This window comes from uncultured Dokdonia sp. (assembly GCF_947492535.1).
Taxonomy (GTDB): Bacteria; Bacteroidota; Bacteroidia; order Flavobacteriales; family Flavobacteriaceae; genus Dokdonia.
Genome location: NZ_CANLNH010000016.1, coordinates 1 through 111232, shown reverse-complemented (window position 1 = coordinate 111232; position 111232 = coordinate 1). Strand labels below are relative to the sequence as shown.

The window sequence follows — 111232 nt, the reverse complement described above, 5'->3', positions numbered from 1 at the left end:
ACCTAATTGCTAGGGTGGTTATTCCATAAAATTTGTATTTGCGAAGCACAAATTTTATGGAATTTTCCGTTTTATTCTTTTAAGGCTATATCGTAGCCGATGGTGATGTGATGCATTTCCTTTTTAACGTGTAGTTTAATATAAGACATATAAAAAATGCCAGAATATTGATTCTGGCATTTTTTATGTTTTTTAGTAAAAAAAACTTCCTGTAAAGTTCTGTACAATTTCTATAATAGTCATTAATGCATAGATACCTGCAAGAACAAAAAGGATGGTTTGTTTCTTTTTATCTTTTATCGATAATGCTAATACTACAGGAATAGCTCCCCAAATAATAGAAAATAGAACACTAATAATTCTATAAACTTCTGTAGAATAAAAATCAATATCTACTATAGGGATTAAAAAATAAAAGAATCTTGAAAAGACAAGCCAAATCACTACAAACAAGATTAGATGATCACTTCCTGTAGCTACTTCCTGAGTTGTTTCTCCTATATGATCATATGTTGCTTTTGGATTAGGACCATATTGATTATCTGTAGCTTCTCCTTCTGTTGCAAATAATACAAGTAACCAGATAGCACCAATTAAAGGAATAAGAGCAATGAGTAGCATCCAACCGCTTTTTCCAACATCATGCAGTCTACGAACGGAAAGAGCTAATCCAGGAATAAAAGCGACGAGCCCATATAAAATGTAAACTGGGCCATATCCAATTTCTCGTAAAGCAATACCAAAGATGTGATCTAGTGCAAATGCTACAATAGAAAACAAAAAGTTGAACACAATAAACATCCAATATTCCTCTCTTCTTGATCTACCATTAAATTCTGCATACCTTTTAAATGCTTCTACATATCTATTCATATAATTTTCTGATTATGGTTAGTTATATACGCTATATTACAATTTAAAATTCTAAAAGGAATAGAGTCTTTATAATTTTAGTTCTTAATTCAAAGTACTAGATGGGAGATGTATGTTATTCAATTAATAGACATCGTGTATATCTTAATAATTATAAATACAACTAAAAATAACCCTCTAAAAATACCGCTTCTACTTACAAAATTATGTACCTTTACGCCCCGTAAACGAATCATAGATTTCCATTAATGGCAACGACAAAATACATCTTCGTAACGGGCGGAGTATCATCTTCTTTGGGTAAAGGTATCATTGCCGCATCCCTAGCAAAACTCTTACAAGCACGAGGTCACAGAGTAACAATTCAAAAATTAGATCCTTATATCAATATTGATCCAGGAACTCTTAATCCTTATGAACATGGCGAATGTTACGTAACAGATGATGGCGCTGAAACTGATCTGGATTTAGGACATTATGAGCGTTTTTTAAATGTTCCTACCTCACAAGCAAACAATGTAACCACAGGACGTATTTATCAAAGTGTGATAGATAAAGAACGTAGAGGAGAGTTTTTAGGAAAGACTGTTCAAGTAATTCCTCATATTACTAATGAAATTAAAGAACGTATCCAAATACTTGGGAAGAGTGGCGATTATGATATCGTGATTACTGAGATAGGAGGGACTGTAGGAGATATTGAGTCACTTCCATATATAGAAAGTATACGTCAGCTTAAATGGGAGCTAGGGAAACAAAATTCACTTGTGATACACTTGACACTTATCCCATACCTTGCTGCAGCTGGAGAATTAAAGACAAAACCAACGCAACATAGTGTGAAAACACTCATGGAAAGTGGGATTCAAGCAGATATATTAGTATGTCGTACAGAACATAAACTCAATGATGAATTACGTTCTAAATTAGCGCGTTTTTGTAATGTAGAGCAAGAAGCTGTTATAGAATCTATAGATGCGAGTACTATTTATGATGTACCTAATCTCATGCTTGAGGAAGGACTAGATAAAATTACATTGACTAAGCTAGGATTGGACGATACAACGGTTCCTACATTAACGCGTTGGAACGAATTTTTAACCAAACATAAAAATCCAAAATCGCAGGTTACAATAGGACTTATAGGAAAGTATGTAGAACTTCAGGATTCTTATAAATCGATACTAGAAGCTTTTATTCATGCGGGTGCAGAAAATGAGGTGAAAGTAAAAGTAGAGAGTATACATAGTGAGTACATCAGTGATGAGGTGATTAAAAATAAAATCTCAAAACTAGATGGTGTGCTTGTGGCTCCAGGTTTTGGAGAACGTGGGATTGAAGGAAAAATTAAAGCGGTACAATATGCACGTGAGCATAAGATTCCGTTTTTAGGAATTTGTTTAGGAATGCAGATGGCGGTAATAGAATATGGTAGGAATGTGTGCGCTTTCGCGAAAGCGAACTCTACCGAAATGGATGCCAAAACCCCATATCCTGTAATAGATTTGATGGAAGAGCAGAAAAGTATCACTGATATGGGCGGAACCATGCGTTTAGGAGCTTGGGAATGTGCACTTGCTGAAGACAGTATTGTTAGCGGTGTATATGGGAAGAATGTTATAGAAGAACGTCACCGCCATCGTTATGAATTTAATGATGCATATAGAAGCCAATTGGAAGACGCAGGCATGAAAATAACAGGAACAAATCCTAATACAGGACTTGTTGAAATTATTGAATTGCCAGATCATCCATGGTTTGTAGGTGTACAATACCATCCAGAATATAAGAGTACAGTAGCAAATCCACATCCATTATTTGTGGCATTTGTAAAAGCTGCATTAACACATTCGACAAAAAAATAGTGTCACTATGGCATAAAATAAACGTTTGGAGATAGAATTGCTATCTCTTGTAAGAAATACTACTTTCGCAAAAGCGATTTATACAACACCAATTAATGAAAAAATTTGATAGAACTTCAGTTATAGGAATGCTCTTAATGGGGCTTATTATCATATACATCATGTATACAAGGCCTACTCCTGAAGAGATTGAAGCTCGAGAAGAAGCAAAGAAGGAACAAGTGCAAGAAGCACAAACACAAGAAACTCCAGCAGTTGCAACGCAAGAATTTACAAATACCGTTGCACCAACAGATTCTATTGGGCGTTCTCAATTGCAAAATAGACTAGGTGCTTTTGCATATTCAGGAACACTACCTACAGCTAGAGATGGTGTTACGGTTGTGAAAAATGATGTACTAGAACTAGAAGTAAGTAATAAAGGAGGACACATTGTAAAGGCTACTTTATTACAACATAAAACCTATGATTCTATTCCCGTATACTTAATTAAAGATGGAAATAGCCAATTTAATATTTCTTTTAATACGACAGATAATCGTAATCTGAATACAAAAGATCTATTCTTTGAACCTGTGCTTTCTAAAAATGGGGACAATGAAGTCTTAACGATGCGTTTAAAAGTATCATCTACAGAGTTTTTAGAGTATAGATACGAGTTGAAGCAAGGAGATTATATGCTTGACTTTGGGCTAAAATCACAGGGGCTTTCTCGTGTGTTTAATACAAGTCAGCCTATGCGTTTGCAATGGGATTTTAAAGGAATGCGCCATGCTAAAAGTATTAAGTATGAAAACCGTTATACGCGACTTACGTATGAGTATGAGGATGGGAAAACAGATAAATTGAGTCAAATGGGGGAAGATGATGAGATTCGAAAAGATCTTTCTTGGATGAATTATCGCCAGCATTTCTTTAGTTCTATGCTGTTAACAGATACACCATTTAAAGAAGCGAAACTAACGTCTACTGATTTATTTAAAATAGCAGAAGATGCTGACCAAGAAACAGAGTTTACAAAGGAATATAAAGCAGATCTTTTACTAGAACCTAAAAATGGAGAGTTAAACTATGCAATGAATATGTATTACGGTCCTACGGATTATAAAATCTTAAAAGAATATGATCGTAATCTAGATGAAGCCATGCCATTAGGGTGGGGGATTTTTGGATTCTTAAATAAATATTTAGTTATTCCGTTTTTTGGATTCTTAACTGGATTTTTACCAGCAGGTATTGCTATTATTTTAATGACTATATCTATTAAATTGTTATTATCTCCTGTACAGTACAAGCAATATGTGTCTCAAGCAAAAATGAAAGTGCTTAAGCCAGAGATTGCTGCTATTGGAGAAAAGTATAAGGATAATGCCATGAAGAAACAGCAGGAGACAATGGCCTTATATAGTAAAGCTGGAGCCAGTCCTGCCGCAGGTTGTTTGCCTGCATTTTTACAAATACCCGTATTCTATGCACTATTCACATTCTTCCCATCTGCATTTGATTTAAGAGGAAAGAGTTTCTTATGGGCTGAAGATTTAAGTTCTTATGATGCTATTTTTTCTTGGGATTTTAATATCCCTATCATTTCAAGTTTTTATGGGAACCACATAAGTTTATTTCCAATTCTTGCAGCAGTGACTATTTTCTTCTCTATGCGATTAACAACAGGAAATCAAGCGATGCAACAGCCTACACAAGAAGGAATGCCAGATATGGGGAAAATGATGAAGTATATGATGTACTTCTCCCCATTATTAATGTTATTCTTTTTTAATAATTATGCGAGTGGATTGAGTTTGTATTACTTCATTTCAAACCTTATTACTATTGGAATTATCTTAGTGATCAAGAAGTATATTATTGATGAAGAGAAGATTAAAGCAAAAATTGAAGTAAAGAAGGCAAAGCCTAAAAAACAAGGTCGTTTCCAAAAGAAAATGGCAGAGATCATGGAGCAAGCTGAAAAGCAAAAGAACGCTAAAGGGAAATAATTAGTTGCTCTTTTTAAGATATAAAAGGTGGTACTTAATCAAGTGCCACCTTTTTTAGTTGCTATCTTTAAGGAAGAACAAATGCAGTACAATCTATAATGAGTCCTGTATTTTCTAATGTTCCATAGTCAGATGGGTTAAAAGCGATGCCTGCAATAAAGTGAGTGGGCATTCTAGCTGTTCCTTGGTAGGCGAAAATAGCTTCCTTTTTAGAAGCTATTTTCAATATCCCTTAAGTACTACCAATAGAGGATATAGTATGTGATGCGAAACTCTTAAAATAAATAATACTACCTAACGGAATACTATCTTCTCCAGAATTCCAAAGCAATGTATGTTCATCAATTCCAAAATGAGTACCATTCCATTCAGTATCTGTAAAATAAATATAAGTATTAGGAAAAATAACAGAAGTTGTTTGTATGGTAAATTCGTCTTTTTGAGCATTCATACTTTTAAAAGAAATACTACCTGATTTAAGGATATGATGGGATGGCATACATAAAAAGGCCATTATAATCAAACAACTCATTAAAATAATAACGAAAGATGTGTTTTTCATTTTAAACACTTAATAATAAGTATACTAAAAGTAGGTAACGTTTGTTGTGATGATGTTAATTGAGTATTACCTATGTGTTGCTTTCTGAAGGGGTATTGTTAGTTTTTATATTATTTTGATAACATAACAACAAATGGAGAAGATAATTAAAATCAAGTATTTGTATTAGGTCATTGTTATAATAACAGTTAGTTTTGAAATGACATAGATATTATGGATATAACAATTATTCTGACGTATGGTTTCTTATTTGTAAGTGTTATTTCTATTTGGTTTACGTATAAGATTTTCAATAAAATACCACTCTGGTTATTTTTCCTTACACTATCATTCCTATTTGCTTTAGTATTTGAAAGCGCTTCATTGATATCAGTTATATATATTGGTATCGTAGGATATATAATACACTACTATTATCAGACAAAAAATAAATACGTTTTCTTTTCTATACTTATACTATCCATTCCTTTGATGCTTCATTTTTCATTTCTTGGCTTTCATAATTATAAATATGTAAATGCTGTTAGATTAAGTCCTCACGCTGTTCCTTATAGTCTTTATTTTAATTTAGATAAAACAGCTGTTGGAATTTTTATTATAGGGTTTAGTTTTAAATATTTAAAAGTGAATGTGCTATTTATTGCAAAGCAATTAGTGATTCATCTGCTACTTATGGCATTGCTATTTTTTGTCTTAGCTACTGTATTAGGGTATTCTAAATTTGAACCTAAGCTTCCTTATTTTATGCCTGTATGGATTGTAGTCAATCTATTTTTTACGTGTCTGGCAGAAGAAGCCATTTTTAGAAAACTTATTCAGCAAAGGGTTTACGACGCAGTATCCTCTAAATATGCGTTAGCGATTAGTTTGTTAGTTGCTTCACTAGCATTTGGATTAGCACATTATAACGGCGGAATAATATATATAGTCCTTGCATCAGTAGCGGGACTTTTTTATGGTTATATTTATTATAAAACTAAAAGAATAGAAGCATCAATGCTTTTGCATGTTTTATTTAATTTGATACATCTTTTACTTTTTACATATCCGGCATTAGCTTAGTAAATATGCTAATGTTATTTTAATTATAAGACATAAAAAAAGCTTCGATATAACTGAAAATATCGAAGCTTTTAACCATACTGGCGAGAGATTGTGTTGGTAATCATATAAGTTGGTTGCCAGTAAGGGACTAATTATGGATTATAAATCTCTTATTACACGGTTAATCGCGTGGATTACTCCATTTGCAGCCTGTACATTAGTAACAATGATTCCATTACTACCTCCATCAGGATCTATAATTGCAGGAGTTGCAGCATCTATCGTAATAAGTCCTCCGCCTAGTGTTGGTACATCAGCACCATCAATTCCAGAAAGATCTTCAGCTCTTACATTTGTTTCAGCAACTACATGTAATTCTAACGTAGCAGCAAGAGTAGCTGTAGGAACTTCACTTAATTCAGTAAGTCCTAAGTCTGTTAGTAATGCAGCAAAAGCATCATTTGTTGGTGCAAATACAGTAAAAGGAGCTGGAGTTGTTCCATTTGGAGTTTGTAGCGCACCTACATAATTAAAAGAAGCATCGGCAGTTAATGCAGCTACTAATGATGAGAATGTTGGATCTGCAGTTGCAAATGTCGTTACATCTGGCAATCCTATTACAGCGTCTACAACATGAACAACCCCATTTACAGCTACAATATCAGCTATAATAACATTAGATACACCGTTAAGTGTAACACCATCATCTGTATTAATATACATATTTATTGGAGCATCTATTTCACCATTGAATACTGCTGCTGTATTTACATATGAATTGCTTAAAGAACTAGAAACAGCGACTGCCCCTGGAATTACATGATTAGATAATACTTGTGCAAGTACATCATTATCGACATCACCTAAGGTAGCACCATCTAAAAAGGTTGTAAAAGCATCATTGGTAGGAGCAAATACTGTGAAATCTCCACTTGTATCTGAAAGTAAGTTTACAAAAGCTGTATTTCCTTCATCTGTAAGCGCAGCAACTAATGAACTTAACGCAGGATTTGTAGTTGCAAATGTTACGATCGTTGGAAGTTCAATGACAGTGTCTACAATATGTACAATCCCATTATCGGCATCTACATCAGCAGTTGATACTGTTGATTGTCCATTAATAACAACTCCACTCGTTGTATCTATGTACATATCTATATTAGCTCCACTTGATGGTTCTGTTGCTAGATTCTTTTGATATCCAGTAGAGAGTGCGGTAGAAGCAAGCTCTACGTTAAGGACATGATTTAGTAATAACTGTGTTAATACATCATTGTCTACATCTGCTAAAGGAGTACCTCCTAAAAATGTATCAAATGCTGCATTGGTTGGAGCAAAAACAGTAAAATTCCCATTCCCTCCAAGTGTTGCATCGAGTCCAGTTTGCTGTAATGCAGCTAATAAAGAACTAAAATCGGGATTGTTAGTAACAATGTCAGCTATTGTGTTTGAATTATTTTCGATGATAGGTCCATTATCATCATCATCACTACAAGAAGTAACTCCTGTGAAGGCTATAACGAGTACAGCAATTTTTACATAATTAATTAATGTTTTCATAGATATTGTGTTTGTTTGTTTAACATAAATTTAAAATAGTTAAACAAATAAAATGTTTAAAATAAAGTTAAAATAGTTAAACAAAATTTAAATTTTGTAATAATAGTTGTGAGTGTTTTTATTATTTAAAATGTAAAGCGATAAAATATCAAGGGAATATTTTAAATAATAAAAGGGTTTTGGCTGATTAAATAGAGACTATTAGTGACTGCAATCAATTTATATACGGTCAAGAATATCTTTTTGGATGTTATTTGCGCCACTTTTTATGAAAACATATAATAAGTAGACTGTAACTAACTGATTATCTAGTGAAAAATGCCCATAAAAAAACTTCGATACTTATAAGTACCGAAGTTTTTAATGTAAAATATGTTTCTTCTAGCTAGTTTCTAATAACTCTGTCAAGAGTATGAACGACACCATTTGCAGTTTGTAAATCAGTCATAAGTAAAAGACTTGATTCTCCATCAGGACCTATTATAGCAGGCGTTGTAGCATCTATAGTAATATCAATACCAGAAAAAGTGGTAAAGCTCATTCCGTCCATAGCTGTTAATTCATCGGCTCTAATATTCATATTAATGATATTATGTAATTCTACAATTGTAGATAAATCCATAAGTGGTATATCAGAAATTCCAGTTACATTAAGATCTGTAAACAAATTTGTAAATGCATCGTTAGTAGGAGCAAAACCTGTAAATGGAGTAGCGCCTTCTCCTATAGGAGCTTGTAAAGCTGCTATATAATCTACATTTGGATCTGCCATAATTGCTTCTAATAAAATAGAAAGATTAGGATCTGCAAATACAAAAGTTGTAACATCAGGAAGAGGAATAACAGTATCTACCATATGAATCACCCCATTTGAAGTAACAATATCTGCTTGCGTTACAGAAGAAGCCCCATTAAGCAATACACCATTGTCAGTATTTACATACATAGTGATAGGAGCATTTACATCTCCATTAAATACAGCAGCAGTATTTATATATGAATTGCTTAAAGAAGTAGAAATAGCTACTGTCCCTGGAATTACATGATTAGAAAGCACTTGTCCTAGAACATCATTATCAATATCATCTAAAGTTGCCCCATCTAAGAAAGCTGTAAACGCATCATTTGTAGGTGCAAAAACTGTAAAATCTAAAGATGTATCTGATAATAAATCAGTAAATGTTGTATTTCCTTCATCCGTTAAAGCAGCTTCTAGTATGTCTAAGGAAGGATCTATAGTTGCAAACGTTGCTAAAGTTGGAAGATCGATAATCATATCTACCTCGTGTAAAACACCATTGTCTGCGTCTATATCTGCTGCTATTACTGAAGATTGGTTATTAAGAGTAACACCATTTGCAGTATCAATATACATGTCTATAGTCGCATTTGATGCATCTTCTGTAGCAAGTGTTTTTTGATATCCTGTAGTAAGATCTGCAGCAAAAAGTTCAGTGTTTATAACGTGATTTAATACTACCTGTGTAAGTAAAGCGTTGTCTACATCTTCTATAGCAGTGCCTCCTAAAAAAGCATCAAAAGCCGCGTTATTAGGAGCAAATACAGTAAAAGTACCATTACCTGCTACCGTAGCATTTACACCTGTTTGACTTAAAGCTTGAAGAAAAGAACTATAATTTGGATTGTTTATAATAACGTCCAAAATAGTATTACTAGGTGTGTTGTCAATAATGTTACCATTATCATCATCATCAGCACACGAAATAATACCTATTGCCGTTATAACTAAGAATAGTATCTTAGTATTTAGTAAAATTTTTTTCATAATTGATACTTATTATTTTTGCAAATATATGTGTATCACAAACAAATCATTGTTTTAATTTTCATAAAATGAGTAAACGTAATTTTATTTTTTATCTATGCAGTATTTTCATTTGTTTTTTAGGAAATGCGCAAGAGTTTAACAAGGTAGATGAGAATAATAAAAAGCATGGAAAGTGGCATAAATTCTATGATGGAACAAAACAGTTGCGATATGAAGGAGTTTTTGATCATGGGAAAGAAATAGGAGTTTTTAAATTCTACGATAGAAAAGGAGGGCATGCCACAGCTGTCAAAAAATATACAGAAGGAGATATACTTTTAGAAGTAATTTTTTATACAACCGCTGGGAAAAAAGTAAGTGAAGGGAAAATGAAGGAACGATCTCGTGAAGGGAAGTGGGTCTATTATCATCAAGATGGAATTACGGTCATGACAGAAGAGATGTATGCCAATAATCTTTTAGATGGCGAACGTATTGTTTACTACGAAAACGGAGCTGTTGCCCAGCGTATAATGTATGTGCAAGGAAAAGAAAATGGAGAAGAAATTCATTATTCAGAAAAAGGAATTGTCGTAAAAACCTATACACATCTTAATGGCAAATTACAAGGACCTGTAAAGTTATACGATCTAGAAGGTGTTCTTATGCGTGAAGGAAATTATAAGGATAATAAGAAACACGGTACTTGGAAATACTATAAAAATGGAAAACTAGAGAAAACCGTTAAATTCCCCCTTAATAAAATAGGAGGTGTTCATTAATCCAGGTTAAAATTCTGTTAGTAAACGTTAGCACTTACTACTTGTAACGACTTTTAAAAGAAAAGCTATGTTACAAAGTATAAATAAAGTATCACTGATACTCTTTATAGGAGTATTAGCTAGTCTTTCTTCAATGGTATCACTACAAGCTCAAGAAGTAGCTCCTAATAGTGAGATACATTATTTTTTAGATATCGTAACTACATCTAGCCGGGCTGCGCAAGAAAAGGTATTAAAAACCATTGAAAAAAACTGGAAACCTGAATTTGAAATCATGGCATTGGAAGTCATGTATTTTGGGTATTCTACCGATGTAGGTCTAAAGATGGCGTTGTTATTACAGAAAAAAACTGGACAGAATTTTGGACTCGATTTTAATAAATGGTATGAATACGTTTGGAATAAAGAACAGAAAATACTTCCCGAGTATGCGTATTTTAAATCACAACTTCATAAATCATTAGATGCTAAATTTGAAAACTATTTTCAAGGGAGACAGGAAGGTAGTTTGATTCGTTTGGATGAAATACGATGGGGTGGTGTGCAACAAGATGGTATTCCGCCGTTACGAAATCCTCCAATGATTCCTGCAAACCGTGCACGCTACCTTGAAGATGATCATATTGTATTTGGTATTGAAGTTAATGGAGATGCAAGAGCGTACCCTAAACGCATATTAGCATGGCATGAAATGTTTGTAGATGAAGTAGGAGGAATCCCAGTGACAGGTGTTTATTGTACATTATGCGGTACTGTAATTCTTTATAAAAGTGAGGTAAATGGGACAGTACATCAAATGGGAACTAGCGGTTTTTTATACCGATCCAATAAATTGATGTATGATCAGGCTACACAATCCCTTTGGAGCACCTTAGAAGGAAAACCCGTTGTAGGACCTCTTGTTGGAAAGGGAATTCAAATGAAGTATCTAAGCGTAGTCACTACAACCTGGGGAGAATGGAAAAAACGTCACCCAGAAACACAAGTACTTTCGGTAAATACAGGATACCAACGTGATTATGGAGAAGGCGTTGCTTACCAAGCCTATTTTGCAGATGACAACTTGATGTTTAATGTCCCATCGGTAGATGGAAAATTAAAAAACAAACAATCCATACTCGCAATCCGACTTCCAGAGTATCCTGAGCAACCGTTGGCTATTTCTGTAAAATACCTTAAAAAGAACCCTGTATATCAATCTACCATTGGAGATACTCGATTTGTCGTATTTACAGATAAGACGGGAGCCAATAGAGTCTATGATGCAACCAATTTAAATTTCAAAAAATACGATCAACATAGCACCGCAACAGATCTACGCGGAGATACATGGACGATATATGAAGATCGTATAGAAAATAGTTCGGGTGAAGTACGACCTAGAATCCATACATTTAATGCGTTCTGGTTTGGATGGCAAGCAGCATATCCAGATACAAAACTTGTCAAATAAAGGAATAGTTCTACGGTAAATAATTGCGTAATTTTGCAATGTATTTCAAATGAAGTTATATGTGCTTTAAAGGAATGAAATGACGAAGAAGTTTATACTGAGCTTGTCGAAGTACGAAAGCGTATAAAGTAGAAAATAGATAAGTTGTCACGCTGAGATTGCTGAAGTACGAAAGCGTATACCAAAGAAATTAGAACTAAAATGATGAGATATCCACCTTCGTGGATATGAAAACATTCCTACCGGAGTTTATCCTGAACGATAGTCGAAGGACGGGAATAAATTAATAACATGAGATTCCCGTTTTAACGGGAATGAAGGAATACCCGCCTACGCGGGCATAAATTATGAAAACAGTAGTTGTAGGTCTTAGTGGAGGCGTAGATAGTAGTGTAACTGCCTATTTATTAAAAGAGCAAGGATATAATGTCATTGGTCTTTTTATGAAGAACTGGCATGATGATTCAGTAACTATCTCGGATGAATGTCCGTGGTTAGATGATAGTAATGATGCTATGTTGGTAGCAAATAAACTAGGCATCCCTTTTCAAACAGTAGATCTAAGTGAAGAGTATAAAGAACGTATTGTGAATTATATGTTCAAGGAATACGAGATGGGACGCACCCCAAATCCTGACGTACTTTGTAATCGTGAGATTAAGTTTGATGTATTTATGAAAATTGCATTAAGCTTAGGAGCCGATTATGTGGCTACGGGACACTACTGTCAGAAAGAAACCATTGTCAAAGATGGAAAAGAAATCCATCAATTACTGGCTGGAGCCGATTCCAATAAAGATCAGTCGTATTTCCTGTGTCAATTATCGCAAGAGCAATTGGCAAAGACACTATTTCCTATTGGACATCTCCAAAAACCAGAAGTACGTGAGATTGCATTAGCACAAGATTTAGTGACAGCAGGAAAGAAAGATTCGCAAGGCTTATGTTTTATAGGGAAAGTTCGTCTTCCTGATTTTCTTCAACAGCAATTACGACCTAAAGAAGGTGTGATTGTAGAGATTCCTAAAGAAGCTGTACCGCAAATGATGGGTGAAGATGTGGCTAGCAACGCTTTCGCGAAAGCGGATTTACCCCAACTCGCAGAAAAACCGGTATATAGTGTTACAGACGGTAAAGTCGTTGCCAAACATCAAGGCGCACATTACTTTACAAAAGGACAACGTAAAGGACTTGCTGTAGGAGGAACCGCCGAACCTTTATTTGTGATTGAAACAGACGTAAAAGAAAATGTTATTTATACAGGACAAGGTAAAAGCCACCCTGGATTATATCGTAAAGGACTCTTTGTAAGAGAAGAAGAAATCCATTGGATACGTGAAGACTTAACACTCGCTGTAGATGAGACTATGGAGGTTGAAGCACGCATACGCTATAGACAACCTTTAGAGAAAGCAACTTTGTATCGAGTAGAAGGAGGGATGTATGTAATCTTTGATAATCCGCAAACTGCTATTGCCGAAGGGCAATTTGTTGCATGGTATCATGGAATATCATGTCTAGGATCGGGAGTTATTTCGTAACTTTATAAAAAAACTATAGATTATGAAAAGATTATTACCCTGGGTACTCCTACTTATTCCTATTATTACATTCGCACAAGAAGATGCATGGGTGTTTTTTGCAGATAAAGAAAACGTTGCAGAAAGCATTGCAAACCCTATTAGTATCCTTACACAAGAAGCGATTGACAGAAAAGAAATGCATGGCGTTGTTATTGATGAACGTGATGTTCCTGTCAATGAATCATACATTACACAAGTAAAGCAACAAGCTGGGATTATCGTATTAGCAAAATCAAAATGGTTTAACTGTGTACACGTACGTGGTTCACAAGAAGCTATAGATGCATTAGGAAGCTTACAGTTTGTAGATAGTATTGAGTTTGCAGATGATAGTTTAAATAGTTTAACAGGATCATCAGATGGGTTTGGATTTGTAAAAGACGATCCTCAGGATACTAATGGTCAGCAGCTTGTTGATTATAATTATGGTGCCACCGAAAACCAAGTCACTATGCTAAGCGCTGAGTTTTTACATCAGCAAGACTTTACAGGTGCTGGGATGATCGTTGCGGTATTGGATTCTGGTTTTCCAGGTGTAGATACCAATGCGGGTTTCGCTAGAGTTCGCGATAATGGACGTCTTTTAGATGGATATGACTTTGTAGACCGTGTAGATGATGAGTTTGCCTTTTCAAATAGTAGTCATGGTACACGCACTGCTAGTGATATCGTTGGTTTTATAGAAGATCAATTTGTAGGTACAGCTCCAGATGCATTCTTATACTGTTTCCGTACAGAAGATGTCAATAGTGAAAACCCTGTAGAGGAGTCCTATTGGGTAGAAGCTGCAGAACGTGCAGATAGTTTAGGCGTTGATGTCATTAATACTTCATTAGGATATCGTGCATATGATAATCCAGCCTATAGTCATACCTATGAAGATATGGATGGACAAACCGCTTTTATTTCTAGAGGTTCTAATATCGCCTTTGAAAAAGGAATGCTTCTCGTAACAAGTGCAGGAAATTCTGGTACAGGTATGATTGCGGCTCCGGCAGATGCACCTGGTGCTCTTACTGTAGGAGCTGTAGATAGCAACGGGAATTATGTGAGTTTTAGTAGTATTGGTCCTTCTAGTGATGGCCGTGTGAAGCCAGATGTTATGGCAAAAGGACAGAATAGCGCTGTTATTACTGCTAATGGAAATGTTGATACCAGTAGTGGAACAAGTTTTAGTTCGCCTATTATGGCAGGAGCTGTAACGAGTTTATGGCAAGCTTTTCCAGAACGTACCAATGCAGAAATTATGCAATTTGTACGCGAGTCAGCGCACTTATTTAATAACCCCACCGCACAAATGGGGTATGGAATCCCAAATTTTGAAGATGCGTTTAATGAAGTGGTATTGAGTGTTGAGGAGTCCGCTTTCGCGAAAGCGTATACCGTATCACCTAATCCTGCCAATAGTATCTTTCAAGTACAATTTCCTGAAGGAAACTCACAAGCAACAGTTATTGTTTATGATTTATTAGGGAAGCGAGTCTTAACAAAAGAGATTACCAATACCAATAATAGCATTAATGTTAATACATTGACTTCAGGGGTATACATCATACAAATACAAGATTCAGAACGTTCTACAACACAAAAGCTGATCAAACAATAGTGGGAAAAATCACAGATTTATTTGGAATAGAATATCCGCTTATCCAAGGCGGAATGATTTGGAATAGCGGATGGCGCCTCGCAAGTGCCGTAAGTAATGCAGGAGGATTAGGATTGATAGGAGCCGCTTCTATGTATCCAGAAGTATTGGTAGAACACGTAGAGAAATGTAAAAAAGCCACCGATAAACCTTTTGGGGTTAATATCCCGATGCTCTATCCAAATATAGAGGAGCATATGAAAACGATTGTAGATTATAAAGTGCCTATTGTATTTACAAGTGCTGGGAATCCAAAACTGTGGACAGCACATCTTAAAAAGCACAATGTCAAAGTCGTACATGTAGTTAGTAGTGTCAAGTTTGCATTGAAAGCACAAGCTGCAGGTGTTGATGCCGTGGTTGCTGAAGGTTTTGAAGCTGGAGGTCATAATGGTCGTGAAGAGACAACCACACTCACGTTGATTCCAATGGTAAAAGAACAGCTTGATATTCCGTTAATTGCTGCGGGAGGAATAGGAACAGGAAGAGGAATGCTTGCGGCTATGGTATTAGGTGCCGATGGTGTACAAGTAGGTAGCCGATTTGCCGCGAGTGAAGAATCGAGCGCACATCAGTTATTTAAACAAGCGATTGTAGATGCAAAAGAAGGAGATACTGTTTTGACATTGAAAGAACTGGCACCTGTGCGTTTAATCAAGAATAAGTTCTATACTCAGTTAGCTGACTTATATCAAACATCACCCACCCCAGAGCAGCTCAAAGAACTCTTAGGACGTGCGCGTGCAAAACGTGGTATGTTTGAAGGTGATCTGGAAGATGGCGAACTAGAAATTGGTCAGATATCAGGATTGATTCATGATATCAAACCAGCAGGTCAGATTGTTTCAGAAATGATCACCGAATATAATCAAGTAAAAACCGAACTCAACGCAGTACCTAATTTATAAACCATGGCAAAAGGCTATATACAAACAGTTCATCCAGTACTTCCTGTACGGGATGTAGTAGCCTCATTACGGTATTATGTAGAAAAATTAGGATTTCAAATAGCCTTCGCCGATGATCAACACAATCCTATGTACGCAGGAATTACGCGTGATGGTATTGAGATTCATTTACAGTGGCATGATGCATCTAACTGGAAGCAAATGAATGCTTCTTCGCTACGTTTTGTCATCCAGGACATAGACGCTTTATATGAGGAGTATAAAACTAAGAATGTCTTCCACGAACAAACTTCCTTAAAACAAACATCTTGGGGCACTCGGGAGTTTGCCTTTTTTGATCCAGATATGAATGGGTTGACGTTTTATGTGGATGTTTAATTATAATAAATAATAAAGGGAGTGTCTAAAGAGGTTTTTAAACTCCGCTGAGAATTGCGTATTTGAGAATAACTTTCAGATAACTAGATACCTACCTAAATAATAAAGAGGCTGTCTTGACTTTTTAGACAGCCTCTTTATTGTAAACTCTATGTACTATTTAAGTGCTTATTCTTCTTTTTTATAGACACTCTGTAACTTTTGTTTTTCACTTTGCAACTTTTCTTTTCCGTTTTGTATAGAAGCTTCTAGTGCACTTAGTTTTTCCTCTGCTCTTGTAATTTTAGCTTCTTTTTCAGCAATTTCCTCGGGAGTTAATGCATCTTCTCCAGTTTTTTCTTTTAATTTTATAAGCCTTTCTCTAGCAGCTGCAATTTTCTCTCGTCCCTTAGATATTCTCACCCTTTCTTTAGTTAGCATTTCCTCTTTTTCTTTTATTTTGTTTTTAGCTTCTTCTGCTCTTACTAATCCAAATTCTTTTCCAGACAAACCATTTTTATCTTTACCATAAGCGTTTCCTTTAGCCTTTTCTTTGGCTTTTTCGGCTTTGTCTAGCTCTTTATCTTTAACTTCTTCAGCCTTATCCTTCCCTTTTTGTTTGGCTTCTTCAGCTTTGTCTTTACCTTTTTGTTTGGCTTCTTCAGCTTTGTCTTTACCTTTTTGTTTAGCTACTTCAGCTTTGTCTTTACCTTTTTTCTTTAATTGCTGTGCTTTTTCTTTAGCGACATTTGATTTTCCTTGTGCAATGATTTCTTGATTGCTTATAGCACATATGAATAATGCTATAAATATGAATTTAATATATTTCATAATTTATATTGTATATTTAAATGAATGGAATGTAATACTGGAATAGTTTGTTTTTAATTAAATACCGTCCAGTTCTTCTAAAGAATCTTCTAGTTCTCTGGCTTTAGATTCTATTTCTTTAGAAACGTTTTCAATTTCACTTTCTACAGCTTCAATTTGTTCTACTGCTGCTTTTGTTTCTGCTTCTTCTTTCTTCTTGTTAGTACAAGAAAAAACTCCTATTGAAAGTGCGATAATTAAAAAATGGGTTAGTTTTTTCATAATTAGAAATTTATATTGAGGAATGTTAAATTTACTAAAAAAAATGTTAAAATGAAATTAACAGCTTTTTCATTAAAAAAATATAATCAGATACTCTAGCCATAATGATAAAGATTTCCTTTTTCATAGGTTTTAAGAGTAGGACTTTTTACTATGATGTATGTAGAAGTACGCTTTCGCGAAATCGAGCTTGCGAGATTCACGACCAAAAGGGAGAGCATAGCGTTAAAGCGTATAAATTATGCTCACCAATAGTATTTTGATAGATAACTTTCAGAAAGAGGTTCACAAACATCTTTACTAGTATACTATTTACTGTTATATCAATAACTAGAAATTACTTAATTATTCATTAATCTCTTGTGAAGTAAGTATTGGACAACAAAAAAAACATAACTATGTATTCGTGTTTTTTTTAGAATTTAAATACACCTTTCTTCTGAAATGCACTCTAAAAACAATTGATTCAATTTTAATAACAATGTATAGGAAATTACTTTTATAGTTAATTTAAAATGTAAATAAAATGTTAAAATCCTACAAACTACTTCTTGCCTTGTGTGTGGTTATTTTTACCTCTGCCTTAAGTGCGCAAGATTATGGTATACTTATTAAAAATCATTTAGAGACCAACAAAAATGTCTTTGGAATTACGGATCAAGATATTTCAGGGTTAACTATCCAAAATGAAGTGTTTAGCAAGAAAAGCAATACAACACATGTGTATGCTATCCAAAAAATAAATAACATCGAAATTTTTAATGGTGTTATAAATGTTGCTTTCAAAGATGGTATAATTATTCATGTAGCAAATAACTTGCAAAGTGATATTGCATCTAGAGTAAATGTAGTCTCTCCAGTATTGTCGCCTATTCAAGCAGCTTCTAATGCAGCGACTTCTTTAGGTTTGGGAAATGCTAATTTCTCGTTAGATCAAACCATTTCTTCACAAGAATTTGTTTTAACACAAGGTGGTGTGTCTTTAGAAAAAGTTCCTGTAAAATTGGTGTATCAATCTATGGAAGATCATACAATTAGACTTGCTTGGGACTTAAGTATTCATACTACAGATGCTAAGCATTGGTACAGTGTTCGTGTAGACGCACTTAATGGAACGCTTCTTCAACAACATGACTGGGTAGTTAATTGTACATTCGAAAATCATGATCATGAAAGTTCATCTGTAACTACTAATACATTTATTTCTGGCTTTGGTGTTCGAGAAGAAATTATTGCTAATGAACTTTTAGCAGGTGAACAATATAATGTATTCCCGCTTCCAGTAGAAAGCCCAAATCATGGCACAAATCAATTAGTAGTAGATCCTCAAAATACAATAGCATCTCCTTTTGGTTGGCATGATACTAATGGGGTAGAAGGTGCAGAATTTACCATCACTAGAGGAAATAATGTGTATGCCTATGAAGATATAAATCCAGATAATGCTCCTGGAGCTTCTCCAGATGGAGGTGACGCGTTGGATTTTAATTTTGCGTACAATTTTAATACAGAGCCTGTGAACATGGTTGAGGCTACGACAACAAATTTATTTTATTGGAATAATATTTTACATGATATTACATATCAATATGGTTTTGATGAAGCAAGTGGAAATTTTCAAGAAAATAATTATGGAAACGGAGGCGGACAGGGTGATTCTGTAAATGCTGAATCTCAAGAAGGAAATTCATTTGGGGGCGCTTTTTTTGGAACACCTCCAGATGGGGCAAATCCTAGAATGCGAGTGGGCCTTTTTAATCCTTCTACAGCCCCAACAGAAGTACTTACGATTGATGGGGGTTCTTTAGATGGAGGCTATATAGGTGCTCCAGCTAATTTTGGTGATCCATTACCAGACGATACACCATTAGAAGGTGAATTAGCTTTAACTGAAGATGATAATGCTGGAAATTCAACAGACTCGATAGATGCTTGTGATACAATTATAAATGGGGCAGATTTAGCTGGTAATATTGCGATTATTAGAAGAGGAGAATGTGAGTTTGGAGTAAAAGTTTTAGCAGCAGAAAACGAAGGTGCTATTGCTGTTATTATGGTAAATAATGTAGAAGGTCCTCCTACGATAATGGGACCTGGAGCTGTAGGTAATCAAGTTTCTATACCTAGTATTATGGTAAGTCAAAGTGATGGCGAAGCTATCATAGCGGCACTTCAAGGAGGAGAGGTTATAAATGGTTCTTTAATAAATCCAGGAAGCTTTCAGATAGATGGGAGTTTGGATAATGCTGTAGTAGCTCATGAGTATGCTCATGGTATATCTAATAGATTAACTGGCGGAGGTACAAATGTAAGCTGTTTGCAAAATGAAGAACAAATGGGAGAAGGATGGTCTGATTACTTTGGAATGGTTTTAACCATGACAGCAGATGATTTTGCAGAGGAAGCAAGAGGAATAGGGACATATGCCTTCGGACAACCAGCAGATGGTCCCGGTATTAGACCAAGACCTTATAGTACAGATTTTGCAGTTAATGATTTGACATATGGAGATGTGTCTGATGCGGCTAACATTTCAGTACCTCATGGCGTAGGTACTATTTGGTCTACTATATTATGGGACATGACCTGGGCTTTTATAGATGAGTATGGTTTTGATGACGACTTTTATAATGGAACAGGTGGTAATAACATCGCTCTTCAATTAGTAATAGATGGTATGAAATTACAATCGTGTAGCCCTGGTTTTGTTGATGGTAGAGATGGTATTTTAGCAGCAGTAGAAATCAATACAATAATTCCAGAAGATGAGAAAGATTTCGCAACATGTACCATATGGAATGTGTTTGCTACACGTGGTGTTGGTTTTAGTGCTGAGCAAGGAAGTTCTAATAACAGATTTGATCAAACGGAGGCTTTTGATCTTCCTAGTGATGTTATTGAAAGTTGCGAAGATTTATTAAGTGTCAATGAAAATGATTTAGACACTATATTTAACATATTCCCTAATCCTTCAAATGGTGAAATTACTGTGAATGTAGCTGGTACATTCGGAGAAGGAAACATTCGCATTTATGATATCAATGGTAGAGAGGTGTATAATAAGCCTGCAACGCTTCAAGGGAGGGTATCTGTAAACGCTACAGGACTTACCAGGGGTGTATATATTATGAACATCGTAAATGATAGCACTACGTATACTTCTAAAATTATCATACAATAAAAGAAGTATATTATTTTAAAAGAAAAGAGGGTTTCAACATTGTCGAAACCCTCTTTTTTATATTCATAATGAAGTTTAAGTTGATTGAATTTTATAATTGTCTTATTAAAAAAAGATTGTGTATTGTATTATTATTAGTGACCCTTATTCCGTAAAGTCTATAAGACGCATCTAAAATAGATAATTAAACCTGACTCTGCTGGTAGGTAGGCTAACCCAGCTGTTTATTAAACTCTTTTCAATATCTAGAGGAATCTTGGTTTGATATCTCGATCCTTGAATCGATTCCTTTTTAGTCCAGAATTTACCATGAGATTTAATACCTTTTATTTTTAGTTTTATAATTTCTAACATATTACGTATTGATTTTTAGAGTATACGCTTTCGCGAAAGCGTACAAAAGAGAACTCCCATTGTATGAAGCAACACTTGATTACTATTAAATTTTTGATAGAATAAGAAATGTATTGGTATCGCCAAAATTCATTAATTTATCTATTAACTTTTGAAGATCAAGTTGACTTTTAAGCAGTACTTTTAAATGAATATTTTGACTTCCCGTAATTCTATGTGCTTCAACTACTTCTGGAAGTGTTGCTACTTGTTGAATAACATGTTTTAATTGTCCTTGAAATACCTTGAGAAGAATAAAAGCTTCAATGTCGTACCCTAGTTTTCGTTGATTTATCTGTATGCTATACTTTTCAATCACTTCATTATCCTCCATTTTTTGAACTCGCTCACGAACCGCTGAAGGTGATAAATTTATCTTTCTACCAAGATCTGCAAAAGATAATCGTGAATTATCTTTTAAAATAGCTAAAAGCTTGTTGTCAATAGAATTTATCATTTGTTTTTATACTTAAATTGTTAAATTAAAGTTGATTCATTTGTCAAGATTAAATAAATCTAATGAATCAATTTCTATATGCAATATACTACATGTAATTTTAAAATATTCAGATTTGGATAACTGAACACATAGAAAATTTAATAATTTAAACGTAAATACATATAATGAAAACTGCATTTCACTTTGCATTTAAGGTAAAAGACATCCAAAGCACTATACAGTTTTATCAAGATATATTGGGATGTGAAAAAGGAAGAGAAACAGAAAATTGGGTAGATTTTAATTTCTTTGGACATCAACTTTCAGCTCACGTATCCAACAATAGACCTCCATTAGACTTTTGTGGTTTTGTAGAAAAGCTTAAAGTTCCTATTCCTCATTTTGGATGTGTTTTAGAACATAAGGATTTTGAAATTATAAAAGAACGATTACAAAATAATGGTTTAGATTTTATTATAAAACCTCAAGATAGATATAAAGGATTAAGTGGAGAACAGCAAACCATGTTTGTATTAGATTTTAGCGATAATCCTTTAGAGTTTAAAAGTTATAAGTACTCAAAAGAAATTTTTGCTAATTGAATTAAATTCATTTAAAATCAAAGGCTTAAGCTGTTAATTTACTAATCTCTTTTCTATTTCTTAATTATATTAATAGCATATACCTTATGTGATTTATAGGATAGATATAGTTTGTAAGCTAGCTTTTATATAACACTTATACACAAACCAAGAATATAATTATAAATATTATGATAAATAGATTAATGAAAACCAACGTGATAATAGTTTTCTTAGTATTTCAAACTTTAACTAGCTTAATATATAGTCAAGAAACCGAAAAACAACATATGGCTAAGCTATCTTTCTTAATTGGAAATTGGTCTGGTGCTTCTTATTCATTAAAAAAAAGCGACACCACAAAAATTAAAGTTAACGAAAGTGTAAATTATATTTTAGATGGAAATGCGATTACTTTAGATGTAACCTCTTCAGCTGTTCAACTTCATACACTTATAACATATAATTTAGAAGATAGTTGTTATTATTATCAACCTACAAGTAAAACCGAAAGTTATAAGAAGTCAAAAGGGTATTATGTAGATGGTAAATTTGTAGTTCAATTTAATGCTAAAGGTCGACTCACTTTTGAGAAGACAAAAAATGGTGAATTTCATGAATATGGAGAAAGATTGAAAGATGGTGTTTGGGAAAAATATTTTGAAGATATTTTACAACCAGTTCCTTCTAATTATTTTTTTTCTGCAAAAAAAGAAAAAATCACAAAAGAATATATAGATCCAATTACTGCATTAACAAATGTAGTTTCTGTAGAATATGAAAATTTTAAAAGCATATACATAGCTGGTCAAGTAGGTACTGGAGATACTAAAGAAGCACAGCTTGAAACAGCTTATAAAGCCATTGAAAAGCGGTTAGCACAAGCTGGTGCTTCCTTTTCTGATTTGGTAGAAATGAAAATTTATATTGTTGATTATGATCCAGATAAAGATTTGGATATGTTTTTTAGAGTAAGAGAAAGACTCTATGGAGACATGAAAATGCCACCAAATGTATTTATTGGAATCTCTTCACTTTATAGCAGGGAGAAATTGATTGAATTATCGGGAACAGCAGTACTTATCAAATAAAAAAAATACCTCATTATTAATTAGTATAGTAAGATGAAAAATAACACAAAAATTTATCGTGTTTACGTGTTCATAGTCGCTTTTATAATGTTGCCTAATTTAATTTTTAGCCAAACCTCTGAAGTTAAAACTTTAAAAAAGCAAAATATTGGAGGTGGGACTAATTGGAATTACTCGGAAGCAGTAAAAATATCTGATTATTCTGAATTATTATTTATAAGCGGACAAGTTCCAGTTACTATTGACGATAAAGTGCCTGATAATATTAAAGATCAATGTGATGTTGCCTGGTCAAACATTGAAGCTCAGTTAAAAAAGGCAGATATGACTTCGGAAAATCTCGTTAAAGTTACGTTTTTTGTATCTGACAGAAAATATCTACATGCAATAGGCCAATTAAGAGAACAAAAGCTCCTGAAAATAAAACCAGCTATGACTATCATAATAACTGGAATCTATAATCAAGATTGGTTGTTAGAAATTGAGGCTATTGCTGCTAAATAGTATGGCAGTATATAATAAATCACATAAATTATATTCACATTAAACTTTAATAAAATTCTTTGGAGTTAAAAAAAATTACACACTCAAAAGAAATTTTTTACTAATTATTTTTAAAAAAAACATGAAACTAATTAAAAAATATATGCTAATATCATTAATATTAATGATATCATTTCCTAGTTGTAATGATGACACGAATGCGTCTACTGATATTGAGATGGAAGATACAAGTAATTTTATAGAAATAGCTGTAGTTCATCATATATCAAGAGATGACAATGGAGGAAATGCAGTAATAAATAATGAGAGAGTAGCCCTTATGATGAGTTATTTGAATACTAATTTTAACGCTTGGGGTATTCGTTTTATAACAAAAGAAATAAATTTTCTTGATAATACTGAATGGAATATACAATTTGTCAAACAAGATGATTTTATAGAGCAACGTGTTCTAGAACCTTTTGAAGATCCAAATAGTTTAAATATTTTCTACTTTAATGAAATAGGGAATAGGGTAAATGGTGTAATTACAGGAACACTTGGTGCTACTGCATTGTTTCCTGATCAAGGAAATAATGTTAAGTTGAGTACTTCTGCATTTGTTACTGAAAATACCGCAACACTTACTCATGAAGTGGGTCATTATTTTGGATTATACCATACAAGTGATGATTTTACAGATGCTAATGGTAATTTAGAACTCGTTAATGGTTCAAATTGTGAAACTGCTGGAGACTTTATATGTGATACTCCAGCATCGCCAGATTTAAATGATTCTAATATAAATGAACCTACATGTAATTATGTGGGTACTGAAACAGATAGTAATGGTGATTTGTACACACCAGATACATTTAATTTTATGACACAATGGGCAGGAACAGATACTAATGGATTACTATGTAGACGTAGATTTTCTGATGGACAAGTAGAAAAAATGATAGACGTGTTAAATACCGAGAGGCCTTACTTGCAATAATCTTATATTTGAAAGAAATGTTTTGATATAGTTATGGAAGAAGTACTCTATGATGAGTTCGAATTAGAAGATGTAGAAATAGTAAGATTGGATGGATATGATAATTCAAATTATCTGGTTAAAAGCAAACTAGGAAAATATATTTTTAAAACGTATCCTAAGGAAGAAGAAATATATCATTTTGTCTTGGCAGAAAACGCATTGTTGGGACATCTTCAGTCTATTAATAATGAAAGCTACCCACAACCTATACCTTTTAAAGACACGTCATATGTAAAGGTGCTGCAACTTAATGGAAAAGATCATATCTGTAGAATGTTATCTTTTTTAGAAGGTGATTTTTTAGGAGATGCAAACCCTTCTGAAACAGTATATAGATCACTTGGAACTTTTCTAGCAAGACTAAATCTATCACTTCAAAATTTTTCAAATTATACGATTAAATCAAGAAAATGGGAATGGGATATTGCATCTCTGGATTTAAATACAAAATACATACAAGACATTCCAAATGCTAAAGATCGAAGTCTTGTAAATTATTTTTTTCAGCAATATGAAGTGAATGTGAGGCCTCTCTCTCAAAAATTAAGAAAACAGATCATTCATAATGATGCTAATGAATGGAATGTGTTAGTACAAAACAACGAGGTGTCTGGTATTATTGATTTTGGTGACGTAGCCTATTCCTATCTTATCAATGAATTGGCTGTTGCTATTACCTATGCATGTTATGATAAAGACGATCCGATAAAATGGGCTTGTTATGTTCTAGAAAGCTATCATCATATATTACCTATTCAAGAAATTGAAGTAGCCGTTTTATATTATCTCATTGCTTCAAGATTATGCATAAGTGTATGTAATTCTGCACATTCAAAAATAGTAAACCCAGACAACGCCTATGCTTCTGTAAGTGAGAAGTATGCATGGCAAATGCTATACCATTTATTAGAGATCAACCCCATCTATGCTGAAAATGAATTTAGAAAAGCGATTGAATTGCCTGTAAAACAACCTTTAGATATAAATGAGGTTATATACAAACGGAATAAACATATTAGCGTGATACTCTCTGTAAGTTATGACAAACCCATATACATGGTGAAATCCGCTTTTCAATATATGTATGATGCCTATGGGAACACTTTTTTAGATGCCTATAATAATATTCCGCATGTAGGGCATTCACATCCTAACGTAGTAATAGCTGGTCAAAAACAAATGGCTACCCTAAATACAAATACAAGATACCTTTATGATGGGCTTTCTCAATATGCAGAACGATTAGCTGCTAAATTCCCTACATCTTTAAATAAAGTATTTCTTGTAAACTCTGGAAGCGCTGCGAGTGATCTAGCTATTCGATTAGCGAAAGCGCATACGAAACGTAAAAAAATCATGGTGATGGAATCTGGCTATCATGGGAATACACAAGCCTCTATTGATATTAGTGATTATAAATTTAATAACCCAAAAGGGCAAGGTCAGAAAGAGTACATTATTAAGACACAAATTCCCAATTCGTATAATGGAAAATATACAAATGCAGTTAAAAATGTAGGTGAGCGATATGCAGAAGATGCAATAGAGCAAATTATAGCTGCAGAACATACGATAGCCGCATTTATATGTGAACCCATTGTAGGGTGTGCTGGTCAGATTCCTTTAGCCAAGGGCTATTTAAAACCAGTTTATAAGGCAATTAGAGCGCAAGGTGGTGTTTGTATAAGTGATGAGGTGCAAACAGGATTTGGACGTTTAGGAAACCATTTTTGGGGATATGAAGCACATGAGGTAGTACCTGATATTGTGATTATGGGAAAACCCATAGCAAATGGTCATCCAATGAGTGCTGTAATCTGTACAGATGAAATTGCGACATCTTTTGCCACTGGAGTAGAGTTTTTTAGTTCCTTTGGAGGGAATCCCGTTTCTTGTGCTATAGGAACAGCTGTCTTAGATGTCATAGAAGAAGAAGGGTTACAAGAAAATGCAAAAGAAGTAGGAACATATTATAAAAATTGTATTGAAGAATTACAAAAAAAGCATAAATGTATAGGGGATGTACGAGGATCAGGATTGTTTTTAGGTATTGAAATTGTATTTGAGAATACAACAAAACCAAACACAGAATTAGCAAGTGAGATTAAGAATACATTACGTGATCAAGGCATTTTAATAAGTACGGACGGTCCTTACAATAATGTATTAAAATCAAAACCTCCGTTATGTTTTACCAAAGAAAATGTAGATGCAGTCATACATGCCCTAGATGAAATATTACTCTCATAGTTTTTGAAGATTGTTAATTAGTTTATCTTGAATGAATTGTGTGATTTTGCTATTCCCAATCCTCTTTTATTTAGTGGTGTTTTAAATGGTTAAATTATAAGTAATCATACATGTTTTTTTTAGATTTATTAACAATTATTAATTAAAAATGTTAAATTGATTTTATTTTCATAATTAAAAACTTGTTTCAATTTTAAAATAGAACAAAAACCAATGATTCTATTTTAAGAAAAATTTAAGAGTATGTAGTTTTAATAAACTTAATTCTTTACTAATCAAAACTTTATTAAAATGAAAACAAATTTAAAATCAATTTTTCTTTTATTGACAGGTGTTACATTCTTTTTATTTAGCTGTGAGCGAGATGAAATTTCTATTGAAGAAGATGCAAATCTTGTAACAGAATCTTCACAAGAAGTAGTAGACAAATTCATACCTCAAGAACCCGTAACAGATCAAAAAAATACTAGACCTTATTAGAACTCTTGAAATCGATTCAGGCGATGTAACAAAAGGAGATTTCCATTTACCGGATGGGACTGTAGAACAACGTATTTACATTGGTCATGATATTACTATTACTGAAGCTGAATTACAAGCAATGCAGTTTATAGAAGATCAAAGTCGTCAATATCGAACTTTTAACTTAGTAACAGGTAATAATCGAACTATTGATATTTTAGGATATGTAAACAATGATCAATTTTCGCTTAATAATAATGAAAGAACAGCATTGCAATGGGCAGTTGATAATTATAATAGATTAAGTGGTGTGTCATTACAATTTAATCTAACGTATGGATCTAATTTTCAAGCAGCAGATATGGTAGTGTATGATATAACAGCAAATAGACCTGGTGAATCAGGTGGTGTAGCTGGTTTTCCAGATAGCTCAGGACGTGCATTTAAGTGGGTACAAATATTTGGTATAGGAAATGCACCTTTAAATACCATAGAGCATGTAATTGCACATGAAATAGGGCATTCAGTAGGCTTTAGACATACAGACTTCTTTAATAGAATTAGTTGTCCAGTGGGACCTCTTAGAGGAAATGAAGGTTCAGGATCTGATGGTGCTGTACATATTTCAGGAACACCAACTGGAAATGATTTTACATCTGTAATGAATGCGTGTGTTAGAGCTGGTACTGATGGAGAGTTTAATGGGAATGATATTACCGCACTTAGAAATATTTACTAGGCCAGTTTAGTATTTTTAAAAGTTATAATAAAACGCTTTCTGCTATTAAGGAAGCGTTTTTTGTATATGCTTTCGCGAAAGCGTTTAAAAAATGACTACGCTTGGAATCAATATTAAAATAAAAATACCAAGTTATCTATTTTGTATTTGCACAGATCTAAATAATAAGATGTTTTTAAGTTATTATAATATAACTTATGCCTGTTTGGGAGTATCAGTTTATTTTTATCTAAATAACTACTATTTATGAAAAATACAGTTAGAATAGTAATTAGTATGTATTCAAATAAAAAGTGACTATCTAAAAGTCTAGATAGTCACTTTTTATATTGAAAGGATTTTTAATTCCTTGATAATTATTTTTTTAAAGAATCAATAATTTCTACGATTATTCTTTAATCATTTTAAATGTGCCTACTTGGCCATTTGAAGTCACTTCAAGAATGTAAACTCCTGTTTTTAAATTAGAAACATCTATATTTGAGGTGGTTGAATTAACCGTTTGTGATTTAACCTTTTGTCCTAAAAGGTTATAGATGGAAATCTTTTCTACCGCTACCGTAGAGCTAATCGTTACTGCATTTTGAGTTGGATTAGGAAAGAAATTAAAATTTTCAAAAGTATTTTCTTCTATATTAAGAGCTTCACAATTTCCAAAATAGAATTGCGCTACTGTTTCTATGAGGACATTATCGAGATTTTGTAATTCTATTCGTTCAAGAGGTTCTTCTGTTGTAAAACCAACAAATTGTGCAACATTACTTGCATCAAAAGTAATAGTTTCTAATAATCCTGATGTTATTCCAAATATTCTAATATCGATAAGACCTTCTCCTATTGGAGAGTACAAATCAAACCCTACACTAGTTACTGAAGTATCTGCTGTGAAATTTACAATTGTAGATGAAAAAAAATTGTCTGATGATACTCCTGGATCTTCAATCCCAAAAAATGGACCACTATTAATAAATATCATTGTAGCTCCAACATCAGCTCCACTATTTGTAAATACAACATCTTCTTGTATTTCTCCAGATGGAAAGCATTCGTCACCCGCAGCACTTATAGCGATTCCGCACCCTTCAAAATCCTCGTTAGGACCTCCAGCAAAATCTTCAAAAGTTAAAAACTCCCCATTGGCGCAGTTCGCAAGATATTCTTCTTTAGTTGCAAATAATGTTATATTTTCAGGTTGATTGTTAAGTGTATTTCTACTAATTGAAGATGTTGGACTCTCCAAATTATGCAAGCCATTCTCTATATATTCTGAAGCTGTTGTTGGTTGTTGTCCAAATGCTGTTAAGGCAGTTAAAGATGCCAAAAGTGTAATTTTTTTCATAATTGTAGTTTATTTGTAGGATAATATAAGTGATTGTTAGGCTCTTTATTTTAGTTTTAGAATTGTAAGCCTAGAAATTATTTTCTAAAAACATATAGTATACTATGTGATTAAAATTAGATAAGAAATTTACTGTCGTGAAAGTGTTTGTGTGAAATAATTCATACAAAACAATTGAAATCATGGTTTTTTAAGTAAAAAACCATGATTTCAATTGAAATAAAAATAACATGCTAAAAGTATAATAGATGCAATAGATATTTTGACTATTTATTGTATTGAATTTGATACACGAATGATCGTAAGGTAAATTAATTTGAAAAGTGCATTCAATTTTTTATTATATGTAATACCGTTACATCTATTTTAATTCAAAGGGAATGAGCATATATCATTTTCCGATTTATTAAAGGATAAATTATCTTTATTCATAATTTATTGATTTAATAAAATGGTAAGACAACTACTTATATTTTTTCTAATAGTAACCTCTACGAATTGCTTACAGGCTCAAGCACCTTATAATGGGACTATTTTTTTTGATCCAGATATTATTACTTCAGAAGATCCCTCTGCAATTTTAAGTACTACATATATAGGACAAGATGTTGTGGTGATGTTTGATAGAAGAGTAAATGATTGGGTAACCGTGAATGCTTTTTTGTTTGATGTAGTTTGGGATGATGGATTAACAAGTGTTGCTCAAGTTAATAGTGAGTTTGGTAGTGTCGCTAATGCTATTATTGAAGCAGAAAAATATGCATTTTTAATTGGACAATTGCCTACAGCTTTGAGAGTAGATGTAGATGAAATATGGATTCATCAAGGAACAGAACTTTTTGGAGGAGGAAATAATTCTATACTCATTCATACTGGACAAACTGTTCTATATGAAAACGATGGAATCCTTGAAGAAACATTAATACATGAGGCTAGTCATACATCACTAGATGCAACACATGCAGCATCTAACGGATGGATAAATGCTCAAAATTTAGATGATGAATTTATTTCTACCTATGCGGAAGCAAACCCAACCACAGAAGATATTGCTGAGAGTTTTTTGACATGGTTGGCTGCCAGGTATCGTGCTGATGTGATTTCCAGTCAAGATTATAATACCATTACTCAAACAATTCCCAACAGGTTAAGTTATTTTGATGCTATTGGTTTTGATCTATATCCATTTGACTCTGCGTTGAGTGTCGAAAATTTTGAATCAGAAAATTTGAAAGTATATCCAAATCCAAGTAGTACATACATTCAAATCGAAACAAATGGATTAATAGTTCAAGACATTAAATTGTATACGATATTTGGTCAGGATTATACATCTTACATTAGGCTTGAAGATACTAAAATTGATATTTCCAGCTTATCAGTAGGTGTATACTTTTTAAAGTTGAATGGCAAAACTCATAAAATAATAAAGAACTAATTACTTTTCTTTACATACTTAGTAACAATTACTACTTGTTGTCCATTGATTTTTCCTTCAATATGTTCAGCATTATCATGTACTAATGTAATGTTACGCATAAAAGCGCCTCTTTTTGCGGTGAAGTTAGCACCTTTTACATCCAGATCTTTTATAAGAACTACACTATCTCCATGAGATAGTCGTGCGCCATTGGCATCTTTATGGATAATAGTATGTTCGTCTTCTTCAATATGTTCTCCTGTTGCTTCTGCCCATGCTTGTACTTCTTCTTCTAGGTACATCATATCTAGTAAGTCTTGTGGCCAGCCTTCTTTTTTAAGTCTATGAAGCATACGCCAAGCAATTACCTTTACAGCATCTACTTCACTCCACATACTATCATTCAGACATCTCCAGTGATTAGAATTCATCGCATCTGAATTTTCTATTTGAGTAGTGCAATTAGCACATATAAGAATTTGTTCTTCTTTAGGAGCAACTGTGTAGGGATGTAATCCTTCATCACTTCCACATAGTTCACAAACGGTACTTCTTTTTTGGAGTTCTCTTAGGGTATTCATTTGGATTATACTATTTGCTTGCGAAGAAACAAAAAAATAAGATGTTTTTTGCTATTTACGGTAAAACCGTAAGTGTCTGTTTTTCAATTGTTTTTGTGTATATTTAAGTATTATTAATCTTAAAAACATATTGCTATGTTAAAAAACATATTGCTATGTTAAAAAACATTTCAAAGTTAGGAACATCTTTAACAAAAACAAAACAAAAATCTATTCTCGGAGGCTTTGGAGGCTCAGGCGGATTTTGCTGTGAATGGTGCTCTGATGGCACGTGTCTTGATTATGTAGACTCTCCATTTACACCCTGTCCATTTGCGGCACCATGTCCTAATTAATAATTAAAAAAGCGGGTGAATCCCGCTTTTTCTTTTTTTAATAATTTACTTTCTACTTTTCTCCAAATCATAAATAGCTCTTCCCAATTGTGCTAAAAATGGAATGCCTACAGTATCATATTCATACGTATCGTCATTAAAAATACCATTTTCATTCACAAGTATAGTAGCAGAAAGTAAAAACTGGATTCCTTCTTTTTCATCCACAACATAGGCAGTTTCGGTGAGTGTACCATACGCATATCCTACCTTATTATATATTTTAATGTGATCTGGAATCATATCTTTTGTGTCTCCATACATGAAGAACTTTACATAGCTGTCATAATATGTTTCGGGATCATAGGTTGCATTTCGCGGAAGCGTATACATCGATTTTTGAATACGTACTTTATCTGTATAGGAAATATCAAAACGCTCGTCTTTGTCAAATTGATCTTCAAAAAACAAACGTTTCATGAGTTCGTGTTGCGATTGTAATGGAAAATAGTTTTTCTCAGAAAAATCAAATGCAGTTTGGATAAGATTTCCATCTTTAATGTATCCTTTGCCTTTCTGTTGATTTTTAATAGAGACTTTTTTGATGGATTGATCTTTGAGTCCTTCTAAGGCAATAACGTCTCCCTCGTAGGAAGGAAAGAACTTGATGGTACCTCTCTCAGGAATAGCAGCATTTCCTGTAGAAAGGCGATGCGCGATACGGGTAGGAGATAGGTCTAATTCCTTAAGTCGTTTGTTTATATAATCTCTTCCTAGCATATCATATAATCTATTATAAGCTTCATTATCGCTCACGGCAAAAATTTGACGTATGTCGCCTGCAACACTATGTAATACAGAATCTCGTGTAGATATGTAAGGGGTATCTATATGAAGTTCGGGATGCTTGTTTACATATTCTGCAGCGAGCAACGTGATAGGAAGTTTCACAGTACTCGCTGGATAGAAATAGTGTTTTTTGTTTTCTTGAAACTCATAATCTTTAAAGGTAATAAGACCTTTATCAGTAGTATCTATTTGCGTATATAGAATTTGTACTTCATGATTTTCTATACTATCCATCACTTTTTGAATGGCTGGATGGTCAGATACTAATACAGTATCTATAGGTGTCGTACAAGAACCTAAAAATAAACCACTTGCAATGATGATAAAAATATGAATACGCATTTTTAAAAATACTAATTTTTAAAATGCAATACGTCTATTTACCTTCTTAAGTATGTTTTTCCATTTTTGAGTTTTTTCTTAGGACGTATCTTAAAATAAAAGGGTAGTGAAATCCCATCCCCATTTTTAATTACAAGATGCAGGTGTGGTCTTGTTGAATAACCTGTATGTCCAGATTTACCAATATATTGCCCTTGTTGTATTACGTCACCTATTTCTACATCGGCACCATTATAATCTAAATGTGAATACTGTGCAAGCGTACCATCATCGTGAAGAATAAGAATTTCATTACCTTTTTCTCTAAAATCAGGCCCTCCATGCTCTTTAAATTTTTCAACTTTATTTACAACAATACCACTTCTTGCTGCATGTATAAGGGAACCAATTGGCATTTTAAAATCTACAGCATATCTAGATCCTGGTAAATTATGACTAAATGAATTATTAAATGTTTGAATAACTTCATACTTGGTTCCTTTAGCATAGGGTAATTCATATAAAAATGTATTATCATGTACAGCTCTGGGGTTTGCTCTAGTAAAGCTATAATTCACAAAATCTTTCAATACAACTGTTGAGGTATCTTTGAGGACATGCAAAGGAATGATAGCAATAGGAAATAAAGAATCCTTAGGTTGCATCACAGTTACATCATATTGATGCGTACTATAATCTATAGAATCTCGTTTTAATTCTTTATACCAAATAGGAATAACAGAAGTATTCTTAACTCCAATATATAGGGAATCATTTTTATACTTTTTGATGGTATCTATTTGTTGTCCAAAACAATAGAAGGAAATAAAGAATACAAATAAAACAAAGCGTATCATAGTTTTCTTTTAAAGACAAAAACTAAGATACGCTTTGTTGCTTTTTTATAAAATATTATAAGCTAACTTCTGCAAGTTCTTTTAATGGAATTTGATTGTGAAGTAGATCTTCAAAGGTTTCTCTTTTACGTATTAAATGAGCCTCTTCATCTTTCCAAAGTACTTCAGCAGGACGATAGCGGCTATTGTAATTGCTAGCCATAGTAAAGCAATAAGCACCTGCATTACTAAACGCTAGAATATCGCCTTCGCTTATCTCAGCAATACGTCTATTATTTGCAAATGTATCTGTCTCACAAATATATCCCACCACACTATAAAAGCGTTCACGTCCATTTGGATTACTGATATTATGAATCTCATGACGACTTCCATATAGCATAGGGCGTATTAAGTGATTAAAACCACTATCAACTTGTGCAAAAACGGTAGAGGTTGTTTGTTTAACTACATTGACGTTCACCAAGAATTTTCCTGCTTCACTCACTAAGAATTTACCTGGTTCAAATGTTAACGTTAATGGTTTTCCATACGCTTTCGCGAAAGCGTTAAAACGTTTACCCAATTTATCACCTAACTCCTCTATGTTAGTCTCAATATCTCCAGCTTTGTATGGCACTTTAAATCCACTACCAAAATCTATAAAATCTAAATTTGGAAAGTGTTTTGCGGTATCAAAAAGAATTTCGGAAGCATGTAAAAACACATCAATATCTAAGATATCACTTCCTGTATGCATATGAATACCATTTATAGTCATGTTGGTATTTTCTACGATACGTAAGATATGAGGTACTTGATGAATGCTAATTCCAAATTTACTATCAATATGACCTACCGAAATATTAGTATTTCCTCCAGCCATCACATGCGGATTTATACGAATACAGACAGGAACATCTGGATATTTGGTTCCAAATTGTTCAAGTATTGATAAATTGTCAATATTGATTTGAACCCCCATTTTTGACACAGATTCAATTTCTTCTAAAGAGACTCCATTAGGGGTAAATATGATACGATCTGCTGGGCAACCTGAGGCTAAACCAAGCTGTACTTCTTGTATGGAAACAGTATCCAATCCTGCCCCTAAACCATGTATGTGTTGTAGTACAGAAATGTTGCTCAATGCCTTTACAGCGTAGTTTAAACGCAATTGTTTGACATTTTTAAACGCAGAAGTTAAACGTTTATATTGCCTAGTAATTGTTTCAGCATTATACACATATACAGGACTATCATGTTCCTGGACTATTCGTAAAAGATCTTTGTTTGTCATAACAACATTTTTTTTGCCTACGAAATTAGTAGACTATTCTTAATGTGCAATGGCTAAAACATAAAAAGTTCAACAAGAAGGTTAAAATTTAGGATTTCAATAACAATTGTGCCCTTCTTTTGTAAATTTCGCACAAAATGTACAACGAATGATAGCCACATTGCCTATGTTTCCTCTTGAGTTGGTCGCCTTTCCAGGAGAAGAACTTCCGCTTCACATATTTGAACAGCGGTATAGACAATTAATAGAAGATTGTGAAGAAGAAAGGGTGACATTTGGAATACCTACTTATATCAATAAACGTTTAGAATACGGAACAGAAATGGAATTGCTCAAAGTAGTGAAACGTTACCCTACTGGAGCTAGTGATATTATTTGTAAAGGACTTCGTGTTTTTAAATTGGAAGATTTTTATAGCAGATTGGATGATAAGTTATACGCAGGAGGAACTGTTCAATTCATCGACCTTATTAACAATGGAACAGAACGTCTAAAAGAACAATTTGTACAGTTACTCACTTCATTTTATAATGAACTAGATATCCAAACCCCATCAATAAACATACAAACAATAACTACATATACCTTATCTCATAAAATGGGACTCACTTTGCCACAGGAATATGAATTATTGCAACTAACTTCAGAAAAGGAACGATATAATTATTTGATTCAACATCTCAATACCATATTACCAACAATACGGACTGTAAATAGGACTAAAGAAATTATAAAAATGAATGGACATTTTAAGAATTTTGATCCATTAGATTTTGAAGACTACTAAATTTTAGAGTATAAATGCTATTTTTTTAAACCAATTTTTATTCTTTTTGAGATAGTTTTAAATTAAATAGTAGACTACATGATCTTTTTTTCTATTTAGCACGTATATACTATAACTACGCTTAAGAACAGCAGTAAAACTCACCATTCATTTACTTATTTACTTGTAAAAAAGCTTTATAGAAAACCATGAAAAATAGCTTTTTTTATGGGTTTACCGTAAATTTTAATATAATTTATGTTAATTTTTTAAATTATTCGCATTGTTTTAGCATTTTGTTAGTATATTTACACTATTACTAATCAAAATATTTATCAAAATGAAAACAAATCTTAAATCAGTTTTTCTTTTAATGGCTGGGGCTATGTTAGTGTTCTCAAGCTGTGAACGTGACGAGGTTTCTACTGAAGACGATGCAAACCTTGTAAATGAAGTTACTGCTGCTGACATCGTAAACTCTGATGTCCATCCTAGAGATGCAGTTACTGATGAGAAAGTATTAGATCTTATCAAAGGCTTAGAAATCGATGCAGGAAACATCACAAAAGGGGATTTCCATTTACCAGATGGAACTATTGAGCAACGTATTTATATTGGAGACGATATCGTTGTAACTGTTGATCAATTAAGAGCAATGTCTACTATAGATAATCAACAAAAACAATATCGTACCTTTAATTTAGTGACAGGAAATAATCGTACCATCGATATTTTAGGGTATACAGGAAATGATCAGTTTGGACTTTCTAACAGAGGTCAAACAGCATTACAATGGGCTGTAAATAACTATAATCGTTTAAGTGGAGTTTCTTTAAATTTCAGGTTAACGTATGGAACAAATTTCAATGCAGCAGACATGGTTGTATATGACAACTCTACAAACAATAGTGGTTCTGGTGGAGTAGCAGGATTCCCAAATAGTTCAGGGCAGCCTAACAAGTTTATCCAGATTTATAATCTTGATAATTTCTCTACAAATGTAAATGAGCATGTAATTACTCATGAGATTGGACACTCTATTGGTTTCCGCCATTCAGATTGGTTTGATCGTTTAAGCTGTCCAACATCTTCTCAAGGAAACGAAGGACAAGGTTCTGATGGATCTGTACATATCCCAGGTACTCCAACAGGTAGAGATTTAACGTCTATAATGCAAGCATGTTTTAGCTCTAATGAAGATGGAGAGTTTAACAATAATGACATTACAGCACTTCGCTTTATGTATTAAAAATAGTTTATTTTAAAGTTGAAATACTTTATTTAGTTTAAACGAAAACGCTTCCTTATCCCCCAGGAAGCGTTTTTTATTTCAATCTTTTATTTCCTCTCGACCGTCTGCATGTATTGCAAAACGACCTTTTTCTTTAGCATGTGTATGATCATGCGTTGGCCATGGCCATCCTCCAAACTCTGTTTGTCGATATTCTTGAATAGCATCATTAATCTCCTGATAACTATTCATCACAAATGGCCCTTGATTTGCCACAGGTTCTCCAATAGGTTTTCCTTGAATAAATAGAAAAGACCCAGTTTGATTTCCATTTTGAATCGTAATTTCTTCATCAGAAACCAAATCTAATCCATGTGCTTTTGGTATTTGATATCCTTCGGTAGCAATTTCATGACCTTCATAAAAATAAAGTGTCCTATTGAGATTTGATAACCCTTTGGGGATTGACCAAGTTGCATTAGGAGCCAATGTAACCAACCAAATCTCAACACCATTTTCTTTTTGAGCAGCCCAACTATCTGGCGCAGGTGCTAGTGCTTCCGTATCTTGATACGAACCCGCAATGACTTTCACTTTTATATCATTGCTATTTTCATCTTGATGAGAGACAATAGGAATCTCCTCATTCCAGAGCATTTTATAATGAGGGGCTACCATTTTACTCGCTCTCGGAAGATTTAACCATAATTGGAATAGTAACAACGGGTTTTCTCCCTCTTGATTTAATAATGGAAACATCTCACTATGTTGCACGCCTTTTCCAGCGGTCATCCATTGTACATCTCCTTCTCCAAAACGACCTGCAGCTCCTAATGAATCACTATGATCTGCAAGACCTCTTTCTACAACAGTAATCGTTTCAAACCCTCTATGCGGGTGTGCAGGAAAACCTGGAACCGTAGTACCATGATACATATTCCATCCATCTTTTCCGTGGAAATCCATACCTATGTTACGCCCTGCAAGTGAAGCATCAGGGCCTAATTGATCATTTCCTTTCGGGTAGTTGTCTAAATGATACGCACAAAATAAAAAAGGGTCTTGTGTTTCCCATTGTGCGCCTAATTGTCTGATTTTTTTTATTGCTTTCATAGTTGTCATTCCCGTGAAGATGGGAATCTTATAATTCATATTCTATAAGTGATCTTAGTATTTTAAACATACTAATTTATCCATGATATATTCCTGTATACGCTTTCGTACTTCGACTATGCTCAGTATAAACTTCTACCTCACTAAGTTCGTTGAAAGCGTACGCATAAACACTCCAGATTAGTCGTATTTAGTATATCTTTTTTACAGTCTTAGTAGCGAGCTCCTTGGCTGATATTTGCAGAAGATTTTTGAATAAAATCACGTATATCCTCATTTGCCTGAATCAAATCTTCATTACGTAAATACATCATATGTCCGCTGCGATATCCTTTAAAACTAAGACGATCAGAAAGCTTACCTGAAGCATTAAGTTGCCACATCACATACTTTGCATTAAAGTAGGTAGTTGCACCATCAAAATAACCACTTTGAATCATAACGTGTAGATTTTTATTAACCCCCATTGCTTCTCGTAAACTAGCTCCCGTATTATTATTCGTACGATCCCAAGGACGCACAGGACCAAACATATTATAACTCAAATCTGTTTTAAGGTCAAGTTCTTGCTGGTAATAATAATTAATAGCGGGCGTAAAGGCATGTAACCATGCTGTGAGTTCGCTATTGTAATCTGGACGATCCCCAGCCTCTTTTACATCCAACCCTTTATAACGAGAATCCAAACGACCTATGGTAAGTCCGTCGCGATCCCTAAGAAGATCTTTCCAGAAATACGCTTTAGGAACTTCTAGATTATGCTGTCTAATCGTACGCTCTGATAAACCAGAATAATAGGCCATTTTTTTGACCACCGCTTCTTTTCTGGCAGGATCTATATACCCTGTATTGACCATCACAGGAAGCAATTCATTTACAGCATAGGCTTCACTTTCAGCAAGTACTTCAGTTAAGTCCTTGCTTTGTAATGCAGGAGGTAATGCTTTGTGATACCATGCCGCCGCTGTAAAATACGGAAGACGATTTGCCACTTCTACAGGACCATCAAATTCAAATCCAATTTCGGTAGGAGATACTAAAATCACCCCATTAATATACATCCATTTTCTATTTTGAAGTGCTGCTGCAAGACCAGATACACGCGTAGTTCCATAGCTTTCTCCAATAAGATATTTTGGCGAACGCCAACGGTTTACTCTCGTTACAAATGTATTTACCCAATCAGCGAGATATTTAATATCTGCATTTACTCCAAAGAACATTTTTTTGTCTGGCATTTTCCCATCTTTTCCAGGTAGCATACGACTATAGCCTGTATTGACAGGGTTTACAAAAACAATATCAGCCACATCCAAAATAGAATTTGGATTGCTCTTTATGCCATACGGTTGTACTGGAAATCCTTCATCATCTATTTTTAAAATACGAGGTCCTGTATACGCAATATGCATCCATACAGAAGCAGATCCTGGACCGCCATTAAAAGAGATCACTAAAGGTCTGTTTTCATCGTTTTTTATATCGCTACGTTTGTAATAGGTATACAGTAGCGAGGCTACAGGATTTCCTTCATCATCCCATACTGGTTGAAAACCAGCCGTAGCACTATATGGAATTGTTTTTCCTTTGATGGTTGTTGTATGATTCGTGACCACCGTTTCATCTACAGGAACGCGTACTTGTTGTGACATCATCTCTTTAGACATCATCTTATCTTGTGCATAGGACGTCATGCATAAAAGACTAACTAATACAAATAGGGATCGTGTTTTTCTCATGTTTATTCATTTTTACCTCCGTGAAGACGGAGGTCTTGTTGTTGTTTATTCATAATATGGTTAGAAGCGTTTTCACACCTTCCTCAATCCTTCCTTCCTAGGAGGGAAGTTTCTTCTCATTCCTACTACTTCGCTTTGCTTATGATAAATTCAGGTGAGAATCTAGTTATTGCTTTCGCGAAAGCAGAAATCTTGTTATTGTTTGGTTAATGTATTTAGTTCTTCTATTTTTTCAATAATAATTTTTTCAGATGTATATACAGATTCCCCCATAAAGTATTCATAAGCGATATCATGAATTAAATCATATGCTTTTGAATAGTATTCGTTAGAATGTACTTTCGGAAAGTTTTCGTGCGAACTCCATTCTTTAATAAAATGAGATATATACCATATACCTTCTGCAATTTCTCTATTTAATTCAGAATCATTTTTAGTGTTCTGATATTCTTTATGAGCTTCTTTAAGTAAATTGATAAACGAATTATGATTCCAAGAAATACCTGTTCTTAATTCTAGTAAAAATGAGCCTTCCTCTGCAATTAATTCACCTTTTAAATCCATGCCATAGTATTATTAACTAAAATCATTAATTTCAATGATTTGTATTCCTTCGAATCTAAAGATTGATTTTCCTTGCATTTCAAGTATAGTTCCTTCTTTTAATCCATTAGGTAAATCAATAGCTAGCGTTCCAGTATAATCAATATCAATTGTTATACTCTCATTTTCTTGTATAGCATTTATTATTTTTTGTTCTCTATTACTGAAATATGACGTTGCTTTTTCTGCTTGTATTTTAAATTCATCAATTCCGTTTGTAACTAAGTCAACAGTTTCATTCGTACTATTTTTAAATATAACATTTGGAGACAGGTTCTTTAGCATTCCTTCCACATCAAAACCGTTATATGCAGTCATATAACTTTTGATAACCTCTAGTTTTTGTTTATCTACATTACTCATGTCTCACTATTTTATGATGATTCAGAAATACGTATTGCATTATTTTGAGTTCAAGCTTAAACGCTAACGACTAATAGCCAATAGCTATTTTTCAAACCTCCTTCACCCTTACTTCGACAGGTGTCACACTGAGCTTGTCTAAGTGCTCAGCACAGGCCTTCTTAGGGGGGAGTTATTACCTCTCTGTCCTTTGGACATCTCTCCCAAAGGGAGAGAAACAAATTCGAGAGTCCTTTTTATTCCCCCTTCGGGGGTTAGGGGGCTTACTGATGCCCTACATGACATCCGCATCCAGGTATTGTAAAACTATTACTCTGCTCATGCCAAGGGAAGGCTTCGCTTTGCTTGGTGTTTTCCCACCAGAATTCTCCACGCTCTTTAGCCGTATTTCCGACTTCATTCATGGTTGATGTATCATATAGGCGACCATTCACCATGGTATGCGTTACCTGTTCTGTATCTCTAATATTCTCAAGAGGATTCCCATCAATGATAATCAAATCGGCAAGTTTACCTACTTTCAACGAACCAATTTCATCACCTGCGCCGATATACTCAGCACCGTTAATTGTAGCAGCTTGTAGTGCTTGTAAATTGGTCATCCCACCTTGTTGTAACATCCACGTTTCCCAGTGCGCTCCAAGTCCTTGTAACTGACCATGTGCGCCCATATTTACTTTTACACCTTTATTTGCTAAAGCCGTTACCGTTTCAGACGTTAAGATATGACCGTTTTTATATTCCTCATCAGGTATCATGGTACGGTGACGTGCTCTGGAATCTACCAACGTGCGTGGTGTATACTTTAACAGCTTTTCATTTTCCCACACCTGATCATTTTGATAGAAATAGAATTCTCCATTTACACCTCCATAATTTACGATAAGTGTTGGTGTATACCCTGTATCACTTGCACTCCATAATTCTAGTACGTCTTTATACACAGGTGCTACTGGAATATTATGCTCTACCCCTGTATGTCCGTCCATAATCATGGTCATATTGGTATAGAATGTAGATCCACCTTCAGGTACGACATTAATTCCTAATTCGCGAGCCGCTTGCATCACTTGCTGACGTTGCTCACGTCGTGGTTGGTTATAACTCTTTACTGATTTTGCACCAAAAGCTTTCGTACGACGGATCGCTGATCGGGCATCGTCTATGTTATTAATCACAGCTTTAAAATCACCATCAGCGCCATACAGGATAAAACCCGTAGAGTAGAGGCGAGGCCCTACCATATCACCGCTTTTTAAAAGTTCACTTAACGTGAAAATCGTCTCTGTATTCGCACTTGGGTCATGTGAGGTCGTGACTCCAAACGCAAGATTGGCATAAAATGGCCAATGTTTTTGAGAAGGTAATCCATAGCGGAAAGCCCCTACGTGGGCATGTGCATCTACCATCCCTGGCATAATGGTCTTTCCTGAAACGTCAATTGTTTTCGCGCCAGCGGGAATAGAAACATTTTGCCCAATCGTCGTGATTTTATTATCCGTAACGACAATCGTTCCGTTTTCAATTACTTCATCTCCTTCCATGGTGATGATACGTGCATTGGTAAATGCAGTAACGCCTGAAGGTTTATCTGTTTTCGCTTTAAGCGAAATAGGAATTCCCGTTACATCCATTTCTGGTACTTTCTCTGGCGATCCAGCTAAGAATGTAAATCTGTTTTTGAGTTCGTTAGAGAAATACTGATCGCCCAATGTCCACATCACTTTCTGGCTGTTAGGTGACCAATGTAAGTTGATCCCTGCATCTTTTGCAATCTGAGATACGGGAACATATTTCGAATTGTTATCCAAATCAATTTTTTGCCCATTCATCACTAAAGGCGCTACAAAAGCCTTGTGAAGATTGGTATAGGCAATCCATTTGTTATCTGGACTCGGTACCAATCTGTTAGCATATTTTGAGGTCACGTGTGTACGTTCGTCTTTTCCATCAAGGTTTACAGAAATCAAACTCTTGGTAAGGTTTCCAAAATACGTACCTCCTGTTTGTAAAAATATACGTTTCCCATCGGCGCTATACATAGGATATTCTCCGTTTTGCGTAATAAGTTTCGGCTGTTGTCCTTGCGTTAAGGTATAGATTCCTGGTTTTTTAGCAAATGCCAATCCCTGATCTGTGTTACGTGGCTCTTTACGATAGATGATGCTATTATACGCTTTCGCGAAAGCGGGCGTCCTATAAATCCCTTTTTCTGAGGTGAGCTTCTGTGAGGTACCACCGTTGATAGAAATCGTGCGAATGCTTCCGTAGTTTTCATCATTCCATGTTACATACACAAGACGTTGTCCATCTGCCGAAAAAGAAGGTTCAAATTCAAAATCTTCGTTTTGAGCCGTAATACGTTGTGGTGTTCCGTTTGGTAATGCTTTTTTGTATAATTTTCCAAGTGCGCTAAAAACAAGTGTCTTACCATCAGGAGACGTTGTGGCATGTCTGATCACTTTCACATCAAACTCCTCGGGAGCGACAGGGGATTTAAAATGCACCGTTTCTGCAATTTGAAGCGTTACATCGGCTGTAAATGGAATCACACTATGATTGTAATTTTTGATATTGACTTTATTGATTTTCCCACCTGACCAGAATACGAGTTCTTCGTTATTAGGCATCCAATCAAAGTTAGGATACACGCCAAAAATCGCCCAAGCCTCCTGCTGATCTTTATTTAGCGCATCATATACAGGCCATTCTTCGCCCGTGGTTAAATCATGAATATATAATACTGATTTGGTGCGAACACGCTTGATAAATGCTAACAATTTCCCATCTGGTGACACTGTAGGGCGTGCAGCACCTCCAGGACCATTGGTGAGGGTTTGGATTTTTCCATCCTCAAAATGATAGCGTTGAATTACATAAATCTGCTTGTTTGGATCTTTGTTGTATTGGAAGAATCCGCCTGGATATACATCTTCACTATAATATAAATATTTTCCATCAGGCGAAACCGAAGGCTCATTCACATCCTGCTGATCGTTTTTACGTTTGGTGAGTTGTAAACCGCTACCACCTGTATGATGATACTGCCACATCTCCCCAGCACCTAAGGAACGCCCAGATGTAAAGTGCTTACGCGCAATCAAATATTGTCCATCGGCTGTCCAAGTGGCATTATTTAGGAGTCGAAAGTTTTCTTTGGTGACTTGTTTAGCATTACTACCATCTGCATTCATCACCCAAATATTATCACCTCCGCCTGCATCACTTGTAAATGAGATTTTCGTTCCGTCAGGAGAGAATCGCGGTTGTACTTCAAAGGGAATTCCTGTACGGAGTGGATTGGCTTTTCCGCCAGTGATAGGCATGGTGTAAATATCTCCCATGAGATCAAACACCACCGTCTTCCCATCAGGACTAACATCCAGATTCATCCAAGTCCCTTCATCGGTGGTAAAGGAATGTGGTTGGTAGTTAAAACCATCTCCGGGGTTGGCAACATCCCATTTGGCTTCTTTAGCGTCTTTGTCTTTTTTGTTTTTCTTCTTTTTCTTTTGTGCCGTTGCCGGAATTGCAAGTGTTAACGCAATACATGCAATGATGAGTTTTTTGGTCATTATGGTTGCTTTCATGATATAAAAATGAATGACATTTATTAGGGGTAGCCCTCATTCCTGTTTCTCCCAGAGGGAGAAATGATGGATGGTATCTCCATTCATTTTTAGATAAAACTAATAAGTTTCTAAGGTACGGAATTGGGTAGGGTAGGAATGTTAAAGAGGTGTTAAGGGGAGTATCAGTGAAGAGCTGTATTATTTGTGTAATACAAAAGCCCTAACTATCTGTAGCTAGGACTTTTTAATATATATAAGGCTATGTCTATAGTATCTAACTCGTAGGTGGTACAACAGAAGGATCATCCATCACATATACAGCAGTTGCCGCACTACCTTGTTCGGCATCACTATTTATGGTTTTCGCGGAAGCTGTATTATTGCCTTTAATGGTATTATAAGCATCTTCTACCGTTTTTCGATACACGAAATTTGGGTTGTCTGCGGCATGTATTAAAAAGCAACGCGATTTGTTAGGTGCATTTTTACCTTTATTAGGACCGTTGTAATAGGTGCAATTTGTATAGAGTTGCGGTCCGTTTTGATTTGCAGTAAGTATATTAAGCGTGGTTCCTCGTATGTATTGATAGGTGAGATCGCCTCCTGAATTTTCTGTTGGGAAGGCTTTGTTACTTTTTTCTATCATGTAAATAGAAGAGATAATACCGGTACGATCATGACCATTACAACAATGGATATAATACATCACAGGTAAGGTTACTTCTGTATATGGCACTTTAAAGTTCTGTTGTGTGTTGACCATTTTGTATAACTGCTGTGCATGAGCAAGATCATAATTGTCTTCGCCTGGTTGTACTTGCCAGAGATACATGTGTGCATAGATGCTACCATCTTTTATAGCGGTAGGTGTTGTTAAAGGATCGGCAGGATATGACGTTGTAGAATTCGGTAGATTATTATCTATGATCTCTTTTACATTGGTGCCTGCTTTAATTTGTTTTTGTATTGCTTCTTGAGTACTCTGACTACCATAGGATCCAATACTAGAGGCTATTTCATAGGTTTCTGAAGCTTCACTTAAGAGTGCTACTTCGCATAAAACATATTCTCCGATATTAGGAAACGGTTTATAAGTAGTCACACCTTTGGCTTGAAACTCATATTGCTCCTTCATATAATTATGTAGGGTTGTAAAATCAATAGGTTGATCATGTCCTGCTAAAGGAGAGTTTCCTCTAAAAAGCATATTACCGGTTGTGCTCACATCGAGCAAGTATACCATCTGTTTATTTAATGTTTCAGGACCAGCTCCTGTATTACCTGTAGGCGGTACTATAGGTAAGGTACCACTATTTCCAGAGGTAGGAAGAATAGTTGAACCTTGTTGTTCCCAATAGGTAGTTCCGGATAGTTTAAAAGTGATGGTAAAAGAAGCTGTCTTTAGTTCGGTACTTTTTGGATGAGGTATATCATGGTAATATTCTATCTCCACATGGGCGGTAGAGTAAGGTTCTGTATTGTACACATAAAAAGTAACAGCTGTTGGAGCGGTAGTGTTGCTACCGCCAGTGGCTTCTACAGTATTTACGTGTGCTCCTCCTTCTGTTAAAGAGAAGTAACCAGCTGCTTGATTGGTTATTGTTGCACTTTTGATTTTTACGCCGGGCGCAAGTAGGTATTGCCTACTTAAAGGTTTTGTTGTTGACATGGGGTCATGTTTTAGTGGTTCGTAATAAAGAGATTACAGCTATATACATAGCTATATATCAATTGTTTTCTTTATCTAAATATCGAAATTGATCTTAAAACTCAGAGAGAAAATAGCATGAGAGGCGTAATCTTTAGAATGGGAACGAAATTTTATGGTATGAGTTTTTGATAACTAACTGACAGTGAAATAAACTAAGTTATCTGAAAATGACTACAATAAGTTAATTGTCATTAGCCTCTTGTCGAAAGGCTCTTAATAAGAAAAACTTCGACAAGCTCAGTTTGACAATGTGTAGTCATTTCGACAGAGCGAGGAACGAGTGACGAGAAATCACATAACAGTGAGTTCTTAGAAATTGAAATTGAATAGAGCCACTTGTGGGATTTCTCGGCGCTACGCTTTGTCGAAATGACTTGACAAGTTTTATTTAAAATAAAAACTACCTCCCAGTAGCTTCTATTCTTTCTAGTAACAAGGTTGCTTTAGCAATATATCCAAAATCACTAGCGGTACTTTTTTTAGCAGCTTCTAGGCATCGTGTTGCGTATGCTTTTGCTGTTTTGATATCGTTGAGTTGTAATGCCAATTCGCCTCTGTAATACACATACCAAAAAGCACCCGGACGTAATTCGATGGCTTTATCAAACCAAGTAACCGCTTTATCTAGATCTTTTCCTTTAAGATAGTAAAATTGCGCTGCATCAAAATAGGTTGCTGCTGTAACCTCTCCTGTTGCGTTGGTGATTTTGGTTTCAATTTCTGAAAAGATAGCCTTGTCAGAATCTACAAAAACTGGGATTTTTATTTTGGTATTTTCCCATGCAATGATCAAATCACCACCATTGGTATTGAAGTTTTCAAAATGGATAGTAAAGGTTTCTAGCGTATTTTCTAAAGGAATAGAAGGAACTTTAAAACGTACGAGATCTTCTGATGCATCATATCCACCAGCGCCCCAACGTTTGCTATTTTTACTTAAAATGATGGTCCATTCTTTTTGTGATGGAATACTATATAATCCATAAGTTCCTGCAGGAACTGCATTGCCTGCAAACGTAACGTCTGTATCTACGGTAATCTTTGTAGAGGCATTCGCACCCGTACGCCAGAGTTTATTATAAGGTATCAATCCACCAAAAATGGTTCTTCCTTGTTTGTTTGGTTGTCCGTATTCTAGGGTAAAATTAGCAAGCCCCACCTGTTGTTGTGTAACAACTTTAGGACTTAAACTTGGTTTTGTGATTTGTGCAGTACTAGTTATTGAAACAGCCAATAGGATGGTGCAAACAATCGTTTTGATGGTATTCATAAGTGTTTTTTTAAAGAATAAACGTATGTATTAATCTCTGGAGATAGTGTATACAACCCCATTTTTGATGGTATGTCGTATGCTTTGCGTATTCCTAATGTTTTCTAGCGGATTTTTTTCTAATATCACCAAATCTGCTTTATTACCTACAGCAATACCGTAACCATCTTTCTGTAAAAATTGGCTTCCATTGTATCCAGAAGTTTGTAAGGCTTGTAACGGCGTTAAACCAGCTTGTACCATTTGTTCTAGTTCTTTATGAAGCGATGGTCCTGGATATGTGTACGAGTTGTAGGCTCCACAATCAGACCCAGCCAAGAGTTGCACGCCTGCATCGTGTAAGGATTTCGTGAGTTTGATAAAGAATGTTTGCAGTTCTTTTCGGTCTTTTTTCGCTTTCGCGGAAGCGTTTATAGCCCTTTTATTACGGCCTTCATACGTTTTGATAAAGGCATCTTCCAAATGTGAAAGATAAGTGTCTTGTGAATGATCTACTTCATCCAAATAGCTTAATACATCTCCAATATGAAGCGTAGGCGTGACAAATGTATTGCTTGCTTTTAGACGCGCAAACGTTTGTTGTGCAGTGGTCTCATCATAGGTCGCAATGAGTTGTTCCATACTTCCCCAAAAACCAAGCGAGCCATCAATAATCTGTTGGGTAATTTCTGTTTCCTGAGAAGAGCAGCCTTTTAAGACATAATATAAATGCTCAATATTGTCCAGACCAGCGTCAATAGCTTCCTGTAATTCGACGGTAAAAGGCATATGTCCAGAAGTGATCATATCACGCGTTTCTGCTGTTTTGATAATATCCAGGTATTGCTTTCGCGAAAGCGTACTATCGTAAATTTTCACATAATCAGTGTGTAGGGATTGTAAAGAGTCTAATGCATCGTTAATACTTTCTTGAGAATCTACAGGAAGTGAACCTTCCCAACGGGCATTCGGACCGTCTAGTTTAGGGCCAGATGTATAAATGGTAGGACCCATGCGTTCATTTGCTTGAATTTCTTGATTCCATTGTTGTACTTGAGGTGTGAGATCACCACCTGCATCACGTACAGTAGTGATTCCATAGTTGATGTACTGTTCTAAGAACTTCTCGTTTTGATTGATAAGTTGTTCGCCTCCGCGAAAATGTACGTGGTTATCCCAAAAGCCAGGTAATACATAATTTCCTGTCGCATTGATAGTGTGTTCAGCGATATCTTTTTCGAGATCAGTTGGCTCGATTGCTGCAATGGTATCCGCTTTTATAAAAAGGGTATGTGGTGTATCCCATAACGTTCCTGTTTCATCAATGATGTTTGCATTTACAATAGCGACTTCATAAAGAGGTTCTATGTGTACCTTTTGCTGACAAGAAATCAAGATAAATACTGAAATTAGATAATAATATATTCTCATAACTTCTCTTGTTTATATACTTTTCCATTTTTCATGACAAAGGTGACGTTTCTCATTACAGTAATATCTTTGGTAGGATCACCAGGAACGGCAATGAGATCTGCCCAGAATCCTTCTTTGATAATTCCTAATTTATCCAAATGGAATACGTTTGCATTGATAGACGTCGCTGCTTTTAAGGTTTGTATGGGTGTCATCCCATATTCAACCATAAGTTCGAGTTCGCGATAGTTTTCTCCATGGGTATACACACCAACATCACCTCCAAAACCAATCGTTACACCCGATTGTAATGCGAGTGCGAATGTTTTTTTCTTGGTACGAATGCGGTCTGGATCTGGATCAATTCCTTTTCGCCAACCTTTATAACGCGTAATGGCATCTCCTGCAGCGAGTGTAGGATAGAAGGCGACTCCTTTTTCTTTCATGAGTTTGAAGGTTTCTAAGGTGCCTCCATCTCCGTGCTCAATAGTTTCGACACCAGCGAGAATGGCTCTTTTCATTCCTTCAGGCGTACCTGCATGTGCTACAGCATATCTTCCGGCACTTTCTGCTGCAGCAATCATAGCGTCTAATTCTTCTTGTAAAAAAGTGGCTTGCGAAGGTTCTCCAGAGCGCCAACGATAGTCGGCATAAATTTTTATGAAATCAGCCCCGTTTCCTATTTGTCTACGCACGGCTTTGATGACTTCGGTGGTACCACTAGCAGTTTCAGCCCCAAGAGGAACAGTAACCCCTTCGTGAAATCCTTTGGGGCCATAGGCTCCCGTAGCGACAATAGCAGGTCCTGCAACCAGTAAACGCGGACCAGGAATAATCCCTTCATCAATCATTTTCTTTAGATATACATCACTATATCCAGCGCCTTCAGAACCTAAATCTCGCATAGTGGTTATACCTGCCAATAAGGAGTTTTTTGCATGAACGGTAGCTCGTATCGCTCTCTCTGTATGGGATTCTTTAAGTACTTGATCATTCCAGTTGATTTCATTATATGGGTGTAATAACAAATGGGAATGCCCTTCTATAAGTCCAGGCATTAGCGTCATTCCTTCGAGCGGAATTCTAAAATAACGATCTGTTTCAGCAGTTGAAACACCTGCATAGGTAATGATACTATCGGTTACGACGACCACCCAATCTTTATGAAGGGTTTCTCCATCAAAAACGGCATCTGGTTGTAGGGTGGTTTGTGCACAGAGTTGTGTGAGGTATAATGTTAGTAGTAAGCATCCTATTTTTTTCATCTGTATTATTCTTTTCATTTCCACGAAGGTGGAAATCTCATAGCGGGTATTCGTTTTGTGTACGCTTTCGGACTTCGACTAAGCTCAGTATAAACTTCGGCTGTGCCGAAAGCGGAAATTTTATTTAGTATTATCTCAATTTTTATTAAGTAGTTATTTCTTTTTTCGCCCCCAGCCACCACCGTCTCGGGATTTCTCGTTTGCTTCACAGAGGCGAATAATTTCTTGTATTCTTTTTTGCTGGGTTTCTTCGCGTTTTGCTTGCTTCAACCAGTATAAATAACTCTTACGGTAGCTAGGTGCAAAGTTTTGATAGTTTTCAAAAGCAACAGAGTTTTGATCGAATGCCTTTTGTAAATTTTCTGGAATGATACCGTTTTCTGGACCATCTAATGTTGTCCAAGAGCCATTTTTTTTTGCCTCAGCTATAATAAGTTTACCGCTTTCATGGATAAGCCCTTGTTTTTCGAGGTTGATGATATAGGTTTTATTCAGTTTACTCCAGACACTCTTAGGTTTACGAGGACAGAAATATTGCCTTCGTTTTCCATCTCCTAAACTTTTGACAGTACTATCTATCCAACCATAACATAGGGCTACCTTGACGGCTTCTTCCCAACGCATGCTTGGGACTTTTGTGTCTACTTTATAAAAGATCAAATAAATGCCTTTCGTTGTAGCATGGTTTTCGTGTAACCATGCTCGCCATTCTATATCTCGTGGAAAATATAATTCTGGAATTGTATTCATATCTATTGTTTGTCGAAAGGATTTGTATTCATTTCTATAGAAACCCAAATGAGTAATCCTATGGCAAATAAAAACTCTATACTAAGTATGGAGAATATCTTTATGAAATTAATAATTGCGATGGGGATAAGGAAGATAATAGCGAGTATTTCTCCTTTTTTAATTTCTTGTAGGGTTGCTTTCCAAAGTTCATATGAAATTTCTGGAGTCGGAAATGAAGCATATGAAGCAGCTATTCCTGTATATGCAAATAGTAAGAATAGTGTAGTGTTGTCTGCAGTAAGCGCAAGATAATAAAGACTTATCGCAATACCGTTTAATATGAAAAAAGGCCCTAATCCGAGTACATATTTTTCTTTTAATGTAGTAGGGGATTCATATATTATTTGGGATCTATCTGATGCTATTTCTAGATAATTAATCGTGTATACTTGTAGATCATACCGATCTGCAAGGTGTTTTGTCAGTATGGTGTGTAGCATTCTACCGGGAAGTAATACTAGATTGATAAACCAAGTGGTAATAAGCGTCATCTTATATTTTTAATTAGAAAATCCTTTTTCTCATTCACCTCCTTCAAGGGTACTGCTGTATACCCATTTTTGACCAAAAGTCCATATTCCCATTTCAAAGTCTTCTTTTATTATTTCAGGTTCAATACGCCATTCTCCTTGATGATTTGGTGCTCCTAATAATGCTACAGCTCTATCGTGTACACCTTCCATAGAAGCGTAATTTATAATTATTTGATAGAGTAGGGGTTCTTCTGATTTTGTAAATAAATAGGTATATGATACAATATCATCTGTGGTAGACGGTTCTACTACTTCTATCTTAAAAGGAGAGGTTGTATTTGGCGGAAGTGCTTCTTTGTTTTTTTTACTGAGCTTTCTTAATGTCATTCCTAAATAGATACCTTTCTGGGTAAGCTCTTTTGGGAAATAGCGATGTTGTTTTCCTTTTGTTACAGCTGGTATAGAAGATTCATTGAGATTGTATACAAATAGAGAGAGACCAAACCATATTAAAAAGAAGTATTTCATAATCAGATATCAAGATACATAAAGCGGGTTAAAAAGAAAAGCCTTAACAATATATCTATAGTGTTAAGGCTTTTGTATTATTTATAGTATGATTGAATTTACATAATAATTCCTCCACAGCTTATGCGTTTTCCAGCGGCTCCACTAGGTTGTGATGTAAAATCATCAACTCCTTGGTGAACAATAATTGCTTTTCCGAGAATATCTTTCTTTTCATCTCCGCAACCGATACACCATTCGTCTGTAGAAAATTCTTTTTGACCGTTTCCTTTTTCATCGGCTTCAAAGTTTCCAATATCTCCTTTGTGATATCCTTCTTCTGCTCCCCATGCTCCATGTGGTTGAGCGGTAGGGTTCCAGTGACCTCCTGTAGATTTTCCATCGGCAGAAGAGCAATCTGCTTTGGCGTGAATATGAATTGCATGTGTCCCTTCAGATAAACCATGTATCGCAGCAGTCATTTTTACAGTACCATTAGATTCTTCAAAAAGAACACTACCTGTTGCCTTACTATCACTTTTTGATTCTAAGGCCATTTTAACTCTTTTTACGACGACTTCTTCCTCTACTTTTTTTACTTCCTTTTCAACTTCTTTTACGACCTCTTTTTCAGTAGTTTTAGTATCATTTTTACAGCTTGCGACTAAGGCTATAGCGATTATAGCAGTAGCTATATATTTTGTTTTCATGGGATTTATTTTGATATTAATGATTAGGTTTTAAAACAGACTCTAATATACAGGTTTTTCTATTGATGCCAAAGTATCTTGCTATAGTGGTTTGATTAATTCTCTGGGGTCTGTAATACCTCGTTTTAGGTTTTCAAAAATCATGAGTGACTTATCTACTTGTGTCTGTTCGTTTTTAAAACGCTTTACATAATAGATGAGGCCTCTTTTTCTTCCATCTGTAAGTTTCTTAAAATAGGAAAGACCTTCAGGATCGCTATCCATCACTTCTTTCATTGTATCAGGAATTTCGACTCCATATTCTGTGGTATTTTCGAGTAATTGGAATTCGAAAAAATCTGTTGGGAATACGCCTAATTCTTTTTGATACCGTTTTCCAAAACTGATAAAGTATTGTCCTTGATATTTCTGTATAGCTCCATGAAAATCAAAACTATTTTCTTTAAAAAATGCTTTAATCTGCACGCGTTTTTGACCAGTTTCTAGGAATGGAATAGCGTATTCTTCAGGAATCACTATTCCATGAGTTCCTGTGATATGTACTGGAAATCTAGGCGTACTAGTAGGCATGGTTGTAATTTACATTTCACTTCCAAAAAAGATCGCATTCATCAGGAGTTTATTGGTTCCATACCAAAAGGCTCTAAAGTTAGTATTATCTGTAAATAAGATAATTTTTCCTCTTCCAGACCCTTGATGTACAAATGGTCTTGTTTCAGAAATTGCTTTTAGGTTGATTTTACTAATATATCCAGATTGTAATGGATTTTTTGTGTACTGAATTGGATTTCTGTAACTCGTAGAATCTGGTTGTATAAAAATGGTTGTATTTCTAAACATCGAAATACGATCATCTTCATATCCAAAGTTTACTGGGTGAGAGCGATCTTGCTTTGCTTCAAAAATTGCACCTCCTATTACCTGCGCACCATTAAAATCACCACGTTGCTCAAAACTGACAGCTTTTGCTGGGTTTTTTGTTTTCTCAAAATTAATGTTAAGCATTTCGTTTCTTTTCATCCAGTTAGCAGCATTACGGTATCCTATAAGTGTACCACCATTTCTTACCCAGCTTTTTAGTTTTTCAGTTTTTGATTTATCTAATGAATTACCGTAAGATGCAGGTACAATAATGTCTGTATAGCGACTTAAATCTGCTCTGTTTAAATTTGTCACATTAAGCTTTGTGATTTTCATATCGTAGCGTGTGTCAAATAAGTGCCAGATTTCTCCAGCATCGTATGGATTTACTCTATCACCTACAATAATAGCTACTTGCGCAGGTTCTATTGCTCTAAACTGATTACTTCCTAAATCTATACCTTCTGTAAGTCCTGTACCTACCGCAGTAATATCAATAGTTGTTTCCTTTGAAAGATTACTTAAAAATGCATTTAATTCCTGAGCATCCATTTTTTGATTTTGAACAGGGATTAGAATAGTTCCGTAGTCATATGACTTTCCTTCCAGACTAAATTGTTTCATACCTACTTTAGCACGTAAGCCAGCATTTAAGATTTTATTAAGTACTTTAGGCGTATAGTATTCATGCCATTCCATTAAGTATCCGTAGGTACTTCTATTTACAGCATTTGGTGTACGTTTTTGTAATTCTTGAATCGCAGGCCCTGCATTAGAAGTAGAGGCGTTTTCGGTGATGTTTAACCCGAAAGCCAATGGAAATGACCATGCAGAGATATCATAAAATAAACTGTCCTGAAACTTCGTTCGTTTTTCAAACATAGCCTTTATGAGTCTACTCTGACGTTGGTTCTTAGGCACAATGTAGCTATATCCTTTTTTGTATTCTTTTCCGCTTTCGCGAAAGCTATTACTTACTTCATGTATTTCTACCTTGTGTCTTTTTAATATTTCAGCAAGGTGATAGGCACTAGCGGCGTCTTTTTCACTTCCAAATGCATAAGCTCCACCTTTAGATTCACTACGCGCTTTATTAAAGAAATCTCTTTGATAGTCTAATAATTCTGCACGCATTCCTTGCGAAGCTTCTAGTGTAGATAGCATCGCTGTAAATTGATTTCTGATCGTAAATGGAAATTCTAAAAGTCCATTATCTGTTTCTTGGGCGTGACCTCTAGAGCTTGCTTGTTCGAATAAAATTCCAATTCCTCCATTAATATCAGGGAAAGTAGAACCTTTACCATAATAGAAGTCATCAAAGCTTTCCTCAGTATAGTATAGACTTCCTATTTTATCTAATGCTTTTGCATGGTAGTTTCCTATCTTTTTTGTGAGTTCTTGATTTAATTTTGGTGTTAGTGGATGTGTACGAGATTGTATGCCTGGTTGGAAAAAGAAGGTCGCATTACTTCCCATCTCATGATGGTCTGTCAAAATATTAGGATACCAATGGTGAAATGTTTTAATACGTGCTCTAGATTCTGGTAATTGTACGGGTAACCAATCACGGTTCATATCAAACCAGTAGTGATTGGTACGTCCTCCAGGCCATACTTCACTATACTCACGATCTTGGGGATCTGCATTGATATTAATACTTTTATTAGTATTTGCCCAATATGCAAAACGTTGCAATCCATCAGGATTAAAGGAAGGATCAAATAAGATGACGGTGTTTTCTAGTAATGCATCTATTTTTGCCCCTTGAGCAGCAGCTAGATAATAAGCAGCTACTAAACCAGCATTTGCGCCAGAAGGCTCGTTACCGTGTATAGATAAACCTTGGTATACTACAATTGGCATATTTGAAGTGCTGAGTGATGAACTTCCACTTTCTGTAAGCTTTACATGTTCTTTACGTATGTCTTCAATACGAGTATGATTAGAAGGAGATGTAATGGTAAGTAATAAAATAGGTCTTCCTTCAAAAGTAGATCCTCTATTTTCGATAGTAATACGATCACTAGCGGCTGCTAGTGTACGCATATACTCAGATAATTTATCATGACTTACATGCCATTCTCCTGGTACAAATCCAATCACACTTTCGGGTGTGGGAATTTCTTTATTATACGATACATCTTGTGGTAAATAATAAGACATATCTACGTTGCCAGTTTGAGCAAATGATGAAGTAATTGTTAAAAATAGAAAAACGTAAAGTAAACGCATAACGTATTTGGTTTGTTATTAGTGAGTTATTAGTTTGGTTTATTCCAGAGACGTTAAAAATAAGCTAAAAAACCCTGTGTATTGTAAAGTTTAGAATGCTTTTAACAAGTATATTCTCTTAAAAAAAGAGATTGACTATTTTAATCAAAAAAGCCTATCATAATTGATAGGCTTTTTTGATTTTATTTTCTAAAGATCTATTTATATATCTTCAAAATTTACATTAGTAAAGCTTTCTGCATTAGGAGCATCTGCTTCATCTGTAGTTCCATCATTATCTTCTACAGCTTCAGTGCGTTGATAATTACTTTGATGGCGATCACTGATCACTTCTTCTCCTTTTTCTTGAAGGATATATGAAGTCATTTCATTTAAGATATCTGTAAATCCAGAAAAATCTTCCTTATAAAGATAAATTTTGTGCTTTTTAAAGTGAAATGAACCATCATCATTTGTAAACTTTTTACTTTCTGTAATGGTTAAATAATAATCTCCTGCTTTTGTAGAACGTACATCAAAGAAATATGTTCTTCTTCCAGCTCTTAATACTTTTGAGAAAATTTCTTCATTATCCCTCGAATCATAATCACCCATAGTCAATTTGTAGTTTTAGTTTTTTAGTAATTCCTTGCTCAAAAATGATAAAAAAAAGAATGTCGCCCAATTTTTTTTTACATTTCTTTCTCATCTAATTGTTTTATATATAACTCTTTGTAATATCCTTCTTCTTTTATAAGCTGATTATGAGTGCCTTGCTGAGTTATTTTTCCTTCATCAAGAATTATAATTTGATCTGCATTTTTTGCCGAAGATATTCTATGACTAACGATTATAGTAGTCGAATCTTTGTTAATTATGTTAAGATTTTCTAAAATTTGTTCCTCAGTTTCCGTATCAACAGCACTCAAAGAATCATCTAGCAGAATGAGTTTTGGTTTATTTATAAGTGCTCTAGCAATAGATACTCGTTGTTTTTGCCCTCCAGATAGTGTGATGCCTCGTTCTCCTAAAATAGTATCATATGTTTCTTTAAAGTCTATGATATTTTGATGAACGACAGCAGCTTTTGCATAAGTAATTACTTCTTCATCTGTAGCATTTGGTGCTCCAAACTTGATGTTTTCTTTAATGCTATCAGAAAATAAGAAAGCATCTTGAGGTACATATCCTATAGATGTACGTAAATCATTTAAATTTATATTGAGAATAGGGGTGTCGTCAATACGTATTTCTCCAGAAGTCACATCATATAATCGACCTATAAGTTCCAATATAGTCGATTTTCCAGAACCAGTACGTCCAATAATAGCTAATGTTTTTCCTTTTTCAATAGAGAAGCTTACATTTTTAAGAGCTGTAATATTAGTGTCTTCATAGGTAAAACTCACATTGTCAAATGTAATACGTCCTTGAATAGGAGTAGAAGTTTCTATAGTATTTTGAATTTCTGGTTCAATCTTCAAAAACTCATTAATCCTTATTTGTGATGCTTCGGCTGCTTTTATAATAGAAGTAACCCACCCTACAGTAGCGACGGGCCAGGTGAGCATATTTACAAACATGATAAACTCTACAAGCGTTTCTAGTTTTATTTGATCATTAATATATTGATTCCCCCCAATATATATAACCAATAAGTTACTAGATCCTATAAGTCCAATCATTAATGGAAAAAAGAATGCTTGCACTTTTACTAAGTCTAGGTTTTTATTTTTACTATCATCACTTAATCTCGAAAACCCCTGATGTGTATAGCCTTCTAATGTATATGCTTTTATGACAGATATTCCACTAAATGATTCTTGCGTAAACGTTGTTAATTTTGATAAGTATTCTTGAACGATTGTACTTCGTTTATGAATCTCACGGCTTAATTTATAAATAGCGATAGATAAAATGGGTAAGGGGATAAGTGTATATAGCGTTAAACTTGGCGCTGTAGTATACATATATGGGATTACGGTCGCAAACAGCACTAAGGCTGTAAGCATATACATAATCGCAGGTCCTACATACATACGTACCTTTCCTACATCTTCACTAATACGATTCATTAAATCTCCTGTTCTATTTTTTTTATAGAACCCTAATGATAGTCTTTGGTATTGAGCATAGATGTCATCTTTAAGATCTGCTTCTATATAGCGAGAGACAACAATAACGAGTTGACGCATTAAAAATGTAAAAAAGCCTGATAAAAAAACAGCTCCTAATAATAGTAATAAAGAGTTTTCTAATTCATCAACAAATTGAGTATAGGTAATCTTAGTTGAAGTATATTTTTCTATAATTTCTACAGACGTACCTACAAGTGTCACCACAGTAACTGCAAAAAAGCGTGCAGCAATAATGGTAAAAATACCAATGATCAGTCTCCATTTATAGCGTAAAAAGTAGTGGTTTAAGGATGTAAGGGCTTTCATTTATGAATGGAATACATATATTTTATTAACAAATTCTCATTTTAACGTCAATTTTGCATCAACAAATTGAACTATTCGTTATTTTTGCACGATCTTTTTAGTAAAAAGATAAAATATTCACTTTATAAATATAGTTATGACTGCAGATATACTTACCCCTCAAGAACTAAAAAAAGCAGACCCAGTTTTTGGACAGCTTTCTTTCAATGATCACGAACAAATTGTTTTTTGCAATGACAAAGATACAGGATTAAAAGCAATCATTGGGATACATAATACAGTTCTAGGTCCAGCACTTGGAGGTACCCGTATGTGGAATTATGCAACAGAGTGGGATGCATTAAATGATGTACTTCGTTTATCTAGAGGGATGTCTTTCAAGAGTGCGATTACAGGTCTTAATTTAGGTGGTGGTAAAGCTGTTATTATAGGAGATGCCAAAACTCAGAAGACACCAGAATTAATGAAACGTTTTGGAGAGTTTGTACATTCTCTTAGTGGAAAATATATTACTGCTGAAGACGTAGGAATGGAAACAGCAGATATGGATTTAGTACGTGAAGTGACTCCATATGTAACTGGGATTTCAGAAAGTAAAGGAGGCGCAGGAAATCCTTCTCCTATTACTGCTTATGGTGTTTTTATGGGAATGAAAGCAGCTTCAAAATATACATTTGGTTCTGATAATTTAGAAGGACGTACTGTTCTTGTACAAGGTATTGGACACGTAGGAGAAGTACTTGTAGAACATGTCACTAACGAAGGAGGTAATGTGATTATAAGTGATATTAATGAAGCACGTCTAGAGGAGGTTAGTAAAAAGTACGGTGCAGAGATCTATAGAGGTGATGATGTATATAGCGTTCCTATGGACATCTATGCTCCTTGTGCATTAGGTGCTACTGTTAATGATGAAACAGTTAACAAAATACAAGCAAAAGTAATTGCAGGAGCAGCAAACAACCAACTAGCTGATGAAAATATACATGGATCTTTATTACAGCAAAAAGGGATTGTATATGCTCCAGATTTCTTAATTAATGCAGGAGGTATTATTAATGTATATGCAGAGCTCGAAAATTATGGAAAACAAGAAATCATCCGTAAGACAGAAAATATTTATGATACAACACTAGAAATCATGCGTACCGCAGAAACTAGTAACATTACAACACATCAAGCAGCTCTTAAAGTTGCATTAGAACGTATTGAAGCACGTAAAAATCAAAAATAAGTAGGAATACTACTTATAAAAATATGTATTTTCGCAGGGATTTTATCAATAAAGATAAAATCCCTTTTTTAATTTATTTAAAAGAAAAAAGTTCTTTGTAGCTATGCTTAATAGAAGACACATTCGAGTGAAGGTGATGCAAACCATTTATGCAATGGGATGCAAGGAGAATAATAATCTCCAGGTAGAAGGTAAATTTGTAAACGATAGTATAGCACAGGTATATAACCTATACCTATTAATGCTAGATATGATGGTGGAGGTACACGCTTTCGCGAAAGCGCACTCAGAAAAACTGTCTAAAAAAATTCTTGCTACCGAAGAAGAAAAAAATCCAAACAGAAAGTTTATTACCAATGAGGTTCTTGTAAAACTAAGTGATAATGCTTTATTACAAGACGAACTTGACAAGCGTAAGCTGAAAAATTGGCGTATGGATGATGAGTATGTTGCAGTCATATTTAATGAACTCATCGCGAGTGATCTTTATGAAAACTATATGAATGACGCTACTTCGGATTTTAAAAGTGCAAAAGATTTTGTGATACAATGGTATACAGAATTAATCGCACCTAATGATAAGCTATACGATTATATAGAAGATAGTAGAATTACTTGGATAGATGATCTTCCTATCGTAAATATGACAGTCTTAAAAAGATTACAGAAAGTAAAACCTAATTCTCCAGAAAGTCTTTTTCTTCCTAGTTTATTCAAAAATGAAGATGATAAGATGTTTAGTATTGAATTATTAGAGCAAACTTTTGGAAATAATGCCTTTTTAAGTGAAGAGATAGAGAAAAACACACCTAATTGGGATAAAGAACGTATTGCCGATGTAGATTTCGTATTGATTAAAATGGCATTGTGTGAATTCTTAAAATTTCCTTCTATTCCTGTAAAAGCTACTATTAACGAGTATTTAGAAATTGCTAAAGAATATTCTACGCCAAAGAGCAGCATATTTATTAATGGAATACTAGATAAACTCGTAAAAGAATACCAAAAAACAAATAAATTTAAGAAAGAAGGAAGAGGTCTTGAGTAATGTTTTAAAATAACATACACACAAGTATTTGATTATGTGTGTTTTCAGATTTTTTATCGCTGTGTGAAAAATACTATGATAAACTAATCTTGTTAACTTTTGGTTATAAGTATTTTTAGTACTTTTGTGGTTGAACTATATTAATTAAAATTATAAAAAATGAAAAAAGGTATTCTAGTATTAGGTGTACTAACTGCTATGATCTTTACATCTTGTAAAGAAGATGCAACAAGTAAAGTTAAAGAAGGTAATATAGAAGTAGCTGCAGCACGTGATGCGCAAGCAACTGAATTTCCTGTGATGACTTTTGACGAGACTGAGTATGATTTTGGTTCTATTGATAAAGGAAACCCAGTAGATCATAAATTTACTTTTACAAATACAGGAAAAGCACCTTTAGTAATTGTAGATGCTAAGAGTTCTTGTGGATGTACGGTTCCTGAGTATTCAAAAAACCCAGTTGCACCAGGAGAAAAAGGTGAGTTACTAGTAAAGTATAACGCTAGTGGTACAAACGCTATCACAAAAATGATTACTATCAAAGCTAATACTGAAAAAGGAACTGAAACCTTACGTATTAAAGCTTTTGTAAATGCACCAGCAGCTGGAGCTAGCAAATAATATATGAGCGAATTATTAGGACCCATCTTGCTATTTGCAGTATTTATTATATTTTTTATAGTACTGCCGCAACAGAAAAAAAATAAGCAAGAAAAGGCTTTTGATAAGGCCTTAAAAAAAGGTGATAAAATAATTACCAAAAGTGGTCTACATGGGAAAGTGTTAGAATTAAATGATACTACATTTGTATTAGAAACTGGCGCTGGAAAAATGAAATTTGAAAGATCTGCTATTTCTATTGAAATGAGTAGTAAATTAAATGCCCCTGTAGTTTCAAAAAAATAGAGTATACTTTTTACTCAATAGTAAAAGAGCTATCTGTAACGGATAGCTCTTTTTTTTGTGCTATAAAATTATATTAATATTAAGATTTTGATTTTTGTGTTATAACATTAATTTTCAGTAATTTATATAGATTTTAGGGTGTTTTGCTATTTTTGACATACAAAAACTATGTATTTTATCGATTTTAATTGTCTTTTGTCGATATTTTTTTAAAAAAATATGTATTTTTAGCAAGTTAAACTTTAGATACTTCTATATCGTTTTGATATAGCTGTAGATGAATTTTAAATGTATATGTTTTAAGTCAAATCAAATATTCATATAGAGCCCCCTAAACTCTAAAACTAACTTAATTATGAACAAAAAAATACTAACCATTTCAGTTATTTTTCTTGGGATTTTTTGCTTTTTGTTTTTTTATGATGGAGAAACAAAAACAACATCAGAAGAAACAGAGGAACCTCAAATTGAGACGCTAACTTCTTTGAAGAAAGAAAAAAAGTCTCTAGAAGAGAAAAGACGTACAATAGAGCAGCGAGCTCAATTTGATTTTAACATGCAAAAAAATCCTGCGACGGGATTAATACCAAGAGAAGAAAAAGAATTAGAATTAGAAGCTGCTATGAGAGAGAAATCGTATAGCAACTCTAGAGCATCAAATACAAGAGCTTTTACAATTCCTTATGAAGCTAGAGGACCTTCAAATTTAGGAGGACGTACCAGAGCTCTCGCTGTTGATCTAAGTGATGTTACAGGAAATACGATGCTTGCTGGAGGTGTAAGTAGTGGTATGTTTAGAACTACCGATGGTGGTGCTTCTTGGGTAAAAGTTTCTCCTAATGATGAGATACATAATGTAACAGCAATCGCACAAGATCCACGAGTAGGATTTCAGAATATATGGTATTATGGTACTGGAGAAGTTTTAGGTAATAGTGCAAATCTAGGTGGAGCCCTTTATAACGGACAGGGGATATGGCGTTCTACTGATAGTGGTCAAACATGGACGCAAATTCCAGGTACAGATTCTACGTTTGAAGAGTTTGACTCTGTGTTTGATTATAATAACTCCTTAGCAGTAAGTCCTACTACGGGTGACCTTTATATTGCTACTTTTGATGGTATTTTTAGTTTTGATGGAACAAATTTAAGTGCAGAACTATTTATATCTAATGCAGGAAATACAGATGTAAAGGTAACAGCTACAGGTCGTGTATTTGTTTCTGTTAATGGAGCAAGCGGATCTAATGGGGTGTATACCTCACTAGCTGGTGGTAATGGAACGTATACACGTATTGCTCAAAATGGAACACCCATGGGATGGGCAGCCGCAGGTAGGATAGTTTTAGGAATAGCTCCTTCAGATACAGATGTAGTATATGCATTGTATGCTAATGGTAATGGTGGAGCTATAGAAGCCGACTTATGGAGATATGATGCAGGAACAGATATATGGACAGATTTTTCAGCAAAACTTCCTGATGAACCTGGAGGAGATCTTGCTGGAAATGATCCTTTTGCCGTACAAGGAGGGTATGACCTAGAAGTTAGTGTAAAACCAGATGATGTAGATTTTGTAGTAATAGGCGGTGTAAATATTTTTCGTATAGCTGATATTGTAAATGATGCTACGTTTGAGCGTATAGGTGGGTATATTAATAATACGAGCTTTGCATCTTATGGATCTGGAGATGATGCTGCCAATGATGGAGATACACATCACCCAGATATACATGATTTGGTATTCAGCCCTTTTAATCCAAACACCTTACTTTCTGGTACAGATGGAGGGGTTCATACAACAGATGTAACTACAGGAACCGTACGTTGGACTTCTTTAAATAATGATTATCAAACCTATCAATTTTATCACGTAGGACTAGATCCTCAAGCTGGATCTGACGTTGTAGTTGGGGGTGCACAAGATAATGGAACTACTATTGGAGGTACTTCGATTACGTTACCAGATGTAGCTAATACAACAGAAATGACAGAAGTCTCTGGAGCAGACGGTGGCGCAGCTGCTGTAGGTAGAAGAAGTACTGGTAGTACATTACCCGATATAGATATATTTCATGCTTTTCAAAATGGTGACTTATTTGCTACAGGTCCCTTTAGGGCAGGAGCTGCTGGGGGAGTTGATGTATTTTTAAGTCCTTTAGATCCAACGGCTACACAAGTATTTTTTCATGTAATACGACCAGCTGGAACAAGCAGTAGTATTTTCGTAACGTATTTTCATTTAGATACAGATTCCAATACATTATATTATGCAGATGGACCAACTCTTCATAGAGCAAATAACCCTCAAACAGTTTTATCTAATAATGGTGGATGGAGTAATATAGGAAGCTTATCAACAAGCCAAAATATACGTAGTATTGCATCTACGAGAGGTGCATATACTACAAGTAGTTTTACATTGATAGGAGGAGAAAATGGAGGCGTATTTAAACATGTAAACCCTCGTAATACTAATTTGAATACAGCAGTTAATATAACACCGTCTGGTGCATCTACTATTGCAAATTCAGTTGTGAGTGGTGTCGCCATACATCCTACAGATCCTGATATAGGAATGGTTGTATATTCTAACTATGGGATTAATAATATATATATTACTTCAAACCTTACCGATGCAAGTCCAACATGGACACTAGCAGAACGTAACCTATCAGCACATTCTATTAGATCTGCTGCGATTACAGAAACAGATGGAGTGATTACGTATTTTGTAGGTACAGCTAGAGGTTTATACTCTAGTACGAATCCCATTACAATAGACTGGACATTGGAATCTCCAAATCAAATCGCACTTTCCATAGTAAATAGTTTGGTATATCGTCCAGATGATGGAGTCATGCTTATAGGAACACACGGTAATGGAATGTATCAAGTAAACTTAGATTCTTGTCCTACAACGACAACATATACAACTGCAGGAGGATGGGACAATGGAGTCCCTACAGAGGCTGTAAGAGCTATTATCGCTGATGATTATGATACATCTGCTATGGGCTTAGGAGATATTACAGCATGTACATTAACAATTAACGCTGGAGCTACACTAACAGTAGAAGATGGGAATTTTGTGAGTGTATTAAATGACATCACTGTAAATGGAACCTTAGATATTTCTAATGAAGGTAGTTTAGTACAAGTAAATGAAGCTGCAGAAACATTTAATAATGGAACTATTAGTGTGGAAAAAATCACACCTACGATAGATGATCGTAATTATGTGGCTATGAGTAGTCCTGTAACTGCAGAAGCTAGAGATCGAGTCTATGGAAATTCAAGAGCGGTATTTAGTATCATACCAAGTAACTTTGTTCCTTTTGATATTGACTTAATGGCATTCCCAGAATTTGCAGGAGCAGAAAACTTTTTAGATGATGATAATGATTATTTATTACCTGTTATAGGAAGCACGGATTTACCGGCTGCTGGTATAGGGCAATTAGTGTTCCCACAACCTGAAGCTAATGTAGGAGATGGCTCTTATACGCTTACGTATACACAAAATGCTATGAATCCTGGAACATTAAATTCAGGTACTATTACAGTACCTATTAACTATAATGGGCCTGAAACGGTTAATAATTATAATTTATTAGGAAATCCATATGCATCTGCAATAGATGTAACTGCCTTTATTAATGCAAATGATGCTGTAGATGCAGTATATTATTGGGATCATATTACCAGTCCAGACTCAACATTACCAGGACCAGGAACTAGTAACTTCTCTATGAATGATATTTCTATTAGAAATGCTATGATGGGAACTGCGGCGGTAAATATGGGAGGACCGCCACCACCAGGACAGTTTATGTCATCTACGCAAGGGTTTGGGATTAAAGCATTACAAGCTGAAGCAGCTAGTAGTACACCTGTTGTATTTACAAATAGTATGCGAGTGACAGGTAATAATGACGGATTTAGAACTAATGAAAGTGTTTCTAATACAGATAAGTTATGGTTAAATCTAACAACTACTGCCTATGATAATGCTACATCACAAATTGGAATAGGATTTACAGAAAATGCTACAGCTGGGTATGATGCAGGATATGATACACAACGATTGGGAACATTCTTATCGTTATTTACAAATTTAGAAGGGGAGTATTTAGCTATACAAGGACGTGAAGTGTTTGATACTCAGATAGAGCTTAGCGTAGGTTTCTCAACAACAGTAGAGACCTCAGAAACGTATACGATTAGTATTGATCATCTAGAAGGCACTGGCCTTGAAAATGCACCTATTTATATCATAGATAATGAGCTTAATACAATTACTAACCTTAAAGATACTCCGTATACATTTACAGCAACAAAAGGAATCCAACCAGATCGTTTTATTGTTGTGTTTGAAGAAAGAGAGATATTAAGTACAGAAGAAGCTGTTATTGAAAATAATGAAGTTTCTATATTCCCTAACCCTGCTTCTTCAGAAATTACGTTAGGATATACAGGAAATCAACAATTAGAAACGGCAACGATTATAAATGTGAATGGGCAGATCGTGAAAGAACTAGATCTTAGTAATTTTAGTCAATCACAACAAATTTCTGTAAACGATCTTTCTAAAGGTATTTATTTTATACAGGTCATAAGTGAAGATCAAACCATTGTTAAGAAATTGATTATAAGGTAAATCACAAGATAATATATACTTTAAAGCCCCTTAGTAAGGGGCTTTTTTTATGCTTAGAATAACCGAAATAACTACCCAAATATGGGTATATATACGTGTATATGAATTCGTTTTAATTAATATTTTAGGAATTTATTTAGGTATAGTAAAATTATGGAAGAATTAAATGTATCCTCAGAAGGCGTAATTACTCATAATGCAGGCATTGTGCTATTGAATATGTATATACCTATGCTTTTTAAAAGATTAGAACTGATTAATAATAATAGTTTCACTTCAGATGAACATCAACAAGATGCCATACATTACATACAATACCTTGTTACAGGAGTATCAAAAACAGAAGAGTCATTGCTAGTATTGAATAAAGTACTCTGTGGGTATCCTATACAAAACCCTATAAAATCAGGAATTATGATTTCTAATGATGATAAAATATTAATAGATGGATTGATAACATCTGTTATAAGCTATTGGTCAGCCATTGGAGAATCTTCTATAGATGGATTTAGAGGGAATTGGTTGGTACGTGAAGGTATTTTAAGAGAAGAAGAAGATAAATGGATACTATCTGTAGAAAAAAGAGCGTATGATATTCTCATGCTTAAATCACCTTTTTCATTCTCCATAATTAAATTCCCTTGGATGGAAAAACCACTACACGTTACTTGGCCTTTTTAAATAAAGTAGTTAACTGTTTTTTTAACTTAGGCATTTGACCTCTTTATTTAGTATAGCTTCTTATAGTAGTATACAATTCAGAGGAGTTAATTTTTAAAGTTTAATACCAAAATAATATGATACAAAATACAATTCAGTACATGCGTAACGCTTTAAATCAATATCTAATTGCTACATTTAATTTAGATGAAACGATTGTTATTGCAAACAGAATCGTAGATCAACAGGGTGTAATGCCTATTGAAAATAATAATAAGGTTGTTTTATCTTTAATTCATGTAAAACCAGAGGATGTAAAGCTTTTTAAAACTAAAAGTGATCGGTTATCTAAAGAAAATCATCTAGCACATTCATCTCCAGAACAATATTCAATATATATGTTAGTGACCTCTTCTTTTGATGATTACAATGAAACCTTAAAATTTTTAGATACATCCATGTCATTTTTTAAAAAAAATCCAGTAATAGATAGAAACACGGTTACTAATTTTCCGGATACGATTGATAAATTATATGTCGAATACCAACATGGAGAAGATTATATGCAAGTGCAAAATGTATGGACTACAATGGGAGCAAGATATCAACCTTCAGTTATTTATAAAATACGATTACTAACGGCTGCATCAAAAGAGGTGTAAGACTTTGTTTCTGAAATTACGGCTATTTCTAATAATTCTACTTTATGATCTCACAGCTATCTTTATTATTTTCTATCACTATAACACATACATATTATGAAGGAGGAATATGTAAAGAGTTGCAATACAAACCATCAGTAGCGACTCAAAACCTATTAAATAAATACAATGTACATATTCATAAAACGACTACAGGTTTTTCATTGTATGCGTCTATAGATAATAATATAAAAGATTTTTTGAATACTATAAAAACAACAGAGGTAGAAACATCATTTTCCTTTGAAGTTGTTTCTTTAAATCCAAGTTTTACAGCATATACACTGTATCCTAATTCAGAGATAGGTTACCTTTCTTTTACTATTCCTACAAACGGAGATACGACTACTTTAGAAAGAACATTTGTGCCAGACGTTACAAGTACGATATCTTTTAAAATAACCATTGATTTTGATGCTATTATACGCTTTCGCGAAAGCGGAAACAGCCCTAACTACACCGTTACATTTGAATCCAGAAAGACACAATGGCGTTACTATATCATTACTAATAGCCGACAACAATTTGAAAAATTAAGCATCCAAAGTAATTCAGATATTCAATTTGAAGGTCCTACAGAAACGATGTTACAAAATGGTCAAAATGCCCTTATGTTTTCTTCAGGATCTTTATTATTACCTTTAACAGAAATACCTGAATATTCCTTTGATTTACTAAGTATTAGTGAAAACCCTGGCACGCCTGATAAAGTTATTTTTAAAGGATTACCTATAGCAAGCCCCAATAATCTAAAGATCAATACAGAGAGAGGTACAATACATGTAGTATCGCCTCTTTATGTTTATATATAAATACGATAAAGTTAACATCATTATTTTATGAATTCTAACAACGATACTATACATACTGAGATTATTACCTCATTAGACAATCAAGCAATAGAACTTAAAAAACAAAAGGGACAGTATGATGCTTCTATGCTATCAGTATATCATGCACAGGGAAACTGTATTACAGCTGCCGAAAAATTAAAACTAGCTAATGATGACTATGAGTTTCAAAAGGATATTTTACAACAAGCCATTACAGTAAATGGGATGTCTACAAATGTCATGCAAACAGCTACTAACGCTAAAAAATATGTAGAAGGTACGGTTACTAATACAGCTGTTGCAGCGGCAAACAGTCAAATAGCTGCTAATGCAGTTGTAAAACTAGCTAGTCATGTAGGTTCTATTTATAGTATAATTAATGCTGCTGATTTTGATTCTGAAATCTTTGAAGCAGCAGATGCAGCATATAAATGTATAAACGAAACTGCGTACCTAGCAGAAAGCGTGTCTCAGAAAAGCATGGAAGCTTCTGTGTTAATAGCTGAGGTAGCTATAAGTAATTTAGTGAGTAAAGTAACAGCGACAGATACAGATATTAAAAACCTAGTAAACACTGTCACTGCAAATTTTGATAATATAAAAGAACGTGTAGCAACGGTACATCAAGCACTTAAAAGTACAAGTGAAACAGAAAAAAGTGCTGAAGGAAATCTTGAAAATGTACATGCAATATATGATGCCTCAAAAATGGCATATCAGTTAAGTAATAAAGAACTCAATCTTGCTGTAAGCGTTTCAGAAACAAAAGATACACTTAGTGAAAACCATCAGTATACCGTTTCTTTTAATCCATTTACAAGTGCTTTTAAACAACCTGGTATAGAAATAGAAGAAACAGAATCCTATCCGGTAGAATCGTATTATATAGTATTAGTAAAAGATACAGCAAAAAAGGTTTTCTCAATAACAGATGCCAAATCCATCATTACGAGTGAGAATGATTGTACATATATTAAAATAGATGCTAATAACCCAGCGGCACCACATTCTAAGACAATTTCAATACATGATTTACAAGATGTTAATGGGGATTCTTTTCAATTAGGCAATAACTATGTCGTATTTATATATGCTGCTTTATCAAATGCATATAAAAAGAATATCAATGTATATGAAGATTATGTAACAGCACCCTCTTTTCCTTTTTCGATAAGGAATCATTTGGTTCCTGCTCATGATATCAAAGTAAGTCTTTCACCAAAATCATCTAAGACCCCTAATCAACAACGAGTACGTTTTCAGGTAGAAAGGGACTTAACGTCTAAGGTGGAATATAGATGTGTGTTTCTTCCAGTAAATACTTTGAAAACAATAGCAAATAAAAATGAAAAACTTGGGCTTTGCTTTGATCTTATGATTGCAGAAATGATTCCAGCGGGTAGTTATACTACAATAGAAAACATCACGCCTTTTAAGGATACTGATCCGAAGGCTTCAACTAGCGCAGCTAATGCTTTAATAGAAGGTTCTTTGGTTATAACGAGCGCGATGACTGATAATTTTGGAAACAGATTGATCAAAGGAAACACGTACATTCCTGTGATTCTATCAATTTCTGATGATACAGAAAATGTCAATAAGACGATAATAAATGCATTGTCAGCTATTGAAAACACATCGCCTTTTACCTATAAAGGCTAATAAAAACATACATTTATTTAATATAGTACATATGAGTTCTAAAAATAAATTTGGAGTTACAGCAGCTAAGAAAGCAGAAATAAATGCATTAGAGTCAAGGATCTTGACAGCTCAAAACACCGTAGGAAAATCACAAGCGATCGTTACATCACTAACCGAAAAATCTGCAAGAATAGAAGGAGAACTAAACACGAGCGATACTAATAAGACCAATGCACTTAACACTAAAAGATTATTAGAAACAGTCATTGGCCAAGTCAAAGAGGTATATGATAATTCAAAAATAGTAGTCTCACAAACTGAAGATGCAAATTCAAAAACTAAAAGTGTCGCAGTAGATATTAAAATACTTATCGATAAGTTAATTTACACTGTAGACGTTGTTAATAAGCTTTCAAATCTAGTGATAAGAAAAAAAGCAGTGAATCCATTGACTTCTGATGAGTTAGTACATATGTTAGAAACTGCTACAGAAGAGGCAAATAATGCGGTAGCATTAACGCTCGTAGCACTAAATTCTGTGTTTGTTTCTCAAACATCTATCATAGCGTCAAGCGCCAGTACTGATTTAGAAAATGTTCAAGTAGAAAAGTTATATACGTTTATGACTCAAGAAGGGGAAGTATCCACAAAAAATATAAAACAACTAGTTGATCAGATGTATGAAGATGCCCTCACAGTATATACAAGTACACTAGAGGCTAGTCAGGATATAGCAAAACAGCTAAGTAACGCTACAGCAGATTTTAACAGAGCAGATGCAAATTTAAGTTCATTACAAGCAGGATTAGCTGCCGCACAAGCAGCAGTACTGGCTTCATAAATACTTTTTAAGATGCGTTTCAGTATATATAATGAATGTTTTATACGCTTTCGCGAAAGCGTACTTAGCAATATATCTAGTAATAATAAAGAAATAACCCTACTCAAATAAAATGTAGTATGAATCATGTATTTAAAAATTTTTATAGATCTTTTTATAATAGAACAGCAGGTTTTATTCCTTCAAAACCTATCAATCAAACTATGTATCCAGGGGATTTTTTTCAGATACGTAATGGAGAAGTAATCATCTTGGGTAATATATTTCAAAATGGTATCATAGCAAAAGAAGAATGTGTATTACAAAACGGGATTACTCTTAATGGGGCTAGTTGGAATTTTAGTGAAGGTGTCACAAAACCTTATTCAGGAAGAGATACGGGGACCAATCCTATAGAAGGAGAATTTAATTTTTCTAAACAAATACTCGCTTTTGATACTGCAGGAAGTTTTGTGTTCAATGCACAACACCCAGAAGCTGTAAAAATTGTAAACTGGAATGATATCGCAGCAGAACTCATTATCAAACTTACGCAAACACTCTATTCTTTTAGAGAAGTATATGTGGTTACAGAGAGCGCAGTAGCTTCAAGTTGGACACTTGCTGTTGCAGGATCTGATGAAGCAGAATTGGAAATAGCCGCCGAGTCAGAAAGTCCTGGATTTGTAAATCTATTTGGTGACGCTACTTCAAAAACGATTCAAGCCAAGGACATTGAATACTTTCATAGAGAAACAAAAAAGAAACCCACCTTTTTTAAAGCTAAAAAGCTTTCGGTACAACAGGATAAATTAGAAATATTTGTTAATGAGTTGATTACGCAGGATTCAAAAAAAACAGATTGGGCTAAAGATTTTTATGAATACGCGTTTGATTACGACACCGAACATTTTTCAAGTAGTATTTCCATAAATGCCCAAACATGCGTATTAGATATGTTACAAGCAAATGAATTAAACCCTAATACTGCACTATCCTATTTTAAATGGACAGATACAAATTTAGATGATATAGAAAAGCTGTTTTTAACCTTTGGAAACTAAGATGTTTTACGCTTTGCACATAGACAAATTATATAACGATAGTACTGTTACACTAAACAAATAAGCATGAGTAAAAGGGCAGATCTTACTGATATACATAATTTAGAACTACGTTTTGGACCTTGGATAAAAGATCTTCCAGAAGATAAAATATTGAGACTTATATCTATTACGTTGAATTACTGTGTAGTTAACGAAGAGATAAGAATTAAAGGTTATTTAATTACAAAAAGTCATTTATATCTTGTTTTGATATATCAGACAGATGCTATAGATCATATACTTGGAGTACTTTCAAAAAAAATGACCCACGGTGTTTATACACACTTAGGGTTCTCGTATGATGACCAAGATGAAAAAACAATCCATCCATCTGACCAATATAGTATGTTTACAAAGCATTCATTACAAGACTACGACCTAATAAAACTGATTACAGGGAAAGAGGTAAAACTACCATTTCACAGTCCGAAAATAGCCTATTTGAAAAATGTATTACATGGGAATAATTACTGTTCTGTCCAAGACTATGCAGGAGCATTAGGTCCAGTAATAGTGTATACTCAATGAAAATAACTTAATAACCACCTATTATGAATATATCAAACATAAAAACACCAGGCGTTTATATCAATGAGGTAGACGCTTTTTCAAATTCGGTAGTGCCAGTAGCGACGGCTGTACCTGCATTTATTGGCTATACGCCTCAAGCGATGTATGAAGGGAAAACGTATACAAATGTGCCAAAGAAAATTACATCTTTTGCAGAATTTCAAGCGATATTTTGTTATCCAGATCCGCCAGCGCCTGCCGATCCAGCAAAACAGTATACCCCTCAATACTATTTAGTAAAGCAAAATGCTCAACCAGATAAAGGAGATTACATACTGATTGAAGACGAATATTATTCGATTGTGCCTGATCCCAATACGATCTATTATTTGTACAATAGTGTGAAATTATTTTATGAGAATGGAGGAGGAGATGCGTATATTGTTTCTGTAGGAACCTATGGAGCTCCTTCTGGAATTCCTATGAAACCAGGAGATCAGATTGTAAATCCTAATGTAAGCTTGAATGATCTTATGGGTGGAATTGCGTTATTAAAAAATGAGCAAGAACCTACCATGTATATCTGTCCTGAAGCGACCTTATTATCGGTCGCTGAAAACGGTACGTTAATGCAAGAAATGCTATTGCAAAATACTGAAACGCAAACTGCCATCAGTATTTTTGATATTATAGGAGGTCGTAATCCAGACCCAATTTTGTACATGAATGACATTACAACCTTTAGAAATAATACGGGAACTAATGGATTAGGTTATGGAACTGCCTATTATCCTTTTGTAGGAACTACAATCATGCAAAACAGTGATATAGACTATACGAATCTTTTTGGAGGGGATGTCAAACAATTAGATCCTCTTTTAAATCCACCATCAGATCCTAATCAGAATGCAGCTACCATTCTTTCTGAGATAGAAAATCCTTCAGGAAATCCACATAAAGTAAGCGAATACAATAAAGCACTATTAATAGCAAGTCCAACGTATGCAACAATTATAAACCATGTGTTAGCCGATGTTAATATGTTACCACCTAGTGGCGGAATGGCTGGAGTGATTACAAATGTAGATAATCAAGTAGGTCCTTGGCAAGCGCCTGCAAATACCTCTATTGTTGGAGTGTCTAGTATACCGATTAGATTATCTGATGCACAACAAGGAGATCTGAATGTAGACGCCATATCTGGAAAATCGATCAATGCGATTCGTTTTTTTAACGGATTAGGAATTTTAGTTTGGGGTGCAAGAACCTTGGATGGAAATAGTCAAGATTGGCGTTATATTTCAGTACGAAGAACAGTGATGATGATAGAACAATCATGTAAACTAGCAGCACAAGCATATGTATTTAGCCCTAATACTAAAAATACGTGGGAAGCTGTAAAAGCAATGATAGGAAGTTTTTTAAATGATATATGGAAACAAGGAGGACTTCAAGGAGCGAGTGCTGCCGATGCATTTTCTGTTGAGTGTGGATTAGGAAGTACAATGACCTCTCAAGATATTCTAAATGGCTTTATGAATGTAAGCATTAAAGTAGCTGTCGTGCGTCCTGCAGAATTTATAGTGATCACGTTTCAACAACAAATGCCAACATCTAGTTAGTTATATAATAACAACATATCGTGATTTTATAATCAATAAACAATAACAAATGCAAGAAACTACAAATCAATACCCCGTAGGATTCTATTTCTCAATAGCATTTGATGATCTAGAGCAATGCTTTTTTCAAGAAGTCTCTGGACTTTCAAACGAAATGAATGTAGAAGAGGTCGTGTCAGGAGGAGAAAACCGTTTTAAATATAGAATCCCTACGGTATCAACAAGTAAAAATTTAGTACTCAAAAGAGGGATGTTTCCCAAAACATCTTCATTACTTAAATGGTGTGAAGACACGTTGGAGGGAGGTTGGTCAGCACTTATTCAAACAAAAACGGTTAAAATTCATCTATTAAATGAGGGTGGAACTGTAATGATGAAATGGATTTTTCATGGTGCATATCCTGTAAAATATGCTGTTTCTGATCTCAAATCACAGGAAAATGAATTGCTTATAGAAACGCTAGAATTAGCGTACACCTATTTTCAAATTGAAACGCTTTAAAACAAGGAATCTATTTTTAAGTGTCGGATATTAAAATTACATTTGTTTCTAAACCTAGAATAAACGCACGATTCTTAATTTATGGCTGGAAATACCTACGGAACACTATTCAAACTCACTACTTTTGGAGAATCACACGGAAAAGCAATAGGAGGAATCATAGACGGTTGTCCTGCGGGTCTAGCACTCGATTTTGATGCCATTCAAAAAGAACTCGAACGCCGTAAACCTGGACAATCTAAGATTGTAACCCAACGTAAAGAACCTGATACCGTAGATTTCTTATCAGGAATCTTTGAAGGAACGACAACGGGAACACCTATAGGTTTTGAAATTGTCAATACCAATCAAAAATCCAAAGATTATTCGCATATCAAAGACACCTATCGTCCAAGTCATGCTGATTATACCTACGATCAAAAGTATGGTACCCGTGATTATCGTGGTGGTGGCCGTTCTTCGGCGCGTGAGACAGCAAGTAGAGTCGTGGCAGGTGCGATTGCAAAACAGTTTTTAAAAGACATTAAAATCCATTCCTATACCTCTTCAGTGGGAGAATTAGAAATGGACATTCCCTATCAAGAGCTCGATTTTAGTAAGATTGATAGTAATGACGTGAGATGTCCTGATGACGCTTTCGCGAAAGCGTTTATAGATAGAATCAAACAGATTAGAAAAGAAGGCGATACTATAGGAGGCGTAATCACTTGTGTGATTCAAAACGTGCCTGTAGGACTCGGCGAACCTGTATTTGATAAACTTCATGCAGAACTTGGAAAAGCCATGCTCTCCATCAATGCCGTAAAAGGATTTGAATATGGGAGTGGTTTTGAAGGGGCAAAAATGAAAGGAAGTGATCATAACGATATCTTTAATGCAGACGGAAGCACAAAAACCAATCTAAGTGGTGGTGTGCAAGGCGGAATCAGTAATGGGATGGATATCTACTTTAAGGTGGCTTTCAAACCTGTGGCAACGATCATGCAAAAACAAGAAACGATAGATGCCGATGGAAATGTGGTGGAGATGCAAGGAAAAGGAAGACATGATCCTTGTGTCGTCCCAAGAGCCGTACCTATTGTAGATGCCATGGCAGCTTTAGTAATTGCCGATTTTATGTTGAGAGATAAATCGATTAAGTTATAGTGTATCTTTAGAAGATTCAAATAGTTCTCTTGAAGAAGGGAATTTATAACAAATAGCGTAATATGTTGAGGTGGATAATTTTGTCCGCTTTCGCGAAAAAATAGCTCCCACCAAAAAAGGGAGGTTCAACAAAAAATAGAACAATACGTTGAGGTGGATGAGATTTCCGCCTTCGTGATTTAGATAGTTCCTGTAAAGACGGGAAACTTAATAGTTAATAGAATAATACGTTATAGGTGGATGAGATTTCCGCCTTCGTGATTCACGATAGTCCCTGTGAAGACGGGGAACTTAATAGTAAATAGAATAATACGTTACAGGTGGATGAGATTTCCGCCTTCGAGATTTAGATAGTTCCTGTAAAGACGGGAAACTTAATAGTAAATAGAATAATACGTTACTGGTGGATGAGATTTCCGCCTTCGCGGAAATATATGATATATGAAAAAACTAGCATTACATTGGAAGATTATTATTGGTTTAGTACTAGGAATTGTATGGGCTTTAGTTTCTAGTTCGCTAGGTTGGAGTTCGTTTACTAACAATTGGATTGCTCCTTTTGGAACTATATTTATCAATCTTCTGAAATTAATTGCTGTACCACTCGTATTATTTTCTATTATCAATGGGGTGACTGGAATTGGAGACCCTTCTAGTTTAGGTAGAATGGGAGGAAAGACGCTTATTGCATACCTAGCGACTACATTGCTTGCTGTTGCCTTAGGACTCGTTCTGGTTAATGTAATGCAACCTGGTAAAATGGTAGATGAAGCCAGTCGTATTGATAACCGGATTAGTTATGAATTATGGGCGCAAGATGCAGGAGTCGATGTGAAGGATGGATTGAATTTTTTACAAGATCCGCAATATAAAGATCGTGTCGCTGCTGTTACTGAAGTAGAGAAGAATAAAACCATAGATGAAGCCGTTGCTTCACGTCTTAAAACGGTAGAAAAAAATAAAAAAGATGGGCCTCTAAAACCATTAGTGGATTTAGTACCGCAAAATATATTTAAGTCATTAACCGATAATGGATTAATGCTTCAGGTCATCTTTTTTGCCCTCTTCTTTGGTATCAGTTTATTATTTATTCCTAATCAAAAAGCAGCACCTGTGATTAAAATTGTAGATAGTCTGATGGAAACCTTCCTGAAGATGATTGATTTTGTGATGCAAGCTGCTCCATTCTTTGTATTTGCTTTATTAGCAGGTGTGATTAGTAAAATGGCAGGAGATGATGTAGGGAAAGTAATCGAAATCTTTAAAGGCTTGTCTTGGTATTCGTTGACAGTTGTGATTGGACTTGCGTTAATGGTCTTCATTGTATACCCTTTCATTATGAAATTATTAGTTCGTGTAGTGCCTTATAGTGGTTTCTTTAAAGCGATGGGACTTGCACAAACGACTGCATTTTCCACATCAAGTAGTGCCGCAACACTTCCTGTAACGATGGAATGTGTAGAAGATAATCTTGGGGTAGATAAAAAGATTACGAGCTTTGTATTACCTATCGGTGCTACCGTAAACATGGATGGTACCGTATTATATCAAGCGATTGTGGTGGTGTTTTTAGCACAATTCCATATGATAGATTTGACGTTGGGACAACAGTTAACCATTGTACTTACGGCAACACTTGCCTCTATTGGTTCTGCTGCCGTGCCTAGTGCAGGATTGGTGATGCTTATTGTCGTTTTAGGCTCTGTAGGACTCAATCCAGCATGGATTGCCATTATCTTCCCAGTAGACCGTATTTTGGATATGTGTCGTACGGTAGTGAATGTAACAGGAGATGCTACAGTTTCTTCTATCATTGCTAAAGGAGAAGGGATGATGCATTATGACCCAAATAAAGATCCAGATGATGCCTTTGATCCTGAGAAGTAGTGAGTAGAATGTAAAGTAGAGGTGTTTTATTTATTTATAATCTCTAACAATCATCGTTACTGATTCTATATAAAAACGCGTTAGATGGCGTCATTATGAATAATCTTGAGGGCTAGTTCCTAATCATAATATTGCCTGTCAGGATACTGTCATATTGGTGTCATATGAGTTACAGGTCTTAAGGGGAAGTACTTATATACTTTTGCTGAAAGAAATAGCAAATATGTTTACAACTATGAATGATGAGACTCCCATTACATTACGAGATATTAAAAAGCTACGCTTAGAACGTCATTGGTCACAAGATCAGTTGGCAGAAATGAGCGGGTTAAGCATCCGAACGATTCAGCGAATTGAAAAGGGAGAGAATGCAGGTCTAGAATCCTTAAAGTCGTTGGCAGCCGTTTTTGAAACGACCATTGCCGATCCAGATACACAAGAAAAAATAGAACAGGCGCGAAAAGAAGAAGCGTATATCCAAAACCTAAAAGGACTCTATAAACTTGTTGCAATTGCAGTATTTAGCTTAGTTGCACCATTAGTCATTGCCATTAACGATGCTTCCTATTGGTTTGTCTTTTTATGGTTCGTATTTTCATGGGTACTTATCCTAGGGATTTATTCACTGAATGTTTTTGATTTCTTTGGGGAAGCTTGGAAAGAGAAAATGATTGCTAAGAAGTTTAGGAAATAGAAGGATAGATTATAATTTAAGTATTTTTTGTGTATTTAACTGTGACATCGTAAATACAACTGTATTTTCTACCCACGCTAAAGGAAGTGGTCTGTTATACTACAATAAGACAAAAAATCTAGATGATATGTTTAATCCTGAGAAGTGAAAATGTATTTATACAATATTGTTTGTGTAATTTAAGTAAGAAAATTAATTGTCTTTAGTAGAACTAGACTATGACTTTTCCTAGGACACTTTGTTGCCTTATGCTTATTCTGATACAAAGTATTCTCTCAAGTGATTATATCCTATTATAGATAAAGTAAATCCAAATCCGTATTCATCATAACTTAACCAAACTGAGTAAGATGGTTTTTCATTTGGATTATCAACATTATATATTCCGTGTACTTCATTAAACCCCCAACTTCGACCTGTCCAGCTCTGTCTATTTTCTAATATATCTAATTCATGTATTTCAAGTTCTTCTGTTCCACCATTGTCAGGTCCATATATCTTAATTAACTTTTCAGTAACCTCGATCATATTAACTAGTGAAATATCTTTGGAAGAGGTAAAAGTTAGGTTTGTTCCATTTTGGAAGGAATGGTCTTTTTTATTTCCTCCTTGTTGTATTTCTAACTGATTGAAAACATTAAACTCGGTAGGATTTAGTTCATAATAATATCTCACATAACTTATAGTTCCATCATTTTCAATGTTTTCTGTTTTTGATTCTTCTTGTTCTATAAATAAGATGCTGAAATCCGTTTTAAGTAATTCAGTTATATTTCCATTCTGTCTAGAAGTTCTATCAATATCTTTTTCTATGGTTTTAGTTACAAAAAGTGAAAACTCAAACATAGGTTGGCTTTTGTATTGCAACAAAACTGTTATATTTTCAATAATCCAAAGATTCATTATTTCGTCATCGATGGATTCTGAGATTCCCTTCGTAAGATTTGACAGTTTTTCCTTGTCTTTAAACGAAGTAGGTAATTCTGCATCAAAATAACCAGTTCCTAAGGTAGAATAAATTGTTTCAGCAACAGAATTAATTTTTTCATAGTCACGTGTAGTCACATAAAAAATATGTTTTAAATCTCCGTTATCATATTCTTTTAAAAGGATGTTGTTAAAAATACCGAAAGCTTTTATATTGAACTTCGTTTTTACTCTAATAACTCCTGATGCTATATCTGAAGGGTTCTCAAGTATTTGTTCGTATGACTCCGTATTAAAATTACTTTCATTCAATCCGATAATTTTTAGAACATTTTCGTTTCCCGATTTTAACTCGGTTAGAAATTCAGTTAGTGTTGTTTTTATCTTTTTATTGAAGAACATAATTTTTTTAATATGTTTCAGAGGATTACATATATTATTTTATGAGATCGTATATTTCTTTAGCAATTTCTTTTATACTATAAATAGAGCTATTCAAAGCAATTTTATCTGCTAAACTTAGACTAAATTTTTGTACTTCATCTTTTGATACTTTATGCCATATTGGTAAAATTACTTTTAATCCATTCATTTCTTTATTTACAAAACCATCTAATTCATAATTTGTCCAATCTCGTTTGAAAAATGAAGATGAGAGTACAACAATTCCATATCGAGAATTGATTAAACCTTGGTCGATTTTCCTTCTCAAACTATCTCCCATTTTTAATTCAAATTCATCATACCAAACCTTTACTCCTAATTCTTGAAGCTCTAAAGTTAGTGGTCTTACAAATTCGTCTTTATCCTCTGACGAATGGGATATAAAAACATCATATTCTTTATTTACAATTACAGATTTTGGTATTTCATAATGCTGATTCCTAATTGTTTCTTGAGTTAACTGTTTTTGTCTTTCGATTTCCCGGTTTAAATTTCTTTGAAAATCAAGTTGCTCTTTTTCGGTTTTCTTTCGTTCTTTTGTTTGTTCTTTAGTTAATGAGATTTGATGTTTTCTTAATTGAGTATTCTTATCAGTAATTTTTTTTGATAAATCAGCTTTCTTTTTCTCAATACGACTCAATTCCGTTTGTTTAGTTCGTATTTGACTCAATTTGCTTTTTTGGGTTGATTGAGATGTAGTCTTATTAGCTTGGTAAGTAAGACTATCAATATTTTTAGAAACACGAATTTCTTTCTCAAATTCAGAAGATTTTTGTTTTTCTAAATTCGCTATATCTTTTTCAAGTCGGTTGATATTAGATATTATTGAAGATATGCTCATTGATTATTTTTAGTATGCGTTAACAACAATGTATAAGATATATACTATACACTATATGATGCTTTAAATTAAAGGTATATAACTTATTGTTAATGAGTATAATTTTAAAGCTATTAGTTATTCTTTGATATCAACAGCAAAAGTTAATAAGCTTCAAACCTACCCATTCTCATCCAACTTCCCTTACGGTTTTCCACAATGGAGAGATGATCATACTGAGTAAGCTTTCGCGAAAGCGGATTTAAGAAGAATATACAGCATGAGATTTCTGCCTTAGCAGAAATGACATTAGAATAGTACTCATGAAAATATAAAAAAGCCCTCATGATATTCAAAATTATTTGTATAATTGTAGTAATTAAAATGCAAATATCTATATGCGTGGATGTTGCTTAATCTTATATATCCATGCAAAAACGTATTTTTTCCATTATTTTTTTATTCTTTCTGAGTAGTTCGTATGCCCAAGTTGGCATAGGAACCACAACACCTTCGGCAGCTTCTATGTTAGAAGTAAGTTCAACATCAGATGGGGGTGCTACCTATAGAGGTTTCATGCCTCCTGTAATGACCATAGCACAAAGAAATTTAATCAATACAACGACTACAGATGTAGGATTGCTTGTTTTTATTAATGATTCAGTAGAAGGTGTACAGTGTTTGCAGTTTTTTACAGGAACTACATGGGTGTGTACAGATGATCCCTTTTTTCCAGGATTTACCGTATTTGCCGCTCAGGATTTTGATGCAACCACTTCTTGGAATTTTACCTTAACTCCAACGAGTTATAGTGTCCCAGCTTTAGAAGATATATGGGCAGTAGTAGAAACATTAGACCATATCACTGATTTTACGGGCAATTTTTTAGGATGTAGTGATCTAGATAATCCCATATCGGGTTCTAATGTAGATCATATGATTGTATTTGATAATGTAGATATTTCTTCTGCAACAGCTGCTAAAGTAAGTTTTGACTATGACATTTTTGAATTTGACACAGGGGATCGTGTTTCCTATGAATTGTTTTATGATGATGTAAGTCAAGGCATATTTACAATTCTTGAAGGAAATGCAGACGCCTCTTTAAGTGGAACAGAAACAATTAATATACCTACCACAGTGACAAATGTTCGTATGACTATTATTGTAAATCAAAATGGGAATGAGGATAAAGCTGGTTTTGATAATTTTAGAGTATTTGAATGATTTTAAAACGAAACACATATCGATTTTTATTCCATCTCTAGGGTTTGAGAAAAAGAATGGAGATGGACTATTCAAATGAGAACACTTTCGCGAAAGCGTATTAAAAAAATATTATGAAGTAGTTTTAAACCTGAAAAAGCAATAATATGGTCTTTAATCAGTTTAATACGACTACTTAACGAAAAGGTAATGTGTTATCTCTTGTAACTCTTTTAATTTGTGTATATTACTAGTCCCAAATTTATAGTGACGTAAGATACTTCACCATGCTATGATATAAATATCATAGGTATGAAAAATAGTTTATTACGAATATTTCTTTTGTTTTTTAGTATAACAATGTCTTACGCTCAAGTAGGAATTGGTACGACAAATCCCTCTGCAGCCTCTATGCTAGAGGTAAGTGGAACAACAAACGGCGGTGCAACTTATAAAGGGTTCTTGCCTCCCCGAGTACCTACAGTAACAGATAGAAACACTATTAACCCAACAGTATCAGATATAGGATTATTGATCTTTTTACAAAGTACAAACTGCCTTCAAATGTGGAATGGTAGTGCTTGGGAAGATGTACATTGCTTAGGAGCTCCTACAAATTCTTCAATAGAGTTTACAGGAATTTCACAAACTGTAGATGAAGGAGATGGAGGCATTAGTTTTGACTTTACAATTACAAATCCATCACCTACAAATGCTATTAATGTTACTATTACTCCAGCAAACTTTGATGATATAGATGAGACTACAGCAACTATACTTACGATTCCTGCAAATGTGACGACACATACCGCTACAAATGTATTTACATTAACTGATGATGTACTAGATGAAGGTACAGAAACACTAGACTTTACCTTAAGTGCTCCAACTGGAGGATCTGGAACCATTATGTTAGGAACAAATACAGTACAAACGGTTACTATTAATGATAATGATGCAGCGACATTAACTATTTGGATTAATGAGTTTCATTATAATAATGATGGAACAGATTCTGGTGAGTTTATAGAGATAGCTGGAGTAGCAGGAACAGATATTGCTGGATATTATATAGTTACGTATAATGGTGGGAGTGGAGCTACTTATGGAAGCACTAATACGTTTTTAGGAACATTAACTGATGATAATGGTAATGGATTTGGATTTGCAAGAATATCATTTCCAACTAATGGACTTCAGAATGGTGATCCAGATGGATTTGCTCTTATTGATGATACGGGTGCCGTTATACAGTTTTTAAGCTATGGCGGTACATTTACAGCGACTAATGGTCCGGCTTCAGGTCTGTCTTCAGAAGATGTAGGCATTATTCAGACAGGAGATTCTGTTCTAGATCCAGTTGGAGCTTCTTTACAATTAATAGGTACAGGTTCTACATATTCAGACTTTACTTGGTCTAGGACAACTATGAATACGGCAGGAATTGAAAATACAGGTCAAACAATTAATTAATTTTTTTAATTCATAGAAAATAAAATTAATCTTTGTTTTTCAGCCAATTTTAGTATTTTAGGTACACTAAAACTTGATTCTATGAATGTTTGCTACATTATGTATCCTTGGGAAGAAATGGACCCAGATAATGATACCACCCTTTCTTTAATTCATGAGTGTGTAAAACGTAATCACGGTGTTGCGATTACTACACCTGCAAATCTGACCATTAGAGATAGTGAAACCTTTGTTTTTTGCAAGGCGATCAACAAAATGGAGAAAGTGCCTAGCAATTTAAAATCCTTTCATAAAAAAGCAACCTTACGTGAAGAGATGTTGCCATTAGCAGGGTTTGATGTGATCATTCTACGTAGCAATCCGCCGTTGGATATGATTATGCTCAACTTCCTAGACTCTGTAAAAGATGATGTCTTTATCATGAATGATGTTGATGGGATACGTCGTGCTAATAATAAGTTGTATACAGCTGCATTTGAAGATAATACACGAGACTTTATTCCGCGTACGCATGTGACGAAAAACAAAGACTATTTGATCAAAATGATTAAAGAGTCTGACGAAGATAAAATGATTTTAAAACCCCTCAATGGTTTTGGAGGTTCTGGTGTTATTTTGATAGAAAAACGTGCCATGTCAAGTATTCGTTCGCTACTTGATTTTTATATCGATAATAAAGATGGAACTACCAATTATGTGATTCTTCAAGATTATATTCCAGGAGCAGATCAAGGAGATGTTCGTATTTTAATACTAAACGGGAAGCCTATCGGAGCGATGAAACGTGTCCCAGGTACAGACGATCATAGATCAAATGTATCAGCTGGGGGTTCTGTACAAAAACATTCACTCACCAAACAAGAAAAAGAATTATGTCGTCGTATCGGGCCTAAGTTGGTAAAAGACGGACTCTATTTTGTAGGGATTGATGTGATTAATGGAATGCTCGTTGAGGTAAATGTGATGAGTCCTGGAGGGATTACTTATATCAATAAAGTGTATAAAACAAAACTTCAAGAGAAAGTAATTAATTTTATAGAAGATAAAGTACTGGAACGTGTAAGTCGTATTGAACGTAGAGCCAAACTCAGAAAAACAGTAGCAGATGCTTAGGCTTTCTATACAAGAAATGATTTCAAACATTGAAAAGGAAGCACCTTTTCATGCCGTTTCTGACGATTATTCATTTACGCTTAAGATAGAAGAGTATACCTATTTTTTATGTGGAGCCGTACATGACGGACACCAATTTAGAAAAGAGCTTTGGGAAAATTGTCTACATTCCGAGTATGATCGTTGGTATGAAGAAGATCCCTGTACCAAGCAAATGGTACAATCCAATCCGATGGTGATTGCAGGAATGGATAGCCGTTTTGAATATGATTTAAATCGTGCACCAGAAACAGCTATCTATGACGATGCTTGGGGGAAACAATTATGGCGCACCCCTTTACCAGAAGATCAAAAACAAAAAAGCCTTTCTAAACATGCCAATTTCTATAAGGTAGTCCATACACTTGTATCAAAAATGGAAGAAAAATTTGGCGCTGCTATTGTATATGATATGCATTCCTATAATTGGAAACGTTGGGACAGACCCGTTCCTGTAGTAAATCTAGGCACTAAAAACATAGATAATGATCGTTTTTCCGCTTTCGCGAAAGCGTGGTGTAAATCATTAAAAGCTATTGAATTACCACATGATATAGAAACCACAGCAGGCATTAACGATACATTTCAAGGCAACGGCTATTTCTTAAAATTTATCACAGAAAATACCCAAAATACCTTAGTGTTAGCTACAGAGTTTTCAAAAATCTACTGTGATGAATATGAGTATATTTTATATCCAGAAGTAGTCGCAGCGATAGAAGAACAGCTAAAATTGAAATTGCGCAACCATGCCACTACCTATTATAATGATTTTATCTTGAAAAATGGATTGTTGCCTAACTAGTCGATTTTAATTTTATATTTTTGTCGATCTAAATAATGCTATGCACTTTCAAGCTGTCGATACCAATGCTGCTATTTTTGAAATTGATCAAAACCTTGATCGGTTAGTTCATAATATAGAACTATTGAACTACCTCAACCCTTTAAATATTGAGGTAGAAAAGAAGCGCTTTTTTGCGAGTAAGTACACCGTTGAGCCTCAGTTTAAGTATCGCAAAATAAAGTTTAGTCCTTTTAAATTACAACGTTTGTTTTTTAACCAACGTCTAGAACGTATAGAAGATGAAGATATCCGTCGTTTGTATCGTGATATTATTTATGAATATTCAGGGCTCATTGCTTGTATAGAAACGATAGGAAAAGGAAAGAAATTCTATTATAATAACCTGAAAGTATTTGGAACACCTAAAGAACGTGATGTAGAAAATGCGCGATTTATCCTTCATTTCGCTGATGAAAATGAAGGGGAGGATATGATTGCAAAATACAATGTACAAGAAGCGCAAGCGTATTTTGAAGAGTTTGGAAAACGATACGATTTTGATTTTAATATAAAACAAAGCAATCATATTTCAGCCGCTGCCATGGTTTTGAATGCATCAGATACCATGCTCTTAAAAAAGAATCATTCGTTTTGTAAAAATCAAATAGAAGTGTTGGCTAATCATGAGATTGGTGTTCACTTAGTGACTACACACAATGGGAAATCACAACCGTTAAAAATATTTTCTAATGGTTTTGTAAATAACACAGAGACCCAAGAAGGTCTGGCTGTTTTTAGTGAATACATGAGTGGGAATTTGACACTAAGCCGTCTTAAAGAACTGGCACATCGTGTCATTGCAGCTGATAGTCTTATAAAAGGATATTGCTTTGCAGATACCTTTGACTTGCTTTTTAATCAATATAAAGTACCTAAAGAAAAAGCGTGGCAAATCACATTACGTGTCCATAGAGGCGGTGGTTTTACAAAAGATTTCTTGTATCTCACAGGTCTTAAAAAAGTATATGAATACTATCAAAAGGGAGAAGATTTATCCTTATTACTTACGGGGAAAGTAACATTAGAAAACTTACCTGTCATTAAGAAAATGATGGATGTAGGTTTAGCGATTCCTAGTAAACATATCACCGATTCGTATGCTAAAAATCTAAACACCAATGCCAAATTAGATTTTATCCTTAAAAACTTGAAGTAGGGCATTTAACTAATCTCTAATGCATTAAGCGGGTTTAAGGTCTTCGTTATTGATTCAATACCTATTGTTAGATTCAGACCTTTTTCCTAAGATTTATTCTTTGAAGATTTAATGCCTCGGGACGCATATCGTATTTTTTTGAAACTTGAAACTTGAAACTTGAAATTTGAAGTTTGTTATTCGGAATTTGATATCTCGAATACTTGTATTGAGATACTTTAATACGCTCTACTCCTGATACAACACAACCATCGATATTTCAGGAACAGTAATCGTTCCCGAAACCGTTTTAGTAGCATTGAAATCATCTCCAAGAACAGCTATTTTCCAATTGCCTTCTAATGCATATGTATATGGTACTGTTTGCGCATTATAAATCACATAGATGTTTTTCCAAGTGTCTCCGTTTGCATGATTCTTTAATTGATAACTCACCAACCCATCTTCTTGCGTTTTAAACTCAAGATTACGACGAACGTCATCAGCTGTAGGCATTCTAAAGGCTGGATGCGCTTTACGTAAGGCGATGAGGTTTTTATAATAAGTGACCACATCAGCATGTGTTGTTTTACGATTCCAGTCTATTTGATTTATCGTATCTGGTAAATTATAGGAGTTATGTTCTCCATTCTTTGTACGTAAGAGTTCGGCTCCTGCATGAATAAATGGAATTCCCTGTGAAGTAAGTACGACGGCATTGGCAAGTTTGTCCATTTTAATAATAGCCTCTTCAGAAGCATCGTTACGAGAAACATGTAATTTATCATACAGTGTATGGTTATCATGACAAGACACATATGAAATCGCTTGCCAAGGCTCATTTGTCCATGGAGCATTTGAATAGTTAACTGCTTTATAGTCTATTTGTGGATGCTGAATAGCGCCCACCACACCAAATTGTATAGAGGCTTCGGTTCCTTTTGCGCCACTTACAAATCCTGTACTTTGGTCATCAAATACAGATCCTTTTAATCCATCTCGGATATCATCACTAAATGCAGTTACTGATGGGAGACGTTGTATATGTGCTTTTAACGCTCTGTCTTCAATAGGAAGTGGCGAGTCTCCTGCCGTCCAACCTTCTCCGTATACAAAAATATCTGAATGTATTTCTTTTAATTTTTCAGTGACGGTATTCATCGTTTCGATATCATGAATGCCCATCAGGTCAAAACGGAATCCGTCTAGGTGATATTCTTCAGCCCAATAGGAAACCGATTGTACTATAAATTCGCGCATCATTTCACGATCTGAAGCCGTTTCATTACCGCAGGCAGAAGCATTGGCATACGAGCCATCTTCATTTTGACGATAGTAATATCCAGGAAATTCCAAACTAAAATTAGAACCATTGGTATCTCCTTTATCATTTGGCATTCCAGTATGATTATATACAACATCGAGAATAACGCCGATTCCACTTTCGTGAAAACGTAAGACCATCTCTTTAAATTCTTTGATACGTACTTCTGCATGGTACGGATCTGAAGAGAACGAGCCTTCAGGCACATTATAATTTTGTGGATCATATCCCCAATTGAATTGCGGTGTGTCTAATTTAGTTTCATCAATAGAGTAGTGGTCATAGGTTGGTAAAAGATGTACGTGCGTAATTCCCATCTCTCGCATATGATCAAATCCTGTTGCTTTACCATTTGGGTCTTTGATTCCTTGTTCTACCAATCCTAAATACTTCCCTGGCATTGTAGACCCTGATTGTGGGTGTATGGTCATATCTCGAATGTGCAGTTCGTAAATCACTGCATCATTAGGACTCTTTAAAGAAGGTCTTTTATCTGTTGTCCACCCTTCAGGATTTGTGCGCTCTAGGTCTAATACCATAGCTCTTTTCCCATTTACCCCAACGGCTTTGGCATAAATACCAGGAGTTTCTTTTAACCAATCGCCGTCTATGTGTGTTTGGTAAGTGTAGTAGGTTCCATCATAATCACCTGTTAGTGTTTTTGTCCACTTCCCATCTATAGAAGGCGTTAACTGATGCGTCTCGTATGGTTTTCCATCATGGCCATTTTTATATAAATGCACTTGTACTTTCGTAGCTGTAGGCGCCCATATTTTAAATGTAGTCGCTTCCTTGCTATATGCTAACCATAAGTTTTTGTCTTCAGGTCCTGTATAATCTGTGTAGGCACTATGCATTTCTGGAATATATTGCGGTTGTTCTTTACAGGAAGTTATAAGCATAAGAAAACATAAAAATAAGAAGATATAGCGCATTGTAAGGAAGGTTTGTTTTTTAATGGATTATCAAAAATAGGTTACTTTTTGATCTATCCCAATAGATAAAATATCTTTTAGTTTTATTGGCACCGCCAAAGGATTTAATACTCCGAGACTTGTCTCGAGGTAGTTTACTCTTCAACTCTCCAAAAAACAAAAGGAATTTCCATTTCTTTTGAGGAAACGACCGCTGTAATCGTATCATCAAAATAACGATACTGAATATGCGTTGGGAATTCATTGGAAGGATTATGAGCTAGAAAACTAGAAGCTGTTTTTTTAAGTACTGTAAATGGCACCATGGGTTCGACACCATTATGTATTTCTAAGACCCAAGTGGTATCACGTTGTATAAGGCGCATTTGTTCTTTCCAAACAGTGTCTTTGTTTTGTAATGTATACCCTATCCCTTGATAACTGTTTTTGGTCGTTTGTTCCCATACTTCAAAAGTTTCTTTTCCTTCTTGCTCATTTGTACGTTCCCAATTTCCTATGAGATAATCAAAATCTCCCTTAGGAATTTTAGTTGTTTTTGTTTTCTGACAGGATACAATGATAAGACAACAAAAGAGATAGAGAATAGATTTCATAAAATATTGTTTAATAGAATGTCAATGGCAACTAAAGTTACTATTTTTAAATCTTTAATTTATGTTGTAATCTATTATATTAGCAAAAAATCAAAAGTTATGAGAATCTTGTTTGCCATTGTATGTTGTGCTTTTTTAATGTCCTGTGGAAGTGATGATAATGAAGTAATGGAGCCAGAAGTTGTTGTCTGCCCAGAAATAGCACTTCCAGGTTTTGAAATTCGAGTAGCCAATGCTACAAATGGAACTCCATTATCTAATGTAACAATTACAGCTAGAGAAGGAAACGTTTTTGAAGAAGTACTTATGGAAGTATCTGCTACGCCAGGAACGTATCAAGGGGTTTTTGAAAGAGAAGGTTCTTATGCGCTTATTATTGAACTAGAAGGGTTTCAAACGGTGGTTACAGATGCCATTACTGTAGGACGTCTTGATGATGAATGTGATACCTTAGATACACAAGATTTATCCTTCTCTCTGAGTGAATTGTAATATATGCTTTCGCGAAAGCATACTTCTATTTATCAATAAATTGCAATCTTGAATCTTGAAATACAACAATATTGATTCAGGCGTTTTGTATGGTATAGATCTTAAACGATAGCCTTTTTATACATCGTAAAGAATAAGAGCGGTAAAAATCCAAATGCAAAAACGATGGCTGCTGTTCCTAATAGTATGTCAGCACCTTGTAGGTGTAGCATTTTAAAAATTCCTGATAACCCTGCTATTACAGCAGATACAGCACCTAAAACTATTTTTAATCGAATAGAAATTGCTTTAGAAATGGCTACCTTATAACGATCAAATGCTAGTAAAGGAATAAATAAGAGTAATAAGGTAATAAGACCTACTGTAAAAAGGAGATTGGCGCCTGGGTACCAGAATAATTTAAAAACAACTCCAGCTGTTAAAGCTAGTGCTCCCAGAAAACCGATTGAATACATTACTTTTTTCATAATAATAATACGTTTAGCGTTTAATAAAAATATAGTTTGACGTTGTATGTCTTTTAATCCATTAGGGGCAATGTCATGAATAGCTTCTTGTAGAAGCAGATCAAAATCTTTTCCTTTTCCAAGCTGACTCTCTATCACACAACATAAATGATCAATAATATCGTCTTGTAAAGAGGGTAATTGAATTCCCTGATTTTTTACAGACAGACTAATAATATTCTCTTGCTCTGGTGTTAATTTCATATAGGACTGAGTTGATTAAAAATAATTTTATCAAGTGTTTTCATAAAATCCTTCAATTCTTCTATATGAGAAGTTTTTACACGCTCTCCTTCAGGGGTTAAGCTATAATACTTACGCACTCGTTTTCCTATATATACTTCCTCAAAAGTGATAAGTCCATCTCTATTCATTTTTTGTAAAGCTGGATATAAAGAACCATCCTTAAGTAAAATCTTCTCATCAGACATTTCTTTGACAAGTTTGAAAATCTCATATCCATACATTCTTTTATGTTCGGATAAAAGTTTTAATATAATGACAGATAAGGTTCCTTTTAAAAGCTCTTTTGAATACATAGTTCAAATATACATAAAATATCAATACATCATAATTCTATGTATTGTAAATTTTAATTATTTTTAAAAACAACTATATTTCCGAGGATGAAATTGTAAAAATACTAGTTGTTATATGAGTATAGTACGTTTCATAAAATAGCTAGTTTACTGTATATGAATATAAAAGATTTGAAACTATAAAAGACTTCCAAGTTTCACTTATTATTACCTGTTAAAAACTCCTTTATTTTGTGGTTTATAATTTTGAAATACTGATGTTAAAATTGGTATTTTTGCCTATGCAAAACAACGTCCTTATTTTAGACTTCGGGTCTCAATACACACAGTTAATAGCGCGTCGTGTGCGCGAGCTTAACATCTACTCAGAAATTAAACCGTATAATAATCCTCCTAAAGATTTATCAAGCTATAAAGCTGTGATCTTATCTGGATCACCGCATTCAGTAAGAGGAGATAATCCGCCGCATCCAGATCTCTCTGAAATTAAAGGGAAGAAACCATTATTAGGTGTTTGTTATGGAGCTCAATATTTAGCACATTTTCATGGCGGAGAAGTAGGACAATCAAATACACGTGAATATGGAAGAGCCAATCTTTCGATGGTCAAAGAAGGCGAACCTTTTTTAGAAGGTGTTTCTAGTAATAGTCAAGTATGGATGAGTCATAGTGATACGATAAAACAACTTCCAGAAGGTGCTGTTCGTATCGCTTCTACACATGATGTTGAAAATGCAGGATATCGTATTGAAGGAGAAGATACCTATGCCATTCAGTTTCATCCCGAAGTATATCACTCTACAGATGGAAAAAAAATATTAGAAAATTTTTTAGTCAAAATCGCTGGTGTTGCCCAGACATGGACGCCTGACGCGTTTGTAGAGACTACGGTTGCAGACCTAAAATCAAAAATAGGTGACGATCGCGTGATCCTTGGACTCTCTGGTGGCGTAGATAGTACAGTGGCTGCAACATTATTACATAAAGCGATTGGAGAAAACTTACACTGTATTTTTGTAAATAACGGTTTACTACGTAAAAATGAATACACAGATGTATTAAAACAATATGAAGGGTTAGGACTGAATGTAAAAGGAGTAGATGCTTCGGCACGCTTCTTGGATGCACTAGAAGGAGAAAGTGACCCAGAAGCTAAACGTAAAGCCATTGGACGTGTTTTTGTAGAGGTTTTTGATGATGAAAGTAAACTGGTAGAAAATGCTACTTGGTTAGCTCAAGGAACCATTTATCCAGATGTGATAGAATCTGTAAGTGCTACCGGAGGACCAAGCGCTACGATAAAATCGCATCATAATGTAGGAGGATTACCTGACTATATGAAACTGAAAGTAGTGGAGCCATTGCGTATGATATTTAAAGATGAAGTGCGTAGAGTAGGAGCAAGTATGGGATTATCGGCAGAATTACTCGGTAGACATCCATTTCCAGGTCCTGGATTGGCAATACGTATTCTCGGCGATATCACTCCAGAAAAAGTACGTATATTACAGGAAGTAGATCATATATTTATCAATGGTCTTAGAGAGTGGGGATTGTATGATAAGGTATGGCAAGCGGGAGCAATGTTACTTCCAGTTAACTCTGTTGGCGTGATGGGAGATGAGCGTACGTATGAAAAATGTGTTGCGCTAAGAGCCGTAGAAAGTACCGATGGAATGACAGCAGATTGGGTACACCTGCCTTATGAATTTATGCAGAAAGTGTCAAATGATATAATAAACAAAGTAAAAGGCGTTAATAGAGTAGTATACGATATTAGCTCTAAACCGCCAGCCACCATCGAGTGGGAATAAACCAAAATTATGAAATTGAAACATCTTTTTTTAGTATGTATATGTGTGGTGTCGTTCGCTTTCGCGAAAGCGGAATCAGCAACACCTGCATTTTTTCAAGAATTTATTTCACATCAAGTAGCCAAAGGAGAAACCTTATATAGTATCGCTCGAAAGTATAAGCTTACCGAAAAAGATATTATTAAATTGAATCCTGATGCAAAGGAGCGAGTCTATGAAGGACTCGTACTTATCTTGCCTGAATCTGCAACAGCTTCAAAAGAAACAGCAACTCCACAAGAAGACGTTCGTTTTAAAACACATAAAGTAAGACGTAAAGAAACATTATATAGTATTTCTAAGAAATATAATGTCACACAAGATGCTATTAAGAAATACAATAAGCGTTTATATAGCGAGACCTTGCGCAAAGGAGATAAAATAAGAATCCCTTTAAATTATGTAGGTGTTGTAGAAGAGAAAGTAACGATCACTAATACGGGTGGCGGGATTTCTCAAGAAGAAGCACCAAAAGATGGAGGAGCAGCATTTGTATCTTATACTGTAAAAGCGAAAGAAACGAAGTATGGTATTGCACGCTTATATGGTATTACGATTGCAGAACTAGAAACGATGAATCCAGAAATGAAAGATGGATTGAAAGTAGGGCAGACTATTAAAGTACCTAATACGACAGTAGAAAAGAATGATACCGCTGTAATTAATGAAGAGGTATATGCTTTTTATGAAGTAAAAAAAGGAAATACCATCTATAGTTTACTTAAAGAATTTAATATAAGCGCAGACAAGTTAGTCGAACTTAATCCTACAGTAGGCGATGGACTCAAAGAAGGAATGATCCTTAAAGTGCCAAAAGGGGTTTCTGGAACGATCTCAAATACTACGGCAGATGCAGGTACGACCATTGAGATGGCTGCAAATACAACTAAAGGAAGTTTACTAGATAGCTTATCTGACTATTCTACTAAGAAAGTAGTACTTATGTTGCCTTTTGGGGTTAATCGTACTACGGCAGATTCACTAGCTAATGCAGAAGATGTGATTAAAAGTGATAGAGCACTTAGAATTTCATTAGATTTTTATAGTGGTGTTTTAGTAGCATTAGACCATGCAAAACAACAAGGAATTTCTACAGATTTACAAGTGTATGATACAGAATATGTACGTGGCGATGGACCTGCTACCAATGCTAGAAAAGTAGAACGCCTTATTTCATCTAATGATTTTTCTGGTGTAGATGTAGTCATCGGACCATTATTAGCCAGTAATTTTAATAGAGCATCTACGTTATTGGCACGTCAGAGAGTTCCTTTAATTTCTCCTATAACACAGCGTGTTGATTTTAGATCTAATGTATTCCAGTCTAGACCCAGTGAAGCACAATTACGTGAGGTCATGATAGATTATTTAAAACCTAGAGCAGCGGGAAAAAACATCATCATTATAGCAGATAAAAAAAATGGAAAGGTAAAGACGAAGTTACAGTCATTATTTCCTAGTGCAAAAGTTGTCACGATTAGAGAAGGTGATAATGGGCCTTACTTAGGACAATATGATGTTACAGATAAGATCTCTGAATTTCAAGAAAATTGGATCATTTTAGAAACGAATGATGTACCACTTATAAGTTCCGTTACCACAAAGCTTACGACCTTACTCACGACACGTAAAGTGACCTTGTTTACAACATATAAAGGAACAGCTTATGATAGTGATGCAATACAGCATATGGATTTAATGCATCTTCATTTTCATTACCCTTCTATGAATAAAGAATATACATATAGCGCTACAAAAGAGTTTGTAGATACGTATGAAGATCGGTATGATATTACGCCTAGTAAAGAAGCAATACGTGGGTATGATATTATGTATGATACCTTATTACGTCTTGCTTTTGCAGAAAACTTATATGACGCAGCAAAATCTGGTATAGAAACAAATTATATAGAAAATAAATTCCGATATGATCAAAAGAGCTCAGGCGGATTTTATAACAATGCGATATATCTTATAAAATATTCTGAAGGACTTATGCTTGAAGAAGTTTCTCGAGAAAATCCTGAGGAAGTAGAAGACTAATAAAAAAATGTCGATAACAAACAAAAAGGCTGTTACACATGTAACAGCCTTTTTGTTTGCTTAGTTTATTAGGTTTTTATAAACCTCCGTTAGCTTGTAAATCAGCGATACATAACGGATCAAATTCTGGGATGGTTGCAACATCACTCGTATTAAAAATACTCGTTACTGTTTGGAAAAACATTAAACATCCTTCTACATTACAGTGTCTCTCATTATCTTCATCTTCATGATCTGACGTAAGTGGTGTTCCTGAATTTACAAGTCCAAATATATGTCCAAACTCATGACGTAGTGTAGATGTTTCTAATAATGTTCTATTAATAGGTGTGTTAGAATTGTTTGCAAGATCTATAAATGTTTTTTCATAGATAACCATAGACGTATTACGATAAGCAGTACCTAATACAAATGAATTTCCAGAATTGGAAGCCGAAATACCATCAGAGAAAAATACCCATACCCCAATCTCATCACCATCATTAAATACGGTACGATTTGCATCTTCAATAGCAACAATCTCGTTAATATCATATGGTGCTGTTTCTGTGGGTGTAATCACACGTTCTTCAATCCTAACTCCATCGGGTTTATCTAGTCTAGATTCAAGAAAACTTTGAATAAGATCTATCGTTTGTTGTGTAGGTCTAAAACCTTCTACATAGGCAAGCTCCAACCGTAAACTTGTAAAATCGGTAGCAGCCAAAAGATTATTTGCTGAAGTTCCTAATGGCTGTTGATTTGCTTCAGCATTTGGATTTGTATCAGGAGGTGTTCCTTCATCGTCATTTCCGCACCCTACAACGGTAAAAGCCACGCATAATAGTGTTATGATCGGGAGTCTTAATCTTTTCAATATCATTTTTATATATTTAAGCTTCTAATTTAATCGTAAAAATGATGAAAAAATTACTTTTTGTACTATTTTTTTTAAGTTCATTACATTTTAATGCCCAAGAATCTACCTATCATGGAGATGTTTTAAGGTATCTTACTATGAATGGAACTGCAAATCAATATAGTGCAGCAATAGATCAATTGTTTGAACTATTAGGAAAACAATACAAAGATCAAAATGTATCAAGTGATGTATGGAGTGAGCTTAAAAAAGAAACAACACCAGAGTTAAATAAAATTTTAAATATGTTGGTCTCTGCATACAGAGGAACCTATGAGCATGACGATATCAAAAACATGATTGCGTTTTATGAAACTCCTACTGGAAAACAATTATTAGCAGATAAAACAGCATTAGACTACGAACAACAGAAGCAAGCTTCTGTATTTTATAATTCGCCAACAGGTCAAAAGATATTGACATCAGAACAACAAATAGCACGTCGAGTAGGGGAAGTATCCGAAATTTGGAGTCGCGATTTATACAGAGGTCTTGTAGATAAACTAGCAGAAAAAGGCTATGTTATGCAACAGTAAGTCGTGCTAGATAATCATAATGTTCACCCTCTAAAATGAGCTCGCAATTGAGCTCATTTTTTTTTGCGTAAAGACTAAGTGTGTCAAAGTCCAAATACAACCATTTAAAATCTTTAGAGCGCTGCCCTTTATAACTCATGCCCATAGTCACTTCGCCATAATACGCATTATGAATATCTATCCAATATCCACCATCATCGGTTTCAAACATATATTTTATATCAGATCCGTCTATTAGAATTTGTCCGTTTGGACGAAGTAATTTCTTTATATGTTGTAGATAACTATCCACTTTAGAAATCTCTTCAAAAATTCCTGTGCCATTCATAAGAATGAGTAAGGTATCGTAAGTATCTTTATGATCTAGAATGTGGGTTGTTAGGGTGCTTTTGATCATACGCTTTCGCGAAAGCGTACGACACCCCTTTGAAATATCAAGAGCCGTTACATCTATCCCGTTTTCTTGTAACCAAAGACTGTGACTCCCAGCACCACTTCCTACATCTAACGTTTTGCCTTTACACAATTGTAATGCTTTTTGCTCTATCAAAGGCATCTCATCATAGCTGCGGAATAAATAAGGAATAGGAATGACATCATCTTCGGCAATAGAAGAATGTACAATAATATCTTCAGAATATTGCTTGTCAAAGTAATCATTGACGGCTTGTCCAAATATGTCTATATCCATAAAATAGTGCTTACATTTGTGTTATGGAAGACTTGCTAAAATCTTTACCACAGCTTGCCAAAGATAAACATAACGAGAACAAAAAGTTCTTTGCAAAGTTGCGTAAAAAACCACCTAAGAAGTTAGACTATATCATGCAAGAATTGCATGAGGAAGAATTTGAGCGTACCGATTGTCTGGAATGCGCAAATTGCTGTAAAACTACGGGACCGTTATTTACAGATAAGGATATTACACGTATATCAAAGCATTTTAGAATGAAAGAGCAGGCTTTTATTGATACGTATTTGCGTATTGATGAAGATAATGACTATGTATTACAAAGTGTACCATGTACTTTTTTAGGAGCCGATAACTATTGTTCTATTTATGATGTGAGACCGAAGGCGTGTAGAGAATTTCCGCATACAGATCGTAAAAAATTTCAACAAATTTCTAATCTTACTTTAAAGAATGTAGCCATGTGTCCAGCGGCATTTAATATTGTAGAAGAGATGAAACGTAGAATTCCTAAATAAGACGTATTTAGTTTAACTGATTATTAAAATACGTAAGTACATCGTTAAGTGCTTCTTTTGTAGGGTGTCCCGCTTCATCTACAAAATCTAGTGTTAGTATAGAATGTCCGTCTCCAGGCAACTCGTGAAGAATAATGCGTTCTCTGTCTGCATTAAATGTTTTTCTATAAACATCAAACCGTTGTGCAGTACATATTTTATCTCCTTGTATTCGTGCGCAATGCATAGGACCAATGTCATCTAATCTATTTTTGACATCCGTAATTTCTTTCGCACTCATATGTATATGATTCTGCTTCATTAGTGGTAATGATGGCTGACTCGCAAATCCAGCGAGTACCGCTTCATTTGCCATTAGTGAAATTGCAAAATTTCCAGTGAGACACATTCCAATCACGGCAACACCAGGTACTTGGTGTTTTTCTTTGGTGTGCGTACAGAGATCAGATAAAAAATCGACGATGGGACTTGATTCATTTTTTGCAAATACACGAAATTGCTTACGCATACAGAACACTTTAAGGGTATTTAGCACCATGGAAGTTTTTCCAATTTTCCCAAAGAGATGAGGTAATACTACTGTATATCCTTCACTTACAAACATATCTGCAAGCGCTAATGTCTCTTGACCTATACCAGGTAGCTCTTGTATAAGAATGAGTACTTTAGGTCCATTGCCTTGCGTATATACGTCATGCGTAACCGTTTTACCATTACGTAATGTACTCGTAAACGTTTCTTTTTGGTATGCTTCTATTTGTGTGATGGAACTCATAATAAGATAGGTTTTGTATATCTTTATAGCACTTTATAGATAAATGATCTTGTTTAAATATACTCATAATATTGTATAAGTCATTTAATGAAAGCATATTAGAGCTTGAGTAATCTATATACTATGCGTTTTCGCTATCTGCAATGATCTTTCGAATCCAATCATTTGGAATCATATCAATAGTGAGGTTAATACGTTCTTCATTACCATTATTAATCACTCTATGTGGATCTGTAAGACGTAAATACCAACATTCCCCCGGTTTCATAGGAACCGTTGTATTGTTAAGATAAAATTCTACCTGATCATTATTAAGAATAGGTACTGTAAGCCGAATCACAGATCGCTCTACTTCTAAGCCTAAGGTAGGATCTGTATGCTCTCTAACCGTTGAGTTCGGAGCCAACCTAAGCAAGCGTACTAAGGTTACTTTGGTATGCTCTTTAAATGTATTGATGATACTTTGAAAGTATGGAGATGCATTCATCGCTGGTGTATCCATCCAATCAGTCCATGAACCATCAGCATAGTCCATAGCAGGAGGAGGGAAAGGAAGCGTTGTGTCTACTTCATGCGCAGGCGCACGTAATGGAATTACATTGTAATACTCAAATTGTCCAAACTGTAAACTTTTAAATTCTTCTAGCATTTTTGACGTGTCAAATGCAAAAGGGAGTTTAATTCTATCTTTTGTTTGTGTAACTGTAGTATCCATATTGAGTATTAAAATCGTTAGTTAATTATGAAGCATTAAAATACACATTATATACACCTTTTTACCCCCGTAAATCTACCTGATTTTAAAATATACGTATTATTAACTCTTTAATTCTCCAGAGTGACGATGAATTCTGTGTAATTCATACACAGCACTATCAGGATTTAAAACCCTTTTATCTGCTGCTGCCATCGATAGTTTTGCTCAAATGACTGCTCGTTTGTAAAAATCATCATATATACTTGATACCAGTTGATTTTCTAAAAGATCTGCTATGATATTTGATATTTTTGCAAAACGAATGGTCGTATTTGTATTACCGTATAACTACTTTATTTTAAATTAAAACTATGAAATATACTATATACGCTTTCGTGAAAGCATATAATGCATTAACATTTTTGCATAAGATCATTTAGTACATTCGTAAGACTAAAAAACGAATATTGTATGACAGATACAGGGACCCATCAAGAGGAAACGCTTTTAAAAAAGGCAGGTTATCGCTTCTTATTTCTATATGTTGTTTTGTATATATATCCCTATGGATTTGAATATATTCAGGAGTTAACTGCCAGTGATATTTCTTTTTGGGAAGGGATTACGGTTTGGTTTGGCGAGACGGTTTTTGGCTGGGAGTTTAACAGGTCTAATCTCATGAATGGGTTTGATTCTAAGTATGATTACAGTCGTTTTTCGCTGATAGCCGTACTATCTGTTATAGGAACAGCAATTTGGGTATTTATAGATGCAAAACGCAATGCATCATATACTCAAAAACTGAAAGTACTTCTGTATACGATATTGCGATATCACGTAGGACTTACCCTCATTCTTTATGGCCTTGCAAAAGTATTTATGCTGCAATTTGGAGAGATGGATTTAAATCGATTAGAAGGAACAATAGGTAGTCATAATGGGATGAGTTACTTATGGACGTTTATGAGTTATTCTAAGTTTTATACCATGACGAGTGGATGGATAGAGGTAATAGGAGGTTTGTTTTTACTATTTAGAAAAACCACCTTTATAGGAGCGATTATTCTGTTTATTGCGATGGCCAATGTAGTCTTGATAGATATAGGGTATGATGTACGTGTCAAGATGTTTGCGATACATTTATTTTTAATGACGTTATTGCTTCTTGCCTATGATCACAAGCGATTAGTTCGCTTTATGATTCTCAACCAATCGACTCAGCCCAATGTACTTCCTTCCTTGTTTACTACTCAAAAATCTAAAAGGATTGGACATGTTTTTAAAGGGGTGTTGCTCGTGTATACTTTAATTTCGTTTGGGTTCCATCTTTCAGGTCGTATAGATAGCCAAACGGCTAATAAATATCCTTCTCTAACAGGCCATCATACGATTAAAATGCTTATTAAAAATGGGGATACCCTATCATTAGATAAAAGTAATACTGTTTGGAAATCTATTGTTATAAATGGGAGTTCTTATCTTCCAGAAACCCTTACGATGGGAAAAGAGAATAATTTTAAGGACTATTTTTCTTTTAAAGCAGATACGCTTGCACACACCTTAACGTTTCACCCCATGCGAGGAGATACCAATGACATTTACCAATTTAGATATAAGAAAGAATCAGATTGGACTTACATTTTTGAAGGCACTCATCGACAAGATACCTTCTGGATTAAAACAACAGCTAAGACATTTAAAGACTATCCACTTACATCAAAAGGGATTAAATGGATTACTGATTTGGAATAAGTTCTTGTTTGGTTTCGCTTTCGCGAAATCGAACCTGTGAGACCTGCCTGTAGACAGGCAGGTTCACGACCGTAGGGAGAGCGTAGCGTTAAAGCGTATACAACAATCCCATATTTATAAACAACTTATTCGTTTTTTACTTCTTCTTGAGAAATCCCCATCAATCTTGATGTAGTTACAAATACCTCTTTCCAAGATAAAGCTGTATTTGCGAGGGTGACAACCACTGTTTTTGTACTTGGTATGATAAAGAGTTGTGATGCAGATCCTGATTGTTCGCCACTATGACCAATGATAGCGCCTTCATTGGGTTTTGGGTTGTATAAAAACCAACCAAAACCATATGCATTTGCTTCTTTTTCTAGGCTATGATGCTGTCTCATCAAATCTAAAGTGCTTTCTGAAACTAGGGTATTTTCTAAAACAGCATTTCCAAAAAGAAGGATGTCTTCTAATGTGGTATAAAAACCACCCCCAGGGATTCTATTACTTAGATTATTTGGAGTTGATTTTTTTATTTTTCCTTTTCTACGATGATACAATTCTGATTTGCCAGTCATGGTAACTCCATATTTTTCGATACCCGTATGTTTCATACCTGCTTTATCCCAAATGTTCTTTTGCATATATGCTCCGTAAGTACTTCCAGAAACTTTCTCAATAAGTAGTCCTAAAACGGTATATCCATAGGTCGTATAGCTAAAGCGAGCGCCTGGCTCAAAAAGAAGTTTTCTGTTTTTAAATACATCGACAGCATCTGCCATTGTCGCATATTCTTTTGTGTTTTGTGCTTCCTTACCATTTTTATAACCATTAATACCAGAGGTGTGTGATAATAGATGTCTTGTCGTAATCTGTGTCTTCTTTTGCGTAGGATACTCAGGAAGGTAGGTTTGTATAGGTTTGTCAATATCTATAAGACCTTGTTCTACCAATTGCATCACAGCTAGTGCAGTCATTGATTTAGCAATAGACGCAGGTCTTGTGATGGTGGTTATTTCCATCTCTTTCTTGTTCTCAAGATCTGCATATCCTTTTGCCGATTGCCATTTTGTGTCTCCGTTTACAGAATATCCAGCAACAAGACCTACAACGATGTTCTCTGATATAAGTGTTGTTACTAAAGAGTCGGCTTTTTTATGTTGTGTTTGTGCACTAGTAGTGTGTAAAATAAATAAGGCGCTTATGAGTAAAAAATACTTTTGCATGATTTGATTTTTTAAAATTAAATGATGTTTCAAAAGTATACGTAAAAACAATCAAAACTCCCTATTTTAAAGGGTTAGGGGTGAAGTATTCGTTTTTAGGGATGAATGATTTAGATCTAAAACGGCTTGTTTGTATTTTTTTGAAACAGGAATTTCACTTTGAGTCAATCCTAATAATGTAGCACTTTTCCATTCTTTAAAATGAATAGGGTTGATAAGGTGAGAACGATGCACTCGTAACAGACTCGGAATTTCTTCCTGTATATTTTTTAAGGTATTCCGCAATAGTTTTTTTTGAAGTAGATTTCCTTTGAGGTAACTCACCTCTATATAATTATCGGCACTAGAAATACTAATAAGATCAGAAGGATAGATCTGTAAAATATCTAATTTGTTTTCTCCCGTTATTGTAATTTTTGAAATAGGTTTAGTAGGCGCTTTTCTATTAAGAAACCATCTCGAAAAAATTAAAATGGATAATAAAATGAAACAAATAGGCGTATAGACTTCCAAAGAAAATTTAGAAAAAGAATAATCTCCATTAATGATTCCAGTCTTATAATACCAGAAACTACCTATAAGGACAAGAATATTAAAAACAAAAATAAAAAGGATTTCAGAAATAAGCGTCCAACGGTTCTTCGTCCTAAATATCCAATTTTGCAAAGGAATAAGCACCATATAACCTATAAATGAGATCACGCCATAAAAGGGTAGTATTTGTACTCTAATCATAAAAGATAGATCTGAAGCGTCAAAAGGTGCAATAAGAACTAAAAAGACGACTAACCATAGGCTTATGATAGCTCCTATCATCATATGAAATTTATAAGATGTATATAGCGGTAATGATTGTGCCATGAGTTGTATACTGTACTAAAGGATATTTTTTAATAGCCTCATTATAGACTAAATGTAACCTATCTTCTTTTCAAATTTAGATTATTTTTTTTCAAAATGGATAGAAAATTGAGACAGGGTGTTTGCTATCACTTTATGCGTATAAAAAAAACCACTTCAAAATATGAAGTGGTTTTGTTGTATATATGTATGTGTCTTTAGCAATTTTCTCCGTTTACATCACAACTATCTCCTTCGGTAGCGTTTTCTAATGTTGAAATTTGCTTAAAGGCATCTAAAAACACTTCTGAAGGTTGTGCACCACTAATACCATATTTGTTATTAATAATAAAGAAAGGGACACCAGAGACGCCTCGTTCTTGATATTGAGCAATCTTTTGTTGTATCGCGTTTCCTAGTTCTTTGTTTTGGATGATACTTTGTACTTTTTCTGCATTCCAACCAAATTCAGCACCAATATTTTCTAATATTTGTGTGTCATTAAGATGTAAGGTTTCTACAAAATAGGCTTTTAAGAAACGCTCTTTTAATTCATTCTTAAAGCCTTCTTGTCCAGCAACAGCTAGCATTTGATGTAAAGGCAATGTATTTACAGCAAGCCAGGTATCGCCAAAGTCAAAATCAATACCTTCTTCTTTTCCTACATTGGTTAAGTGATCAGTCATTTGTTGTGCACGCTCAACATCTCCGAATTTGTTTCCTAAATACGTATCTCTATTCAACCCTTCTGTTGGCATACTAGGATCTAATTGATACGGATGCCATTCTACTTCTACAGGTGCACCATCCCATTCTGCAAGCGCTTTTTCAAGTCTACGTTTCCCTACATAACACCATGGACAGGCTACATCTGAAACAATATCAATCTTTATAGGTGTTTGTGCTGAGGTATTCATATACTGTTTATTAAGGTTACAAACAGCTTAGTAGGGGAGTGGTGTAATTCCTTACGTGATCCTACATAGGTTACTTTTTCCATATGGTTTTCAATTAACTCTTTATAATATCTAAAATAAAAGCTTTTAGTTTTTCTGATGGGATTGTATCTATTATATGTTGTGTTTCCTCTAAAATATGTAATTCGCCGTTTGGTAATGCAGCTGCACTTTCTTTAGATTCTTCAATACTGACCATATGATCTTTAGTACCAATTCCTATACTTACCTTGTGTTGTATTTGTGTGAGTTCTTGCGTTGTTATTTTTGCCCCATTCCCTAGCTCATACATCATGGTTGCTGTTTTACGCATCACATCTTTCCAATCATTCTTTGTGTGTATCGCTGCTAACTTTTGAGCAAAAGCAGGTACTTTTTCTTCTATTTTTTCAGGATTGAGCATTTTGATTTCGTTGGCTGCACTTTCAGGAGTCCATAAAAATTTAGTGCCTAATGTAAAAATATGATCGACCCGTTCTGGTTGACTCTTAGCTAACTGTAATGCCACATAACCACCCATGCTATACCCAAATAGATGTGCTTTAGAAATATGATGTTCTTGTAAATACTCAATGACATTCGTTGCAAATAACCTCATGCTAAAAGGAGCAGATGAAGCCTTATCTCCATGTCCTTCAAAGTTTAGTGTGTGTACGTCAAAATCATTAGACAACAGTTCTTTTAGATCCTTAAATTGCTCTTTTGATCCTAATGCCCCGTGAAGTAATACTAAGGGTTGATTCATATAATATTCATTTTGAGTACAATATAAAGGATTTCTTACAGGTTACGCTTTCGCGAAAGCGTATAAGCAAGAATAGTTATATGAGTGTTTAAAGCGTTATGGACGACTTTCTCTTTTCTTTCGTTTTGCGGCCTCTATATAAATGGTCCTCATAAACATAAATGGATGAGAAGGATTAAGATCTACCGCTTCAAGTCTATGTATTGACGACGTGTACTTTTCATTAAAATCATCAATAATTGCTAAAAAGAATAAGGAGGGCATATGTGTTCCATCTTTTGAGAGGCATTTTTTGAAATTCTTTTCTGCTTTTTTATGTTTGCCTTTAGATAAATAATAAGCACCTATTTCCCATTGTATGTCTGGCTGCCAATCTTTTTTCTTAAATAAACGTTTTAAGGAATCTACTCTTTTTTTGTTTAAGTCTTTCCCTAAATTGGAGACCATTTCTTTTTTGGTTTTTTCCATAAACTCGAAATAAGTATCGCAAGAGTTTATTAAGGGTTCTTGTACATCATTCATTAACTGTTGTCCTATTTCAGAACCTATTTTATAACCGTTTTGATAATTAGAACTCGTATCGAGGGTATCTATATGTAGTTTTTTAAATTCCTCCCTTACCGCTTCTTCTAAGATGGGAGTATATGGTTCTGAAGAAAAGTCAAAACACGTTTTTAATAACTCAAAATTTACGTTTTCTGTTTGTGGAGCTTCTTCATAGCAATTACAAATTAAAGAGGTTAATTTTTCTTTAGGTGTTTGACTACTCATGCTGTTTGCAATGAGAAGAAATAGGATACAGATGTTAAATTTCATGTATGAGTATTAGATGGTTTTGTGTGCTTTGTGTTTCACGTATTATTTTCAAATGTAGTATTTCTTGATATTACCATCACAGTATTATAGTTTGCGATTACTTAATAGGAATACAAAGATCTACGATAAACTTATTCTCAGGATGCTGTCTAAAATCATTGTGATAGATTTCATAAGGGTTTTCTTGGCTTTTCTTATATCCGTTTTCATTCATCCAAACAAAAAGACCTGTCCACGATTTTTCAAATTCGTCAGGGGCAATTTCAAAACGGCCCACAATACAGGTTCCTTTATGGATGGTTAGTTTTTGGATTTCTCCTTCAGCTTCAAAAGGAGTATTAGTAATCAAAAAGATACTCATACGTACTTTGTCTGGAGCTGTCACTTTTATACTATCATAAAAAACTCTACCTAGTTTTGCTTCAGGATGATTTAATAGGCTTTTTGAGTTTGCCCATTTTATAATTTTTTCAAAAGCATGTTCAACACCTTGTATTCCAATATGTGTTACTCCGGCAAGTTGTAATGTAGGAGTTTCTTTAATTTCAATAGTAGCATTCATGTCTATCCAGTTTTTAAGATTTGTAATGGTACAAATGTATTTTTCATAATCTGGGTAGACTTGACCGTTCTTGCTTTGTACTTGTCTAATCTTGCTAAATCTATTTGGATGTTCTTTTTTAAAAAGGGAAGGTGAGACTCCATAAAACTTTTTAAAGGCTCTAGTGAAAGAAGAATTGTCTTTAAAGCCTAACGATAGTGCAATGTCTGTAATGGGAGTATGGGAATGTAATAGGGCAGAGGCTGCTTTTTCTAATCGTTTTCTAGTGACGTATTCATTAACGGTCTCGTTTGTAATAAATTTAAATATTCTATGAAAATGATACGAAGAGAAGAATGCAATTTCAGAAAGCTGTTGCAAGGATAAGTCACTATCTAGATTTTCATCAATGAACTGAAACACTCGGTTGATTCTGCTTTTATAATCGCTTTCTATTTTTTGGTTAGATATGTTCATTCTTTATGGTGTACAAATTACTATTGATGTAATTGAAAAATGAGTTTTATGTATTCATTATACGCTTTCGCGAAAGCGTATAAAATAGTATTTGCGTTGTGTTATATCCTTACTCATACTACGTACAACTTGTTATCAATTGGATGTAGTATCAGGCCTTATTTTCTTTTCTGAAATGGACATCACGATACTTTTTGGGATGTTATTTTGTTCCATTAATGTCGGATTTAATTTCTCTGAAATTCCAAGAGCTTCCCAAATCATCTTTTTTATTTCCTCTTTTGGGAAAGCTTGAAAATCTTTTACAGAAATATGTCGTATTAGCTTTCCTTTTCCATTAAGTTTTACTGTTGTTGGTGTTAATTCTGCACCTCGATTGAAACCGAAATTTACGTGTTGAGAATACAGTGCGATATGGCAAAATGCGTCTTTGAGCTTTTCTGATTTTGAGTACGCAATAGCTACCGCATTATAATTGTCCCAAATCAATTCGTTTGCTTGTGGGGCTGTATTCGTTATAAAATTCCGCAATTCCATAGCAGTTTTTTGAATTTCTTCGCTGTATGGAGCTATAAATTCTTTAAGTTGTGGGTTTGGTATCATTTTTTGATTTTTCACAGTAAAAAAACGATTCAGTTTCGCTGTTGCAGAAATATAATTAATTTTCGTTTATTCTTATGTTAGAAATTCTAAAGTAATTAACCGTATATGGTATTTTACATTGTTTATTAGTTTCTTCTATAGTTTTGTCTGGCACTTTAACCGTCTATTGAAGGTTTGCGTAGATAGGTGAAATACGTTTCGCTATTTGAACGTTTGAGTCTTTAGGAGCTCGCCAGCTTCATTATAAACTTTCCAAGTGCCCTTCTTTTTACCATGTTCAAAACGACCTTCGTCCCAGAGTTGACCATTGGTATGGTATCGTTTCCAGACACCGTGCTTTTGCTCTTTATCGTTAAAGCCACCCGTTCCCCGCGGTTCCCCATTCTTGAAAAACCATTTCCACTTGCCAACGATTTTCCCGTCTTTGAAGCTACCAGAAGATTGCATCTGGCCATTATTGAGAAAGTACGTCCATTTTCCTGATTTCTTTCCGTTGTCAAACTCCCCTTGGCAAGAGATAAGGCCGTTCTTAAAGAATAGCTTAAAAGGTCCGTTTTTAGGATTTCCGTGCTCATCGATTCCAGAGATGTCTTTCATAAGGATTCTTTTTATTGCTTACGGGTTTCGTATAGCTATCAGTTATATATATACGTTAATTTTTCGATTGAATCTCTACCGTTTAATGATTCTGTAACCTATATTTTAAAAGTCAAATCAGTATTATTTACCTCTATTACTTCTCCAATAAAAATACATTCAGAATTTTCTAATTCCGCTTTTTGGGAATCGAAAAGCCTCTTTATTCCACATTCGCAGGCAAAGCTGTTTAGTGAAAGTAGAATGAATACTATTGTTAAGTGCTTTTTAATAGCTTCGGTTTTTAGCTTGTCGCTAAGGGATTTATTTATGATTCGTAACTAAATTAGTAAAATTGAACGATCCAGAAGAAAATTCATAGAATTTTCCGAGAAGGCAAGTAGTGAGCAATTGACTATGCAAGTTGTTGCAATAGTTACTTTTTGTAGACTCCACTTTTAAGTTCTAGTTCACCGCTTTTTAAATGTGTCAAGAGATTCATTAATTTCGTTTTAGTAGTGTCACCCATAAGAACATTCAGTCCCATTTTTGGCGGTCCAAATTCTTTTAACTTTGCAACAAGCGTTTCAAAAAAAATTATTCCTGCTTGTGTTTGGTCTGTAGATAGCTCTCTCGTTAATCCAAGCTCTATTAAATATTTATCCATTTCTTCTGCCTTAAATAAGAAACTATGATTACTTACACTCGCCCAAGGCATAGGATAATTAATTGTACCATTCTCCTTTCTTAGAATCTCGTAAAATAGGAAGTATCCATCCGTTTTTAAAACGCGGTTAATTTCTGAATAGAATTTCTTCTTGTTTGGAATATTCATTTGAACGTGTTGTGTCCACACAACATCAAAAGTTTTGTCTTCGAATGGTAGTTCAGTAGCGTTTCCTTGAATAAACGTTGTTTTATCTTTTAAATTAACGAGTTCAGATAGCTTAGTGGCTGTTCGGATATATTCATTGCTTAAGTCTATTCCAGTAGTTTGACACTTGTATTCATCTGCCAGCATTCTGCAAGGTCCACCTAAGCCACAACCTACATCAAGAACATCTAATCCGTTAATTTTAATGCTATTAGCAAGTTCTTTAGAAACAACGGCTCCTCGAACATGAAACTCATCAGTACCTGAAATATCAGATCTTTTTACATTATCTAGAGCAATATTTTGTTTTATTAAACGGTTGATGATATCTTCATATAGTCCCGCTTTTAGATAATGATTTTCTATGCTTTTATTTAAACTATCCATTTAATTAGATTTACATAGGTTTTAATTATTGCCAACATTATAATATAAGAATAGTAAGACTGAAAATTGACATTCCATTCTGTTGGATACAGGCCATTTTTATTTTATGTTTTTACAATGTACGTTTTAAAAGCTAAAACAAAAAAATGCGATATAGCAAAAGAGCGATTAATTTCGTAAAAGAAACTAATCGCCCTACTATTTTATTCGTCCTTATCTACAGCCCTTTTCGAACTGTTCAATTGTATGACTTATTTCTTTTGCGTTGCCATATCAGTTATAATCTGCCATTTGTTTTCCGTATTTTGAACAAGCAAAAAAGTTACAAACTGCCCACTTTTTTCTGCTTTAAGTTCTGCTCTAACTGTTGCTGAATGTTCGGTAATATTGATGCTATTATAAATTACGTCATATTTTGTTCCACCAATAAACTCATAAAGGTCAACTGCTCCTGAAATAATAAAATAAATTCCGTGATTATAATTTCCAGATTTAAGTAGAAAATCTTTTTTTGAAAATTCATTGTATTCGCAAACTTTAAGAAACTCTGAAAATTTCGAGTCGTTTAACTTATTGAATTTATCTAATGTTTGTCGAAGAGAGATTTCGTTTTCAGTATGCATAAAGTTGTTTAGTCATTAAATTAACAATAATAGCGATACTCAAAATAATTATTTGTGATTTTGGTCACAATCTATACTATTATACTAGAAGTTAGATTTAAGAATGGATTTTTTGATTGAAGAGAACGCCCCTTGTATGAAGAGCCTGCTAACTCTCTTGTCTAACTAAGTTACAAAAAGTGTTATAGTAAGGTCTAATTCAAGCTATCTCATGAAGTGAAAAAGAGCAGATTATTTATACAAAATGTTATACACTAACCAAACTGAAAATCCGCGAGGATTTTCAGAAGTGGACGAAAACAAGCAATTACTTATTTCCACTGTTAATTATAGTATTTAATTATTTTTCTTTTATATAATTTTCAAATTCCTCTGTGTATGGTCTCTGATACTTTTCATAGGGCTTATGAAGTTTTCCAATTCCATATTTGGCAAGCTCAAAAGCCTTGTCTTTATCATCATTTAAGTCAGCGTGTTTAAACACAAAGTAAATTGATGGGAAAATATCTTCATAAAACTCTCTATGGAATGAAGGAAAACCAGTCTTTGGGTCTTGAATTCCATATTTTAAATTCTCAAAAGTTTCGATTGTAATTTTTGACAAGATTGAATCAAGATTTTCAAATTGTTTGAAATATGGAATACCTTTTTCTAAAATAATTCGATAGATATCTTCTAAAACCGTTTTATTATCGTCTTTATTTGATTTAAATGCCCAATGCCAAACAGATGTGTTAATTGGTGATAACCTTTTACTGAATTCGCAATATTTTGCACTTTTACTTTTGTTGAATTTAAAATGTTTTGGCGGATATGTTATTCTTTTAACTTTTACTAATAAGTCAACTTGAGTTCCACCGCCATTTCTGTCAGGAAAAAAATTGATGAAATAAAATGCGCTATCATCTTCTTTATAGAATTTATAGTCCTTTCCAGTAAATCCTTGATTAGCGATTAGTGGTTGAAAATATTTATTTATACATTCTTTGAAATCAGTATTTGTAAATTCTTTTGATTTTCGCCAAGTCTCAATTGGTACATTAATCCAGCCAATTCCAAGATCTGTGCTTTCAATTTCTTTTCCAATAAGTTTCTTGTCCTTACTAAAATGATATTTTAATATGTCTTCGTCTATTTTTCTTTTAAAGAACATATGTTTTTAGTTTTCATATTATAAAGAACGGTATATCTAAATAAATTTGTTGTGTTTATGTATAATTGATAGATATCTTTTGTTATAGCCTGCCTTCATTTTCTTTTTAATAAATACATATTCTCATTAAGGATTAAATCTCCATTTTCAATCTTATCTTTTGGGCTATATTTCTTTGACAATGAAACATAATCTTCACGCTCAATTAATTCATAGGATGGAATTGATTTATAGTAATTTGTTGGTAAAGTAAGATATTCAAATTTACTGTTTAGATTTACTTCCTCATCAAAAAAATGAACCAGCCTTTTAAAACATGCCGTATCTACTATGCTTTCTAAAAATGAAACACTTCCTAAATAACTTCCTGGTGTCTGGATTTCACTAATTAATTCAAATAATTCGTTTGTAATTGCTTTACTCAAGAAGAAAAGGACTCCTTCTAATATGACAAACGAAGGTCTACCATTTATTATTGATTTTATTTCTTCCGATAGTTCTTTCTTTTCTAAATTAAAATCTTTTGCTATGTAATGAATTTGTCGATCAGGCAATTTTCCTGACTTCATTAACTTTTGGACTTTAGTTTTTTTGTGATTTATTATATCCTTCTTATCTATTTCAATATTTATTAAATCATTTTCAAATATAAATGGATACATACTAAAACCACATCCAAGATTTACTAAGACTTCGATCTCCTTATTTTCTTTCAATCTTTTTATTGTTTCATAAAAGTATCTATTCCTTAAGCAATGTGTATAAGGTTCTTCATTTGATACTTTTTCTAAATAGCTCTTTATCCATTTATCTGTTTTAGAATTCTTCCAATATTTTGAATAAACGTCTTTACTTAATTCTTCATTTGAAGCTCTGTAGGTTGCTGTAACGAATGCTGTCTCATGTATTTGTAGTGTGTCTTTCATCGTTTTTCTTTTTGATTGACTATCGTTCTATGCTATGAGTAGTTACGTTTATTAAATTATAATTTTTAATCGGTTAAGGAAATATGTTATAGGTGTAAGAAGTTTCATTTTCTTAACTATTAAAACAATTACTTATAGCCTATGTGTCTGTTGCACAAGTTTTGTTAAAAATACGGTAGTAGTGGTCAAAAGAGTATTGACCCTGTTGTGTTTTTTAAGTTTTGTTTAGTGGGTTATTTAGAGAATCT

At 34.4% G+C, this 111232-nt stretch carries 102 protein-coding genes; 49 read left to right on the top strand and 53 right to left on the bottom strand.

The window, feature by feature from the left end; translation table 11 throughout:
* Positions 1-192: 192 nt before the first annotated feature.
* Positions 193-873, bottom strand: a complete 681-nt coding sequence (locus tag Q1A60_RS18210; RefSeq protein WP_299767754.1) for a DUF805 domain-containing protein — start codon at positions 871-873, stop codon at positions 193-195.
* Positions 874-1121: 248 nt separating this feature from the next.
* Here Q1A60_RS18210 and Q1A60_RS18205 point away from each other — a divergent pair, with 248 nt between their 5' ends.
* Both Q1A60_RS18205 and yidC read left to right on the top strand, forming a co-directional pair.
* The gene (locus Q1A60_RS18205) at positions 1122-2738 is read left to right on the top strand and encodes a CTP synthase (RefSeq protein WP_299767752.1); all 1617 of its coding nucleotides are present in this window, start codon (positions 1122-1124) and stop codon (positions 2736-2738) included.
* Positions 2739-2833: 95 nt separating this feature from the next.
* On the top strand, positions 2834-4732 hold the full coding sequence (yidC, locus tag Q1A60_RS18200) for a membrane protein insertase YidC (RefSeq protein ID WP_299767750.1): 1899 nt from the start codon (positions 2834-2836) through the stop codon (positions 4730-4732).
* A 67-nt stretch (positions 4733-4799) separates the two neighbouring features.
* On the opposite strand, the gene Q1A60_RS18195 is transcribed toward yidC, so the two are convergent.
* Together Q1A60_RS18195 and Q1A60_RS18190 are read right to left on the bottom strand one after the other, a co-directional pair.
* Positions 4800-4958 carry a hypothetical protein gene (locus tag Q1A60_RS18195; protein ID WP_299767748.1) on the bottom strand — a complete coding sequence of 53 codons (159 nt, stop codon included), beginning with the start codon at positions 4956-4958 and terminating at the stop codon, positions 4800-4802.
* Between the two features lie 6 nt (positions 4959-4964).
* A complete protein-coding gene (locus tag Q1A60_RS18190) occupies positions 4965-5294 on the bottom strand; it encodes a hypothetical protein (RefSeq protein ID WP_299767746.1) in 330 nt (109 codons plus the stop codon).
* Between the two features lie 213 nt (positions 5295-5507).
* On the opposite strand from Q1A60_RS18190, the gene Q1A60_RS18185 reads away from it, so the two are divergent.
* A complete protein-coding gene (locus Q1A60_RS18185; protein WP_299767744.1) occupies positions 5508-6356 on the top strand; it encodes a type II CAAX endopeptidase family protein in 849 nt (282 codons plus the stop codon).
* A gap of 141 nt (positions 6357-6497) precedes the next feature.
* Here the strand turns inward: Q1A60_RS18185 and Q1A60_RS18180 are convergent, their stop codons facing one another.
* Together Q1A60_RS18180 and Q1A60_RS18175 are read right to left on the bottom strand one after the other, a co-directional pair.
* The gene (locus Q1A60_RS18180) at positions 6498-7898 is read right to left on the bottom strand and encodes a fasciclin domain-containing protein (RefSeq protein WP_299767742.1); all 1401 of its coding nucleotides are present in this window, start codon (positions 7896-7898) and stop codon (positions 6498-6500) included.
* Between the two features lie 385 nt (positions 7899-8283).
* Positions 8284-9684, bottom strand: a complete 1401-nt coding sequence (locus tag Q1A60_RS18175; RefSeq protein ID WP_299767741.1) for a fasciclin domain-containing protein — start codon at positions 9682-9684, stop codon at positions 8284-8286.
* Positions 9685-9752: 68 nt separating this feature from the next.
* Between Q1A60_RS18175 and Q1A60_RS18170 the strand changes: the two genes are divergently transcribed.
* From Q1A60_RS18170 to Q1A60_RS18145, 6 genes are all read left to right on the top strand, one after another.
* On the top strand, positions 9753-10448 hold the full coding sequence (locus Q1A60_RS18170) for a hypothetical protein (protein ID WP_299767739.1): 696 nt from the start codon (positions 9753-9755) through the stop codon (positions 10446-10448).
* Positions 10449-10515: 67 nt separating this feature from the next.
* A complete protein-coding gene (locus tag Q1A60_RS18165; protein WP_299767737.1) occupies positions 10516-11901 on the top strand; it encodes a DUF3179 domain-containing protein in 1386 nt (461 codons plus the stop codon).
* 347 nt (positions 11902-12248) lie between these two features.
* Positions 12249-13442 (top strand): tRNA 2-thiouridine(34) synthase MnmA, encoded by a 1194-nt coding sequence (mnmA, locus tag Q1A60_RS18160; protein WP_299767735.1) that lies wholly within the window; start codon positions 12249-12251, stop codon positions 13440-13442.
* Positions 13443-13464: 22 nt separating this feature from the next.
* Positions 13465-15090 (top strand): S8 family serine peptidase, encoded by a 1626-nt coding sequence (locus Q1A60_RS18155; RefSeq protein WP_299767733.1) that lies wholly within the window; start codon positions 13465-13467, stop codon positions 15088-15090.
* A complete protein-coding gene (locus Q1A60_RS18150; RefSeq protein ID WP_299767760.1) occupies positions 15087-16037 on the top strand; it encodes a nitronate monooxygenase in 951 nt (316 codons plus the stop codon). The genes Q1A60_RS18155 and Q1A60_RS18150 overlap by 4 nt, the downstream gene beginning before the upstream one ends.
* A 3-nt stretch (positions 16038-16040) precedes the next feature.
* Positions 16041-16415: a VOC family protein gene (locus Q1A60_RS18145; protein ID WP_299767732.1), complete on the top strand. Its 375-nt coding sequence runs from the start codon at positions 16041-16043 to the stop codon at positions 16413-16415.
* A gap of 168 nt (positions 16416-16583) precedes the next feature.
* On the opposite strand, the gene Q1A60_RS18140 is transcribed toward Q1A60_RS18145, so the two are convergent.
* Positions 16584-17225, bottom strand: coding sequence for a hypothetical protein (locus Q1A60_RS18140; protein ID WP_299767730.1), 642 nt, complete (start codon positions 17223-17225; stop codon positions 16584-16586).
* A 57-nt stretch (positions 17226-17282) separates the two neighbouring features.
* Positions 17283-17486, bottom strand: a complete 204-nt coding sequence (locus Q1A60_RS18135) for a hypothetical protein (RefSeq protein ID WP_299767728.1) — start codon at positions 17484-17486, stop codon at positions 17283-17285.
* A 526-nt stretch (positions 17487-18012) separates the two neighbouring features.
* On the opposite strand from Q1A60_RS18135, the gene Q1A60_RS18130 reads away from it, so the two are divergent.
* On the top strand, positions 18013-20667 hold the full coding sequence (locus Q1A60_RS18130; protein WP_299767727.1) for a T9SS-dependent M36 family metallopeptidase: 2655 nt from the start codon (positions 18013-18015) through the stop codon (positions 20665-20667).
* Between the two features lie 439 nt (positions 20668-21106).
* Here the strand turns inward: Q1A60_RS18130 and Q1A60_RS18125 are convergent, their stop codons facing one another.
* Positions 21107-21517 (bottom strand): Lrp/AsnC family transcriptional regulator, encoded by a 411-nt coding sequence (locus Q1A60_RS18125; protein ID WP_299767725.1) that lies wholly within the window; start codon positions 21515-21517, stop codon positions 21107-21109.
* Between the two features lie 167 nt (positions 21518-21684).
* Between Q1A60_RS18125 and Q1A60_RS18120 the strand changes: the two genes are divergently transcribed.
* From Q1A60_RS18120 to Q1A60_RS18090, 7 genes are all read left to right on the top strand, one after another.
* Positions 21685-22101, top strand: coding sequence for a VOC family protein (locus tag Q1A60_RS18120; RefSeq protein WP_089372383.1), 417 nt, complete (start codon positions 21685-21687; stop codon positions 22099-22101).
* A gap of 269 nt (positions 22102-22370) precedes the next feature.
* Complete coding sequence (locus Q1A60_RS18115; RefSeq protein WP_179218187.1) at positions 22371-23171, top strand: Rid family hydrolase; 801 nt, start codon at positions 22371-22373, stop codon at positions 23169-23171.
* Between the two features lie 33 nt (positions 23172-23204).
* Positions 23205-23675, top strand: a complete 471-nt coding sequence (locus Q1A60_RS18110; protein ID WP_089372381.1) for a RidA family protein — start codon at positions 23205-23207, stop codon at positions 23673-23675.
* A 121-nt stretch (positions 23676-23796) separates the two neighbouring features.
* A complete protein-coding gene (locus tag Q1A60_RS18105; RefSeq protein WP_089372380.1) occupies positions 23797-24654 on the top strand; it encodes a M43 family zinc metalloprotease in 858 nt (285 codons plus the stop codon).
* 33 nt (positions 24655-24687) lie between these two features.
* On the top strand, positions 24688-26946 hold the full coding sequence (locus Q1A60_RS18100; RefSeq protein ID WP_299767719.1) for an aminotransferase class III-fold pyridoxal phosphate-dependent enzyme: 2259 nt from the start codon (positions 24688-24690) through the stop codon (positions 26944-26946).
* Between the two features lie 291 nt (positions 26947-27237).
* The gene (locus Q1A60_RS18095) at positions 27238-27426 is read left to right on the top strand and encodes a hypothetical protein (RefSeq protein ID WP_299767718.1); all 189 of its coding nucleotides are present in this window, start codon (positions 27238-27240) and stop codon (positions 27424-27426) included.
* Positions 27401-28147 carry a M57 family metalloprotease gene (locus Q1A60_RS18090; protein ID WP_363322599.1) on the top strand — a complete coding sequence of 249 codons (747 nt, stop codon included), beginning with the start codon at positions 27401-27403 and terminating at the stop codon, positions 28145-28147. The genes Q1A60_RS18095 and Q1A60_RS18090 overlap by 26 nt, the downstream gene beginning before the upstream one ends.
* Positions 28148-28535: 388 nt before the next feature.
* Here Q1A60_RS18090 and Q1A60_RS18085 read toward each other — a convergent pair whose 3' ends face one another.
* Positions 28536-29486: a T9SS type A sorting domain-containing protein gene (locus tag Q1A60_RS18085; protein ID WP_299767717.1), complete on the bottom strand. Its 951-nt coding sequence runs from the start codon at positions 29484-29486 to the stop codon at positions 28536-28538.
* Positions 29487-29937: 451 nt separating this feature from the next.
* On the opposite strand from Q1A60_RS18085, the gene Q1A60_RS18080 reads away from it, so the two are divergent.
* Entirely contained in the window at positions 29938-30924 is a 987-nt protein-coding gene (locus tag Q1A60_RS18080) for a T9SS type A sorting domain-containing protein (protein WP_299767716.1), read from the top strand.
* Here Q1A60_RS18080 and Q1A60_RS18075 read toward each other — a convergent pair.
* Positions 30921-31487: an alkylphosphonate utilization protein gene (locus tag Q1A60_RS18075; RefSeq protein ID WP_299767715.1), complete on the bottom strand. Its 567-nt coding sequence runs from the start codon at positions 31485-31487 to the stop codon at positions 30921-30923. The two genes, Q1A60_RS18080 and Q1A60_RS18075, sit on opposite strands and share 4 nt — an antisense overlap.
* A gap of 155 nt (positions 31488-31642) precedes the next feature.
* Between Q1A60_RS18075 and Q1A60_RS18070 the strand changes: the two genes are divergently transcribed.
* Positions 31643-31822, top strand: coding sequence for a hypothetical protein (locus Q1A60_RS18070; RefSeq protein ID WP_299767714.1), 180 nt, complete (start codon positions 31643-31645; stop codon positions 31820-31822).
* Positions 31823-31867: 45 nt separating this feature from the next.
* Here the strand turns inward: Q1A60_RS18070 and Q1A60_RS18065 are convergent, their stop codons facing one another.
* The 3 genes from Q1A60_RS18065 to lysA are packed head-to-tail and all read right to left on the bottom strand — an operon-like array spanning position 31868 to position 35107.
* A complete protein-coding gene (locus Q1A60_RS18065) occupies positions 31868-32992 on the bottom strand; it encodes a serine hydrolase (RefSeq protein WP_299767713.1) in 1125 nt (374 codons plus the stop codon).
* A gap of 38 nt (positions 32993-33030) precedes the next feature.
* Positions 33031-33828 carry a M23 family metallopeptidase gene (locus Q1A60_RS18060; RefSeq protein ID WP_299767712.1) on the bottom strand — a complete coding sequence of 266 codons (798 nt, stop codon included), beginning with the start codon at positions 33826-33828 and terminating at the stop codon, positions 33031-33033.
* 55 nt (positions 33829-33883) lie between these two features.
* Positions 33884-35107 (bottom strand): diaminopimelate decarboxylase, encoded by a 1224-nt coding sequence (gene lysA / locus Q1A60_RS18055; protein ID WP_299767711.1) that lies wholly within the window; start codon positions 35105-35107, stop codon positions 33884-33886.
* 148 nt (positions 35108-35255) lie between these two features.
* On the opposite strand from lysA, the gene Q1A60_RS18050 reads away from it, so the two are divergent.
* Positions 35256-35894, top strand: a complete 639-nt coding sequence (locus tag Q1A60_RS18050) for an LON peptidase substrate-binding domain-containing protein (RefSeq protein ID WP_299767710.1) — start codon at positions 35256-35258, stop codon at positions 35892-35894.
* A 319-nt stretch (positions 35895-36213) separates the two neighbouring features.
* Positions 36214-37122: a M57 family metalloprotease gene (locus Q1A60_RS18045; RefSeq protein ID WP_299767709.1), complete on the top strand. Its 909-nt coding sequence runs from the start codon at positions 36214-36216 to the stop codon at positions 37120-37122.
* Positions 37123-37203: 81 nt separating this feature from the next.
* Here Q1A60_RS18045 and Q1A60_RS18040 read toward each other — a convergent pair whose 3' ends face one another.
* The 17 genes from Q1A60_RS18040 to Q1A60_RS17960 all read right to left on the bottom strand — a co-directional run bounded on the left by Q1A60_RS18040 (position 37204) and on the right by Q1A60_RS17960 (position 58130).
* Positions 37204-38217 carry a pirin family protein gene (locus tag Q1A60_RS18040; RefSeq protein ID WP_299767708.1) on the bottom strand — a complete coding sequence of 338 codons (1014 nt, stop codon included), beginning with the start codon at positions 38215-38217 and terminating at the stop codon, positions 37204-37206.
* A gap of 212 nt (positions 38218-38429) precedes the next feature.
* Positions 38430-39911 (bottom strand): carboxypeptidase, encoded by a 1482-nt coding sequence (locus Q1A60_RS18035; protein WP_299767756.1) that lies wholly within the window; start codon positions 39909-39911, stop codon positions 38430-38432.
* A gap of 240 nt (positions 39912-40151) precedes the next feature.
* A complete protein-coding gene (locus Q1A60_RS18030; protein WP_299767707.1) occupies positions 40152-40520 on the bottom strand; it encodes a hypothetical protein in 369 nt (122 codons plus the stop codon).
* 12 nt (positions 40521-40532) lie between these two features.
* Positions 40533-40922: a nuclear transport factor 2 family protein gene (locus Q1A60_RS18025; protein WP_299767706.1), complete on the bottom strand. Its 390-nt coding sequence runs from the start codon at positions 40920-40922 to the stop codon at positions 40533-40535.
* 263 nt (positions 40923-41185) lie between these two features.
* Positions 41186-44512: an amidohydrolase family protein gene (locus Q1A60_RS18020; RefSeq protein ID WP_299767705.1), complete on the bottom strand. Its 3327-nt coding sequence runs from the start codon at positions 44510-44512 to the stop codon at positions 41186-41188.
* 256 nt (positions 44513-44768) lie between these two features.
* Positions 44769-46163 carry a hypothetical protein gene (locus Q1A60_RS18015; protein WP_299767704.1) on the bottom strand — a complete coding sequence of 465 codons (1395 nt, stop codon included), beginning with the start codon at positions 46161-46163 and terminating at the stop codon, positions 44769-44771.
* Positions 46164-46605: 442 nt separating this feature from the next.
* On the bottom strand, positions 46606-47475 hold the full coding sequence (locus Q1A60_RS18010) for a DUF2911 domain-containing protein (RefSeq protein WP_299767703.1): 870 nt from the start codon (positions 47473-47475) through the stop codon (positions 46606-46608).
* 30 nt (positions 47476-47505) lie between these two features.
* The gene (locus tag Q1A60_RS18005) at positions 47506-48885 is read right to left on the bottom strand and encodes an amidohydrolase family protein (RefSeq protein WP_299767702.1); all 1380 of its coding nucleotides are present in this window, start codon (positions 48883-48885) and stop codon (positions 47506-47508) included.
* On the bottom strand, positions 48882-50132 hold the full coding sequence (locus tag Q1A60_RS18000; RefSeq protein WP_299767701.1) for an amidohydrolase family protein: 1251 nt from the start codon (positions 50130-50132) through the stop codon (positions 48882-48884). The genes Q1A60_RS18005 and Q1A60_RS18000 overlap by 4 nt, the downstream gene beginning before the upstream one ends.
* 153 nt (positions 50133-50285) lie before the next feature.
* A complete protein-coding gene (locus Q1A60_RS17995) occupies positions 50286-50882 on the bottom strand; it encodes a YdeI/OmpD-associated family protein (protein WP_299767700.1) in 597 nt (198 codons plus the stop codon).
* A 2-nt stretch (positions 50883-50884) separates the two neighbouring features.
* Positions 50885-51415, bottom strand: coding sequence for a hypothetical protein (locus Q1A60_RS17990; RefSeq protein WP_299767699.1), 531 nt, complete (start codon positions 51413-51415; stop codon positions 50885-50887).
* A gap of 30 nt (positions 51416-51445) precedes the next feature.
* Complete coding sequence (locus tag Q1A60_RS17985) at positions 51446-51925, bottom strand: hypothetical protein (RefSeq protein ID WP_299767698.1); 480 nt, start codon at positions 51923-51925, stop codon at positions 51446-51448.
* 98 nt (positions 51926-52023) lie between these two features.
* The gene (locus Q1A60_RS17980; protein ID WP_299767697.1) at positions 52024-52614 is read right to left on the bottom strand and encodes a superoxide dismutase family protein; all 591 of its coding nucleotides are present in this window, start codon (positions 52612-52614) and stop codon (positions 52024-52026) included.
* Between the two features lie 81 nt (positions 52615-52695).
* Complete coding sequence (locus tag Q1A60_RS17975; RefSeq protein WP_299767696.1) at positions 52696-53184, bottom strand: YdeI/OmpD-associated family protein; 489 nt, start codon at positions 53182-53184, stop codon at positions 52696-52698.
* Between the two features lie 9 nt (positions 53185-53193).
* A complete protein-coding gene (locus Q1A60_RS17970) occupies positions 53194-55707 on the bottom strand; it encodes a M14 family metallopeptidase (RefSeq protein ID WP_299767695.1) in 2514 nt (837 codons plus the stop codon).
* Between the two features lie 201 nt (positions 55708-55908).
* A complete protein-coding gene (locus Q1A60_RS17965; RefSeq protein ID WP_299767694.1) occupies positions 55909-56301 on the bottom strand; it encodes a PUR family DNA/RNA-binding protein in 393 nt (130 codons plus the stop codon).
* A gap of 77 nt (positions 56302-56378) precedes the next feature.
* On the bottom strand, positions 56379-58130 hold the full coding sequence (locus Q1A60_RS17960) for an ABC transporter ATP-binding protein (RefSeq protein ID WP_299767693.1): 1752 nt from the start codon (positions 58128-58130) through the stop codon (positions 56379-56381).
* 136 nt (positions 58131-58266) lie between these two features.
* On the opposite strand from Q1A60_RS17960, the gene Q1A60_RS17955 reads away from it, so the two are divergent.
* From Q1A60_RS17955 to Q1A60_RS17875, 17 genes are all read left to right on the top strand, one after another.
* Positions 58267-59364, top strand: coding sequence for a Glu/Leu/Phe/Val dehydrogenase (locus Q1A60_RS17955; RefSeq protein ID WP_299767692.1), 1098 nt, complete (start codon positions 58267-58269; stop codon positions 59362-59364).
* Positions 59365-59467: 103 nt separating this feature from the next.
* Positions 59468-60412, top strand: a complete 945-nt coding sequence (locus tag Q1A60_RS17950) for a transcription antitermination protein NusB (protein ID WP_299767691.1) — start codon at positions 59468-59470, stop codon at positions 60410-60412.
* Between the two features lie 159 nt (positions 60413-60571).
* A complete protein-coding gene (locus Q1A60_RS17945) occupies positions 60572-61033 on the top strand; it encodes a DUF1573 domain-containing protein (RefSeq protein WP_299767690.1) in 462 nt (153 codons plus the stop codon).
* 3 nt (positions 61034-61036) lie between these two features.
* On the top strand, positions 61037-61318 hold the full coding sequence (yajC, locus tag Q1A60_RS17940) for a preprotein translocase subunit YajC (RefSeq protein WP_299767689.1): 282 nt from the start codon (positions 61037-61039) through the stop codon (positions 61316-61318).
* A 355-nt stretch (positions 61319-61673) separates the two neighbouring features.
* On the top strand, positions 61674-65978 hold the full coding sequence (locus tag Q1A60_RS17935; RefSeq protein ID WP_299767688.1) for a T9SS type A sorting domain-containing protein: 4305 nt from the start codon (positions 61674-61676) through the stop codon (positions 65976-65978).
* A gap of 153 nt (positions 65979-66131) precedes the next feature.
* Entirely contained in the window at positions 66132-66659 is a 528-nt protein-coding gene (locus tag Q1A60_RS17930; protein WP_299767687.1) for a contractile injection system tape measure protein, read from the top strand.
* A gap of 116 nt (positions 66660-66775) precedes the next feature.
* The gene (locus tag Q1A60_RS17925) at positions 66776-67300 is read left to right on the top strand and encodes a Pvc16 family protein (RefSeq protein ID WP_299767686.1); all 525 of its coding nucleotides are present in this window, start codon (positions 66776-66778) and stop codon (positions 67298-67300) included.
* A gap of 44 nt (positions 67301-67344) precedes the next feature.
* Positions 67345-68151 carry a hypothetical protein gene (locus Q1A60_RS17920; RefSeq protein WP_299767685.1) on the top strand — a complete coding sequence of 269 codons (807 nt, stop codon included), beginning with the start codon at positions 67345-67347 and terminating at the stop codon, positions 68149-68151.
* A 27-nt stretch (positions 68152-68178) separates the two neighbouring features.
* On the top strand, positions 68179-69834 hold the full coding sequence (locus Q1A60_RS17915) for a hypothetical protein (protein ID WP_299767684.1): 1656 nt from the start codon (positions 68179-68181) through the stop codon (positions 69832-69834).
* A gap of 31 nt (positions 69835-69865) precedes the next feature.
* Positions 69866-70657: a hypothetical protein gene (locus Q1A60_RS17910; protein WP_299767683.1), complete on the top strand. Its 792-nt coding sequence runs from the start codon at positions 69866-69868 to the stop codon at positions 70655-70657.
* A gap of 119 nt (positions 70658-70776) precedes the next feature.
* Entirely contained in the window at positions 70777-71700 is a 924-nt protein-coding gene (locus Q1A60_RS17905) for a hypothetical protein (RefSeq protein ID WP_299767682.1), read from the top strand.
* A gap of 66 nt (positions 71701-71766) precedes the next feature.
* Entirely contained in the window at positions 71767-72270 is a 504-nt protein-coding gene (locus Q1A60_RS17900) for a hypothetical protein (protein WP_299767681.1), read from the top strand.
* Positions 72271-72293: 23 nt separating this feature from the next.
* A complete protein-coding gene (locus Q1A60_RS17895; RefSeq protein ID WP_299767680.1) occupies positions 72294-73874 on the top strand; it encodes a phage tail sheath C-terminal domain-containing protein in 1581 nt (526 codons plus the stop codon).
* 49 nt (positions 73875-73923) lie between these two features.
* Positions 73924-74376 carry a phage tail protein gene (locus Q1A60_RS17890; protein ID WP_299767679.1) on the top strand — a complete coding sequence of 151 codons (453 nt, stop codon included), beginning with the start codon at positions 73924-73926 and terminating at the stop codon, positions 74374-74376.
* A gap of 81 nt (positions 74377-74457) precedes the next feature.
* Positions 74458-75522 (top strand): chorismate synthase, encoded by a 1065-nt coding sequence (aroC, locus tag Q1A60_RS17885; protein WP_299767678.1) that lies wholly within the window; start codon positions 74458-74460, stop codon positions 75520-75522.
* A 441-nt stretch (positions 75523-75963) separates the two neighbouring features.
* The gene (locus Q1A60_RS17880; RefSeq protein WP_299767677.1) at positions 75964-77409 is read left to right on the top strand and encodes a dicarboxylate/amino acid:cation symporter; all 1446 of its coding nucleotides are present in this window, start codon (positions 75964-75966) and stop codon (positions 77407-77409) included.
* Between the two features lie 223 nt (positions 77410-77632).
* Positions 77633-78103, top strand: a complete 471-nt coding sequence (locus Q1A60_RS17875) for a helix-turn-helix domain-containing protein (RefSeq protein WP_299767676.1) — start codon at positions 77633-77635, stop codon at positions 78101-78103.
* A gap of 252 nt (positions 78104-78355) precedes the next feature.
* On the opposite strand, the gene Q1A60_RS17870 is transcribed toward Q1A60_RS17875, so the two are convergent.
* The 3 genes from Q1A60_RS17870 to Q1A60_RS17860 all read right to left on the bottom strand — a co-directional run bounded on the left by Q1A60_RS17870 (position 78356) and on the right by Q1A60_RS17860 (position 80641).
* Positions 78356-79432 (bottom strand): hypothetical protein, encoded by a 1077-nt coding sequence (locus Q1A60_RS17870; protein WP_299767675.1) that lies wholly within the window; start codon positions 79430-79432, stop codon positions 78356-78358.
* Positions 79433-79466: 34 nt separating this feature from the next.
* Complete coding sequence (locus tag Q1A60_RS17865; protein WP_299767674.1) at positions 79467-80315, bottom strand: toll/interleukin-1 receptor domain-containing protein; 849 nt, start codon at positions 80313-80315, stop codon at positions 79467-79469.
* A gap of 143 nt (positions 80316-80458) precedes the next feature.
* A complete protein-coding gene (locus Q1A60_RS17860) occupies positions 80459-80641 on the bottom strand; it encodes a hypothetical protein (protein ID WP_299767673.1) in 183 nt (60 codons plus the stop codon).
* 82 nt (positions 80642-80723) lie between these two features.
* On the opposite strand from Q1A60_RS17860, the gene Q1A60_RS17855 reads away from it, so the two are divergent.
* The 5 genes from Q1A60_RS17855 to Q1A60_RS17835 all read left to right on the top strand — a co-directional run bounded on the left by Q1A60_RS17855 (position 80724) and on the right by Q1A60_RS17835 (position 86128).
* Positions 80724-81521: a hypothetical protein gene (locus Q1A60_RS17855; RefSeq protein WP_299767672.1), complete on the top strand. Its 798-nt coding sequence runs from the start codon at positions 80724-80726 to the stop codon at positions 81519-81521.
* A 339-nt stretch (positions 81522-81860) separates the two neighbouring features.
* Entirely contained in the window at positions 81861-82973 is a 1113-nt protein-coding gene (locus tag Q1A60_RS17850) for a hypothetical protein (protein ID WP_299767671.1), read from the top strand.
* A gap of 81 nt (positions 82974-83054) precedes the next feature.
* On the top strand, positions 83055-84086 hold the full coding sequence (gene gshB, locus Q1A60_RS17845; RefSeq protein ID WP_299767670.1) for a glutathione synthase: 1032 nt from the start codon (positions 83055-83057) through the stop codon (positions 84084-84086).
* Positions 84079-84930 (top strand): N-formylglutamate amidohydrolase, encoded by an 852-nt coding sequence (locus tag Q1A60_RS17840; protein ID WP_299767669.1) that lies wholly within the window; start codon positions 84079-84081, stop codon positions 84928-84930. Before gshB ends, Q1A60_RS17840 begins: the two co-directional genes overlap by 8 nt.
* A 40-nt stretch (positions 84931-84970) precedes the next feature.
* Complete coding sequence (locus Q1A60_RS17835) at positions 84971-86128, top strand: flavohemoglobin expression-modulating QEGLA motif protein (RefSeq protein WP_299767668.1); 1158 nt, start codon at positions 84971-84973, stop codon at positions 86126-86128.
* A 228-nt stretch (positions 86129-86356) separates the two neighbouring features.
* Here the strand turns inward: Q1A60_RS17835 and pulA are convergent, their stop codons facing one another.
* Complete coding sequence (gene pulA, locus Q1A60_RS17830; protein WP_299767667.1) at positions 86357-88366, bottom strand: type I pullulanase; 2010 nt, start codon at positions 88364-88366, stop codon at positions 86357-86359.
* A 134-nt stretch (positions 88367-88500) separates the two neighbouring features.
* Positions 88501-88959 (bottom strand): hypothetical protein, encoded by a 459-nt coding sequence (locus Q1A60_RS17825; RefSeq protein ID WP_299767666.1) that lies wholly within the window; start codon positions 88957-88959, stop codon positions 88501-88503.
* 99 nt (positions 88960-89058) lie between these two features.
* On the opposite strand from Q1A60_RS17825, the gene Q1A60_RS17820 reads away from it, so the two are divergent.
* The gene (locus tag Q1A60_RS17820; protein WP_299767665.1) at positions 89059-89451 is read left to right on the top strand and encodes a hypothetical protein; all 393 of its coding nucleotides are present in this window, start codon (positions 89059-89061) and stop codon (positions 89449-89451) included.
* Positions 89452-89552: 101 nt separating this feature from the next.
* On the opposite strand, the gene Q1A60_RS17815 is transcribed toward Q1A60_RS17820, so the two are convergent.
* A complete protein-coding gene (locus Q1A60_RS17815) occupies positions 89553-90161 on the bottom strand; it encodes a hypothetical protein (RefSeq protein WP_299767664.1) in 609 nt (202 codons plus the stop codon).
* A complete protein-coding gene (locus Q1A60_RS17810) occupies positions 90158-90496 on the bottom strand; it encodes a helix-turn-helix transcriptional regulator (RefSeq protein WP_299767663.1) in 339 nt (112 codons plus the stop codon). Before Q1A60_RS17810 ends, Q1A60_RS17815 begins: the two co-directional genes overlap by 4 nt.
* A 281-nt stretch (positions 90497-90777) precedes the next feature.
* Here Q1A60_RS17810 and guaA point away from each other — a divergent pair, with 281 nt between their 5' ends.
* Both guaA and Q1A60_RS17800 read left to right on the top strand, forming a co-directional pair.
* A complete protein-coding gene (gene guaA / locus Q1A60_RS17805) occupies positions 90778-92310 on the top strand; it encodes a glutamine-hydrolyzing GMP synthase (protein WP_299767662.1) in 1533 nt (510 codons plus the stop codon).
* A gap of 9 nt (positions 92311-92319) precedes the next feature.
* Complete coding sequence (locus tag Q1A60_RS17800; RefSeq protein ID WP_299767661.1) at positions 92320-94392, top strand: LysM peptidoglycan-binding domain-containing protein; 2073 nt, start codon at positions 92320-92322, stop codon at positions 94390-94392.
* A 76-nt stretch (positions 94393-94468) separates the two neighbouring features.
* Here the strand turns inward: Q1A60_RS17800 and Q1A60_RS17795 are convergent, their stop codons facing one another.
* On the bottom strand, positions 94469-95209 hold the full coding sequence (locus tag Q1A60_RS17795) for a membrane metalloprotease (protein WP_299767660.1): 741 nt from the start codon (positions 95207-95209) through the stop codon (positions 94469-94471).
* 83 nt (positions 95210-95292) lie between these two features.
* On the opposite strand from Q1A60_RS17795, the gene Q1A60_RS17790 reads away from it, so the two are divergent.
* Positions 95293-95826, top strand: a complete 534-nt coding sequence (locus tag Q1A60_RS17790; RefSeq protein WP_299767659.1) for a DUF2059 domain-containing protein — start codon at positions 95293-95295, stop codon at positions 95824-95826.
* Here Q1A60_RS17790 and Q1A60_RS17785 read toward each other — a convergent pair.
* On the bottom strand, positions 95813-96517 hold the full coding sequence (locus Q1A60_RS17785; RefSeq protein ID WP_299767658.1) for a methyltransferase domain-containing protein: 705 nt from the start codon (positions 96515-96517) through the stop codon (positions 95813-95815). The two genes, Q1A60_RS17790 and Q1A60_RS17785, sit on opposite strands and share 14 nt — an antisense overlap.
* 23 nt (positions 96518-96540) lie before the next feature.
* Between Q1A60_RS17785 and Q1A60_RS17780 the strand changes: the two genes are divergently transcribed.
* Positions 96541-97035, top strand: coding sequence for a YkgJ family cysteine cluster protein (locus tag Q1A60_RS17780; RefSeq protein ID WP_299767657.1), 495 nt, complete (start codon positions 96541-96543; stop codon positions 97033-97035).
* A 7-nt stretch (positions 97036-97042) separates the two neighbouring features.
* On the opposite strand, the gene Q1A60_RS17775 is transcribed toward Q1A60_RS17780, so the two are convergent.
* Positions 97043-97810, bottom strand: coding sequence for a dienelactone hydrolase family protein (locus Q1A60_RS17775; protein ID WP_299767656.1), 768 nt, complete (start codon positions 97808-97810; stop codon positions 97043-97045).
* A 121-nt stretch (positions 97811-97931) separates the two neighbouring features.
* Positions 97932-98525: an aspartyl/asparaginyl beta-hydroxylase domain-containing protein gene (locus Q1A60_RS17770; protein ID WP_299767655.1), complete on the bottom strand. Its 594-nt coding sequence runs from the start codon at positions 98523-98525 to the stop codon at positions 97932-97934.
* A gap of 453 nt (positions 98526-98978) precedes the next feature.
* Between Q1A60_RS17770 and Q1A60_RS17765 the strand changes: the two genes are divergently transcribed.
* On the top strand, positions 98979-100259 hold the full coding sequence (locus Q1A60_RS17765) for a DoxX family protein (RefSeq protein ID WP_299767654.1): 1281 nt from the start codon (positions 98979-98981) through the stop codon (positions 100257-100259).
* 125 nt (positions 100260-100384) lie between these two features.
* Here the strand turns inward: Q1A60_RS17765 and Q1A60_RS17760 are convergent, their stop codons facing one another.
* From Q1A60_RS17760 to Q1A60_RS17705, 12 genes are all read right to left on the bottom strand, one after another.
* A complete protein-coding gene (locus tag Q1A60_RS17760) occupies positions 100385-101467 on the bottom strand; it encodes a serine hydrolase domain-containing protein (protein WP_299767653.1) in 1083 nt (360 codons plus the stop codon).
* 66 nt (positions 101468-101533) lie between these two features.
* Positions 101534-102328: a LytTR family DNA-binding domain-containing protein gene (locus Q1A60_RS17755; protein WP_299767652.1), complete on the bottom strand. Its 795-nt coding sequence runs from the start codon at positions 102326-102328 to the stop codon at positions 101534-101536.
* A gap of 197 nt (positions 102329-102525) precedes the next feature.
* Positions 102526-103224, bottom strand: coding sequence for a DsbA family oxidoreductase (locus Q1A60_RS17750; protein WP_299767651.1), 699 nt, complete (start codon positions 103222-103224; stop codon positions 102526-102528).
* 94 nt (positions 103225-103318) lie between these two features.
* The gene (locus Q1A60_RS17745; protein ID WP_299767650.1) at positions 103319-104008 is read right to left on the bottom strand and encodes an alpha/beta hydrolase; all 690 of its coding nucleotides are present in this window, start codon (positions 104006-104008) and stop codon (positions 103319-103321) included.
* Between the two features lie 96 nt (positions 104009-104104).
* A complete protein-coding gene (locus Q1A60_RS17740) occupies positions 104105-104824 on the bottom strand; it encodes a hypothetical protein (RefSeq protein ID WP_299767649.1) in 720 nt (239 codons plus the stop codon).
* 97 nt (positions 104825-104921) lie between these two features.
* A complete protein-coding gene (locus Q1A60_RS17735) occupies positions 104922-105842 on the bottom strand; it encodes an AraC family transcriptional regulator (protein ID WP_299767648.1) in 921 nt (306 codons plus the stop codon).
* Positions 105843-105977: 135 nt separating this feature from the next.
* Positions 105978-106445, bottom strand: coding sequence for a DUF1801 domain-containing protein (locus tag Q1A60_RS17730; RefSeq protein ID WP_299767647.1), 468 nt, complete (start codon positions 106443-106445; stop codon positions 105978-105980).
* 201 nt (positions 106446-106646) lie between these two features.
* Positions 106647-107042, bottom strand: a complete 396-nt coding sequence (locus tag Q1A60_RS17725) for a hypothetical protein (protein ID WP_299767646.1) — start codon at positions 107040-107042, stop codon at positions 106647-106649.
* 415 nt (positions 107043-107457) lie between these two features.
* Complete coding sequence (locus tag Q1A60_RS17720) at positions 107458-108282, bottom strand: class I SAM-dependent methyltransferase (RefSeq protein ID WP_299767645.1); 825 nt, start codon at positions 108280-108282, stop codon at positions 107458-107460.
* 251 nt (positions 108283-108533) lie between these two features.
* On the bottom strand, positions 108534-108905 hold the full coding sequence (locus Q1A60_RS17715; RefSeq protein ID WP_299767644.1) for a hypothetical protein: 372 nt from the start codon (positions 108903-108905) through the stop codon (positions 108534-108536).
* Positions 108906-109245: 340 nt separating this feature from the next.
* Positions 109246-110058, bottom strand: coding sequence for a hypothetical protein (locus Q1A60_RS17710; protein WP_299767643.1), 813 nt, complete (start codon positions 110056-110058; stop codon positions 109246-109248).
* Between the two features lie 95 nt (positions 110059-110153).
* Positions 110154-110984, bottom strand: a complete 831-nt coding sequence (locus Q1A60_RS17705; protein WP_299767642.1) for a class I SAM-dependent methyltransferase — start codon at positions 110982-110984, stop codon at positions 110154-110156.
* Between the last annotated feature and the right edge of the window lie 248 nt (positions 110985-111232).

Bases quoted from the DNA above. Each gene is read 5' to 3' on its own strand.
- Q1A60_RS18210 (WP_299767754.1), bottom strand. From the start codon at position 873: ATGAATAGATATGTAGAAGCATTTAAAAGGTATGCAGAATTTAATGGT.
- Q1A60_RS18205 (WP_299767752.1), top strand. From the start codon at position 1,122: ATGGCAACGACAAAATACATCTTCGTAACGGGCGGAGTATCATCTTCT.
- yidC (WP_299767750.1), top strand. From the start codon at position 2,834: ATGAAAAAATTTGATAGAACTTCAGTTATAGGAATGCTCTTAATGGGG.
- Q1A60_RS18190 (WP_299767746.1), bottom strand. From the start codon at position 5,294: ATGAAAAACACATCTTTCGTTATTATTTTAATGAGTTGTTTGATTATA.
- Q1A60_RS18185 (WP_299767744.1), top strand. From the start codon at position 5,508: ATGGATATAACAATTATTCTGACGTATGGTTTCTTATTTGTAAGTGTT.
- Q1A60_RS18180 (WP_299767742.1), bottom strand. From the start codon at position 7,898: ATGAAAACATTAATTAATTATGTAAAAATTGCTGTACTCGTTATAGCC.
- Q1A60_RS18175 (WP_299767741.1), bottom strand. From the start codon at position 9,684: ATGAAAAAAATTTTACTAAATACTAAGATACTATTCTTAGTTATAACG.
- Q1A60_RS18170 (WP_299767739.1), top strand. From the start codon at position 9,753: ATGAGTAAACGTAATTTTATTTTTTATCTATGCAGTATTTTCATTTGT.
- Q1A60_RS18165 (WP_299767737.1), top strand. From the start codon at position 10,516: ATGTTACAAAGTATAAATAAAGTATCACTGATACTCTTTATAGGAGTA.
- mnmA (WP_299767735.1), top strand. From the start codon at position 12,249: ATGAAAACAGTAGTTGTAGGTCTTAGTGGAGGCGTAGATAGTAGTGTA.
- Q1A60_RS18155 (WP_299767733.1), top strand. From the start codon at position 13,465: ATGAAAAGATTATTACCCTGGGTACTCCTACTTATTCCTATTATTACA.
- Q1A60_RS18145 (WP_299767732.1), top strand. From the start codon at position 16,041: ATGGCAAAAGGCTATATACAAACAGTTCATCCAGTACTTCCTGTACGG.
- Q1A60_RS18140 (WP_299767730.1), bottom strand. From the start codon at position 17,225: ATGAAATATATTAAATTCATATTTATAGCATTATTCATATGTGCTATA.
- Q1A60_RS18135 (WP_299767728.1), bottom strand. From the start codon at position 17,486: ATGAAAAAACTAACCCATTTTTTAATTATCGCACTTTCAATAGGAGTT.
- Q1A60_RS18130 (WP_299767727.1), top strand. From the start codon at position 18,013: ATGTTAAAATCCTACAAACTACTTCTTGCCTTGTGTGTGGTTATTTTT.
- Q1A60_RS18125 (WP_299767725.1), bottom strand. From the start codon at position 21,517: ATGATAAATTCTATTGACAACAAGCTTTTAGCTATTTTAAAAGATAAT.
- Q1A60_RS18120 (WP_089372383.1), top strand. From the start codon at position 21,685: ATGAAAACTGCATTTCACTTTGCATTTAAGGTAAAAGACATCCAAAGC.
- Q1A60_RS18115 (WP_179218187.1), top strand. From the start codon at position 22,371: ATGGCTAAGCTATCTTTCTTAATTGGAAATTGGTCTGGTGCTTCTTAT.
- Q1A60_RS18110 (WP_089372381.1), top strand. From the start codon at position 23,205: ATGAAAAATAACACAAAAATTTATCGTGTTTACGTGTTCATAGTCGCT.
- Q1A60_RS18105 (WP_089372380.1), top strand. From the start codon at position 23,797: ATGAAACTAATTAAAAAATATATGCTAATATCATTAATATTAATGATA.
- Q1A60_RS18100 (WP_299767719.1), top strand. From the start codon at position 24,688: ATGGAAGAAGTACTCTATGATGAGTTCGAATTAGAAGATGTAGAAATA.
- Q1A60_RS18095 (WP_299767718.1), top strand. From the start codon at position 27,238: ATGAAAACAAATTTAAAATCAATTTTTCTTTTATTGACAGGTGTTACA.
- Q1A60_RS18085 (WP_299767717.1), bottom strand. From the start codon at position 29,486: ATGAAAAAAATTACACTTTTGGCATCTTTAACTGCCTTAACAGCATTT.
- Q1A60_RS18080 (WP_299767716.1), top strand. From the start codon at position 29,938: ATGGTAAGACAACTACTTATATTTTTTCTAATAGTAACCTCTACGAAT.
- Q1A60_RS18075 (WP_299767715.1), bottom strand. From the start codon at position 31,487: ATGAATACCCTAAGAGAACTCCAAAAAAGAAGTACCGTTTGTGAACTA.
- Q1A60_RS18070 (WP_299767714.1), top strand. From the start codon at position 31,643: ATGTTAAAAAACATTTCAAAGTTAGGAACATCTTTAACAAAAACAAAA.
- Q1A60_RS18065 (WP_299767713.1), bottom strand. From the start codon at position 32,992: ATGCGTATTCATATTTTTATCATCATTGCAAGTGGTTTATTTTTAGGT.
- Q1A60_RS18060 (WP_299767712.1), bottom strand. From the start codon at position 33,828: ATGATACGCTTTGTTTTATTTGTATTCTTTATTTCCTTCTATTGTTTT.
- lysA (WP_299767711.1), bottom strand. From the start codon at position 35,107: ATGACAAACAAAGATCTTTTACGAATAGTCCAGGAACATGATAGTCCT.
- Q1A60_RS18050 (WP_299767710.1), top strand. From the start codon at position 35,256: ATGATAGCCACATTGCCTATGTTTCCTCTTGAGTTGGTCGCCTTTCCA.
- Q1A60_RS18045 (WP_299767709.1), top strand. From the start codon at position 36,214: ATGAAAACAAATCTTAAATCAGTTTTTCTTTTAATGGCTGGGGCTATG.
- Q1A60_RS18040 (WP_299767708.1), bottom strand. From the start codon at position 38,217: ATGAAAGCAATAAAAAAAATCAGACAATTAGGCGCACAATGGGAAACA.
- Q1A60_RS18035 (WP_299767756.1), bottom strand. From the start codon at position 39,911: ATGACGTCCTATGCACAAGATAAGATGATGTCTAAAGAGATGATGTCA.
- Q1A60_RS18030 (WP_299767707.1), bottom strand. From the start codon at position 40,520: ATGGATTTAAAAGGTGAATTAATTGCAGAGGAAGGCTCATTTTTACTA.
- Q1A60_RS18025 (WP_299767706.1), bottom strand. From the start codon at position 40,922: ATGAGTAATGTAGATAAACAAAAACTAGAGGTTATCAAAAGTTATATG.
- Q1A60_RS18020 (WP_299767705.1), bottom strand. From the start codon at position 44,512: ATGAAAGCAACCATAATGACCAAAAAACTCATCATTGCATGTATTGCG.
- Q1A60_RS18015 (WP_299767704.1), bottom strand. From the start codon at position 46,163: ATGTCAACAACAAAACCTTTAAGTAGGCAATACCTACTTGCGCCCGGC.
- Q1A60_RS18010 (WP_299767703.1), bottom strand. From the start codon at position 47,475: ATGAATACCATCAAAACGATTGTTTGCACCATCCTATTGGCTGTTTCA.
- Q1A60_RS18005 (WP_299767702.1), bottom strand. From the start codon at position 48,885: ATGAGAATATATTATTATCTAATTTCAGTATTTATCTTGATTTCTTGT.
- Q1A60_RS18000 (WP_299767701.1), bottom strand. From the start codon at position 50,132: ATGAAAAAAATAGGATGCTTACTACTAACATTATACCTCACACAACTC.
- Q1A60_RS17995 (WP_299767700.1), bottom strand. From the start codon at position 50,882: ATGAATACAATTCCAGAATTATATTTTCCACGAGATATAGAATGGCGA.
- Q1A60_RS17990 (WP_299767699.1), bottom strand. From the start codon at position 51,415: ATGACGCTTATTACCACTTGGTTTATCAATCTAGTATTACTTCCCGGT.
- Q1A60_RS17985 (WP_299767698.1), bottom strand. From the start codon at position 51,925: ATGAAATACTTCTTTTTAATATGGTTTGGTCTCTCTCTATTTGTATAC.
- Q1A60_RS17980 (WP_299767697.1), bottom strand. From the start codon at position 52,614: ATGAAAACAAAATATATAGCTACTGCTATAATCGCTATAGCCTTAGTC.
- Q1A60_RS17975 (WP_299767696.1), bottom strand. From the start codon at position 53,184: ATGCCTACTAGTACGCCTAGATTTCCAGTACATATCACAGGAACTCAT.
- Q1A60_RS17970 (WP_299767695.1), bottom strand. From the start codon at position 55,707: ATGCGTTTACTTTACGTTTTTCTATTTTTAACAATTACTTCATCATTT.
- Q1A60_RS17965 (WP_299767694.1), bottom strand. From the start codon at position 56,301: ATGGGTGATTATGATTCGAGGGATAATGAAGAAATTTTCTCAAAAGTA.
- Q1A60_RS17960 (WP_299767693.1), bottom strand. From the start codon at position 58,130: ATGAAAGCCCTTACATCCTTAAACCACTACTTTTTACGCTATAAATGG.
- Q1A60_RS17955 (WP_299767692.1), top strand. From the start codon at position 58,267: ATGACTGCAGATATACTTACCCCTCAAGAACTAAAAAAAGCAGACCCA.
- Q1A60_RS17950 (WP_299767691.1), top strand. From the start codon at position 59,468: ATGCTTAATAGAAGACACATTCGAGTGAAGGTGATGCAAACCATTTAT.
- Q1A60_RS17945 (WP_299767690.1), top strand. From the start codon at position 60,572: ATGAAAAAAGGTATTCTAGTATTAGGTGTACTAACTGCTATGATCTTT.
- yajC (WP_299767689.1), top strand. From the start codon at position 61,037: ATGAGCGAATTATTAGGACCCATCTTGCTATTTGCAGTATTTATTATA.
- Q1A60_RS17935 (WP_299767688.1), top strand. From the start codon at position 61,674: ATGAACAAAAAAATACTAACCATTTCAGTTATTTTTCTTGGGATTTTT.
- Q1A60_RS17930 (WP_299767687.1), top strand. From the start codon at position 66,132: ATGGAAGAATTAAATGTATCCTCAGAAGGCGTAATTACTCATAATGCA.
- Q1A60_RS17925 (WP_299767686.1), top strand. From the start codon at position 66,776: ATGATACAAAATACAATTCAGTACATGCGTAACGCTTTAAATCAATAT.
- Q1A60_RS17920 (WP_299767685.1), top strand. From the start codon at position 67,345: ATGATCTCACAGCTATCTTTATTATTTTCTATCACTATAACACATACA.
- Q1A60_RS17915 (WP_299767684.1), top strand. From the start codon at position 68,179: ATGAATTCTAACAACGATACTATACATACTGAGATTATTACCTCATTA.
- Q1A60_RS17910 (WP_299767683.1), top strand. From the start codon at position 69,866: ATGAGTTCTAAAAATAAATTTGGAGTTACAGCAGCTAAGAAAGCAGAA.
- Q1A60_RS17905 (WP_299767682.1), top strand. From the start codon at position 70,777: ATGAATCATGTATTTAAAAATTTTTATAGATCTTTTTATAATAGAACA.
- Q1A60_RS17900 (WP_299767681.1), top strand. From the start codon at position 71,767: ATGAGTAAAAGGGCAGATCTTACTGATATACATAATTTAGAACTACGT.
- Q1A60_RS17895 (WP_299767680.1), top strand. From the start codon at position 72,294: ATGAATATATCAAACATAAAAACACCAGGCGTTTATATCAATGAGGTA.
- Q1A60_RS17890 (WP_299767679.1), top strand. From the start codon at position 73,924: ATGCAAGAAACTACAAATCAATACCCCGTAGGATTCTATTTCTCAATA.
- aroC (WP_299767678.1), top strand. From the start codon at position 74,458: ATGGCTGGAAATACCTACGGAACACTATTCAAACTCACTACTTTTGGA.
- Q1A60_RS17880 (WP_299767677.1), top strand. From the start codon at position 75,964: ATGAAAAAACTAGCATTACATTGGAAGATTATTATTGGTTTAGTACTA.
- Q1A60_RS17875 (WP_299767676.1), top strand. From the start codon at position 77,633: ATGTTTACAACTATGAATGATGAGACTCCCATTACATTACGAGATATT.
- Q1A60_RS17870 (WP_299767675.1), bottom strand. From the start codon at position 79,432: ATGTTCTTCAATAAAAAGATAAAAACAACACTAACTGAATTTCTAACC.
- Q1A60_RS17865 (WP_299767674.1), bottom strand. From the start codon at position 80,315: ATGAGCATATCTTCAATAATATCTAATATCAACCGACTTGAAAAAGAT.
- Q1A60_RS17860 (WP_299767673.1), bottom strand. From the start codon at position 80,641: ATGAGGGCTTTTTTATATTTTCATGAGTACTATTCTAATGTCATTTCT.
- Q1A60_RS17855 (WP_299767672.1), top strand. From the start codon at position 80,724: ATGCAAAAACGTATTTTTTCCATTATTTTTTTATTCTTTCTGAGTAGT.
- Q1A60_RS17850 (WP_299767671.1), top strand. From the start codon at position 81,861: ATGTCTTACGCTCAAGTAGGAATTGGTACGACAAATCCCTCTGCAGCC.
- gshB (WP_299767670.1), top strand. From the start codon at position 83,055: ATGAATGTTTGCTACATTATGTATCCTTGGGAAGAAATGGACCCAGAT.
- Q1A60_RS17840 (WP_299767669.1), top strand. From the start codon at position 84,079: ATGCTTAGGCTTTCTATACAAGAAATGATTTCAAACATTGAAAAGGAA.
- Q1A60_RS17835 (WP_299767668.1), top strand. From the start codon at position 84,971: ATGCACTTTCAAGCTGTCGATACCAATGCTGCTATTTTTGAAATTGAT.
- pulA (WP_299767667.1), bottom strand. From the start codon at position 88,366: ATGCGCTATATCTTCTTATTTTTATGTTTTCTTATGCTTATAACTTCC.
- Q1A60_RS17825 (WP_299767666.1), bottom strand. From the start codon at position 88,959: ATGAAATCTATTCTCTATCTCTTTTGTTGTCTTATCATTGTATCCTGT.
- Q1A60_RS17820 (WP_299767665.1), top strand. From the start codon at position 89,059: ATGAGAATCTTGTTTGCCATTGTATGTTGTGCTTTTTTAATGTCCTGT.
- Q1A60_RS17815 (WP_299767664.1), bottom strand. From the start codon at position 90,161: ATGAAATTAACACCAGAGCAAGAGAATATTATTAGTCTGTCTGTAAAA.
- Q1A60_RS17810 (WP_299767663.1), bottom strand. From the start codon at position 90,496: ATGTATTCAAAAGAGCTTTTAAAAGGAACCTTATCTGTCATTATATTA.
- guaA (WP_299767662.1), top strand. From the start codon at position 90,778: ATGCAAAACAACGTCCTTATTTTAGACTTCGGGTCTCAATACACACAG.
- Q1A60_RS17800 (WP_299767661.1), top strand. From the start codon at position 92,320: ATGAAATTGAAACATCTTTTTTTAGTATGTATATGTGTGGTGTCGTTC.
- Q1A60_RS17790 (WP_299767659.1), top strand. From the start codon at position 95,293: ATGAAAAAATTACTTTTTGTACTATTTTTTTTAAGTTCATTACATTTT.
- Q1A60_RS17785 (WP_299767658.1), bottom strand. From the start codon at position 96,517: ATGGATATAGACATATTTGGACAAGCCGTCAATGATTACTTTGACAAG.
- Q1A60_RS17780 (WP_299767657.1), top strand. From the start codon at position 96,541: ATGGAAGACTTGCTAAAATCTTTACCACAGCTTGCCAAAGATAAACAT.
- Q1A60_RS17775 (WP_299767656.1), bottom strand. From the start codon at position 97,810: ATGAGTTCCATCACACAAATAGAAGCATACCAAAAAGAAACGTTTACG.
- Q1A60_RS17770 (WP_299767655.1), bottom strand. From the start codon at position 98,525: ATGGATACTACAGTTACACAAACAAAAGATAGAATTAAACTCCCTTTT.
- Q1A60_RS17765 (WP_299767654.1), top strand. From the start codon at position 98,979: ATGACAGATACAGGGACCCATCAAGAGGAAACGCTTTTAAAAAAGGCA.
- Q1A60_RS17760 (WP_299767653.1), bottom strand. From the start codon at position 101,467: ATGCAAAAGTATTTTTTACTCATAAGCGCCTTATTTATTTTACACACT.
- Q1A60_RS17755 (WP_299767652.1), bottom strand. From the start codon at position 102,328: ATGGCACAATCATTACCGCTATATACATCTTATAAATTTCATATGATG.
- Q1A60_RS17750 (WP_299767651.1), bottom strand. From the start codon at position 103,224: ATGAATACCTCAGCACAAACACCTATAAAGATTGATATTGTTTCAGAT.
- Q1A60_RS17745 (WP_299767650.1), bottom strand. From the start codon at position 104,008: ATGAATCAACCCTTAGTATTACTTCACGGGGCATTAGGATCAAAAGAG.
- Q1A60_RS17740 (WP_299767649.1), bottom strand. From the start codon at position 104,824: ATGAAATTTAACATCTGTATCCTATTTCTTCTCATTGCAAACAGCATG.
- Q1A60_RS17735 (WP_299767648.1), bottom strand. From the start codon at position 105,842: ATGAACATATCTAACCAAAAAATAGAAAGCGATTATAAAAGCAGAATC.
- Q1A60_RS17730 (WP_299767647.1), bottom strand. From the start codon at position 106,445: ATGATACCAAACCCACAACTTAAAGAATTTATAGCTCCATACAGCGAA.
- Q1A60_RS17725 (WP_299767646.1), bottom strand. From the start codon at position 107,042: ATGAAAGACATCTCTGGAATCGATGAGCACGGAAATCCTAAAAACGGA.
- Q1A60_RS17720 (WP_299767645.1), bottom strand. From the start codon at position 108,282: ATGGATAGTTTAAATAAAAGCATAGAAAATCATTATCTAAAAGCGGGA.
- Q1A60_RS17715 (WP_299767644.1), bottom strand. From the start codon at position 108,905: ATGCATACTGAAAACGAAATCTCTCTTCGACAAACATTAGATAAATTC.
- Q1A60_RS17710 (WP_299767643.1), bottom strand. From the start codon at position 110,058: ATGTTCTTTAAAAGAAAAATAGACGAAGACATATTAAAATATCATTTT.
- Q1A60_RS17705 (WP_299767642.1), bottom strand. From the start codon at position 110,984: ATGAAAGACACACTACAAATACATGAGACAGCATTCGTTACAGCAACC.